This is a genomic window from Mycobacterium shigaense (assembly GCF_002356315.1).
GTDB lineage: Bacteria > Actinomycetota > Actinomycetes > Mycobacteriales > Mycobacteriaceae > Mycobacterium > Mycobacterium shigaense.
Window position 1 is genome coordinate 1,095,761 of the sequence record NZ_AP018164.1, and the last position, 115,343, is coordinate 1,211,103.

Genomic DNA, 115,343 nt, shown 5'->3' on the forward strand with positions numbered 1-115,343 from the left:
GCGCCGCCGAGCGGCTGATCGACGCGGTGGCGGTGAGTTCGGTGGCCGGCGCCGAATGCCAGGCCGGGATCGCCGACCAGTTGTCCACCGCGGTCTTCGCCGCGCGCGCAGGCCGCATCATCGAGCCGGGCGGCGACGCACCATTTCTGTCGGTGCTGTCGATCCGGCAGCTGGCCACCGAGCCGAGCCTGTCCGGTCCGGGGCGGGAAGAGCTGACAGATCTGTTGTGGCGGATGGGGATTCGCACCATCGGCCAGTTCGCCGCGCTATCGGCAACCGACGTGGCCTCCCGGTTCGGCGCCGACGGGGTGACCGCGCACCGGTTGGCCCGCGGCGAGCCCGAGCGGGGACCGTCCGGGCGGGAGCCGCCGGCCGAACTCGAGGCCGTGCTGGACTGCGATCCGCCGATCGACCGGGTCGATGCCGCGGCATTCGCCGGGCGCTCGCTTGCCGGCACGCTGCATCAGATGCTGATGTCCACCGGGGTCGGCTGCACCCGGCTGGCCATCCACGCCGTCACCGCCAACGGTGAAGAGCGCAGCCGGGTGTGGCGCTGTGCCGAACCGTTGACCGAGGAGGCCACCGCCGACCGGGTGCGCTGGCAACTGGATGGCTGGCTGAGCAATCGGACCAGTCAGGATCGGCCCACCGGGCCGGTGACGCGGCTGCGGCTGCAGGCGGTGGAGGTGGTGTCCGCCGAGGCGTTGCAGTTGCCACTGTGGGGCGGCCTAGGGGAGGAGGACAGGCTTCGGGCCCGCCGGGCGTTGGTTCGGGTGCAGGGCCTGCTCGGCCCGGAGGCGGTGCAGGTGCCGGTGTTGTCCGGTGGTCGCGGGCCGGCCGAGCGCATCACGCTGACCCCGCTGGGTGACGAGCCGGTGCCGCACGCCGACCCGAGTCTGCCGTGGCCCGGTCGACTGCCCGAGCCCTCGCCCACGGTGTTGCTCGATGATCCGGTGGAATTACTTGATGCCCAAGGCAATCCGGTGCGGGTGACCAGCCGCGGGATGTTCTCAGCCGACCCGGCGCGCCTGGTCGCCCGCGGCCAGGACGACCCGCTGCGCTGGTGGGCCGGTCCGTGGCCGGTCGACGAGCGGTGGTGGGATGACCGGCCCGTGGCCGGTCAAGGGGGGAGTCGCACCGCGCGCGCCCAGGTGCTGCTGGAGGGCGAACGCGCGCTGCTGCTGTGCTATCGGCAAAGGAGGTGGTATTTGGAAGGAAGCTACGAATAGCCTTGCGCTCTAGCGTGTTTCGACCAGTGCCGCTGCCGTCAGTAGCGACCGAAGGCGATCGCCACATTGTGACCGCCGAAGCCGAACGAGTTGTTGAGGGCGTACGCGTAGTTCCCGGGCCGTGGCTTGCCGGCCACCACGTCCAGGTCGATCTCCGGGTCGAGGTTTTCCAGGTTCAGGGTCGGGGGGATCACTTGATCGCGCAACGCGAGCACGGTCAGGATCGACTCCACCGCGCCGACGGCCCCCACCGAGTGGCCCAGCGCGGATTTGGGCGCGTAGACCGCCGGGATCTTGTTGCCGAGCGCCCGGTTGATGGCCTTGGACTCGGCCAGGTCGCCGACCTGAGTGCCGGTGGCGTGGGCGTTGACGTGGTCGATGTCGTTGGGCGTCAGGCCCGCCAGCTGGATCGCGCGGGTCATCGCGTGTCCGGCGCGCTCGCCGTTGGGGTCCGGTGCCACCATGTGGAAGCCGTCCGAGGTGATGCTGGCGCCCATGATGCGGGCCAAGATGTTGGCGCCGCGGGCCTTGGCGTGCTCTTCGGTCTCGATCGTCATCAGCGCCCCGGCCTCGCCGAACACGAAGCCGGTCCGGTCCCTGTCGAACGGGCGGCACGCCCCGGCCGGGTCGTCGTTCTTGGTCGACAGGACGATCCGCATCTGCGCGAATGCCGCGATCGCCACTGCCTCGATCTTGACCTCGACGCCGCCGCAAACGGCGATGTCGGCTTCGCCCAGCACGATCTGCTGCCAGGCCCGGGCGATGCCCTCCGAACCGGACGCGCAGGCGGACACCGATGTCAGCACGCCCGCCTTGGCGCGCCGTTCCAGCCCGATCGCCGCGGCCGGGCCGTCGGGCATGTACTTCGCCACCGCGAGCGGGGAGACCGCCTTTGGCCCCAGCGCACGCAGGTCGTCGTAGCTGAACACGATTTGCTCGGCCGAGCCGAGGCCGGTGCCGATGGACACCAACAACCGGTTGGGATCGACCTCGGGCGAACCGGCGTTCTCCCAAACCCGGCGGCTCAAGATGGCGGACATCTTCTGTAGCCAACCCATTCGGTGCCGCTCGGCGCGCGTCAGCCCCTGGTCGAAGTCCTCGTGCAGGTGCCCGCCGATGCGCACCGGCAGGTCATAGTGATCGATGAACGTGTCGTCGAGGGTGCGGATTCCACTTTGGCTGTCCAGCAACAACTTCCACGTAGTCTCGGCGTCGGTGGCCAGCGCGGTCGTCGTGGCGACGCCAGTGACCACAACATTCGGCAGCGCTTTCCCCGTGACCAGCTTCGTCATTGCGCAGGTCCTTTCGTACTGGCTGACGTAACCCCGCACCCCATAGGCAACTATTGCACAGGCGCCGAGGTCACCAGGCCAGCCGCCGCGCGAACGGTCCAACTCGCTCGATGAACCGGTCGAAGAAGTCCGCCTGATCGACACTGACGCCGATGTGCGCATTGGGTCCTCGCCGACCCGACCAGTCGGTGACGGTCATGCCGCGGGTCAGCGTGCCCGCGAGCTCGACCTCCACCATGGCCGGGCGCGTCACGACGAGCTCCGGATCCAGCGCGACCGCGGCCGCCAACGGATCGTGCAGATGCGCGAGATACCCGTGCCCGTTGTCGTGGTAGCCCTCCAGGTAGAACCGGGTCGCGTCCTCGATCACCCGGATCAGCGGATTGTCGGCCGTCGACCGGGTGCCGCGCTCGTCGTGCCCGCTCAATGGCGTGGTCATCGACCCCGCGGCGGCCGCCAGTCTCGTCAGGATTTCCGGTGTCAGCTCGACGGTACGGGTCAGGTTCAGTCCGCATAGGATCGGCAACTGTTGCGGCTCAGAGACTTTCACAGGCCAGGCGGTGAGCACCTCGTGGGCGGCCTCGGGGTCGACGCTGATATTCCACTCGGCCACCGCGGTGGTGTTGCCCCGGTGGTCGTAGGAGCCGCCCATGATCACCAGCCGGCGCAACAGCGTCGGCAGTTCGGGTTCGGCGCGCAACGCCAGCGCCAGGTTGGTCAGCGGGCCGGTTGCGACGCCGATCAGTTCGCCCGGAAAGCGGTGCGCCGCCTGCACCCACGCCGTCGCGGAGTCGTAGCTGGTGAGCCGGCCGGTGGTGGGCGGCAGCTCGGCATAGCCCAGCCCCCGGGGGCCGTGCACCCGCGACGGCGGACACAGCGGCCCGCTGAGGGTGTCCTCGGAACCCTTCGACACCGGGATGTCGCCGCGCGCACACAGGCCGAGAAGCCCGAGGTTGTTTTCGCAAACCTGTTGTACCGCAACATTTCCACTCGTCGAGGCGATACCGACCAGATCGGTGCCGGGGCTGGCCAACAGGTAGATGATGGCCAGCGCATCGTCGACGCCGGTGTCGACGTCCAGGAAGACGGGGTTCACCGAGGGAACGATACCCGGGAGCTAAGGGCCGACGACCCGTGTCGTCACCTCCTGGACCAGCCATCGATTGCCGTCGGGATCGGTGAAGGAGAAGTACGACTGGTAACTGGTGTGCTCAGGGTCGGGTCCGGGCAGCCGCGCCTCCTGCGGGAACGGGACGCCGTGCCAGATGGCGCTCGTTTCGATGCCACGACTGACGAAATCCGCGCGAGCTGATTCGATTTCGGAGACGGTCAGCACTCCCTGGGCCGAACCGGGTGCTGCCGGCGTGATTCCCGTGCCGAACGTGATCGAGCAGGCCGAGCCCGGGGGCGTGAACTGGACGATTCGGACGTCGTCCCCGGGCGCGACGTCGGTGTCGAGTCGCCACCCCAGACTCTGGTAGAACCGCTTGGACCGCTCGACGTCGGATACCGGGACGACGTGGACCTCGAGGTGCATGTCGACCATGCCGACCTCCCTTTCTACCAGTGCACTCCGGGCACCCGACGGATCGCTTTGCGGACGGGCCGCGGAACCCCGATGCCCCGGGCAGCCTTGCGGACGGGATGACTCGGCTTACGTTGCGCCGGAGCCGGGTTCGGCTCGATGGGCGAAAGCCCGCGCGCGGCAGCCGAATCGGGGTAGCCCAGATAGACCTGGTGCAGGATGCGCCGCGAGGTCGCGGGCACGAAATAGTTGCCGATTTCGGCGAGCGTGCCCAGCGGGGTGTCGATGCGGGCCGGCTTCTCGATCAGGCCGCGCACCACCATCGCCGCGGCGCGCTCCGGACTGATCGGCGACACCGGGTTGAGCCGCTGCGAGGGCACGATCATCGGTGTCTTGACCAGTGGCATGTGGATGTTGGTGAACGTGATGTGGTCGGACAGCGTTTCGGCGGCGACGACGTCGGAGAACGCGTCCAGCGCCGCCTTGGTCGGCAGATACGAGCTGTACTGCGGATTGCGGGCCAGTACCCCGGCGCTGGAGACGTTGACGACGTGGCCGAACCGGCGCTCGCGCCAGTGCGGCAGCAGCGCCAGCACCATCCGCACCGCGCCGAAGTAGTTGACCGCCATCACCCGCTCGTAGTCGTGCAGCCGGTCGGTGGAATTGACCACCGAGCGGCGGATCGACCGGCCGGCGTTGTTCACCAGGTAATCGACGTGGCCGAAGCGCCCCAGGATGTCCTTGATGGTGTGCTCGACCGACACCGTGTCGGTGACGTCGCAGGTGAACGCGTGCGCCTGGCCGCCGTTCGCGCGGATCTCGGCGACCAGCTCGTCGAGCGCGGCGCCGTTGCGGGCCAGCGCGAACACCGTGGCGCCCCGTTCGGCGATCGCGATCGCCGACGCGCGGCCGATACCGCTCGATGCGCCGGTGATGACGACGTGCCGGCGATGCAGCGGGCCTTGCGGGTCGTCGCGGCGCGCCCGATCGGGATCCAGCTGCTCGGCCCAGTAGCGCCACAGCCGGGGCGCGTAGCCGGCGAACTCGGGAACTTCGATTCCGTTGCCGGACAACGCCTCCCGTGTCTGATCGCTGACGAACGTGGGCGCCAGGTCGACCAGGTCCAGCACCTCGGCCGGGATGCCCAGCTGGGTGGCGGTCATGTTGCGCAGCACCTTGACGCGCCCGCTCGCCTTGAGCACCGGGGTGGCCATCGATCGCGGCAGCGCCCCGCGCAGCGGCGGCAGGCCGGCCGCCTTCGCCACACCGCGGTAAATGCCGCGCAGCCCAATGCTTTTCGGTGCGGTCAGATGGAAGGCACGGCCGTCGGCGTCCGCGGTGTGCAGCAGCGCGACGAGCGCGTCGACGACGTAGTCGACCGGGACGATGTTGGTGCGACCGGTGTCGGGCAGCAGGATCGGGGTCAGCTTGGGCAGTCGAGCCAACGCCGACAATATCCCGAAGAAGTAGTACGGGCCGTCGATCTTGTCCATCTCACCCGTCCGCGAGTCGCCCACCACCACGGCCGGGCGGTAGATGCGGTAGCGCAGGCCGGGTGCCGACCGCAACAGCAACTCGGCCTCGAACTTCGTCCGGTGGTAGGGCGTCGGCAGCTGCTGTCCGACGTCGAAGTCGTCCTCGGTGTATTCGCCGGCGAAGTCGCCCGCCACGGCGATCGACGACACGTGGTGCAGCGTGGCATCCAGGCGCCGGGCCAGCGCGATGACGGCGCGGGTGCCCTCGACGTTGGCGGCCCGCTGTTCGGCCTCGCCGACGGTGATGTCGTAGATCGCCGCGCAGTGCACCACGTGATCGACCCGGCCCAGCTCGGCGAGCGTCTCGTCGCTCAGCTCGAGCTGCGGCAGCTCGCCGACCAGCGGTTTCGCCCGTTCACCCCACCCGGCGGCAAGTCGTTCGAAGCGCCCCAGCGACCGGCGGCGGACCAGCACCCACACCTGGGCGTCCGGCCGCGTCTGAAGCAGGCGGGAAACGACGCGCCGACCAATAAACCCGGTACCGCCGGTAACGACATAGCGCATGGCGCCATGGTAGATCAGCCCGAGAAGTTCCGGACTCCGTCCCAGTCCACGATCGTCCAGCCCGTGATCGGGTTCCCGGTGAGCACCACGCGCCCGATGTTGGGCAGCGGATGGGTGGTCAGCAGGCTGTCCTTGGCATTCTTCGCGTTCAGCAGCGTCCAGTACTCGATCGCGAATTTGTGCGAGAACACCACCGGATTGGATTGGCCGCTGTCGTACACCTTCCGCACTGCCCTGGTGAACTCGTCGTTGAACTCCTTGCCGCTGACCGACCCGGGGATGCGGTCCTGCATGTCGCCGCGGATCCAGTCCGCCGGCGCCAGCAGGTAGGTCGACGGCTCGATCGACACCGGTTTGCCCTGGTACCAGCCCGCGCTGATCTCCTGGATGCCCTGCAGGACCTCCACCTGCTTGCCGAGCTCGCCGGCCAGCGGCGCGGCGGTCTGCTGGGTGCGCACCATCGTGGAGGCGTACACGCCGTCGAACTTGTTGTGGCCGGCCTGATGGGCGACCTCTTCGGCCTGTGTCTTGCCCTGCTGGCTCAGGCCAGGGCCCGGCACCGAGGTGTCGAGGGTGCCGCTCGCGTTCGCCTCCGACTCCGCGTGCCGGATGAACGTCAGCGTGATGCTGCGTGCCTGCGGCGATCCCCCACAGGCGCCGACTACCAGTACCGCGGTCAGCACCGCTGCCGCTTTGCCCCGGATGGTGCGCTTGCGCATGTCGATAGCCTGCCCTGCCGGCGGCCCCGGGGGAAGGGCTTGGGATGGTTGGGGGGACAAAAGCTGCAATCTGACGAGAGGAGACTCGGATGGCGATCGACCCGAGCACGGTCGGCGCGGTGAGCGAACCGATGGACTTCGAGTGGACCGACCGGGACACGCTGCTGTATGCCCTCGGCGTCGGCGCCGGCCTCGACGACCTGTCTTTCACCACCGAGAACAGCCACGACATCGCCCAGCAGGTGCTGCCCACCTACGCCGTGATCTGCTCTCCGGCGTTCGGCGCGGCCGGCAAGATCGGAAAATTCAACTGGGCCATGCTCTTACACGGGTCGCAGGGTGTCCGGCTGCACGCGCCGTTGCCGCCCGCCGGGAAGCTGTCGGTGGTCTCTGAGGTCACCGACATTCAGGACAAGGGCGAGGGCAAGAACGCGGTCGTGATGCTGCGCGGCCGCGGGACCGATCCGGACTCCGGCAAGCTGATCGCCGAGACCTCGACCACCTTCGTCGTCCGGGGCGCGGGCGGTTTCGGCGGGCAGCCGGGGCAGCGGCCGATCGCGCCGGAATTTCCGGATCGTGAGCCCGACGCCACGGTCGCGCTGCCCACTCGGGAGGACCAGGCGCTGATCTATCGGCTCTCCGGTGACCGCAACCCGCTGCACAGCGATCCGTGGTTCGCCCGGGAGCTGGCCGGATTCCCCAAGCCGATCCTGCACGGGCTGTGCTCCTACGGGGTGGCGGGTCGAGCGCTGGTCGCCGAGCTGGGCAAGGGCATCGCGGCCAACGTCACCTCGATCGCGGCGCGGTTCAGCTCGCCGGTGTTCCCCGGCGAGACGCTGACCACGCTGATCTGGCGGACCGGGCCGGGCAAGGCGGTGTTTCGCACGCAGGCTTCGGGCGCCGAGGGGGCCGAGGCCGGCCGGGTGGTGCTTGACGACGGCGAGGTGGAATACGTCGAGGGCTAAGCCGGGGCGGCGAGTCGGCGAGCCAGCCGTTCGGTGAACTCGGCGGCCCGCGCCGGGTTGTCCAACGCGAACCGCGCGGCGGTGGCTCGGTCGCCATCGTCGTTGTGCCGCACCAGGATTGGTATGCCGTCCTCGCGCACCGCGTCGAACGCGTCTTCGTCGGTGATGTCGTCGCCGAGATAGACCGGCGTCAGCGAGCCCGATCCGGCCCGGTGCAGATGGTCGATTACCCAGCGCAAAGTCTTGCCCTTGTCCCAGTCGATGTCGGGACGCAGTTCGATGACCTCGCGCCCGGTGGTCACCCGCAGCGCGTCGCGCTGGCCCGCTGATCGGACCGCCGCCGCGACCTCGGCGACGTGATCGCGGGCGGCGTTGCGGTAGTGCACGGCGACGCCGAATCGTTTGTGCTCCACCACGACACCGGGAATCGACCCGAGCTGCTCGCGCAGCTGGGCGGCCGCCCGCTCGAGCACGGGGATGGCCGCGGCCGCGGCGTCGTTTTGGTGATGCGTGCCGTCGGGGGCCGTCAGTTCGAAGCCGTGGCTGCCCGCATACCAGATGCCGGGCAGGCCGATGCGCGTGCGCACGTCGGCGAGGTCGCGCCCGGATAGCACGGCGACCGGACACCGCGCGGCCAACTCCTGCAACGCCTCGCCGGCGCCGGCGACCAGCCGAGCCGCGTCGGGGTCGTTGACGATGTCGGACAGGGTCCCGTCGAAGTCGAAGAACACCGCGGGTGACTCGACGGTCAGGTCGCCGCTGAGAGCCTGCAATGCGTCGGGCAGCTGCGACATCCGCCGGTCCCCGGTTCGCACGCCGACGTCGCGCACGTCGGCGACCACCGTGTCCGCGCCGCGCAGGGCGTCGGGATCCCCGACCCCGATGACCAACGCGAATCCGCCGTTGCGCCCGGCCGCCACGCCCGCCGCGTCGTCGGCGACGACCACGGTGCGTCCCGCGCGCGTGCCCAGCCGCTCAACGGCCTGGCGAAGGCCCGCGGGGTTCGACGCGAACGTGGCGGCGCCGACGCCGATCTGCCGCAGTTGCCGGACCAACGCGGCCGCGGCATCCCCTACATGGTCTCCGAACAGCACCGCGTCATGGCGGCGTGGGTCGATGGTCGGCGGCTCCAACTCGGGCACGACCCACCTTCTCACGGGCGGCGACGCCACCGCGGGCCGGGCGCTTGCGCCGCCGTGTGGTGAACAGCAGCACGGAGTCGTCGCTGAGTGCCACTAGCCGTGCCATCTCCCGTTTGATGCCGGCGGCGAGCAGTGCGAGTTCGGGTGCGGCGTCGTAGTCGGCGGTCATCCCGAAAATCAGTTCGTCGCCGTAGCTCAGTACCGAGACACCGCGGGACAGTTCGGCGGCCGTGGGTGGAATCGGCAGCAGGCGTTGGACGGTCTTACCCATCAGCCCCAGCCGGTGCCGCGGGCCGGGCTCGTTGGTGGCCAATGTGACGATGCCGGGTTGCGGGAGCCGGCGCTTGATCAGCTCAACCGCCTTGGCGCACAACACCACTGGAGGAAGGCTGGTGGCCAGGTCCGCGATGGAGACGCTGGGCGCAATGTCCTGCCGGGGCCGGTTCAGTTTGCTGTGCACGCTGCGCAGTCGCGCAACCGGATCGTCGTGTTCCACCGGCAGGTAGGGCAGCATGCCCGAGCCGCGATCGTCGGTGTTCTCCAGCACGCGCAGCGACTGCGCGTGGGGCTGTTCGCCATGGTGCAGCAACACGTTCCGGAAGCCCTCGGTGATCGCGGCCAGCGCGACGTCGTTGGGGGTCACGCCGAACTTGTCGCACACGTGCTCGACGGCGGTGCGAGAAATCCGCACGGTTTGATAGCGCCGCATGGTCGCCGTCGTCCCGAGCGTGGACGTCAGCGCCGCGGGCCACACCGCTGCCGTCACCGTGTTGGTGAGGGCGCCGGCGACGGCCGAGGCCCGCCACAGGGTGTCGACCCAGCCTCGCTGTGGGGTGTCCTCCGGTGAAACATCCTTGCCGGCAACGCGATTGGCGAAAGCCTCGCTGTCGGCATCGTCGCAGAGCCGGGTGAGTAGCTGGGCTGCGGACGTGCCGTCGGCGAGATGGTGGTGAATCTTCATCAAGATCGCCCACTGTTTGCCCTTCAGGCCTTCGATGACCCAGCACTCCCACAGCGGGCGATTTCTCGCCAGGGGCCGCTCCAGCGCGTGGGCGATGGCCCGAGACAGGTCGGCCTCATCGCCCGGACGCAGTGCCGCGATGCGGCGCACGTGGTGGGCGACGTCGAATTCCGGATCTTCGGTCCACTGTCGGTCGCCGTTGAAGGCGTTGAACCGCAGTATCTGAGTGCACCGCGGTATTGACCGGATGCGTTCCGCCAGAATCCTTTTCAGTTGCTCGAAGTCGGGCACCGCGCCGTCGACGACGGCGACGGCACCGATCGCCATTCTCGCTTGCCGATCCGTGTTCGCGGTGCGTAAACCCGTATCCCGCGACGCGTTCAGCCGTGCCATCCTTCGTCCCCACCCGGTTGAGCCCTATGCCAGTATCCGTTGCGGAGTCCCGTGGGCGGTAGGCCCAGGGCGTTAAGAACCTGTTTAGAAGTTGAAAACCTCTTTAACAACTTCTTGAGCACCGCGGCTAATCGAACATCTATTCGATAGACTCCGGGTGTGGGTTTCAGCAATGAGCCGCGGAGTTGGGCGGAAATGGAGCGGCTGCTCGACAGCAAGCCGCGGCACGCCGGCACGCCGGTTCGGGCGGAACTCCCGGAAGAGGCCCCCTGGTCGCGCAAGCGGGAGGTGTACGAACCACCGGCCGGGCGGCGGGAGCGCTCGTCCGTCGCGTATGCCGAGTTGCACGCGCATTCGGCGTACAGCTTTCTCGACGGAGCCAGCACGCCGGAGGAGCTGGTCGAGGAGGCCGCCCGGCTGGATCTGCGGGCCCTGGCGCTGACCGACCACAACGGTCTGTACGGGGCGGTGCGGTTCGCCGAGGCGGCCGCGGAACTCGACGTGCGCACCGTGTTCGGCGCCGAGCTGTCGCTGGGATCGACCGCGCGCACCGAGGCGCCGGATCCACCCGGGCCGCATCTGCTGGTGCTGGCTCGCGGCCCGGAAGGGTATCGGCGGCTGTCGCGGCAGCTGGCCGCGGCGCATCTGGCCGGCGGCGAGAAGGGCAAGCCGCGCTTCGACTTCAACGCGCTCACCGAGGCCGGGGGCGGCCACTGGCACATCCTGACCGGCTGTCGCAAAGGCCATGTACGTCAAGCGCTTTCCGCCGAAGGTCCCGACGCGGCGCAGCGGGCGCTGGCCGATCTGGTGGATCGGTTCGGGGCGCACCGGGTCAGCATCGAGCTGACCCAGCATGGCCATCCGCTCGACGACGAACGCAACGCCGTGCTGGCCGCGCTCGCGCCGCGGTTCGGGGTCGGCGTCGTCGCCACCACCGGGGCGCACTTCGCGGGGCCGTCGCGGCGCCGGCTGGCCATGGCGATGGGCGCGATCCGGGCGCGGCAGTCGCTGGATGCAGCCGCGAGATGGCTGGCCCCGCTGGGCGGCTCGCACCTGCGCTCCGGCGACGAGATGGCCCGGCTGTTCGCGTGGTGCCCCGATGCGGTGAGCGCCGCGGCCGACCTCGGTGAGCAGTGCGCGTTCGGGCTGGCGCTGATCGCGCCGCAGCTGCCGCCGTTCGACGTGCCCGCCGGGCACACCGAGGACAGCTGGTTGCGGCAGCTGACGATGACGGGGGCGCGGGACCGCTACGGACTTCCCGAGAGCGCGCCGCGCGCCTACGCCCAGATCGAGCATGAGCTGAAAGTCATCGCACACTTGAGCTTTCCGGGCTACTTCCTGGTGGTTCACGATATCGCCCGGTTCTGCCGGGACAACAACATCCTGTGCCAGGGCAGGGGATCGGCGGCCAACTCCGCGGTCTGCTACGCCCTCGGGGTCACCGCCGTGGACCCGGTGGCCAACGAGCTGCTGTTCGAGCGCTTCTTGTCGCCGGCTCGCGACGGGCCGCCCGACATCGACATGGACATCGAATCGGACCAGCGCGAAAAGGTCATCCAGTACGTCTACGACAAATACGGCCGCGACCACGCCGCCCAGGTCGCCAACGTCATCACCTACCGGGGAAAGATCGCGGTGCGCGACATGGCCCGCGCCCTGGGCTTCTCGCAGGGCCAGCAGGACGCGTGGAGCAAGCAGATCAGCCACTGGAGCGGGTTGGCGGACTCACCCGATGTCGACGGCATTCCCGAGCCGGTGATCGACCTGGCGACCCAGATCCGGAACCTACCGCGACACATGGGAATTCATTCCGGCGGCATGGTGATCTGCGACCGCCCGATCGCCGATGTGTGCCCAGTGGAATGGGCGCGCATGGACAACCGCAGCGTCCTGCAGTGGGACAAAGACGACTGCGCGGCAATCGGTCTGGTGAAGTTCGATCTGCTCGGGCTGGGCATGCTCAGCGCGCTGCACTATGCGATCGACCTGGTGGCCGAACACAAGGGCATCCAGGTGGACCTGGCCAAACTCGACCTGTCCGAACCGGCGGTGTACGAGATGCTGCAGCGCGCCGATTCCGTCGGCGTGTTCCAGGTGGAGTCCCGCGCCCAGATGGCGACCCTGCCCAGGCTCAAGCCCCGGGTGTTCTACGACCTGGTGGTGGAGGTCGCGCTGATCCGGCCGGGGCCCATCCAGGGCGGGTCGGTGCATCCCTACATCCGGCGGCGCAACGGCGTCGACCCGGTCGTCTACGATCACCCATCCATGGCATCGGCATTGCGAAAGACATTGGGGGTACCGCTTTTTCAGGAGCAGCTGATGCAGCTCGCGGTGGACTGCGCCGGCTTTTCGGCCGCGGAGGCCGACCAGCTGCGGCGCGCCATGGGATCCAAGCGCTCGACAATGAGGATGCGACAGTTGCGCGGCCGGTTCTACGACGGCATGCGCGAACTGCACGGCGCCCCCGACGACGTGATCGACCGGACCTACGAAAAGCTGGAAGCCTTCGCCAACTTCGGCTTTCCCGAAAGCCACGCGCTGAGCTTCGCGTCGCTGGTCTTCTACTCGTCCTGGTTCAAGCTGCACCACCCGGCAGCGTTCTGTGCGGCGCTGCTGCGCGCCCAGCCGATGGGCTTCTACTCGCCCCAGTCGCTGGTGGCCGACGCCCGCCGGCACGGCGTGAGGGTGCACGGCCCGGACGTCAACGCCAGCCTGGCGCACGCCACGCTGGAAAATGCCGGCACCGAGGTCCGGCTGGGGCTCGGCGCCGTCCGCCACATCGGCGACGACCTCGCCGCGCGACTCATCGACGAACGAAAGACGAACGCCCCCTTTGCTTCTCTGCTTGACCTGACGACCCGGTTGCAGCTGTCTGTGCCGCAGACCGAGGCGCTGGCGACGGCCGGGGCGCTGGGCTGCTTCGGCATGTCGCGGCGCGAGGCGCTGTGGACGGCGGGGGCAGCGGCCACCCAGCGTCCCGACCGGCTACCCGGTGTGGGGTCCTCGTCGCATATCCCGGAGCTGCCGGGGATGAGCGAGCTGGAGCTGGCTGCCGCTGACGTGTGGGCCACCGGCATCTCCCCGGACAGCTATCCCACCCAGTTTCTGCGGGCCGACCTGGATGCGTTGGGCGTGGTGCCCGCCGGCGCGCTGGGCTCGGTGCCCGACGGCGACCGGGTGCTGATCGCCGGCGCGGTGACGCATCGGCAGCGACCCGGCACGGCGCAGGGGGTGACGTTCATCAACCTCGAGGACGAGACCGGCATGGTCAACGTGCTCTGCACGCCGGGGGTGTGGGCACGACACCGCAAGCTGGCCAACACCGCGCCGGCGCTGCTGATCCGCGGGCAGCTGCAAAACGCCAGCGGCGCGATCACCGTCGTCGCCGAACGGTTGGGCCGCATTTCGCTGTCCGTCGGCTCGAAGTCCCGCGACTTTCGCTGACTGCCCGCAAGGAGCCCATTGCCGGACAATTCGATATGGCCGTTGCCCGCCGCGTCGTAAACTAATCGAACCCAAAGTTTCAAGGGAGTCGAGATGGCATTCCGGCTTACTCGCCGCGGCGGCGCGATATTGGGTTGTGCTGCGGCGCTTGTTCTTTCTCCCGCGACTGCCAGCGCCGATCTGCCCGACCCGCACCAGCCGGACATGACCAAGGGCTTCTGTCCGGGTGGTCGATGGGGCTACGGCAATTTGGCCGTGTGCGACGGCGAAAAGTATCCGGATGGGTCGTTTTGGCATCAGTGGATGAAAACCTGGATCGTCGGCCCGCAGTTCTACTACGACTGCGTCGGTGGCGATGAACCTCTGCCCGGCCCGCCACCGCCCGGTGGCTGTGGCGGGGCGATTCCGCCCGGTCCGCCGCCGGACTGAGCTATCGGCGGCACACAACTAGCCCCCGGGCGTGGTCCAGACTCGGGTCGGAATGATCGCCAAACGCGTGCTGAACGCGTCCATCGAGATGCCCTCGGTCGCTTCGAGTTCCTTGGCCGCCTCGCCATACTTCGCCCAATAGCGTTCGTCGTCCTTGCAATTCACGTCGGTGGCATCGACCGTCGCGGTTCCCCCGATGACGATGATGCCGCCGCCGTTGCCGTCGGAATCCAAATTCAGACTCACCCGGGGATGCCCCTTGATGTGCGCGACCTTGCCGGCCTGCGGCATGGAGTACACCGTCAGCCTGGTGCCGTCGAAGTAGAACCAGACCAGGCGGGGTATCGGTTGGCCCGATTTGGCGACGGTGGTCAGCCACCCGAAGTTGTCCGTCTCCAGCCTGCTGGAAACCTCTTGTGTGAATTCGATGCCCATAGCTGCGAATGTAGCCTCCGACTATGACCCTCAACTTGTCTGTCGACGAAGTACTGGCCACAACCCGTTCGGTCCGCAAGCGCCTCGACTTGGACCGGCCGGTGCCGCGCGATGTGCTGATGGAGTGCCTCGAGCTGGCGCTGCAGGCCCCCACCGGATCGAACTCGCAGGGCTGGCAGTGGGTGTTCGTCGAGGACGCCGACAAGAAGAAGGCGATCGCCGACATCTACCTCTCCCACGCCCAGCCCTACCTCAGCGCACCGAAGCCGGCATATGCCGAGGGCGACACCCGAGGTGAGCGTATGCCAAAAGTCGTCGATTCGGCGATGTACCTCGCCGAGCACATGCACGAGGTGCCAGTGCTGCTGATCCCGTGCATCGAGGGCCGGGAAACCAAGTCGCCGCTGGGTGGCGTCTCGTTCTGGGCGTCGCTGTTTCCCGCGGTGTGGAGCTTCTGCCTGGCGCTGCGCTCTCGCGGCCTGGGCTCGTGCTGGACGACGCTGCACCTGCTCGGCGAGGGTGAGCGCAAGGTCTCCGAGATCCTCGGCATTCCCTTCGAGCAGTACAGCCAGGGCGGGCTGTTCCCGATCGCCTACACCAAGGGCACCGACTTCAAGCGGGCCAAGCGGCTACCCGCCGAGCAGTTGACCCACTGGAACAGTTGGTGACGGTGCGGGGGCTGCCCGACTCCTCAGCCCGCTAGACAGCTCCGGGATAACGCTGCTGGCGCCACGCCTCGTAGACGGCGATGGCCGCCGCGTTGGACAGGTTCAGCGACCGCCGACCCGGCAACATCGGGATGCGCACCTGCGCGGTGATGTGGCTGTCGGCCAGTGTCGCCGCGTCTAGGCCGTCGGGTTCCGGGCCGAACATCAACACGTCGCCCGGCCGATACTCGACGTCGGCGAACAGCGTCGCGGCGTGCGCGGTGAACGCGAACACCCGCGCCGGCAGCACCGCCTGCCACGCGGCCTGCAGCGTGGCGTGGACGGTGACCGACGCAAGGTCGTGATAGTCCAGCCCGGCCCGACGCAGCTTGGGTTCGGACAGGTCGAAGCCCAACGGCTCGACGAGATGCAATTCGGCGCCGGTGGCCGCCGCGGTGCGGATGGCGTTGCCCGTGTTGGGCGGGATCCGCGGCGACACGAACATTAGCTTGAACACAACTTGGGCATCTCTTTCACACCACGCCGAGACAGCCGACCAACGCGGTCGCGCCCACTACGAACAGTGGATTGGTCTTGGTGAAGACGAAGATCAGGGTGCACGTCCCGGTCAGGAGATAGGCCCGCCAGTCGTGATCGGCGGCCCTACTCATCACCAGCGAGGTGGCCAGGATCAGGCCCACGGTGAGCGGCGCGAATCCCCTTTCGATGGCATGCCGCAGGATGCCGCCCATCTTGGTGCCGACGAAGACGGCGACGTTCACCTGGTTTGCGCCGGGGAGTATCCGGCACATGGTCATGGCGGTGAGAAACTCCTCTTCCTCCATCCAGTGCTTCTCGACCACCAAAACCTCACGGGACCGAGCAGATAACCCGCCGCCGAACGAGCTTAGGGCGATGTGATTGGACGTTCGCGCCAGCTCGAATCGCGACACCTGCTGGCGCGGCGGGTTGATTTCACTCATGCAGGAGTTCTGGATCGTGCGGGAAATCCTTCTCGACATGCTCAGCCGGTTCCAGCGGATCGGGCGGATCGTAGTGCTGGGACAGCTCCCAATCGGCGTCGAACGTTTCACGCAACCGCCTCAAAACGGTTGGATCGGTGATCGTCATGCCGAGCTCGCGCCGTAAATCGAACGCGCTGCGGTCGATATTCATCGAACCCAGCAACGCATGCTGGTTGTCCACCATCAGCAGCTTGGCGTGGACCCTCAGGTTCTTCTGCTTGTGGACCTTCACGCCGTCGAAGCGCCGCAACGTCCGCAGCGACGAGAACGTGTCGAGAATGTCCCATTCGCTGATTCCATGCCGCCCCCCGCGCAGAATGCGTACTTTCACACCGCGATGCGCGGCCGCCGCAATGCGATCGAGAATTACCGCGTCCACATACTTGGGATGCTGAATGTCGAGTCGGTCTTGCGCCATGTCGATGAAATGCGCCATCCGCTTCCGCGAATTCGAGTTACTCCACAACAGGCCGTCCTGGTCTGCGGGCGTCGCCTCCCGCTGCTCCCAGTCGATGTCGAACACCTCGATGATCTGGGCGACGTGCTGCGGATCCTGCGTGATGATTCCGTAGTCGCGGGTTTGGGAAAAGTACTTGGGGTTGAGATTGAAGGTGGCCACCATGGCCGCCTTTTCGTCTGCGACTATTGACTTTTCGTGAGTGACGTAGAACCGTGGGCTGGACCATTTGACGTCTATTCCCGCACTTTCGAGGCACTCGAAAGTGCCGTCGTTGACGCGATCCCCGCCCGAGCGGGCCGCGTTGAGCATCACGCGCACGGCAACACCGGCATTGCTGCGGTCAATTACCGTCCGGATCAGATCTTCCTCGGTGAAGTTGAATTGTTTTATCAACAGCGAGCTTTGCGCGTTTTGGATGAATTCCCGGACCGGTTCCACGCCGTCGTCGGGCTCTACGATGAGCCGGCACGCAAATGCGGACATTCGAAAATGTTAGCACCGCAACAACTTAAATAACCGGTCAGCGCCGAACCGGAACGCGCCGGGATAATGGACTCATGGTCGACCCGAGCATCTGGTTCGTCGGCGACCTCGCCGAGCTTGACCTGCCCCGGTTGCATGCCCACGTCACCCCGACGGCCGCGCGGCGATCGGATTCGGCGCACACCGAGAATATGAGTTCACCGATTTCCCTCGACGACGCGGCGGACGCCGGGCTCGCGCCCGGCCTGCTGTTGTCCACCTGGGATCTGCGGCCTTTCAACGACTTTCACCGACGAGGCCGGCTTCCTGGTCGTCGCCCCAAGCCCGCGGTAGACCCGCTGCGCCGCATCTCCGTGGAACGCTTCTGGTGACCCAGGCCGCGGGCTGTCATACTCGTCGAATTGCCAGGTGATCACCGCTCGTGCCCTCTGCGCGTCGCGGGGGGAATAGTGCAGGAAGTCTCATGAACGTCTCGTCCTCGTCAGCGCCGATCCTGGGCGCGATCAGATGACCATGTTCATCCGCCCGGCCGACCCGGCCGAGGCGCCTGCGCCCGAATCCGCCGCCAAGCGCCCGCGAACCTGGTCGCCGAACAACTGGCCGGTGCGCGGGAAAGTGTTGGCGATCGTCCTGGTCCCGCTGATCCTGGCAACGATCTTCGGGGGCCTGCGGATCCACGCAGCGATAGCCAACTCCAGCGGTCTGCGCCTGGCCGCCGCCCGGGCGGACCTGTTGCCCACGCTCACCAAATACATGTCGGCGCTGGACGTCGCGCTGCTGGCGAACTCCACCGGGCGCGACGTCGAGGGGGCCAAGCAGAACTACGAGGCCCGCAAGGGTGAGCTGCGGACGCGCCTGGCCGACACCGACGTGATCCCCGACGTCCGCTCGGGCGTCGAGACGCTGCTGACCGCCGGCGAGTTCCTGGTGGCCAAGGTCGCCGACAACACCATCGGCGTGCGCGAGCGGGTGACGACGTACGCTCCGCTGCTGTTGACCGCCGAGGACGCCATCACCGCGTCGGTGCGCGCCGACGACGAGAAGATCCGCGCTGAGGCGCAGGGGTTGAGCCGCGCGGTCGGGGCCCGCGGGCAGATGACGATGCAGGAGATCCTGATCACCCGGGGCGCCGAGCTGCCCGAACCCGAGCTGCGCACCTCGATGATCACCCTGGCCGGCACCGAACCCTCGACGCTGTTCGGGATGAGCGATGTGCTGGGCGTGGGCTCGCCGGAGGCCAAGACGCTGCAGCAGCAGATGCTGACCCGGATGGCGATCATGTCCGACCCGGCCAGCGTGCTCGTCGACAACCCCGAGCTGCTGCGCTCGATCCGGATCACCGACGGCATCGCCGAGCAGGTGATCGACGGCGCCACGGCGTCGGTGACGAAGGCGGTGCACGCCCAGGCCACCGAGCGTCGCGACGCGGCCGTCCTGGACGCCGTCGTGGTGCTGGCCGCCATCGTCGTCGCGTTGGTGGTCGTCTCGCTGGTGGCGCGCGCGCTGGTGGTACCGCTGCGGGTGCTGCGCGACGGCGCGCTCAAGGTCGCGCACACCGACCTCGAAGAAGAGGTCGCGCGGGTGAAAGCCGGTGAGGCCGAGCCGATTCCGGTTCCACTGCCGGTGTACACCACCGAAGAGATCGGTCAGGTCGCGCACGCCGTCGACGAGCTGCACAGCCAGGCGCTGCTGTTGGCCGGCGACGAGGCCCGGTTGCGGCTGCTGGTCAACGACATGTTCGAGACGATGTCGCGGCGCAGCCGCTCGCTCGTCGACCAACAGCTGCAGCTCATCGACGGCCTGGAACGCAACGAGGAGGACCCCGAGCGGCTCGACAGCCTCTTTCGGCTGGATCACCTGGCCGCGCGGCTGCGCCGCAACAGCGCCAACCTGCTGGTCCTGGCCGGCGCGCAGCTCGCGCGCGATCAGCGCGAGCCGGTCGGCCTGTCAACCGTGATCAGCGCGGCGGTGTCCGAGGTCGAGGACTACCGCCGGGTCGAGATCGACGACCTGCCGGACAGCCAGCTGGTCGGCGCGGCGGCTGGCGGCGCCATCCACCTGTTCGCCGAGCTGATCGACAACGCCCTGCGTTATTCGCCGCCGACCACACCGGTCCGGATCTCGGGAAGGCGCAGCGGGGACGGGGGGGTCGTGCTGCGGATCGCCGACTCCGGCCTGGGCATGAACGACGCCGACCGGCGCATCGCCAACAAGCGGCTACAGGACGGCGGCGAGGCCAATCCCGACAACGCCCGTCACATGGGCCTTTTCGTGGTCGGCCGGATCGCCGCCCGGCACGGCATTCGGGTGGGCCTGCGCGGTCCGGCGCCGGACGAACCCGGCACGGGCACGACCGCGGAGATCTACCTGCCGGCGTCGGTGCTCGACGGAGCTGACGCGGCCCCGACCGCGAGGCTGCCGCGGCGGATCGGGGCGGTGTCGTCGCCGAGCGCCAAGTTGGCCAGCGAGGTCCCGGCGCGCACGGCCGCCGCTGCCGTCGCCGACCAGCGTCCGGCGGAGCCGCAGCCGACGAACCGCACCAAATCCGCGGAGCCGGCGCCGCCCATCGCCCTGCTGCCCCGCCGCAGCCCCGGATCCAGCGGAATCTCCGGGGTTCCGGAACAACCCGCGGCGCCCCGACCACCGCAGCGGCCCCCGCCCGCACCGCCGCCCGCACCGCCGCCCGCACCGCCGCGGCAACCGGTGCGCACGGTGTCGGACACGTCTGCCTTCTTTGCCGCCAAGCCCACTCAGCCCACCAAGCCCGTTACGCCCGCCAAGGGCCCGGCCGACGACGACGTCATCTACCGGCGGATGCTCTCGGAGATGATGGGCGATCCGCACGACCTGGTGAACAGCCCCGATCTGGATTGGCAGTCGGTGTGGGACCGCGGCTGGTCGCTGGCCGCGGAGGCCGAGGACAAGCCCGTCGACGCCCACACCGCCGACTACGGCCTGCCGGTGCGCACGCCGGGGGCCCGGCTGGTGCCGGGCACGGCCGGCGGTGACGATCCGCCCGAGCAGGGTGCCCCTGATGAGGGCAACGAGCGGCCCCTCGTAGCATCGAATGGCCGACAGCCCCAGCACGCGGCTGCGGTGCGCGACCCGGAGGCGGTTCGCGCCTCGTTCAGCAACCACTTCGGCGGCGTGCGCAGCGGACGCTCGCAGGCCCGCCACACCAGGCAAGGACCCGATCAGGAATGACTCAGCGATGACGGGGCCCGGCGGCGCACTGGACTGGCTGGTGACGAAATTCGCCCGCGAGGTCCCCGGCGTCGCTCACGCGTTGCTGGTGTCCGTCGACGGCCTGCCGATCGCCGCCAGCGAGCAGCTTCCCCGCGAACGTGCCGACCAACTGGCCGCGGTGGCGTCCGGGCTGGCCAGCCTCGCGAGCGGCGCCGCGCAGCTGTTCGACGGCGGGCAGGTGCTGCAGTCGGTGGTCGAGATGCAGAACGGATATCTGCTGCTGATGCGCGTCGGCGACGGATCGCATCTGGCTACGCTGGCGGTGCCGTCCTGCGATATCGGTCAGATCGGTTACGAGATGGCCATTCTCGTCGAACGGGTAGGTGGTGTGGTGCAGTCCGCCCGCCGCTCCGCATCCGTCAATTCGTGAGCCGCGATGGACGAACGCAGGGGACGGCCGCCCTCTCGCGAGGCGAGCCTGGTGCGGCCCTACACCCTCACGGCGGGGCGGACCGACGCCGGTGTCGAGCTACCGCTCGAGGCCCCGGTCCAGACGCTGCAGCCCGGGCTGGCGCGTCGATGGCTGGCCGGCGACGCGAGGGGCAGGATCATCGAACTGTGCGTCGACAGCCCGTCCGTCGCGGAGATCTCGGCCCGGCTGGATCTGCCGGTCGGGGTCGTGCGTGTCTTGGTCGGCGACCTGGTGTTGTCCGGTTTCCTGCGGGTGCACCGCACCCTGACCGGGCAATCGACCCGTGCTGAGCGCCTCGAACTCATAGGAAGGACGCTGCGTGGTCTCAAGGCCCTCTGACCCGGCAGCCACCGCCTCGACCAAGATCGTCATCGCGGGCGGCTTCGGCGCCGGCAAGACGACGTTCGTGGGTTCGGTGTCGGAGATCATGCCGCTGCGCACCGAGGAGATGGTCACCGACGCCTCGGCCGGACTCGACATGCTCGAGGCCACCCCGGACAAACGGACCACCACGGTCGCGATGGACTTCGGCCGCATCACCCTCGACGAGGATCTGGTGCTCTACCTGTTCGGCACGCCCGGTCAGCGGCGCTTCTGGTTCATGTGGGACGACCTGGTGCGCGGCGCGATCGGCGCGATCGTCCTGGTGGACTGCCGCCGGCTGCAGGACAGCTTCGCCGCCGTCGACTTCTTCGAACACCGCGGCCTGCCGTTCCTGGTCGCCGTCAACCAGTTCGACGGTGCGCCAAGCTATCCCGTCGGCGCGGTGCGCGAGGCCCTGGCCCTGTCCCCGCATATCCCGCTGCTCAATGTCGACGCCAGGGACCGCAGGTCGGCCACCGACGCGCTGATCGCGCTGAGCGAATACGCGCTGCAGAGCCTGACGGCCTGACCGCGTTGGCGCACTGGATCGACTGCGAGTTCTCCGGCCGCGATTTCCGCGACGAAGATCTGAGCCGGCTGGTCACCGAGCGTACCGTGTTCAGCGAATGCGATTTCCGCGGCGCCAATCTGGCCGAGTCCCAGCACCGCGGCTCGGCATTCCGTAACTGTACTTTCGAGCGAACTCTGTTGTGGCACAGCAGCTTTGCGCAATGCAGCCTGCTGGGTTCGACGTTCGTGCAGTGCCGGCTGCGGCCGATGACGTTCGACGAGGTGGACTTCACCCTCGCCGTGCTCGGCGGCAACGACCTGCGGGGCGTCGACCTGTCTGGTTGTCGGCTGCGCGAGACCAGCCTGGTGGAGACGGACCTGCGCAAAGCGGTGCTGCGCGGCGCCGACCTGTCCGGCGCGCGGACCATCGGTACCCGGCTGGACGACGCGGACCTGCGTGGGGCGTCGGTGGACCCGGCGTTGTGGCGGACCGCGACGCTGGCGGGCGCCCGGGTGGACGTCGGTCAGGCGGTGGCCTTCGCGGCGGCGCATGGCCTGCGGCTGGACGCGAAGCCGGACTAGCTTCAGCGTTTCAGCCGGATGCGCCACCACACGATGCCGGAGAAGACCACCGACAGCACGGCGAGCATGCCCATGTCGAGCAGCCACGCGTTGCTGGTGTGCGCCCAATGGCTGTCCTTCGGCCCGACCGGGACCAGCGCCCGCAGGTCGATCGTCGACGCCGATGCCGCATACCCCCAGCGCGAGGGCATCACCCAGGACAGCTGGTCGAGGAAGAGGCGGCCGGTGACCGGGATCAGGCCGCCGGCCAGCACCAGCTGCAGCATCAGCGACACGACCAGCAGCGGCATGATCTGCTCGTTGGAGCGGGCCACCGAGGACAGCACCATCCCGAGAATCGCCGAGGCCACACAGGTCGCGGCGACCGTGACGAACAGCTCGAGGCTCGAATTGCCCAACAGCACCGGCGGCTGGCTCGGCGCGCCCTTGCCGATCAGCACGATGGCGGTCGTGATCGCCGACTGGACGATTGCGAACGCGCAGAACACCGTCGTCTTGGCGCCGAGGTACGCCCAGGTCGACAGGCCGACCGCCTGTTCCCGGCGGAAGATCGGGCGTTCCCCGATCAAATCTCGGATGGTCAGCGCGGTTCCCATGAAGACGGCCGCGATGGACAGCAGCGTCAGGATCTGCGCGGCCTCGTCCGGGGTGTCGCTGGTCGCGTCGGGCATGCGGAACCCGGCGTGGCCCGGCACGGTCAACGACAGCGCACCCATGATGAACGGCAGCAGCGCCAGGAAGGCGAAATAGCCGCGGTCGGCGACGACCAGCCGCATCTGGCGGCGGGCGATCGTGGAGAACTGGCGGAGGAAGTGGGTGTGCGCCGGTGCGCCCAGATCGCCGGGCACCTCCGCCTGCGGCGGCGGCAGCTCTTGCTTGCGGGCCAGGAACCGGCGGTTGGCCTCGTCGGGGTCGGCGCCCACCTTGCCGAAGATCTCGGCCCAGTTGGTGGTGCCCATCGCTTCACCGATCTGGTCGGGCGCGCCCAGAAAGGCCGTCTTGCCGCCGGGCGCCATCAGCAGCACCTGATCGCACACGTCGAGGTGGGTCAGCGAGTGGGTCACGACCAGCACCACGCGGCCGGCGTCGGCGAGTTGCCGCAGCATGGTCATGACCTGCAGATCCAGCGCCGGGTCCAGCCCCGAGGTCGGTTCGTCGAGGATCAGCAGCGACGGACCGGTGAGCAACTCGAGCGCGACCGAGGCGCGTTTGCGCTGACCGCCGGAGAGTTTCTCCACGCGGGAGTCGGCGTGCTTGGTCAGGCCGAGCTCCTCGAGCACCTCGGCGACGACCTGTTCGCGGTCGGCCTTGCTGGTGTCGGGGGGCAGCCGCAGCTCGGCCGCGTAGCCCAGCGCCTGGTTGACGGTCAGCTGGCGGTGCACGACGTCGTCCTGCGGGACCATTCCGATCCGGGTGCGCATCGTGGCGTACTCGGTGTGGATGTTGTGGCCCTCGAAAGTGACCGAGCCGGCTGACGGCGTGGTGTAGCCGGCGATCAGTCGCGAGAGCGTGGACTTGCCCGCACCGGAGCCGCCGATGATGGCCGTCAGCGTGCCGGGACGGGCGCTCAGGGCCACCTTTTCCAGCAACTTCTTGCCGTTGATGGTGAAGTCGACGTCGCGCACCTCGAGGCCGCCGGCGCGGGTGGCCACCTCCTGGCGGCGCACCAGCGTACCGCCGGCGAACACCAGGTCGATGTTTCCGATCGTGACGACATCGCCCTCGGACAGCAGCGCGGTGCCGACCCGCTTGCCGTTGACGAAGGTTCCGTTGATGCTGCCCGCGTCGCGGATCTCGGTGCCCTTGGGCGTCGGGACCATGACCGCGTGGTGGCGCGAGGCCAGCACGTCGTGGATGACGATGTCGTTGTCCAGCTCGCGACCGATCCTTGCCCGCGCGGTCGCGGGCTGGGCCGGCTGCGTCGCGTCCCCGTCGGGTGGTCCGGACCGGCCGCCCCGCTGGGGCACGGCCTGGGTCTCGGCGCCGGGCCGGATGATCGGAACCGCGGTGGTGTGCAGCGCGTCGACGCTCGGCGGCGGCACGGGCCCGGGCGGCCGGCCGACCGACGGGGGCCTGGCCACGGGCGGCGGTTGGGGCTGCGGACGCGGGGGCGCCTGCGCAGGAGATTGCGCCGGCAACGGGGGTGGAGCGATGGTCGGGACCGACACGGTGGTCAACGGGCGCAGACCCACCGGGCCCTGGTGGCGCCCGACATCGAAACTTAGCCGCGGTCCGTCGGGCAGGCCGAGCGTCAGGCTCTGGCCGTCGCGGATGTCGACCGTGGACACCCGCCGGCCGTCGGCGAACAGCCCGTTCTGGGTGTGGTTGTCGATCGCGATCCAGCGGCCCCGGTCGAAGCGCAGCAGCAGGTGCGCGCGGGCGACCACCGGATGCGCGACGCGTACGTCCGCGTGCAGGTCGCTGCCGACCACCACGTCGCGGCCGGGCGCGAAGCTGGCTTGGGACCGGTTCGACCGAACCGTCAGCACCGGTTGCACGGGGCTGTTCATCGTCGCTTGAGTCGGATCTTCCACCACACGATCGCGCCGTAGACCACGTACAACACGCCGAGAATCGCCATGTCGAACAGCCAGGCGCTCTTGGTGTGGTTCCAGTGCTGATCCTTGGGGTCGGTGGGGCCCGGTATCAGCCGGTGGGTGTCGATCGTCGACGCCGACGCCGCGAAGCCCCACCGGGCGGGAGTGACCCACGACAACTGGTCGAGCACGATGCGGTCGGTCACCCAGATCATGCCGCCGGAGAACACCAGCTGGCTCATGATCGACACCACCAGCATCGGCATGATCTGGTCCTGCGACTGGGCCAGCGCCGACAGCGCCATGCCGAGCAGCGCCGCACCCACACACGTCGCCGCCACGGTGACGAACAGTTCGAAGTTGACATTGCCCAGCAGCACGGCGTGCGAGATCGGGGTGCCCCAGCCGATCACCGAGATGGCCGTCGCGATCGCGGCCTGCACGATCGCGAACGCCGAGAACACGACGATCTTGGCCCCCATGTAGGCCGCGGTCGACAGGCCGACCGCCTGCTCGCGGCGGAAGATGGGACGCTCGCCGATGAGGTCGCGGATCGTCAGCGCGGTGCCCATGAACACCGCGCCGACGTTGAGCATGACCAGAATCTGGTCCGGCTGAGCGGGATTGTTGCCCAGCGGGTCGCTCATGCCGTACCCCGTCTTGCCCCGGACCGTCAGCGTCAGCACGCCGATGAGGAACGGCAACAGCGCCAGGAACACGGTGTAGCCGCGGTCGGAGATCACCAGCCGGATCTGGCGGCGCGCGATCGTGGAGAACTGGCGGAACACGTCGGTGTGCACCGGTTCGCCGAGGTCGCCGGCCGGGCTGTCCTGCGACCGCGGGGGCGGCGGCTTGTTCTCGGCCAGGAAGCGGCGGTTGGCCTCGTCGGGGTCGGCGCCGACCTTGGCGAAGATGTCGGCCCAGTTGGTGGTGCCCATCGCCGGGCCGATCTGGTCCGGCGGGCCCAGGAAGGCCGTCTTGCCGCCGGGCGCGACCAGCAGCAGCTGATCGCAGACGTCGAGGTAGGACACCGAGTGGGTGACGATCAGCACCACGCGGCCGGCGTCGGCGAGCTGGCGCAGCATCATCATCACCTGGCGGTCCAGCGCCGGGTCCAGGCCGGTGGTGGGCTCGTCGAGGATCAGCAGCGACGGACCGGTGAGCAACTCGAGGGCCACCGAGGCGCGTTTGCGCTGACCGCCGGAGAGCTTGTCGACGCGGGTGTCGGCGTGCTTGGTCAGCTCGAGTTCCTCGAGCACCTGCGCGACCACCTGGTCACGGTCGGCCTTGCTGGTGTCGGGGGGCAGCCGCAGCTCGGCGGCATAGCCCAGCGCCTGGTTGACGGTCAGCTGCCGGTGCACGACGTCGTCCTGGGGGACCATCCCGATCCGGCTGCGCAACGACGCGTATTCCTTGTGGATGTCGTGGCCCTCGAAGGTGACCGACCCGGACGTCGGGCTGGTGTACCCGGCGATCAGCCGCGACAGTGTCGTCTTGCCCGCACCGGACCCGCCGATGATGGCGGTCAGCGTGCCGGGGCGGGCGGTCAGCGAAATGTGGTCGAGCAGTTGCTTTTTGCCTTGGTCGACGGCGTAGCAGACAGAGTTCACCTCGAGGCCGCCGGTGCGGGTGGCGGCCTCGGTGCGCCGCACCAGGGTGCCGCGGCTGAACACCAGGTCGACGTTTCCGATGGTGACGACGTCGCCTTCGGTCAACACCGCCGAGCCGACCCGCACGCCGTTGACGAAGGTCCCGTTGACGCTGTGCGCGTCGCGGATCTCGGTGCCCAGCGGCGTCTGGGTCAAAAAAGCGTGGTGGCGGGATGCCAGGACGTCCTGGATCACCAGGTCGTTGTCGGTGGCGCGACCGATCGTCAACGAGCCCGACGGCTTCTGGATTGCCCCGGACCGCGACGGCAGCAACGCCTGGAACATCTTGGTCGCGAGGTTCGCCACCTCGGGGGGCTTGGCCTGCACCGGCGACATCTGGGTACGCGGTGCCGCCTGCTGTGCGGCGCCCGGGTCGGGCGCATACGGCTGGAAGGTCGGCGGCGGGCCGGGCGGAGGCGCGGGTGGCCGGCCACCGCCGCCGCTGGTCGGATACACGGGCTGCCCGGGTGGCCGCGGCGGTTGACCGGAACCGCCGGGGGGCCGCATCGGCGCCGGGCGGGTCCCGCCGCGCAGCGGTGGGACGGGCGGGGCCGGGCTGGGCTGGCCCGAGCTCTGCGAGGGCGGCCACGCCGTCGCGGGCGGCCCGGCCGGCACCGGGATGCCCATCGACTCCGTCTGCGGCGGGCGGCCCGCCATGCCCTGGTGTCGCCCGACCTCGAACGTCAGTTGGGGGCCGTCGGGATTGCCGACGTTGATACTCTGGCCGTCGTGCAGGTCGATGACCGGCACCCGGCGGCCGTTGGCGAAAGTCCCGTTGAGCGAACCGTTGTCGATCGCCAGCCACCGGCCCTGGTCGAACCGCAGCAGCAGGTGAGCCCGCGAAATCAGCGGGTGCGTGATACGCATGTCGGCCCGCAGGTCGCGCCCGATCACCACGTCATGGCCTGCGGCGAAGGTGCGTTCCTGCCCGTCATAACGAACGGTGAGCGCCGGCGCGCCTGCTGCAGTCATCGACGACAACTCTAGCTGCTGGCCTCCGGACCGCTACGCAACCGAGTCGGGCGCTCCGGTGACGACGCAGCGAGTACGGGTATAGATCGTGGGCATGCACCGATTGCAGTGTGTGCAGGCCGAATGCACGCTGTGGGCGGCGCCGTCGGCGGCGATCCGGTTGATCAGGTCCGGCTCGGCCAGCAGCGCCCGGGCCATCGCGACGAACTCGAATCCCTCGGCCATCGCCAGGTCCATCGTGTCCCGCTGGGTGATCCCGCCCAACAGAATCAGCGGCAGCGACAGCTCGGCGCGGAAGAGCTTGGCGTCGCGCAGCAGGTAGGCCTCGCGGTACGGGTATTCGCGCAAAAACTTCGTGCCCGTCATGCGCATGCCCCAGCTCAGCGGCGGCTTGAAAGCGCCGGCGAACTCCTTGAGCGGCGCGTCGCCGCGGAACAGGTACATCGGGTTGACCAGCGAGCTGCCCGCGGTGAGTTCGATCGCGTCCAGCCCGCCGTCTTCCTCCAGCCACTTCGCGGTGATCAGCGACTCCTCGGTGCTGATCCCGCCGCGCACGCCGTCCGCCATGTTCAGCTTGGCGGTTACCGCGATCGGTGTTCCCTCCTTCTCCACCGCGCGGCGCACGGCCAGCACCAGGCCGCGGGCGACCTTGGCCCGGTTCTCCAGCGACCCGCCGAACTCGTCATCGCGCCGATTGATCAGCGGAGACAGGAATGAACTCGCCAAATAGTTGTGGCCCAAATGAATTTCGACGGCGTCGAAGCCCGCTTCGATGGCCAGCCGCGCCGCGTTGGCGTGCCCTTCGATCACGTCGTCGATGTCGTCGCGGGTGGCCTTGCGGGCGAACCGCATCCCGATCGGATTGAAGAACCGCACCGGCGCCAGGGCGGTCGCCTTATTGGTCTTGGCGTTGGCGACGGGGCCCGCATGGCCGATCTGGGCGCTGACGGCCGCGCCCTCGGCGTGAATCGCGTCGGCGAGCTTGCGTAGTCCCGGCACCGCCTCCGGACGCATCCACAGTCCATTGCCCTCGGTACGTCCGCCGGGGGAGACCGCGCAATAGGCGACGGTTGTCATGCCGACCCCGCCGGCGGCCGGGAGTCGGTGGTATTCGATCAGGTCATCGGTGACCAGCGCGCCGGACATGCGCGCCTCGAATGTCGCCGACTTGATGATCCGGTTGCGCAGGGTGACAGGACCCAGCTTGGCGGGGCTGAACACGTCCGGAATCTGGGGCTGGTCAGATGCCATGCGAGGAGCTTAATGGCGATCGCAAGCGCGGCGAAGCCGGGCGAAGCGGGTCGCCAGCATTGGGTACCGCCCCCGGCGTGCCAAACTGGGAGCCGTGGGCGCAATCACACTGGACGGCAAGGCCACCCGCGACGAGATCTTCGTTGACCTCAAGGAACGGGTGGCGGCACTGACCGCGTCGGGCCGCACACCGGGGCTGGGCACCATTCTGGTCGGCGACGACCCGGGCTCGCAGGCGTACGTCCGCGGCAAACACGCGGACTGCGCGAAGGTGGGCATCACGTCGATCCGCCGCGACCTGCCTGCCGACATCAGCACCGCGAAGCTCAACGAGACCATCGACGAGCTCAACGGCAATCCCGAGTGCACCGGCTACATCGTGCAGCTGCCGCTACCCAAGCATCTGGACGAGAACGCGGCGCTGGAACGTGTCGACCCGGGCAAGGACGCCGACGGGCTGCACCCGACCAACCTGGGCCGGCTGGTGCTGAACAACCCCGCGCCGCTCCCGTGCACGCCGCGCGGCATCGTCCACTTGTTGCGGCGTTACGGCGTCGAGATCGCCGGGGCGCACGTCGTGGTCATCGGCCGCGGTGTCACGGTCGGCCGCCCGCTGGGGCTGCTGCTGACCCGCCGCTCGGAGAACGCCACAGTGACGTTGTGCCACACCGGAACTCGTGATCTGCCGACGCTCACCAGACAGGCGGACATCGTCGTCGCCGCCGTTGGCGTGCCGCATCTGCTGACGGCGGGCATGGTCCGTCCGGGTGCCGCCGTGCTCGACGTCGGCGTCAGCCGCACCGACAGCGGCCTGGTTGGCGATGTGCACCCGGACGTCTGGGAGGTCGCCGGTCACGTATCACCGAATCCCGGCGGTGTCGGCCCGCTGACCCGGGCGTTCCTGCTGACCAACGTGGTCGAGTTGGCCGAGAAGCGGTGACCTCGGCGGGTGTCGCGGCGAAAGCACAATGGCCGGCCCTGCTGGTCGGGCTGATCTTCGTCATTGCCTTCGTCTTGGTCGGGGCGGACTTCTGGCGGCGTGGTTCGCTGCTGATCGGCATCGGCGTCGGCGTCGCGGCGGGACTGCGATTGCTGCTGCCCGACGAGCGGGCCGGTCTGCTGGCGGTGCGCAGCAAAGGCATCGACTTCGTCACCACCGCGACGGTCGGTGCGGCGATGGTCTACATCGCGTGGACGATCGATCCGCTTGGTACCGGCTAGATTCCGGGTCCGGTGATCTGCGGCAGCCCCGCCCCGGCACCGCCGGGTACCCCGGCGCCGGGCACGGCGCCGGTAATTCCCGGCATGGGGGCGCCGGGCATACCGCCGGGCATTCCGGGCATGACGTTGTTGATGCCGGGCACTCCCGGCATACCGGCGCCGGGCGTACCGCCTGGCATTCCGGGCATCGCCCCGCCGGGCAGCCCAGACATGTTGCCGTTGACCAGGTTTGAGATCTCCGCCGGACAGTACGACTGAATCGCGATGGTGGTGAACGTCTGCGCCATCGCGGGCGACATGCCCCGCCGTCGGATGCTGGCGACGGCCCCGGCGAAGCTGCCGCCCGGCTGGGCGATCATCGGGCAGATCGATTCACCCACTGCCATCGCGTTTCCCGGTTGGCCGAAGTCGATGCCGGCATGGTTGAGCGCGTCGATGAAAGCGTCGTCGGCGGTGGCGTCCGCCCCGGCCGGCGCGGCAACCGCGGACGCCATGGTGAGTAGGGCGGCGGCGACCATCAGCAACCGAATCACCAGCGGCTGTTGACGAAACATCCATACCCAACTATGAGTTCGTTCAAGCACTTTCATGACAGCTTCCCCATCTGCCGCGGAGTGCTCGGCCGGCACTCAAATCACTCTTGAAACCTTGGGGCATGACTGTCACGTTTGGAATACGGCGGGATCAAGGTTTGCGAACTATGCGTTTCGTGAGTGCGACGCAGTCGAGACATCGGTTATTGACCCGAAGCCGTTTCGGAGCGTTTCGAAGTCAATCGACGCCACACTGTGATCTGACACGTGGCGCGACGGGAAGATTTCTGGCTGCGAGATGGGCGAGAATCCGGCGCATGACGACGAATCGCGGCTGTCCCGTCGACCTTTCCACGCAGAGGGGGATCTCGCGCCAGAATTTTCTTCGCGGCACCGTCGGGGTCCTGGCGACGGGCGCGATGTTCGGCGCGACCCGTGCGTCGGCGGACCCCGTCAACGCCGCGGCCGGGTGGAGCGGGCTGGCCTCGACGATCGGTGGCAGCGTCTTGCTGCCCGCCAGCGGCGCCCAGTTCTCGACGGGCAAACAGGTCTTCAATTCGCTGTACAACAACTCCACCCCGGCGGCGGTGGTCACGGTGTCGTCGCAGGCTGATGTGCAAAAGGCGGTGGCGTTCGCAACGGCCAACAATCTGAAGATCGCTCCGCGCGGGGGTGGGCATTCCTACATCGGCGCGTCCAGTGCCAACGGCACCATGGTGCTCGACCTGCGCGGGCTTCCCGGCGGGGCGAACTTCGACGGTGGCAGCGGCAATGTCACGGTGACCCCGGCGACGAATCTCTTTGCGGTACAACAGGCGTGCGCCGGGTCCGGTCGCGCGATCCCGATCGGCAGTTGCCCCACCGTCGGTGTCGCGGGGCTGACGCTGGGTGGCGGGATCGGGGCCGACTCGCGTCATGCGGGGCTGGCGTGCGACGCGCTGCAATCGGCGACGGTGGTGTTGCCCAGCGGCGAGGTGGTCACCGCTTCCGCCAACGATCATCCGGATCTGTTCTGGGCGTTGCGCGGTGGCGGCGGGGGCAATTTCGGCGTGACCACGTCAATGACGTTCGGCACCTTCGCCACCGGTGACACCGACATCGTGCGGCTCAACTTCGCGCCGTCGTCGGCGGTGCAGGTGCTGGTCGGCTGGCAGACGTGGCTGAACGGGGCCGACCGCAATACCTGGGCGATGGTCGACCTCTCGGTCGGCTCGGGCCAGCCCGACTGCCACATCCTGGCGACCTGTCCCGCAGGCGGGGGCGCGGCGGTGACCGACGCGCTGAAGTCCGCGGTTGGCTTGCAGCCCACCGCGGTACAGAACAAGACGATGAACCGGATGGACCTGGTGACCTATCTGGCAGGCGGCAGTTCGACGTCGCCGCCGCGCGGCTTCGTCGCGGGGTCCGACGTGGTGCCCACCATCAATTCCGCTGCGGCCCATGCCATTGCCACCGCGATCGGCCAGTGGCCGGCCAGCGGCGGGCAGGCGTCGCTGCTGGTGGACCCGCTGGGCGGCGCCGTGGCTGACGTGGCGCCCGCGGACTCGGCGTTTCCGTGGCGCAAGCAGTCGGCGGTGCTGCAGTGGTATGTCGAGCCGGCCGCCAACCAGGTGACGGCCGCGACGCAGTGGTTGAGCTCGGCGCACCAAGCGGTGCAACAGTTCTCGGCCGGCGGATACGTGAACTACCTCGAGCCCAACCCGTCGGCGTCCCGCTATTTCGGTTCGAACCTTTCACAGCTGAGCGCCGTTCGGCAGAAGTACGACCCCCACAAGGTGATGTTTTCGGGGCTGAACTTCTAGAGGGGTCAGCGGCCAAGTAAGCGACGGCGGTGTTCAAGGAATTCCTCGTGGGTCAACCATCCCTGATCGCGAAGCCTGACGATGTCACGTAATGCGGCCGCGATCCCGGTGACCACGACCCGCGGGTTGTGCTGCGACGCGGTGTCTGCGCCCTGACCCGCGGCGCTTTCGGCGCGCGCGGTCACCCCCTGGCGGGCCATTGCCGCCTTCCCAATGTCGGCCTCGCTGCCAGTTTGTGGAGTACCGGCCATGGCTTGTCCGGCCATGCCGGACAAGCCCATGTCATTGGCCGTGCTTGCCGGCCCGGCTTCGCACGGTTGCGCCGTGGTCAAGGCCCTGAGCGCCAGCGCGGCGGGGCGGGGCTGTGGAGCCTCGGCGGTCCAGGACGGCGGCACCGACAATGTTCCCACCGTGTTCGTCCCGCCCAGACCAGCGGACAACGTTCCCGGAGGCCGGTTGGTGAGCGTTGCCGGCAACTCCGTCACCGGCGCCGCCCCATTCCCCGGCCAGGGCTGTTGCCCGGCCCAACCGGCGACGATCTCATCGGTGTGCACACCGTTGAGATAGCCGCCGATGGCGAACGGGAGATCGACGCCCCCCGCCATGATCGCCAAGGGGAGGCTTGTGCCCAGGCCGGCAAGCGCGGCCGGCGTGCCGAAGAGGATCGTAATCACCTCGCTCAGCACGTTCAGCGGGTCCGACGGTGGCCCGAAAACCGGCACTGCGGCAAGGTTCTGCAGCGTGTCGGGCACCGCCGAGAACGTTTGGGAGACAGTCGAAACGGTGCTTTGTACGTTTCCGGGTGCCCCGGACAGGGCTTGGCTGACTGCGGCGGCTTGGCTCGCTGTCCCGCCCGGGTGGGTATTCTGTTGTGGTGAGGTGAACGGCGTCAGCGTTGTTGCGGCTGCCGAGGAAGCCGCGTAGCCATACATCGCCGCCGCGTCCTGGGCCCACATCCGTGCGTAGTCGGCCTCGGCGGCCGCAATCGCCGGCGTGTTTTGGCCGAAGAAGTTCGTCGCCACCAGCGTCATCAGCAAGCTGCGATTGGCCGCGATCTCGGGTGGTGGCACTGTCGCTATGAATGCGGCCTCGTAGGCGGCGGCCGCGGCGTTGGCCTGAGCGGCCGTCTGCGCGGCTTGCTCGGCGGTGCTGCTCAGCCATGCGCCATAAGTCGCGGCCGCGGCCGTCATCGCCGCCGATGACGGGCCCGACCAGGAATCGATCAAGTCGGAGATGGCCAGCTGATATGCGCCGGCTGCGGCGTACAGCTCGTCGGCCAGTCCATCCCAGGCTTGCGCGGCAGCCAGCATTGGCCCCGAGCCGGGTCCGGCATACATCCGGCCGGAGTTGATCTCCGGCGGAAATATCGCGAAATCCAAAGCCGCACATTCCTCGTTTCAGAAACCCCCGCTGCGTTTGCAGCCGCACGGCGCCGACACAGTTCAGCGCCCGAGTAGGCGACTTTTTTGCTCCGCGTACTCTTCGTCGGTCACGATGCCCTCGTCGCGCAGCTTGGCGAATTCGCGAAGCTCCGCGGCGACTCCGGTGACCACGGTCCTGGCCTCGGGCTGGGTTGTTTCGTTCGTACCGTCGACCGCCGGACTGTCACCTGCTGCGGCGCGGGCCGCCAACCGCGCCCCGTTGGGCACCGAGCCGCCCCGCATGCCGCGGATCGACATCGTTCCCGCCATGGCTCGCCCCGCCATGCCGCCTAGCGCCATCTGGCTGAGGGTGCCGCCCAAGCCGGTCTGGGGCGCCGGCCCGGCCTGCACGCCGGCGTTGGCCGGCAGGGCTGGCAGCGTCACCGCGATGGGACGGACCGCTGGTGTGGCGACGGTCCAGGTCGCCGGCACTGACAACATTCCGACTGGATTCGCTTCGCCTAGACCGGCCGAAATTCGCGGTACCGGCATCGTGCCCAGCGGGCGGTTGGTAAGCGGCGCCGGGAACTCTTTAACCGGCGCCGGCCCGCTGTTCGGCCAGGCTTCTTCGCCGTTCCAGCCACTGACGATGTCGTCGGTGTGCAGACCGCTGTTATAGCTGCCGATGTCCAAGGGAAGCGACACCAGGCCAAGAATGCTCAGCGGAGCGTCGACGGTGAGCTCGCCGATGTCGGCCGGCAAGTCCAGGAAGATGGAAATCAGGTCGGCCGCGATGTCGAGTGAGCTCATCGAGGACGTGGGCGCGGCCAGCGCGTTCGGAACCGCCGAGAATGCTTGCTGAGTCGAGGTCAGAATGCTTTGCGCGTTTCCGGCGGAAGTACGCGTCGCTTCGCCCACGGCTGCCGATTGGTCAGCTGGCCCCGCGGGATTCGTTTGCTGGCGCGGTGGGGTGAACGGCGTCAGTGTCGTCGCAGCTGATGAGGAGCTTGAGTAGCCGGACATCGCCACGGCGTCCATGGCCCACATTTCGGCGTACTGGGCTTCGGCGGTTGCGATCGCCGATGTGTTCTGTCCGAACACGTTCGTCGCGACCAGGCTCATCAGCAGGCTGCGGTTGGCCGCCACCTCCTGCGGCGGCACCGTCGCCGCGAATGCCGTCTGGTAGGCGCCGGCGGCCGCTTTGGCCTGACTAGCCGTCTGCTCGGCCTGCGCGGCAGTATCGCGCATCCACTGCACGTACGAAGCCGCGGTGGCGGCCATCTTCATCGACGAAGGACCTAGCCATTGCCCCGCGGTCAGCGCCGAGATCACCGATTGATACGAGTTCGCGGCCGAATCCAGTTCGCTGGCCAGTGCTTCCCACGCCGCCGCGGCCGCCAACAGCGGTCCCGATCCCGGGCCCGCATACATGCGGCCGGAATTGATTTCCGGCGGAAGTGTGGTGAAGTCCATTGTGCCTATTTCAGGCGATCCCCCGCGCGTTCAACTGCTCCTCGGGGCGCGAACACGAATCGGCGTCGGCGAGCTGGTCGCCTGAGGGCTGCCCCTTGCGCAGGGTCGCAATCAGTTCGCGGTACGGGCCGACGAGGTAAACGGTGTCGCCCGCACTGAGCCGGGCGTCGCGGCGGGGATGGAGACGGACCGGGGCGTCCTCCCGGGTGATGGCGATGACACGGGTCTGCGTGGACACCTCGAACATCTGCAGCCCGTCGAGCTCGCTGCCCGCCTGCACGTGCATGCCGCCCACGAGGAAAGATCGGTCACCGACCAGAAAGGTAGCCAACACCTGCAGGCCCATCGCCGCGCCGATGAACCAGGGTGCGGCCAATTCGACTGTGGAGCGCACGTTTTGGAAGCCGAACCGCTGCGCCACCGCCGAGCCCAGGTCGTGGTCGTACACGCGTAGCACTAGGGGGACGTCTTCCCACCGGTCCCCGTTCAGCGCTGTCTTGGAACTCAACATCTCGCGGAGCACGATCCCCGTCTCGATGTTGATCATGTCGTCGCGGGTCAGCACCGCCACGGCGCGGGCGGTCTCGACCCGGGCCGCTTCCAGCGTCTGCGGCAGGGTGGCATCCCCGAAGATGACCGGCACGTCGAGCTCGGCTGCCGTCGACAAAAACGGGTTGTTCTGGTCGCGCTCGATCACGGCCACGTCGTGACCGGCGGCGGTGAGATCGCTGACCACCCGAATGCCAAGCGCGCTCAACCCAACCACGATGATGTGGTTGCGCAGATGACGCGCGCGCGGCCGCCCTGACGACCAGACGAACCTGCGCGACAGCATCAGGTCCGCGACGAAGGCGACGAGCAATGCGGTGGTAGTGACGCCACCCAACATCAACATGGCGGCATACAACCGCAGCCACGTCGGTTGTTTGGCGAAGCTGAAGTCGCCGTAGCCGGTTGTCGTGATCGTTTCGTTGGTGAAGTAAAAGGCGTCAACCCAGGACATGCCGGGGTGCGTGTAGGACAGGTGCAGCAACGCCGTTGACCCGAGCACCAAGACCCCTAGGGTAATGATCACCGGATAGAAGGCGGGATTGACCTCGCTGGACAACGCCCGCGCGGCGTAGATCATGCGCCGCAACCGCGACTGACGAGAACGCGTTCTGGCCTCCCGCGGCTGGATGCCGCGAGCGGCCAACTCGTCGGTGGTGCCGATCATCGCCATCCAGTCGCCGGCGTCCACCGCCGCATCTCGGCCAGGGCACGCGACGACCTCACCGGGCGCAACGGAGTTCTGGCCCTTGACCATCGCCACCGGGGCGAGGTCACCGTAAATCTCGCGCAGGGTCGCGTCGTACGGCGCCTCGGCACCGAAGACGACGAAGCGCATGCCGGCCGCTACGAACGGGTGCGTGGTGCTCGCCAGGCAGGCCTCGACGACCGCCGGCGCCGCGAGGTCGGCCACGCCGAGAATCGAGCTGGGGCCGTGGTCGGCGGCCACCGCCTCCCGCAGCACGTCGTTGGCGATGCGAGCCACGATGCGAATGTTCGGATTGGCTTTGCGTGCCAGCAGGGCGATTTCGAGATTTACCGCGTCATCGACGCCGGCACAGACGACCGCCGCGGCGGTCGCGACACCGGCGTTAGCGAGCGCGTTCTTGACCCGGGCACCGGCGAGTTCGGAATCCCGGAGCCTGGCAACGTTGGCGCCCGCTCGTTTCAGCTCGTCGATGATCGTCGTCGCGAGCGCGTCATCACCGCTGACGATGACGCACTGGTTCATGCGGTGGCTCCCTCCGCGCAAGGTTGATTTGGGATTTGATCTCACACCCGTGCATCCGGGCGGTTATCTTTGCTGATCCTAACAGTCGCGAATCGTGCTGCGCCGCAGCCCAACACGAGCGCCCATACCGGAAATCAGCGGTTGGTGCGTTGAAACAACAAGTAGCGCATGGTATTTGAACCAAAATGCGAACGTCTTCCGGCAGCGTCCCCCCCGAGACACGCGCGCCGCTCCTGTGAGTGGTCGATCTCACATTGCTTAAAGTCCGTTGTGAGGTGTCTGCGCGGTGAACTGGCAATAAACATCGAATCTGTAACTTGCCTGTATGTCTTTGTTACGGCGGCATGACTTTCTTCAAAAGTGCTGTGAGAGTAACTGGCAACATCCTGTGGCATTTCGCGCCTGTCTGTGCAGAGGCCGCGGCGAGGTGGCGACAGAACAATATGGAGAGGCTACGCTTTTTGCGGGATTGGTCCACCTGGGGGTAAGGGAATTGTTCTGTGACAACACCTTTGGCTGACACGCATAAGGCATGGTCGTCGTTTTCCGACGTCTGTAAACGGGGCCTTCTCGGGAGGCCGATGATCAACGACCAGTTGCAGCACGAAAGGCTGTCCAACCCGGTCGCATTGGGCGTGCTGTCACCGGACGCAATCTCCTCGACCGCCTACGGTTCCGAGCAGATCATGATCGAACTCCTGCCGGCCGCCGGGATGGCCGCGTTCGCGTTGTTGCTCCCCATTACCGGTGTCATTCTCCTGATCCTGGTTCTGGTGGCCGCCTCTTACCGCCAGGTCGTCATGGTCTACACGCGGTCGGGTGGATCGTATGTGGTCGCTCGGGAGAACTTCGGTCCGCGAGTCGCGCAGATCGCCGCGGCGTCATTGCTGATCGACTACGTGGTCACGGTCGCCGTGCAGTGCGCCGCCGGCACCGTCGCCGTTGTCTCGGCGCTGCCCGCGCTCGGTCCGTACAGCCTGGAGATCACGGTCGGCGTCGTCCTGCTCATGTGCTTTGCGAATCTGCGCGGACTGCGCGAGGCGGGAATGCCCTTCGCCATGCCCACATTCGCCTTCGTGGCCATGGTGTCGTTGACAATCGTCGTCGGGATCATCCGCCAAGTGTTCGGCAACCTGCCGGTCTACGATCCCGAGCACATGGCGGGGGTGGTCTCGGTCCATCAGGGCAACGGGCTGGTGATGGGCGCGACGATCCTGGTGGTGCTGCGCGCGTTCGCCAACGGCGGCTCGTCGCTGACCGGGGTCGAGGCTATCTCCAATACCGTCAACAGTTTTCGCAAACCAGAAGGCCGTAACGCCCGTCGGGTCATGACGATCATGGCCTGCATCCTCGCCTTCCTGTTGGCCGGCGTGGCCTGGCTGGCGCACGCCACGCACGCCGCGCCGTATGTCGACGGCTACCCCTCCATGCTGTCCGAGATCGCGCGGGCGGTCTTCGGTCACGGATTGCTGGCCAACGTCCTGTATTTCCTGGTGCAGGCGTCGACCGCGGCGATCCTCTACACCGGCGGCAACACGAGCTTCAACGGCTTTCCCGCCCTGGCCAGCTTCGTCGCCGAGGACAGCTTCCTGCCTCGTCCCCTGATGAAACGCGGGCACCGCCTGGTGTTCTCCAACGGCATCCTCGCATTGACAGCCTTGTCGGTGGCGTTGCTCGTGCTCACCGGCGGATCGGTCGACGCGTTGGTGCCCTTCTACGCGATCGGGGTGTTCACCGGGTTCTCGATGGCCGGATACGGGATGACCAAGTACCACTTGAACAACCGCGGCCCGGGTTGGCGGCGCAAACTGCTGGTTAACCTCTCCGCGGGCATCCTGTCGACGATCGTGGTGGGCATCTTCGCGGTGGCCAAGTTCACCGAAGGCGCCTGGCTCATCGTCATCGTCTTCCCGGTCTTGGTGGCGGCGTTGATGCGACTCAACGCAAAGTACCGCGCCGAGGCGTCGGTGCTAGAGATGTCACACACGGAATCCCCTGTGCTGGAACGCTATGCGCGACATCGCGTCCTCGTCTTTGTCGACTCCGTTGACCTTGCCGAGATGGAGGCGCTGCGGTACGGCAACGGTCTGCACGCCGACGAAGTCACCGCCGTCCACTTCACACTGGACGCCATGAGCGCCGAGCGGTTGCGGCAACGGTGGGAGCGATTCGAGCACCACACCCCGCTGCGCATGGTCGGCTGCCCCGATCGTCACTTGAGCCGGGCCGCATACGAGCTGGTTTCGCAGGTGCTGGACAACCATCCCGACACCAAGGTGACGGTGCTACTGCCACGTCGTTCGTATTCGGCCCTGGTCGGTCGGCTGCTGCACGATCGCACGGCGGACAAGATCGCCCGTGCCGTCAGCCGTATCCCGGGCGCGGCCGCGCAGATCTTGCCGTACGACATCGACTCCCGCATCGCCGAGTTGACCCACGTCGGGTAGAGGAAGGCAACGTCGTGACGACAACATCTCGTGAAATCCCGCTGTCACTGGCGGATAAGTGCAAGCGGCTGTTCCTGGGGGAGCCGCTGACCACCGATCGGCTTGAGTCGGAACGGTTGTCGAATCCCGTTGCGCTGGGTGCGTTGGCCCCCGACGCGATCTCCTCGACGGCCTACGGGCCCGAGCAGATCATGGTCGAACTCTTGCCGTCGGCCGGGATGGCCGCGTTCACGCTGCTGCTGCCGATCACCGGCGTCATCTTGTTCATCCTGCTGCTGGTGTCCGCGTCCTACCGCCAGGTGGTGATGACCTATACCCGAGCGGGCGGCTCCTACTCCGTTGCCAAGGAGAACTTCGGCCCCCGAGTGGCGCAGATCGCCGCGGCAGCGCTGCTGATCGATTATGTCGTGACCGTCGCGGTCCAGCCCGCGGCGGCTACGGTGGCAGTGGTTTCCGCGATCCCGGCGCTGCGTCCGTACCACTTGGAAATCACGGTGCTGGCCGTGTTGTTGATATGCCTGGTTAATTTGCGCGGCTTGCGCCGCTCGGGTCGTGCCTTTGCATTGACGACCTGCGCCTTCGTCGCCATGATCACCGCGACGATTCTGACCGGCTTTGTTCGTGAAATGTTCTGGGGCTTACCGAAATACAATCCGGAGCATCTCGCGGGAGCCGTGCCCGTCCATCAGGGTAGCGGACTGGTGATGGGCGCGACGGTGTTGATCGTGTTGCGCGCGTTTGCCAATGGCGGCACCTCACTTACCGGTGTCGAAGCGGTATCCAACACAGTCGACGTCTTCCAGAAACCCGAGGGGCGCAACGCCCGTCGGGTGCTCACCCTGATGGCGTGCATCCTTGGGTTCCTGCTGGCAGGCGTGGCGTGGCTGGCGCACGTTACCCACGCCGTTCCCTATCTCGACGAATACCCGTCGATGTTGTCCGAAATTACCCGGGCGGTCTTTGGCCACGGGGCGTTCGGTCAGGTGATGTACCTACTGGTGCAGGCATCGACCGCGGCGATCCTGTTCACGGGGTGCAACACCAGCTTCAACGGCTTCCCCGCGTTGGCGAGTTTCGTTGCGGAGGACCGCTTTCTGCCGCGTCCGTTGACCAAGCGCGGCCATCGGCTGGTGTTCTCCAATGGGATCTTGACGCTCACCGCGCTCGCCGTGGCGCTGCTGATCATCACCGAAGCGAAAGTGACCGCGCTCGTGCCGTTCTTCGCCATCGGCGTGTTCACGGGATTCGCGATGGCCGGCTACGGCATGGCCAAGCATCATTTCACGCGTCGCGGCTCGGGTTGGCGACGCAAGCTCGTCGTCAACCTGTCGGCGGGCATCATGTCGACGGTCGTGGTCGGGATCTTCGCGGTGGCCAAGTTCACCGAAGGCGCGTGGCTGATCGTGCTCATCTTCCCGCTGCTGGTGTTGGCGTTGATGCGACTGAACGCGAAATACCGCGCCGAGGCGTCCGTTCTGGAGATGCCGCAGACCGACGACTTCGACGTCGCCCGGCATCCGCGACTGCGGGTGCTGGTGTTCGTGGACACGATCGATCTCGCCGAGATCGAGGCTGTACGACTCGGATACAGCCTGCACGCCGACGAACTCACCGCCGTCCACTTCGTGATCGACGTCGATCGCGCGACCCGGCTGCGCGAGCGCTGGGATCGCTTCGAGCACGACACCCCGCTGTGGTTGATCAACTGTCCCGATCGCCACTTGAGCCGTGCCGCACACGAATTAGTCTGCCGGGTGCTCAGAGACCATCCGGACAGCAGGGCGACGGTGTTGTTGCCGCGTCGCACGTACTCGCCGTTGCTCGGCCGGCTGCTGCACGACCGTTCTGCGGACAAGATGGCCCGCGCCGTCAGCCGCATCCGGGGCGCGACCGCCATCATCGTGCCCTACGACGTCGAGTCGCGGATAGCTCGAATTGCCCCTGACGGCCTCGACTCCCGGGCTGCTAAAACGATTGCGACTCCCGTCCTGAGCCTAGTGGAATAACTTGTGCCACAGCCGTTTCAGTGGTCACAAAGTGCCACCGACTACGCACGCTGCGGCACAACCGATAGCAACGACCTGACCTTCACGTGCGGTCCCCACCATCGCATGTTGCGACCGGGCGGCTGGAACATCCGAAAACGCCCCGAACAACTGCTCTTCGACGAGGACGACGACGCCGCCACGAGCTGAGCGCCCGCCGGGACACCGCCGGGTCAGCGATCGTCCGCGCGCGAACCCAAATGGACGGTCGCGAACCCGGTGCTCAGCGAGACATAGCGGGCATCGACGAAGCCCGCGGTCAGTATCGCCGCGCGCAGCTCGTCTCGCGACAGCCAGCTGCGAATGGAGTCGGAGGTGTAGTGATGGGCATCGCGATGCCAGGCGAAGGCCCAGCCCACCTTGGGCATCACACCGAAATACAGCAGGTCGTGGACGCCCTTCGCCGGCTTGGAGGTCGGCGTGCTGAAATCGAGCACCATCAACCGGCCGCCCGGCCGCAGCACCCGCCGGAACTCGCGTAGCGCCTGGATGCGGTCGACGACGTTGCGCAAGCCGAAGCCGATCGTGACCACGTCGAACGACTCGTCTGGGAACCGCAGCCCCATGGCGTCGCCCTCCTGGAAGTCGACGGGTCCCCGTCGCCGCCCCCGGGCGACCTCGAGCATCGGCACGCAGGAGTCGACGCCGACCACCTTGCCCTGCGGCCCGACCGCCGCCGCCTCCAGGAACGCCAGATCGCCCGTCCCGGTCGCGACGTCCAGCACTCGTTCACCTGGCCGCAGGGCGCAAAGCTGCATGGCCTGCCGCTTCCACATGCGATGCAGCCCCAACGTCCACACGTCGGTCATCACGTTGTAGCGCGTTGCCAGCGCCGAAAACAGCCCTTTGACGTAGGTGCTTTTGGCCTCGTCCGATTCGCTCCATCGCCCTGTGACCATCGTGAGCCTCCGCCTAACCGCCGGGTGCCGTTGCCGGGAACGTACCACGGCCAATCGCTGCTGGACAGCGACCGCGGACCCGGCTCAGTCGCCCAGCGTCGCCCTGAGGCACACGGTGACGTACGGCATCGCCAGGCCGGTCGAATTCGCCAGCGCCGGATGAGTGGCCAGCAGCTCGCGCACCTGCTCCAGGGTTCGGCTGCGCACGTCGGCCGGCGAGGTGATGCAGTAGCTGCGCGACGCCACCAGATCGATCAGTGCTTGCGGCGTCAGGTAATTCGTCCACTCGACTTGGTGGCGCTCGAGGCCGGTGAAGGGGGTGGGCAACTCGATGTCGAAGCGGCCCCCGTCGCCGTCGCTGCCGATGATCTGCCCCAACTCGCGCACCCAGCCCAGCCGTTCGTCGCGGGTGTTCCACACCAGGGCCAGTCGCCCGCCGGGCTGCAGCACCCGGGCCACTTCGGGGATGGCCCGCTCGGGATCCACCCAGTGCCACGCCTGGGCGACCAGCACCGCGTCAACGGTGTTGTCCTGCAACGGAATCTCCTCGGCGGTGCCCAGTAGCGCACGCGTTTCCGGCAGCGCGCCCCGCAGCACCTCGAGCATGTCCGGAATCGGGTCCACGGCCACCACGTCCAGGCCGCGCTCCACCAGCCGGGCGGTCAGTTTTCCGGTGCCCGCGCCCAGGTCCAGCACCCTGCGTGCCCCGCGTGGCAACAGCCAGTCGATCGCCTCGGGCGGATACGAGGGACGACCGCGCTCGTAGGCGGCCGCCGCCGAGCCGAAGGACAGGGAGCGGTCGTGTTGTGAGCGGGTCACCGCCGACACGCGCCTTCGTCCGTTTCGGTCTGCGAGGCCAATTGCAGTGTCTTGCGGACCAATTCGCCTACCGCGTCGGTCTCGACCAGGAAACCGTCGTGGCCGCAGACGGACTCGACGACTTGCAGCTCCGCACAGCCGGGCAGCAGCTCGGCCAGTTCCTCCTGCAGGCGCAGCGGGTAGAGCCGGTCGGACGTGATCCCACCGACCACGGCCGGCACCGGGCAGCGGCCCAGCGCCGTGGCGACCCCGCCGCGGCCGCGGCCGACATCGTGACTGTTCAGCGTCTCGGTCAGCGCGACGTAACTGCCGGCATCGAAACGGGCCAGGATCTTGTCGCCCTGGTGTTCCAGGTAGCTCTGCACGGCGTAGCGGCCGCCGGCGGCCGGGTCCTCGCCGGCCTGGCCGTCGTTGCCGAACCGGGTGTCGAGCTCGATCTCGCCGCGGTAGGTGAGGTGCGCGAAGCGGCGGGCGATCGTCAATCCGGCGTCGGGCCGGCGCCCGGTGTCGTGATAGTCGCCGCCCTGCCAATTCGGGTCGGCCTTGATCGCCGCGATCTGGGTGGTCTGGGTGCCGATCTGGTCGGCGGTGGCGCGTGCACCGACCGCGAGCAGCAGCCCCGCCCGGACCCGATCGGGGTGCCCGACCATCCATTCCAGAGCCCTTGCACCGCCCATGGATCCACCAACAACAGCGGCGACCCGATTGATTCCCAGCGCCTCCAGGGCCGCGATGTCGGCCTCCACCTGATCCCGCACGGTGATCAGCGGGAAGCGCGAGCCCCACGGCTTTCCGTCGCGGGCACGCGAGCTGGGCCCGGTCGAGCCGCGGCAACCGCCCAACACATTGGTGGCCACCGCACACCAGCGATCGGTGTCGATCGGCGCGCCGGGTCCGGCTATTCCGTCCCACCAGCCGGGGGTCGGATGCCCGGGCCCTGCCGGCCCGGTGATGTGCGAATCACCGGTCAGCGCATGCAAAACCACCACCACGTTGTCGCGCGTCGGCGACAACTCGCCCCAGCGCTGCACCGCGATGCAGACGTCGTCGATGACCGCGCCGCTCTTGGTCGTCAGCGAGCCGATGTCGACCAGGCCGATTTCGCCTTCGGCGGGCAGCGTTTGGGTGGGAACGTCGGAGATCGTCATGGCAGTGTCCCTCGGGGTCCCTCAGAAAGCCGCCGCGGTCTGCGGGTCACCACTGAACTTGCGGGCGGCGGCGAAACCGAGCTCCAGGTCGGCGAGGATGTCGTCGATGCCCTCGATCCCGACGGCCAGCCGCACCAACCCCGGGGTGACCCCGGTGGCCAGTTGCTCGGCGGGGCTGAGCTGGGCGTGCGTGGTCGACGCCGGGTGAATCACCAGCGACCGCACATCGCCGATGTTGGCGACGTGGCTGTGCAGCTGCAGCGCGTTCACGAACGCCTTGCCGGCCTCGATGCCGCCCGACAGCTCGAACGCCAGCACGGCCCCGGTTCCCTTGGGCGCCAGCTTCTTTGCGCGCTCATGCCACGGCGAGCTGGGCAGCCCCGCGTAGTTGACCGACAACACGCCTTGATCAGACTCTCGGCGGCCCTCGAGGAATTCGGCGACCCGCTGCGCGTTGGCGACGTGGCGCTCGATGCGCAGGCTCAGCGTCTCCAGCCCTTGGGCCACCAGGAACGCGTTGAACGGCGCGGCGGCCGAACCGAGATCGCGCAGCAACTGCACGCGAGCCTTGAGCGCATACGCCGGCGGTCCAAGCTCGGCGAAGACCACGCCGTGGTAGCTGGGGTCGGGTGTGGTGAAACCGGGGAAGCGGCCCTGCGTCCAGTCGAACGTGCCGCCGTCCACGATGACGCCGGCGATCGCCGTGCCGTGGCCGCCGAGGTACTTAGTGGCCGAGTGCACGACGACGTCGGCGCCGTGCCGGAAGGGCTGGATCAGGTACGGCGTGGCGATGGTGTTGTCGACGATCAGCGGTACGCCGTTGGCGTGAGCCACCCCGGAGACCCCGGGGATGTCCAGCACATCGATCTGCGGGTTGGAGATAGTCTCGGCGAAGAACGCCTTGGTGTTGGGGCGCACCGCGGCCTGCCACGAATCCAGGTCGTCGGGGTCCTCGACGAAGCTGACCTCGATGCCGAGCTTGGCCAGCGAGTAGTGGAACAGGTTGTAGGTGCCGCCGTAGAGCCGCGGACTCGACACAATGTGATCCCCGGCACATGCGAGGTTCAATATGGCGAATGTCTCAGCGGCCTGTCCGGAGGACAGAAACAGCGCGGCCACGCCGCCCTCGAGCGCGGCGATGCGCTGCTCGACGACGTCGGTGGTCGGGTTGCCGATGCGGGTGTAGATGTTGCCCGGCACCTCCAGGCCGAAGAGGGCGGCGGCGTGCGCGGTGTCGTCGAAGGTGTACGAGGTGGTCTGGTAGATCGGTAGGGCGCGTGCGTGGGTGGCCGAATCGGGTTGCTGGCCAGCGTGCACCTGCTTGGTTTCGAACGACCAATGCTCGGTCGGATCGGTCGCGTTATCGCTGTCGTCGCTCATGGGAATCTTCCCCTGTCTGGCTCAGGGGCCCGTCATGGCGGACCCGCGCTTGCCGGATAGCCGGTCATTTGGCTACTCAACCTGGTCATCACCCGGGGCACCCCACCGCGGTTGGAGGGTTGCCGGCCAGCAAGCCGGGGCTTGATGCTGGCGCTCATGACCATTACGGAGACTATCTTACTGTGCTGACTCGACGCCAATACAGCTTGATAACGTGGCAACTACAAGGCTGAGCCCCCAGGGATCTGACCAATCTGGACAATGTTGACGCCGGGAGAGGGACCGTGAGCGCCGAGAAACCGACTGTCATCTACACGCTGACCGACGAAGCGCCGTTGCTGGCGACCTATGCGTTCTTGCCGATCGTGCGGGCGTTTGCCGAACCCGCGGGCATCGAGATCAAGACCAGCGACATCTCCGTGGCCGCCCGGATCCTCGCCGAGTTCCCCGAGGACCTGACCGACGAGCAGCGGGTGGCGGACAACCTCGGCGAACTGGGCCGCCTGACGAAGCAGGCCGACACCAACATCATCAAGCTGCCCAACGTCAGCGCCTCGGTGCCCCAGCTGGTCGCGGCCATCAAGGAATTGCAGGGCAAGGGGTACAAGATCCCCGACTTCCCGCACAATCCAAAGACCGACGAGGAAAAGGAAATTCGCGACGGCTACGCCAAATGCCTTGGTAGCGCCGTCAACCCGGTGCTGCGGCAGGGCAACTCGGACCGCCGCGCGCCCAACGCGGTCAAGGAGTACGCGCGCAAGCACCCGCACAGCATGGGCAAGTGGTCGCAGGCGTCGCGCACGCACGTCGCGACTATGAAGCGCGGCGACTTCTACCACGGCGAGAAGTCCATGACCGTCGACCGCGCCCGCAGCGTGAAGATGGAGCTGAAGACCAAGGGCGGCAAGACGATCGTGCTCAAGCCGACGGTATCGGTGCGCGAGGGCGACATCATCGACAGCATGTTCATGAGCAAGAAGGCGCTCATCGAGTTCTACGAGGAGCAGATCGAGGACGCCTACGAGACCGGCGTGATGTTCTCGCTGCACGTCAAGGCGACGATGATGAAGGTTTCGCACCCCATCGTCTTCGGTCATGCGGTGAAGACCTTCTACAAGGAAGCCTTTGCCAAGCACCAGGCGCTCTTCGACGAACTCGGCGTCAACGTCAACAACGGGCTGTCCGACCTGTACGACAAGATCGAGTCGCTGCCCGCATCGCAGCACGACGAGATCATCCGCGACCTGCACGCCTGCCACGAACACCGTCCGGAGCTGGCGATGGTCGATTCGGCCAAGGGCATCACCAACTTTCATTCGCCCAGCGACGTGATCGTGGATGCGTCGATGCCGGCGATGATCCGCGCCGGCGGCAAGATGTGGGGCGCCGACGGGCGACAGAAGGACACCAAGGCCGTCAACCCCGAATCGACCTTTGCCCGCATCTACCAGGAGATCATCAACTTCTGCAAGACGCACGGCCAGTTCGACCCGACCACGATGGGCACCGTGCCCAACGTCGGCCTGATGGCGCAGCAGGCCGAGGAGTACGGCTCGCACGACAAGACGTTCGAGATTTCCGAGGACGGTGTCGCCGACATCGTCGACCTGGACACCGGGGAAGTCCTGCTGACCCAGAACGTGGAAGCCGGCGACATCTGGCGCATGCCGATCGTCCGCGACGAGCCGATCCGCGACTGGGTCAAGCTGGCCGTCACCCGGGCTCGCAACTCGGGCATGCCCGTGGTGTTCTGGCTCGACCAGGAGCGTCCGCACGAGGCCGAACTGCGCAAGAAGGTCAACACCTATCTGGCCGACCACGACACCGAGGGCCTCGACATCCAGATCATGTCGCAGGAACGAGCCATGCGGCACACGATCGAGCGCGCGATGCGCGGGCAGGACACCATCGCCGCGACCGGCAACATCCTGCGCGACTACCTCACCGATCTGTTCCCCATTCTGGAGCTGGGCACCAGCGCCAAGATGCTGTCCATCGTGCCACTGATGGCCGGCGGCGGAATGTACGAGACCGGGGCGGGCGGTTCGGCGCCCAAGCACGTCCACCAACTGCTCGAGGAGAATCACCTGCGCTGGGACTCCCTAGGTGAATTCCTCGCTCTGGGAGCGTGTTTCGACGACCTCGGGATCAAGACCAACAACGAGCGCGCCAAGATCCTGGGCAAGACGCTCGATGCCGCGATCGGCACGCTGCTGGACAACAACAAGAGCCCGTCGCGTAAGACCGGTGAACTCGACAACCGCGGCAGCCAGTTCTATCTGGCGCTGTACTGGGCCACCGAACTCGCCAAGCAGAAGGACGACGAGGAGTTGGCCGAGCACTTCGCCCCGCTGGCCGAGGCGCTGCGCGAGAACGAGGACACCATCGTGGCCGAACTCGAAGCGCAGCAGGGCCAACCGGTCGACATCGGTGGCTACTATCAGCCCGACAACGAGAAGACGACGGCAGTGATGCGGCCGAGCAAGACCTTCAACGAGGCGCTGGCGAATTCCCAGGGTTGACATGTCCAAGGCTGTCAAGATCAAAGTCGAAGGCCCCGTGGTGGAACTCGACGGCGACGAGATGACCCGCGTCATCTGGAAGCTGATCAAGGACATGTTGATCCTGCCCCACCTCGACATCAACCTCGAGTACTACGACCTGGGCATCGAAAACCGCGATCGCACCGACGACCAGGTGACGATCGACGCGGCGTACGCCATCAAGAAGCACGGTGTGGGCGTCAAGTGCGCGACGATCACCCCCGACGAGGCGCGCGTCGCCGAGTTCAACCTGAAGAAGATGTGGCTGTCGCCCAACGGGACGATCCGAAACATCTTGGGCGGAACCATCTTCCGCGAGCCGATCGTGATCTCGAACGTGCCGCGGCTGGTTCCGGGCTGGACGAAGCCGATCGTGATCGGCCGGCACGCATTCGGCGATCAGTACCGGTCGACAAACTTCAAGGTCGAGAAACCCGGAACGGTCGCAATAACTTTCACCCCCGACGACGGCAGCGAGCCGATCGTGCACGAGATGGTGACCATCCCCGAGCACGGCGGCGTCGTGATGGGGATGTACAACTTCAAGGACTCCATCCGCGACTTCGCGCGAGCGTCGTTCGCCTACGGCCTGAACGCCAAGTGGCCGGTGTACCTGTCGACCAAGAACACCATCCTCAAGGCCTACGACGGCATGTTCAAAGACGAGTTCCAGCGTATCTATGACGAGGAGTTCAAGGAGCGCTTCGAAGCCGAGGGCCTGACCTACGAGCACCGCCTGATCGACGACATGGTGGCCGCCTGCCTGAAGTGGGACGGCGGCTACGTCTGGGCGTGCAAGAACTATGACGGGGACGTCCAGTCCGACACCGTCGCGCAGGGCTACGGCTCGCTGGGGCTGATGACGTCGGTGCTGATGACCGCCGACGGCAAGACGGTCGAGGCCGAGGCGGCGCACGGGACCGTCACGCGGCACTACCGGCAGTATCAGGCGGGCAAACCCACGTCGACCAACCCGATAGCCTCGATCTTCGCCTGGACGCGGGGCTTACAGCACCGCGGCAAGCTGGACAACACGCCTGAGGTCATCGAATTCGGCCAGCGGCTGGAGGAGGTCGTCGTCGGCACCGTCGAGAGCGGGAAGATGACCAAGGACCTTGCCATCCTGATCGGTCCCGATCAGAAGTGGCTGCAGAGCGAGGAGTTCCTCGGCGCGATCGCCGACAACCTGGACAAGGCGCTGGCCTGAGCGGGCCAGCCGGGGCCTAGCTGGCCGACGGGTCGACGGCGCGCTGCGGCCGGGCGGCCCGGGCGCATTCGTCGACGAAGTCGGAGATCACGGCGGTGACGCGGTCCGGCGCCTCGAACATCGGAATGTGCCCCACGCCGTCGAGCACCGTGAGCTGGTGGCCTTCCGGGAGGAACTCGGTGAAATGCCGGCTGAACCTGCTCGGCGGCACGACGCGATCCTTCCCGCACAGCACCAGGTGCGAGGGCACCGCCGTGTGCTCCAACTCCACCAACCCGTGCAGCAGCAGCGCCTTGACCAGCAACTGGTAGTAGGCGGGGCAGTGCGAGACGTCGTCGACGATGGCACTCAGTTGGCGTTCACTGACCCCGTCGGGCCGCGCGCTGACCGGCACGCTGCCCAGCTGGCGGCTGAACGGCAGCCGAAGGATCCGTTGACCCAGGAGGCAGGTCAGCAACCAGATCGGCAGCCCGGACAGGAACTTCGCGATGACCTCGAATTTGACCGGGCTCCAGCGCGTCCAGCCGCCCGCCGGCGCGATGCCGGTGACGCTGCGGGCCCGCCCGCGCCGCTCCAGTTCGAAGGCGACCCAGCCGCCCAGCGAGTTGCCGACGATGTGCGCCGTGGCCCAGCCCAGCTCGTCCAGCTGGCGCTCGACGTGATCGGCCAGCACCGCCGAGGACAGCAGCCAGGTACCTGCGCGGGGTCCCCCGTGGTGCCCGGCCATCGTCGGGGCGAAGACCTCGTAACGGCCGGTGTCGGCCAGCTGCTGGGCGACGACCTCCCACACCATCTGCGATATCAGGAAGGGGTGCAGCAGCAGCACCGGCTCTGCGGAGCCATCCGTGGGACCGAGGTGTATCGGCGCGCGAGTGGTCATAGCCCGACATTAAAGGCGGTACCAGCGGTACCGCAAGCAAGGTCGCGGCCGGGCGGCCGACCCGGAAAACATCCGTGAAAAGATCAGGACATCATGAGCACTGCTTCCGGACCCAGCCGGCTTTTCTCCGGCGTACAGCCCACGTCTGATTCGCTTCACCTCGGCAATGCCCTGGGGGCCATCTCTCAGTGGGTGGCATTGCAGGATGACCACGACTCGTTCTTCTGCGTCGTCGACCTGCACGCCATCACCGTCGCTCAGGACCCGGAGGCGCTGCGCCGCCGGACGCTGGTCACCGCGGCCCAGTACCTGGCGCTGGGTATCGACCCCGCCCGCAGCACCGTGTTCGTGCAAAGCCAGGTGCCCGCCCACACCCAGTTGGCGTGGGTGTTGGGCTGCTTCACCGGTTTCGGGCAGGCGTCGCGCATGACGCAGTTCAAGGACAAGTCGCTGCGGCAGGGTAGCGACTCGACCACCGTCGGGTTGTTCACCTACCCCGTGCTGCAGGCGGCCGACGTGCTGGCCTACGACACCGACCTGGTGCCCGTCGGCGAGGACCAACGCCAGCATCTCGAGCTGGCCCGCGACATCGCCGAGCGCTTCAATGCCCGCTTCCCGGACACCTTCGTGGTGCCCGACATGCTGATTCCCAAGGCCACCGCCAAGATCTACGACCTGCAGGATCCGACGTCGAAGATGAGCAAGTCGGCGGCCACCGACGCCGGGTTGATCAACCTGCTCGACGATCCGGCGAAGTCGGCCAAGAAGATTCGGTCGGCCGTGACCGACAGCGAGCGGGAGATCCGGTTCGACACCGTGGCCAAGCCGGGTGTGTCGAATCTGCTGACCATCCAGTCGGCGGTGACCGGTGTCGACGTCGACAAGCTCGTCGACGGCTACGCCGGCCGCGGTTACGGCGACCTGAAAAAGGAGACCGCCGACGCCGTCGTCGAATTCGTGGCCCCGATCAAGGCACGGGTCGACGAATTGACGGCCGATGTCACCGAATTGGAGGCCGTGCTCACGGCTGGAGCCGCGCGTGCCGACGAAGTGGCCGGGAAAACGGTCCAGCGGGTTTACGATCGGCTGGGGTTCCTTCCGCAACGGAGGTAGGACCCCGCTTTCGACATTGGAGCGCCATGGCCGAGCCCGTCAAGCCGGGAATCTTCGATCGACTGCGGGCCCGGTATCGATGGCTGGACCATGTGGTGCGGGCCTATCAGCGCTTCGACGCGCGCAGCGGCGGCTTTTTCGCGGCCGGCATGACGTACTACACGATCTTTGCCCTATTTCCGTTGCTGATGGTCAGTTTCGCGGTGGTCGGTTTCGTCCTGGCCTCCGATCCGCCGCTGCTGGGCACGATCGACGCGCACATCCGGTCGTCGGTCACCGGTGCGCTGAGCGATCAGCTGATCCAGCTGATGAACTCGGCGATCAATGCGCGCGCGTCGGTCGGCGTCATCGGCTTGGCCACCGCGGCCTGGGCGGGGCTGACGTGGATGTCACACCTGCGGGCCGCGGTCACCGAGATGTGGTGCGAGCAGCAGCCGGACTCGGGCGGATTCGTGCGCGGCAAGATCTCCGACGTGATCGCGATGCTCGGGACGTTCGTGGTGACTGTCGCCACCCTTGGCCTCACCACGCTCAGCCACGACGCGCCCATGCGCGCCATCCTGAAATGGTTTGGCATACCAAACCTTTGGGTGTTCGGTGAGCTGTTCCGCGGTATCTCGATATTGGTGTCGCTGCTGGTGTCGTGGACGTTGTTCACCTGGATGATCGGCCGGCTACCGCGGCAGAAGGTCGACCTGGTCTGGTCGATCAAGGCCGGATTGTTGGCGGCGGTGGGCTTCGAGCTGTTCAAGCTGGTGGCCGCGATCTATCTGCGAGAAGTGTTGCGCAGTCCGGCCGGCGCCACGTTCGGGCCGGTGCTGGGATTGATGGTGTTCTCCTATGTCACGGCCTATCTCGTCCTGTTCGCGGCCGCGTGGGCGGCGACCGCCCAGGGCGATTCGCGCGCCAAGTCCGTCGCGCCTCCGGCGCCGGCAATCATCGCCCCGCGGGTGCAGCTGGACGAGGGCCTCAGCGCCCGCCAGGCGCTGACCGCCATGGTGGTGGGAGCCGTTGGGGCGCTGACTTTTTCCCGGCTGACCCGCTGGCTGCGTTAGCGCCAGGCGCCCCGTGTCATGACGGCGCTGACTCGCAAATCCCGGTCCAGGACTACGACGTCGGCCGTGTAGCCGGCGCGGAGCGCGCCAACGCCTTCCAGACCGAGGGCCCGCGCCGGCGTCGCCGAGGTCAGCTGGACGGCGGCGCTCAGCGACGCCTCGGGGTCCGCGCCGAACCCGACCGCGCCGAATTTGACCAGGTTGCGGAACAACCGATCCATGGTGGCCGTGCTGCCGGCGATCGTCGACGTGTCACGCACCCGGGCTACCCCCGACGCCACGTCGACCGGCACAGTGCCCAGCTGGAACGGACCGTCGGCGCAGCCGGCCGCGGCGATCGCGTCGGTGATCGCGGCGACTCGGTGCGGCCCGGCAATCCGGACCACCGCGGCCGCCACCGCCGGGTGCAGGTGCACGCCGTCGGCGATGAGTTCGACGGTGACGCCCGGGTCCTCCAGCAGCGCGAGCACCGGCCCGGGCGCGCGGTGGTCCAGCGGCGGCATCGCGTTGCACAGGTGGGTGCCCACCGAGGCGCCCAGGGCCAGCGCCGCAGCGGTCTGATCGTAGGTCGCGTCGGTATGACCCAGTGCCACAACAACTCCCGCGTCGCGAAGGCGCCGGATCGCCTCGCCGCTGCCGGGATGCTCGGGGGCCAGCGTGACCATCCGGATGGCGCCGCCGCCGGCGACGAGGAGGTCTTCGATCTCGGCGGGATCGGGCTCTCGCAGCTGGGTGGGGTCGTGGGCGCCGCAGCGTGCCCGGCTTAGCCACGGCCCTTCCAGGTGGATGCCCGCGATGGCGCCCCGCCGGGTCGCGTCGGCCAGCGCGCGTACGCCCGCAAGCAGCGGGCCGGGCGCGGCGGTGACTAGGCTGGCCAGCGTCGTGGTGGTGCCGTGGCGCAGGTGGAAGTCCGCGGCCGCGGTGATCTGGCCGGCGTCGACGTGGGAGTCGGTGTAGGAGGCGCCGCCGCCGCCGTGCACATGCATGTCGACAAACCCCGGCACCGCAACGCCTTCGGGAAAATCACTGTCGATCCGACCGGGCGGCGCGCCCGCCCCGCAGGCGACGATGCGTTCGCCGGATGTCTCGAGCCAGCCCGGCCGGCAGACCTGTCCGTCGAGAACCGCGGTGCCCGCGGCGATCAGGGCCACCGTTTCTCCCAACGACCACCGTTTTCCCAGAAGTGCCGGATGTCCTCGAGCTGGCGGCCCTTCGTCTCCGGCGCGTACCGGAAGACGAAGCCGAAGGCGGCCACCGCCAGCAGCCCGAAGACGGCGAAAGTCCCTGTGCCACCGAGCGAATGCAGCATCGTCAGAAAGATCGCGGCGACGATCGCGTTGGCGATCAGGTTGGAGGTCAGCATGGTGCTCGAACCGACGGACCGCAGTCTCGTCGGGAAGCTCTCGCTGGCGTACACCCAGCCCAGCGAGCCGAAACCCATGGTATAGCCGAAGATGAACAGCACGATGCCGGCGAACCCGAGGAGCGCGCCGCCGCCCCGCGCGAACACCACCATCAGCACCGCGTCGGCGGCGATCATCATCGCGATGCCGGACAACAGGACCGGGCGCCGACCGATCCGGTCGACCAGCATCAGTGCGGCGCCCACCGCCGCCAGGCCGGCGACCTGAACCAGCGCCGGCAATCCCAGCAGTGCGAAGTTGCCGGTGAAGCCCATGGCTTCGAAAATTCGCGGGCTGTAGTAGATGATCGCGTTGATGCCAGTGATCTGGAGCAGAAAGCCGAGCGTGATCACGAAGGCGGTGGCCCGAAGGTACGGCATTCGCAGCATCTCGGAGATGCGGCCTGTGGAACCGGGGGAGCCTTCGCGCACCGCGCGGGCGATCTCGGCAAGCTCCGCATCGGCGTTCGCGGCGGGCTCCACGCGCAGCAGCGCGGCGCGGGCCTCGTCGATTCGCCCCTTGAGCAGGTACCAGCGCGCCGTGTCGGGCAGCCGAATCACCAACGGAATGAACAGCACTGCCGGAACGGCCGCCAGCCCGAACATCCATCGCCACGCGTGTGCGCCGGCCAGTAGGTATCCGGTGACGTAGCCGACGATGAGGCCGCTGACGATCGCCAGTTGATAGGCTGTCAGCAGCGCGCCACGCACCGCCGCCGGGGCCGACTCGGCGATGTACACCGGGACGACCACCACCATCACACCGATCGTCACGCCCAGCAGCAGCCGCGCCGCCAGCAGCATCGGCAGCCCGACCGAAAGCCCGTCCAGCAGCGCGAATATCGCGTAGGCGACCAGGATCAGCAGCACCGACTTCTTGCGCCCGGCAGCATTGGCCAGCACGCCGGCACCCAGCGCCCCGGCGATCTGGCCGATCACGACCATCGTCGTGAGCAGCTCTTGCTGCGCCGTAGTGAGCCCGAAGTCCTCGGTGACGAACAGTTGGGCGCCGGCGATGATGGACAGGTCGTAGCCGTAGATCAGGCCGACGCTGGCGCCGGTGAGCCCCACCCGTGATGAACCGCTCGGCTGACCGGTCTCAGTCATTCGGGTGAGTCTAGTGAAGCGGTGTCCGCCGATCGGGGGACACGCAATTCCACCCGGAGTGTCCGATCGGAGGATGTTATTGAGTCGTGACCGGCCATAAATTCTTTTGTTATGGCCAGCATCTCGGTCCCCACCCCCGCGGCGCAGCCGAACACGTTCCGGCGCCTGCTTTCGCAGGGCAGCTTCTATACCGCCGGGATGCAGCTGAGCAATGGCGCAGTGGTGCTGCCGTTCATCTGCGCACATCAGGGTCTGACCTGGGTGGCCGCCCTGCTCTGGCCGGCTTTCAGCCTCGGTGACATCGTCGGAAACACGGTGTCGCCGGCGGTGCTGCAGCGGACCGGTCACCGGCGGCACCAGCTGCTGGCCGCGATAGCCGCGAGCGTGGCGGCGCTGGTCGTGTGCGACGCGGTGATTCCCTGGAATGGCGCCCTCGTCGCGGCGGTGTTCATGCTGACCTGCGCGGCGGTCGGAGTGCTCCTCGGGATCTCCGGTGTCGCCTATCCCGACATGGTTTCCAGCAAGCTGTCCGCGGCGCGGCGCGGCGAGCTGGTCCTGTTCCAGGGCGCCATCGGGTCGGTGCTGGCGACCGTCGTCACGCTGTTCGTCGTGCCGATGCTGTCCCACGGCAACGAGATGACGTACCGCCGCGACCTGCTCTGGCTGGGCGCGGCCGGGCTGGGCGCGTCGGCCGTCGTGGCTCTGTTCATCGGCCCGATGCGGTCCACCTCGGTTCCCGCCCGGGCGAAGATGCGCGACACCTATCGGCAGGGCTTCGCGATCGCCCGCACGCAGCCCTGGTTTCGCCGATACGCGATCGCGTGCCTGCTGTTCGCTCCGGTCACCCTGGGCACCACCTTCTATGCGCTGCGCACCGCCCACCACAGCGGCAGCTTGCACGTGCTGGTGATCCTGTCCAGCATCGGACTGGTCTTCGGCTCGCCGCTGTGGCGCTGCGTCTATCGCGGCTTCGGGGTGCGCGGCATGCTGCTCGGCAGTGCCCTGCTCAGTGTCGCCGCCGCCACGCTGACTCTCGCGGCCGAGTCGTCCGGCCAGTGGTACCACATGTGGGCTTACGGCACGGTGTTCCTCCTGGCGACGGTGGCTGGCCAGGCCGTCTTCGCCGCGGCGATTTCGTGGATCAGCGTGGCGGCCGCCGAGCCGCACCGCGGCACCCTGATCGCGTTCAGCTCGACGCTGGTTGCTGTCGAATCCATGGTGCTGGCGGGTTGGCTCGACGGTATCGCGCAGAACCATTCCACGGTCTGGCCGGACATCGTGGTGTTGGTCCTGGCCATCGGCGCGGCCCTCGCTTCGCTGAGCGCACCCGGATCCGCTAGGGCCGCAACGTCTCCGGTGACTTTTCGGCCGGCGCCAGCAACAGTGCGCGTACCAAACGACGCGGTCCTGACGGCCTAAGCATGCGACTGGCCGGGCGCGGGCGCACCCGCTGCGGCCACCAGAACCAACGTCCGAGCAACGCGGCGATCGACGGTGTCATGAACGAGCGCACGATCAGGGTGTCGAAGAGCAGGCCCAAGCCGATGGTTGTGCCGATTTGGCCGATGATCCGCAGATCGCTGAACACGAACAGAGACATCGTCACCGCGAACACCATGCCGGCGGCCGTCACCACCCCTCCGGTGCCCGCCATCGCGCGGATGATCCCCGTATTCAAACCGGCGCCGATTTCCTCTTTGAGCCGGGAGATCAGCAACAGGTTGTAGTCCGATCCCACGGCCAGCAGCAGGATCACCGACATCGCCAGCACCAGCCAATACAGGTCGATACCGAGGATGTTCTGCCAGAGCAGCACGGACAGGCCGAAGGACGAGCCCAAGGACAGCAGCACCGTCCCCACGATGACGCCTGCGGCGATCAGGCTTCGGGTGACGATCATCATGATGATCAGGATCAGGCTGATCGCCGCGACCCCGGCGATCAGCAGATCGTAGAAGGCGCCCTCCTGGATGTCCCGATAGGTCGACGCGGTGCCGCCCATGGAGATCGCGGCGCCCTGCAACGGCGTCCCCTTGATTGCCTCTCTGGCGGCGAGCTGGATCGGCTCGACGCGGGCGATTCCCTCGGGCGTCGACGGATCTCCCTCGAGGGCGATGATGAAGCGGGCCGCCTTGCCGTCCGGGGACAGAAACATCTTCAGGCCCCGTTTGAAATCCGGGTTTTCGAACGCCGACTGCGGCAGATAGAACGAGTCGTCGACCTGCGCGGCGTCGAACACACGGCCCATGGCGCCGGGGTCCTTGCTGTTGCGCTCCTGCTCCTTGTAGAAGGACGACAGCGTGCCGTGCCACACGACGGCGGTGTCGCGCATGATCGTCATCGTCGAAATCATCGGCAGCATCTGCGCGCGCATCTCGGGCAGGAGCCGGATGAGGACGTCCATGTCCTTGACCAGAAGTTCCAACTTCTCGCTCAGCTGATCGATGCCGTCGAAGGTGTCGAATATCGATCTGATCGCCCAGCAAACGGGGATGTCGTAGCAATGCTTTTCCCAGTAGAAGTAACTACGCACCGGACCCAGAAAGTCGGACAGGTCCGACAGGTGGTCGCGTATCGAGTCGGTGATGTTGGACATGCCATGCGTGAGGTGATCCATATCGACGGTGTTGTCGACGATTTCGCCCATGAGCGCATACATGTGGTTCATCGTGTCGATGGAGACATTCATCGCATGAATCTGCACCAGCATGTCGTCCAGCCGGTCTTTCATGAATTCCATCTGTTCGGCCTGATAGATGCCTTGGGCGCTGATGATGAATGGAATCGACGTATGCTTGATCGCTGTTCCCATCGGCCGGGTTATCGATTTCACCAGCGCGATTCCGGGGCTGTGGAAGATGGCCTTTGCCACCTTGTCGAGCACCAGCATGTCGACCGGGGTGCGCATGTCATGGTCGGACTCGATCAACAGCACATCGGGGTTCAGCCGGGCCTGCGCGAAATGTCGGCCCGCGGCCGCATCCCCGACGACGGCCGGCATGCTGGCCGGCACGAATCTGCGCAGATCGTACGTCGTCCGGTAACTCGGCAACGCCAGCAGTCCGACGAACGCCACCACGCAGGTGGCCGCGAGTACCGGGCCGGGCCAGCGAACGATGGCGGTGCCTACCCGGCGCCACCGCCGCGTCGCCATCTTTCGCCTGGGTTCGAAGAACCTGAAGAAGCTGGCGACCGTCAGCACCGCCGGTCCGAGCGTGAGCGCCGCCAGGACAGCAACCAACATGCCCGCCGCGCAGGGCGGCCCGAGCGAATTGAAGTAGGGCAGCCTGGCGAAGCTGAGGCAATACATGGCACCGGCAATGGTCAGGCCGGAGCCCAGAATCACATGCGCGGTCCCGTGAAACATGCTGTAGAACGCGGCTTCTCGGTCCTGGCCGGCGTAGCGCGCCTCGTGATAGCGGCCGAGTAGGAATATCGCGTAGTCCGTGCTTGCGGCGATGGCCAGCAGCGTGAGCAGATTGACCGCGAAGGTCGAAAGCCCGAAGACGTTGTGGTAGGCGAGAAACGAGACGACGCCGCGAATCGCGCCGAGCTCGATCCCGACCATGACGAGGATGAGGAGCATGGTCACGACGGACCGGTAGATGAAGAGCAACATCACCGCAATCACCACGCCGGTGATCAGCGTGACCCTCGCGATGCTCTTGTCCCCGGCCTGCGATTGGTCGGCGATCAGCGCCGTCGAACCGGTCACATACGCCTTGATCCCGCGCGGCGCCGGCGTCGTGTCGACGATATGCCGCACCGCGTAGACCGCGTTGTAGGCGTCTGTTTCGTTCTTGCCGGCCAGATACACCACGACATAGGCGGCCTTGTCATCCGCGCTCTGCGATCCCGTCGCGGTCAGCGGATCGCTCCAAAAATCCTGGATGTGCGCGACGTGCTTGGTGTCGGCCGAAAGCCGTTGCAGCAGTTCGCTATAGAAGCGGTGGGCGTCGTCGCCGAGCGGTTTGTCGTCTTCCAGCACGATGGTGGCCGCATTGATGGAGCCGAACTCGCCGAACACCTGGCCCATGCGTTTCATCGCCTGCAGCGAGGCGCCGCCCTTCGGGCTCATCGAAACCGAGTGCGCCTTCCCGACCGCCTCCAGCTGCGGGATGGCGAGGTTGAGGACGGCGGTGAGCCCCAGCCACAGCACGACGATGGGCACCGCGAACCGGCGGATCGTCCGGGGCAGGGCCGCGCTCATCCGGCCGACACCTGACAGATGGCCAGGGCTTTGGGCCCGGTCTGCGATTGCTCGTCTTTGACCGCTCCGTTCACCGCGATTCGGCAACCGATGATGTCGCCGTTGCTCTGCGCCAACAGATTGACAGAAATCGATGTCAGCGTCGTCGTCACCGTTTGCGCCCACGGGAGGGGAATATCGTCCAGACGTTGCACCCTGGCGTCGGGGTCCAAATAGGCGATCCTTGCGGTCGCGGCGGGGCCGAAAACCTCGTACGTGACGCGTTTGGGGTCGAATAGCGGAACATCGCGATCGGCCTTGGCCCGGACAACGGGGTGGCCGTGCACGCCGAACATGCCATGCAGACGGTAGATGCCGAACGCGGCAACACCGGCGATAACAATCACGGCCAGCAGCAACCACATTCGTTTCACGATTCGGGTGACCGAAACCATCGTTACCCCCGCGTTTGTCACCGGGTCGCAAAACAATTGGCCATTTGGTTGCGTTGGCGAGATCGACGGTACCGTCAATGCGCTAAAGCATCGAGGGTTTTCGGCTAATTGTTATATGGCTGGCTATATGGCGCGACGGTTCATCGAGCGCGCGGCCATGATCAAACCGAACACGATGATGGTGCCGATGACGCCGACCCCGACGCGCACCGGCAGCGCCTTGGCCGCCGGGATCAGGTTCGCGGCCGCGGCGGCGCCGGGCTTGTCGGCCGCGTTGTCCGGCTTGGTCACCAGCGACGGATCCGGCGCGATCAGCGCGCCCACCTGGGTACCCTGCGCGGTGGAAAACCCGTAGTCCAGCAGGTGTGCAGCCTGCTCCCAGGGGGCGATCGGCTGCCGGGTTCCGTGCAGCAGCACGGCCACCAGGCGGCGTCCGTCGTGGTTGGCTGCGCCCACGAAGGTCTGGCCGGCGTCGTCGGTGTAGCCCGTCTTGCCGCCCATCGCGCCCGGATACTTGTAGAGCAGCTGGTTGTCGTTCTCCAGCTCGTAGCCGGGGTGATCGCCGTGGCCGGGGAAGTCGAAGGTCTTCGTCGCGACGATGCCGGCGAAAGTCGGGTTCTGCCAGGCGTATCGGTAGAACAGGCCGATGTCGTAGGCCGAGGTGCTCATGCCGGGCCCGTCGAGACCGGACGGGGTGGCCACCCGGGTGTCACGCCCGCCGAGTTTGGCGGCGAGCACGTTGATCTTCTCCAGCGCCTGCTGCATCCCGCCGAGCTGCATCGCCAGCGCATGCGCCGCGTCGTTGCCCGAGTGCATCAGCAGCCCGTGTAGCAGCTGGTTGACGGTGTAAGTTCCACCGTCGTCCACCCCGACCTTGGTGCCCTCGGCGGCGGCGTCGTCGGCGGTTCCGACCACTGACTTGTTGAGCGGCAGCGCGTTCAGCGACGCCATCGCGACGAGCACCTTGATGACGCTGGCGGGGCGGTGCCGGGCGTGTGGGTCGCGGGCGGCGATGACGGCGCCGCTGTCCAGGTCGGCCACCACCCAGGCCTCGGCGGAAACGTCGTTCGGCACCGGCGGGGTGCCGGGCGCGGTGATGACGCCGCAGCCGGACAGTGCCTCGCCGCCCACCGGTTTCGGCGGCACGGCCAGCGGGATGGGGGCGTCGCCGGCCTGGGGTACCTCCGACGAGTCCACCGCGGGCGGAGTGTTCACCTGATACGGGCAATTCTGCGGTCCCGCACTCGGGCCGGGGTTGGGCTCGGCGCCCGCGCCCGGCACCCCGAGCGTGATCGGGGCAGCGATCATAAAAGCGGTCGCTGCCAGGCATGATGCGGAACGTAGGAAGCTCATGGTGAGTGCAGACTAGGCGATTGCGCGCCCGATTCGCGGGAGCCGCGCTGTGACTGGTGGGGCACAAGTTGCGAACACGGCCTGCGCGCGCGGCGGCGGTCTTCAGCCCTTACACTGGCGGCTATTCCGAAAATTCGAGTGTGGTCAACGGGTCCCAAGGGGCTCGCCAAGAATCCAAGGTCGCTGGATCAACTGGTCAAGCAGGCCGAGAAGGCGACCCAGGTGCGGCGGGCCGGGACCGCGCAGGTGCTGGCCGAACTCAAGGCGCTCCGCGAGACGACGCACGAGCCCGAGCTGCAGTCCGCGCTCGCCTGGCTGTGCAACGCGCTGACGCGGCTGGCCAATAACTCATCGGCGGCGCATTCCCGGGAGGTCTTGATGGCCGCCGACGCGGTGAAGCGGGCCGCCGGCTAGAGCCCGGTGGCCGCCAGGTCCGCGTAGGCGACGGCCGGGAAGCCGATCGTGCCCAGCCATAGCCTGCCGGCCGCCTCGACCAGCCCGGTCACCGAACCGAAGTCCGGATGCTGGGTGCGCAGGCCGGCGACGGCCGCGCCGCTGTCCGGGTCGAACGCGACCGCCCAGACCTCGGGCTTGATCCGCGGCTGCAGCCGCTCGGGCAGGCGCCACACCACCTGGCGGATGATCGGCGACCGCGGGAACAGCGCTTCCAGCGTCGGGTTGGCCTCGGTGACCAGCGCGGCCCAGATGCGGCCACCGGCACCCGTGCACAGGTTGTCGGGCATGCCGGGCAGGTGCGCCGCCAGCGGTGTCACCGATCCGGCCTGTGGCCCGGTCAGCCAGTACTTCGACAGCCGGCGCGCCTGGGTCTCGGCGAATACCAGCGCCGAGCCGTCGGCCGTCGGCGTCACCCCGTTGGCGAAGTACAGTCCGTCGACCAGCGTGTTGACGGCGCCGTCGGCGCCGAGCCGGTACAGGCCGCCGGTGGCGCGTGCCTCCACGATCGGGGCGGTGAAGTGCTCGAAATGGAAGTCAGTCGTCGACTCGGTGAAATAGATTGTGCCATCTAATGTTTCGGTGACATTCGAGCAGAACTTGAGTCGCCGGCCGTCGACCGATTCGACGAGCACGTCCAGTTTGCCGCTCGCCGGGTCGAGGGTGAGCAACCCGCGGTGGCTGTCGCAGATCAGGACCCGGCCGTCGCGGGCGGCGTGCAGGCCGAGCGGGCGTCCGCCGGTGTCGGCGACCACCGAGGCCACGCCGCTGTCGGGTGCGATCCGCACGATGCGCCCGTCCTCGAGGCCCGTCCACAACTGGCCGTACGGGTCGACGACGACGTCCTCGGGGCCGTTGCCGGGCAGCGGGACGACCGTGATGTTGGGGGCCGGCACGTCCGGCAGCGGGTCGATCGGTGGCGGCTGCCACCGGACCGGGTGGATGCGTGGTTTGCGCGCCATCCCTGGACCTTAGATGCGCGCCTGGCTCTCCGAAAGCACTCCGCGCAGGATCGACTCGATGGTGTCGAACTCGGCCTGACCGCTGATCAGCGGCGGCGCCAGCTGGACGACGGAGTCGCCGCGGTCGTCGGTGCGGCAGTACAGCCCGGCCTCGAACAGCGCCGACGACACGTGGCCGAGCAGCGCCCGGCGTTCGTCGTCGGTGAAGGTCTGCTTGGTCGCCTTGTCCTTGACCAGTTCGATGCCGTAGAAGAACCCCTCGCCGCGCACGTCGCCGACGAGGGGCAAGTCGTGCAGCTTCTCCAGGGCGGCGCGTAAGCGCGGCGCCTGGGTCTTGACGTGGTCGTTGAGCCCCTCGCGTTCGAAGATGTCGAGGTTGGCCAGCGCGACGGCAGCCGAAACCGGGTGTCCGCCAAAGGTATACCCGTGCGGGAACATCGTGGCGCCGTCTTTGAACGGCTCGAACAGCCGCTCACTGGCGATCATCGCGCCGATCGGCGAGTAGCCCGACGTCATGCCCTTGGCGCAGGTGATCATGTCGGGCACGTAGCCCATGTCCTTACACGCGAACATCGACCCGATCCGCCCGAAGGCGCAGATCACCTCGTCGGAGACCAGCAACACGTCGTAGGCATCGCAGATCTCGCGGACCCGCTCGAAATAGCCCGGGGGAGCGGGGATGCTGCCGCCGGCGTTTTGCACCGGCTCCAAGAACACCGCGGCCACGGTGTCGGGTCCTTCGAACTCGATGGCCTCGGCGACCCGGTCGGCGGCCCACTGCCCGAACGCTTTGACGTCGGTGTCGAACGGCTCGGGCGCGCGATAGAAATTGGTGTTGGGCACCCGGAAGCCGCCCGGCGTCACCGGTTCGAAGGGCGCCTTGAAACGCGGCAGGCCGGTGATCGCCAGCGCACCCTGAGTGGTGCCGTGATAGGCGATGGCTCGCGAAATCACCTTGTGCTTACCGGGTTTGCCGGTGAGCTTGAAGTACTGCTTGGCCACCTTCCAGGCGGTCTCGACGGCCTCGGTGCCGCCGCTGGTGAAGAACACCCGGTTCAGGTCGCCCGGCGCGTAGTGGGCCAGACGCTCGGCTAGCTCGATCGCGGCCGGGGTGGCGTATCCCCACAGCGGGAAGAACGCCAGGGTGCCGGCCTGGCGGGCGGCGGCCTCCGCCAGCTCGGCACGGCCGTGACCGACCTGCACGGTGAACAGCCCCGACAGTCCGTCCAGGTAGCTGCGGCCGTGGTCGTCGAAGATGGTGACGCCCTCGCCGCGCACGATGACCGGCGGCGTGAAGTCCGGCCCGTGCCGGGTGAAGTGAAGCCAGAGATGTTCGGTCATGTTGTCAGCGAGCCTAGCCCGGCTAGGCTTTCTTCATGACCTCAACGCAGGTCAGCGAGTTCGAAGCGCTGCGACCGCATCTGTTGGCGGTGGCCTACCGGCTGACCGGCACCGTGGCCGACGCCGAGGACATCGTCCAGGAGGCGTGGCTGCGCTGGCAGACCCAGACCAAGGCGATCGCCGATCTTCGGGCCTGGCTGACGACCGTGGTGAGCCGGCTCGGGCTGGACAAGCTGCGGTCGGCGGCGCACCGCCGCGAGACCTATACCGGCAACTGGTTGCCCGAGCCGGTGGTGACCGGCCTGTCACCTTCTCAGGGCGCCGATCCGCTGGCGGCCGTGGTGGCCCGCGAGGACGCCCGGTTCGCGGTGATGGTGGTGTTGGAGCGATTGTCGCCCGATCAGCGGGTCGCGTTCGTGTTGCACGACGGGTTCTCGGTGCCGTTCGCGGAAGTCGCCGAGGTGCTGGGAATCAACGAGGCGGCGGCCCGGCAGCTGGCCTCGCGGGCCCGTAAGGCCGTCGCGCAGGAGGCTCCGACGCACCCCGATCCGTCGCACAACGAGGTGGTCGGCAAGTTGATGGCCGCGATGGCCGCCGGCGACATGCCGGGCGTGATTGCGCTGCTGCACCCAGACGTGATGCTGACCGGCGATGCGAATGGCAAGGCGCCCACGGCAATCAACGTCATGCACGGTGCGGACAAGGTGGCCCGATTCCTGTTCGGGTTGGCCTCGCGCTACGGCCCGGCGATGTTCACCTCCTACGAACTGGGGCTGGTCAACGGCGAACTGGGCGCCTATTCGGCCGGCACGCCCGGCACCGAGGTCTATCGCGAGATGATGCCGCGGATCATGGCCTTGACGGTGTGCGACGGAAAGGTCCGCGCCCTATGGGATGTCGCCAACCCCGAGAAATTCACGGGTTCCCCGCTGCGTTCCGGTTAGGCACTCGCGGCGACCCGCCGCCAGCCCACGGGATGCGGCACGCGTCACCGGAATTGAAGCCCTGCTCGGTGATGCCCAGCGCGGAGTTCATCCGGGCCCGCATGTTCTCCAGCCCGATCTGGTAGGTCAGCTCGATCACGCCCGCCTCGCCGAAGCGCGCCTTCAGGTCGGCGATCTGCTGGTCGGTCACCGTGTGCGGGTCGGTCGTCATCGCGTCGGCGTAGGCGATGGCCGCACGCTCGTCGTCGCTGAAAGCCGTTGAAGCGGAATAGTTGTCGATATCCGCCAGGCGCTGGATGTCGAGGCCGTCGAGGCGTTGCAGCATGCAGCCGAAGTCGACGCACCACGAGCAGCCGATCGAGCGCGCGGTCCAGTACACCGCCAGCTCGCGCACGCTGACCGGCAGCGTCCGCGACGCCCGCTCGGCCATGGTCTCGTGCAAGGCGCCGGCGATCAACAGACCGCGATGGTGCGCGGCAACGGCGAACGGTTCCGGGACCTGGCCGTAGCGCCGCTTGGCGAGGCGGTACATGACCCGGGTCAGCAGGCCGGTGCGCGCCGGGGGCAGGGGTTCGATGCGTGTTTTCACTGTCATGCCCTGCTGACGAGACAGGCCCGGAAAGTGTGACGGGCGGCTTTGAGAATCCGCCAAGGCCGCGGCCGCAGGGTGGCGTTCATGACCAGCTACACCGGCCTTACCGACCTGCCGCGCCGCGACGACCGCCGCCCGGAATACCGGACCGAGGTTCTGGGGGCCGACGCACGACTGGATCAGACGCGGCTGCGGACCGCGATCGAGGCGGTCTTCGCCGCTCACCCGGCGCTGGGCACCATGTTCGAACCGTTCCTCGACAAGTGGGCGACGCGTCCGGGTGGCGCCTGGGGCTGGGCGATCGAGCCGCCGGGCGCCACGGTCGCCGACGCGATCTCGCGGCAACGCGCGAGCTTCGACATGCGCACCGGCCGCTTGTTCGCGGTGTCACTGCTGCCCGGTGCCCGCGACCGGCTGGTGCTCACCGCCAGTTCTCTCGCCGCCGACCGGGCGGCCTGGCAGCAGGTGGTCGACGACATGACGACGGCCTATGACCACGGCGTGCTGACCCGCGAAAGCTAGCGGACGAACATCGGAGCGAGCTCCGCGTTGGTAGCATCCAGGCACCACTTCGTGCGCGCAGAGGAGGCTTGGCGATGGCCGGGGTGGATGGCGAGGTCTTCGGGCGCTACCGTCTGCTCGAGTTGCTTCGAGAGGGCGACTCGGGCGCGGTGTATCGCGCCCACGACACGACGATGAATCGCGAAGTCGCCATCAAGGTGCTTCCGCCCGAGTTGGCCGCCAAGCCCGGCCGTCAGGAGCGGTTCCGGCGTGAGATCTCCATCGCGGCCCGACTGAACAATCCGAACATCATCCCGATCTACGAGACCGGTGAGATCGACGGGCGGCTCTATCTGACCATGCCCTTGCTGGCCGACGGCGTCACCCTGCAGGAATTGCTCCGCGATGGGCCACTGCGTCCGATGGTGGCCGCCCAGGTGATCGTGCAGGCCAGCACGGCGCTGGAAGCCGCCCACTCCTCTGGGCTGGTGCACGGCGATTTGAAGCCGTCAAACATGTTGGTGGGCGGCGCATTTGTCTACCTGACCGATTTCGGAGCCGGCGGCGGCGACACCGTCGATCCCCGCGCTGACATCTACGCCCTCACCGCCGTGCTCTACGAGTGTCTGACCGGCCGGCCTGCCCCTGAACCTGCCACTGTCGCAGAGCATGGGCCGCCGAAGCTCACTGACGTCGATGCGGCGATTCCGGTGGAATTCGACGAGGTGATTCGCCGCGGCATGGCCGACAATCCCGATGACCGCTATCAAACGGTCCGCGAGTTGGCCATCGCCGTGCACGACGCTGTCATGCCCGGTGCCACGGTTTTGATCCCGGTGTCGCCAAAAGAAGTGGAGTTCGGTCGTTTTCGGCTTTTCGAGAAGCTCGGTCAGGGCAATATGGGCGCGGTGTTCCGGGCCCACGACACCGCGATGGGCCGGGATGTCGCCATCAAGTTGCTGCAGCCGGAATTTGCCGCCGAACCGGGTTTTCAGGAGCGGTTTCGCCGGGAAGCCTATGCGGCGGGCCGGCTGGCCAGCCCGAACATCATCCCGATCTACGAGACCGGTGAGATCGACGGTCGGCTGTATCTGGTGATGCCGATAGTCAACGGTGTCGATCTCAAAGAGGCGCTTCGCCGTGACGGACCGATGAGTCCGGAGCGGGCGGTGCGGATTGTCGAGCAGGTTGCCGCGGCGCTAGAGGCGGCGCACCGGTCCGGGCTGGTGCACCGCGATGTGAAGCCGTCGAACTTGTTGATGGTCGGCGACGACTTCGTGTACTTGATCGATTTCGGACTCGTGCACGAGGCCAGCGCCGCTCGCGTCACGCTCACCAACGTCGTCCCGGGAAGCCCGGCGTACATGGCCCCCGAGCGTTTCGACGCCGCGACTACCGCCGACGCTCGTGGCGATGTGTACTCACTGGCCGTCGTGCTGTTCGAGTGCCTCACCGGCCGGGTGCCGTTCAGCGGTGGCGGGGTGGAAGGGGTGGCCGCGGCCCATCGCACCGACGAGCCGCCCAGACCCAGCAGCGTCGACCCCGCGATACCCGTCGGGTTCGACGCGGTGATCGCGCGGGGCATGGCGAAGGAACCGGTGGACCGCTACCAGTCGGCAACCGAACTGGCCGCGGCTGCCCGCGCGGCCCTCACCGAGGTTTCCGCCGCCATCCCGGAGGACCACGCGAGCCGGGACACCGTACCCACGGTCCCGTCGCCGCCGCCCACCCCACGACAGGGGCGTGGCCGCGCCCGCGTTCTGACCATCGCCGCGGTCGCTGTGGTCGTGGTAGTCGCCGTCATCACGTCCTTGCGCCTCACCAACCAATTCCCGTTCCCGTCGGCGAAAGCGCGGGGTCAGATCGTGCTGCCGTTCAGCGGTTTGAACAATCCGAAGGAGATCGCTGTCGACGCCAAGGGAGACGTCTACGTCACCGACAGCGGTAACAACCGATTACTGAAGCTGGCCGCGGGCTCCACCAGCCAGACGGTGGTACCGCTGGCCGGCCTGGACGGTCCCGAGGACATAGCGGTCGACGACGTGGGTGACTTGGCGGTCACCGAGCCCGCGCGACACCGGGTGCTGCAGCTGGCGGCCGGGTCGACCAACCCCACGGTGCTGGGTTTCACCGATCTCGGGGAACCCACGGGCGTGGCGATCGATCTGCGCGAGCACGGCCCCCGAGGTCGACAAGACCGCGCCGTTGTTGTCGCCGATGCCACGCACAACCGGGTGGTGGAGCTGCTCGCGCAGTCGACCCAGGAGACGGAGCTGCCGTTCACCGGCCTGGCGTGTCCCTCGGCCGTGGCGGTGGATGGCGACGGCGCTCTGTTCGTCATAGATCGGGACAACGAGCGGGTGCTGAAACTGCCGTGGAAGGCGACGGTTCCCAGCGTGCTGCCTTTCGTGGTCGGGCACCCGGAGGATGTGGCCGTCGACAGCAGCGGAGACGTGTACGTGACCGAGAGCCACGGTAATCGAGTCACGAAGTTTGTCACGGCATCCAACTCGTCGGAAACCCTGCCGTTCAACGGAGTCAACCATCCCCAGGGCATCAGCGTCGACAACGCCGGGAATGTCTACGTCGTCGACTCGGGCAACAACCGCGTGTTGAAGCTCCCGCCCGGTTAGCGCGAGAACATCAGCGCGCGCTTGACCTCTTGGATCGCCTTGGTGACCTGGATGCCGCGCGGGCAGGATTCCGTGCAGTTGAACGTCGTTCGGCACCGCCACACGCCGTCGACCTCGTTGAGAATGTCGAGACGCTCGCCTGCGGCCTCGTCGCGGCTGTCGAAGATGAACCGGTGCGCGTTGACGATCGCCGCCGGGCCGTAATAACTGCCCTCGTGCCAGAAGATCGGACAGCTGGTGGTGCAGCATGCGCACAGGATGCATTTGGTGGTGTCGTCGTAGCGGGCGCGGTCGGCCGGGCTTTGTATCCGCTCCCGCGTCGGCGGATTGCCGGTGGTGATCAGGTACGGCTTCACCGCCCGGTACGCGTCGAAGAACGGCTCCATGTCGACCACCAGGTCCTTCTCGACGGGCAGCCCGCGGATCGGTTCGACCGTGATGGTCAGTTGCTTGCCCTTCTTCTCGGGCAGCAGGTCACGCATCAGCACCTTGCAGGCGAGCCGGTTGACCCCGTTGATACGCATGGCATCCGACCCGCACACCCCGTGTGCACAGGATCGACGAAAGGTGAGTGTGCCGTCCAGGTAGCCCTTGATGTAGATGAGCAGGTTGAGCAGCCGATCACTGGGCAAGCAGGGAACCCGAAAGCTCTGCCAACCACCGGTTTTCGAGAACGCATCCGGGTCGTCGGGGTTAAACCGGGCGATCTTGACGGTCACCATCACCGCACCGTCCGGAATCGGCGGCAGCGGCGGGTCCAGGGTCTCGGGCTCGGTGTCGGCGGTCATCAGTACTTCCGCTCCTTGGGTTCGTAGCGGGTCTGCACCACGGGTTTGAAGTCGAGGGTGATGTCGCTGAGCAGATCGGTGCCCTGCTTATCGGCCCCAATTTCCTTGTAGGCCATGGTGTGGCGCATGTAGTTGACGTCATCCCGGTTCGGGTAGTCCTCGCGGGCATGGCCGCCGCGGGACTCCTTGCGGTTGAGCGCGCCGACGACGGTGACCTCGGCCAGCTCCAGCAGGAAGCCCAGCTCGATGGCTTCCAGCAGGTCGCTGTTGAAACGTTTGCCCTTGTCGTGCACCGTGATTCGCGAGTAGCGCTCCTTGAGGGCGTGGATGTCGGTGAGCGCCTGCTTGAGTGTCTCCTCGGTGCGGAACACCGCGGCGTTGTTGTCCATCGTCCGCTGCAGCGCCCCGCGGATGTCGGCGACGCGCTCGTTGCCCTGCTCGCTCAGGATGTCGGCCACCCAGCCGACCACCATCGCCTCCGGTTCCGGTGGCATGTCGACGAAGTCGTGGCTCTGGGCGTAGCCGGCAGCCGCGATGCCGGCGCGGCGGCCGAACACGTTGATGTCGAGCAGCGAGTTGGTGCCCAGCCGATTGGCGCCGTGTACCGACACGCACGCGCACTCGCCGGCCGCGTACAGGCCCGGCACCGTGGAAGTGTTGTCCCGCAACACTTGTCCGGTGACCGTCGTCGGGATGCCGCCCATCACGTAATGACAGGTGGGATAGACGGGCACCAGCTCGTGCACCGGGTCGACGCCCAGGTAGGTGCGGGCGAACTCGGTGATGTCGGGCAGCTTGGCCTCCAGCACGTCCTCGCCCAGGTGGCGGACGTCGATGTAGACGTAGTCTTTGTCGGGGCCGGCGCCGCGTCCCTCCAGGACTTCCAAAACCATCGAGCGGGCGACGATGTCGCGCGGTGCCAGGTCGACGATCGTCGGGGCGTAGCGCTCCATGAACCGCTCGCCCTCGCCATTGAGCAGCCGGCCGCCCTCGCCGCGCACGGCCTCGGAGATCAGGATGCCCAGGCCGGCCAGGCCGGTTGGGTGGAACTGGTGAAACTCCATGTCCTCCAAGGGAAGTCCCTTACGGAAGACAATGCCGATGCCGTCGCCGGTGAGCGTGTGCGCGTTGGAGGTGGTCTTGTACATCCGGCCGGAGCCGCCGGTCGCGAGCACCACGGCCTTGGCGTGGAAGACGTGGATCTGCCCGGTGGCCAGCTCGTAGGCCACCACGCCGGTGGCGACGGGGCCGGTCGGGGTCTGGGTGAGCACCAGGTCCAGCGCATAGAACTCGTTGAAGAACTCCACGTCGTGCTTGACGCAGTTCTGGTAGAGCGTCTGCAGGATCATGTGGCCGGTGCGGTCCGCGGCGTAGCAGGCCCGGCGGACCGGGGCCTTGCCGTGGTCGCGGGTGTGGCCGCCGAAGCGGCGCTGGTCGATGCGGCCTTCCGGGGTGCGGTTGAACGGCATCCCCATCTTCTCCAGGTCGAGGACGGCGTCGATGGCCTCCTTGCACATGATCTCGACGGCATCCTGGTCGGCGAGGTAGTCGCCGCCCTTGACGGTGTCGAAAGTGTGCCATTCCCAGTTGTCGTCCTCGACGTTGGCCAGCGCAGCGCACATGCCGCCCTGCGCGGCGCCGGTGTGGCTGCGGGTGGGGTAGAGCTTGGTCAGCACCGCGGTGCGGACCCGTGGACCGGCCTCGACGGCCGCGCGCATGCCGGCCCCGCCGGCGCCGACGATCACCACGTCATAGCGGTGGTGCTGGATCACGGGGTAAGCCTCCCTCCCATCAGGAAATGTTCGGGTCGAAGGTCAGCAGCACGTAGGTACCCAGCACCAGCGTGAATCCCATCGACAACAGCAGCACGCTGTTGAGCCAGAACCGGGTGCTGTCCTTGCGGCTGTAGTCGTCGATGATGGTGCGCAGGCCGTTGCCGCCGTGCAGTTGCGCCAGCCACAGCAGCGCCAGATCCCAGAATTGCCAGAACGGCGAGGCCCACCGCTGCGCGACGTAGTTGAAGTCGATGCGGTAAACGCCGTTATCCCATATCAGCATGATGAACAGGTGCCCGATCGCCAGGACCAGCAGGGCGACGCCGGAGAACCGCATGAACAGCCACGCGAATTTCTCGAAGTTCGGGATGCCCGCGCGCCGGCGCGGCGAGCGGGGATTGTCGAGGCTGGCCGGGCGGTCGTGGCTGCGTTGTCTGACCGGGGCGACATCGCCGCGACCGAGCTGAAGGTCGGGGGTGCTCATCGGAAGTGCTCCCACATATGGACGCCGATCACCACGCCGGCCGGGACTATCAGCAACAGGAACACGGTGCCGACGATCCAGAACATCAGGCGCTGGTAGCGGGGGCCCTGCGACCAGAAGTCGATCAGGATGACTCGGACGCCGTTGAGGCCGTGGAAGAGAACCGCGGCGACCAAGCCGTACTCCATCAGGCCGACGATCGGCGTCTGATAGTCGTGGATCACCGAGTTGTAGAGCTGCGGGCTGACCCGCAGCATCGCGGCGTCCAGGACGTGGACGAAGAGGAAGAAAAAGATGGTGGCCCCGCTGATGCGATGCAGTACCCACGACCACATCGCGGGATCTCCCCGGTACAGGGTCCGGGGGGGTCGCCGCTTGCTAGCGGTCGTCGCCTGCGTGCTCAACCAGTCCTCACCGCCTTTGTGGAAGCTAAAGCCGGGCACTCGAGCTTAGCCCGGCGACAAACGCGTCGGTACCGAGCAAAACCGGCGCGCGCCGCCGTCGTCGTGCCAGAGTTATGGGTGATTTCGCGGAGTCGGCCCGTCGGTGATTGGGGTTGCGGTATGCCGGTAGTTGATTGGAAAATGTTGCGGGACAAAGCAATACAGGCATCTTCGAGAGCCTACGCGCCATATTCGCGCTTCCCGGTCGGTGCGGCCGCGCTGGTGGACGACGGTCGGGTGGTGACCGGCTGCAATGTGGAGAATGTCTCATATGGCCTGGGTCTGTGTGCTGAGTGCGGTGTGGTGTGCGCCCTGCATGCGACCGGTGGTGGTCGGTTGGTGGCGTTGGCGTGCGTCGACGGGCGGGGAGCGACGCTGATGCCGTGCGGCCGCTGCCGGCAGCTGCTGCTCGAGCACGGGGGCGACGAGCTGCTGGTCGACCATCCGGGCGGCCCGCGCCGCCTGGGGGACCTGCTGCCGGATGCCTTCAGCGCCGACGACCTTGCCCGGGAACGTCCTTGAGCGACTTGATATCCGACGCAGCCTTCGATGCGCCGACGGTGATCAGGACCAAACGCGACGGCGGCCGGCTGACCGATGCCGCGATCGACTGGGTCATCGGCGCCTATACCGACGGCCACGTCGCCGACGAACAGATGGCCGCCCTGCTGATGGCGATCTTCTGGCGCGGCATGGACGAGGGCGAGATCGCCCGGTGGACCGCGGCGATGGTGGCCTCCGGCGAGCGAATGGATTTCCGCGACCTGTGCCACGGCGGTACGCCGCTGCGCACGGTCGACAAGCACTCCACCGGCGGGGTCGGCGACAAGACCACGCTGGCGCTGGTCCCGATCGTCGCCGCGTGCGGTGTCGCGGTGCCCAAGGCGTCGGGACGGGGGCTGGGTCACACCGGCGGCACCCTGGATAAGCTGGAATGCATCCCCGGCTTCCGCGTCGAGGTGTCCAACGAGCGGCTGCAGCAACAACTCTGCGAGGTCGGGGCGGCGATATTCGCCGCGGGTCAGCTGGCGGCGGCGGACAAGAAGCTGTACGCGCTGCGCGACATCACCGCCACCGTCGAATCCCTGCCGCTGATTGCCAGCTCGGTGATGAGCAAGAAGCTGGCCGAGGGAGTCGGCGCGCTGGTGCTCGACGTGAAGGTGGGCGCCGGGGCGCTGCTGGACTCGGAGGCGCAGTGCCGGGCGCTGGCGCACACCATGGTCGATCTGGGGGCCGCGCACGGCGTGCCCACCCGCGCGTTGTTGACGGACATGAACTGGCCGCTGGGCGCGACCGTCGGCAACGCGCTCGAGGTTGCCGAGGCCATGGAGGTGCTGGCCGGCGGCGGTCCGGCGGACGTCGTGGAGCTGACGTTGCGGCTGGCCGGCGAGATGCTCGACCTGGTGGCGATCGACGACCGCGACCCGGCGCAGACGCTTCGGGACGGGACCGCGATGGACCGGTTCCGGCGGCTGGTCGCGGCCCAGGGCGGCGACTTGTCGGTCCCGTTGCCGATCGGTGCGCACTCTGAGACCGTGACCGCGGGGCGGGGCGGCACAATGGGCGATATCGACGCGATGGCGGTGGGTCTCACGGCTTGGCGGCTCGGTGCGGGCAGGTCCCGGCCGGGCGAAGCGGTGCAACCCGGCGCCGGCGTCAGGATTCACCGCCGCCCCGGCGAACCCGTGACGCCCGGCGAGCCGTTGTTCACCCTCTACACCGACACCCCGGAACGCTTCGGCGCCGCGATGGCCGAGCTGGACGGCGCCTTCAGCGTCGGCGACGCGGCGCCGACGCCGCGGCCGCTGATCATCGATCGGATCGTGACGTGACCGCGCCGCTGGGTCTGCAGCAGATCAGCAAGGCGCCCAAGGCCCTGCTGCACGATCACCTCGACGGCGGGCTGCGCCCGTCGACCGTGCTGGACATCGCCGGGCAGATCGGTTACGAAGGCCTGCCCGCCACCGACGTCGAAGAGCTGGCGACCTGGTTTCGCACCCGGTCACACAGCGGCTCACTGGAGCGCTACCTCGAGCCGTTCTCGCACACCGTCGCGGTGATGCAGACACCCGACGCGCTGTACCGGGTCGGCTACGAGTGCGTGGAGGATTTGGCCGCCGATTCGGTGGTCTACGCCGAGGTGCGGTTCGCTCCCGAGTTGCACATCGATCGCGGGCTGTCATTCGACGAGATCGTCGATGCCGTGCTGCAGGGCGTCGCCGCCGGCGAAAAGGCCGCCGCGGCGGCGGGGCGGCCGATCAAGGTGCGCCTGCTGGTCACCGCCATGCGCCATGCCGCGGTGTCGCGGGAGATCGCCGAGTTGGCCATCCGGTTCCGGGACAAGGGAGTCGTCGGGTTCGACATTGCCGGCGCCGAGGCCGGCAACCCGCCGACCCGACACCTTGATGCCTTCGAGTACATGCGAGACCATAACGCGCGCTTCACCATTCATGCGGGTGAGGCCTTCGGGTTGCCGTCCATCCACGAGGCGATCGCGTTCTGCGGCGCCGACCGGTTGGGCCACGGCGTGCGCATCGTCGACGACATCGACGTGCTCGAGGATGGGGTTGTCCGGCTAGGCCAACAGGCATCGATCCTGCGCGACAAGCGAATTCCGCTGGAGCTGTGCCCCAGCTCGAATGTGCAGACCGGCGCGGTCAAAAGCATCGCCGACCACCCCTTCGATCTGCTGGCCAGGGCGCGGTTCCGGGTGACCGTCAACACCGACAACCGCCTGATGAGCGACACCACGATGAGCATTGAAATGCACCGTCTCGTAGAGGCTTTCGGTTACGGGTGGAGCGACCTCGAGCGGTTCACCATCAACGCGATGAAGTCGGCGTTCATCCCGTTCGACGAACGGCTGGCGATCATCGACGAGGTGATCAAGCCGCGGTACGCCGTGCTGATCGGCTAACGCGCCGCGGCGGAATTGGTTTGGCGGCCGGCCGATGTGGGAATAGCCGCACATGTTTGCGGCTACGTTGGACACATGTCAGTACGCCGGCACTGATTTTGCGCGTCGGCACGGCGCCTCGGGTACGAAGGCCGCCGGCCGGCACACCTTCCGAATTTCCACGCTCGTTACGGCGGCGGGCCTGGCCGCATGGTTCGGCACCGGCGTCGTGCACGCCGACAGCGCGCGCGACCGCGAGGCGTGCGCTCTGATGGACGATTACGCCGGCTCCATGCACGTGGGCTTGACGCCAGTGGACTACGCGATGCGCGCGCTTTCCAAGGAAATGCCACCACTGGATGCGGCCCACGCCATCGCCGACGGTGCCCGCAACGACTGCCCGAGACACATCGGCGACCTGCCCGATGGCTGGCGCTGACTTCGACCGCGCCACAACCCGCCCCGCCCCGAGACGCCGCCGCTGCAAATTCGGCGCTGCTGCCGCGCGCGCTCGCGTTCGCACCGTCGCCGGCCCGTGAACTGCGGCGAAATGCTACGTCAACCCCCCTTTTGACAGACGTGCAATTGCAGTAGCGTTCCCGCGTAGGGAGATATGGGATGACCGGCATAGCTAATCGTTTGGCACTCATCGTCCCGGCGATTTTCGTGCTGCAGTTCGCTGCGGCCGCCATTTCGCCGGCGCCGAGTCGGGCCGCCGAGTGCGGCCAGGGCACCGTGTATGACGCGCCGACCGGTACGTGCGTGGTGGCTGAGGCGCAGCCGCCACCGCCTCCGCCAGGCCCGCCGCCTCCGCCGCCGCCGCCACCCGCGTGGTCCGGTCCGCGGCCATACGTTTCGGCCAGCATCTGCGCGCCCCTGCGCTTCCTGAGCCTCTGCGTCGGAATCTGATTCGCCGGACGTACGGGTCCGCTAGATGTGGCCCATGCCCATCCCGCTCATTGCCGGCGTGTCGACGTGCGGTGGGGCCACCGGCGCCGCCGGTGGTGGTGCGGGCGGAGCCGCCGGCGGCGGGCCTGGGGGTGGAGCTTTCGGAGCGTAGGGGCTGCGCCGCGGACACCCCTGCCATAGCACGCTGTCACGCGTGCGGGCAGAAAATCCCGAGGATTTGCTGGCAGTTGTCCTTGTTGATCAGGCCGGGCGGCCCCGGTGGAGGCGGGGGCGGTGGGTCCGCGCCGTCCCAGATGTTCTGAGCGACATTGCCTTGTCCGAAGTAGACGTAGTAGTAGGTGTGGCATACGTTGTTGTCCCAGCGCACGGGGTTGGTGACGTGATTGCCGGTGGGCGGCAACGGTTGTCCTGGGCACCAGTGGCACGGCCCCGACGGGTGATCGTTCGGGCAACCGGGCCAGGCGTCGAGCGGAATCGGGATGCCGATCTGGGCCTCGGCGGTGCCGGCCGCCAGGCCGAGCACGGACAACGCCACGCCGCTCGACAGCAGCGCCCCGGACATCAACCTCTTGACGGTGTAGCGGTGTGTCATCGCCTCGCGGCCTTTCTTGAAGTTTGCTGCTGGATTGCAGCAAGTACACACCCGCGGATCGCTACCGATCCCAAATCTCGCAGAAATACCCGCTATAACGGCGGAGTTTCGGGGGTCGTCGGCGTCGGCCGGCCTCGCGCAGGCGTATTGCCACCGCGTTCGTCCGGCTTCGCGTGCCGCCCGGTTGTGCTGGCGTTGGGTGGCGATGCGCGCGGCGCGGTTGCGCGCCGGTTGTGTGCGGGAGGCCGGTGCCGGCGCGCTGGGTCGGGAACAGCGCGACACTACCCGGCAGGGTGACGTGTCGGCGGCCCCGCGGCAGGGACCAAATGACGGTGCCGCCGATGAAGTGGATTCGGTCGCCGAAGTCCCGGCTCAGATAGCCAAGGAGATGGGATATGAGGTGGTCGCGTTCGACTTGTTCAGTCGCGACGCCGAATTGTTCAGTGACGGCCGCTATTTCGTCTCTGTTCACTGTCGGGTCCAGGCTTCCGCCCATTCCAGTGATGCTGTGCGTTTTTGTTCGGTCGCCAGAGCTTGTAGGTGGTCTTTGTCGCTGCGCTCGTAAAGTGCTGCGACGGCACTAGGGATATCGATTTCGGCGTCGCCAAGTTTAGGACGGTGGGCGAGGTCCAAGATTGTCTGTTCGGGCCTGTTCACCAGCGTCGGGCCGAGCTCGGTGTCGTAGCGTTCAGCGTCCAATCGCTGGGTGGTGCGTTTGACGAATCGGAGGACTCCAGCGCGGTCAGATAGCACTATGGGTCGGTGCTGCTGGGGGTGCGACCGCCCCCGACAGGTCAGCCGCCCACGGGCAACGGCTCGGCGGACAGACCCATGGCACGCAGCGTGCTGGCCAGATGGCTCCGCACGGCGCGCAGCGCCCGCTGCAGATCGCCGTCGCGCAGGGCCTCGGAGATATCGCGGTGCTGGTCCATGATCGTGGCCACCCGCTGCGGCTCGCGCAGCGCCGATTCGCCGATCATTCGCATCTGCCGGTCGCGCAGCGTCGAGTAGAACCCGGACAGGATCGTGTTGCCCGAACTTTCCAGCGTGATGGCGTGGAACGCGCGGTCGGCGTCGAGAAATCCCGGCCAGTCCTGTGCCGCCGCGGTGTCGCGCTGCCGTTGCAGCTCACCGGAGAGTCGTTCGAACACCGCGGCGCACGTGCTCTGGCCGCCGGCCACCACCTTCCCGGCCGCGAATTGCTCGAGCACCAGCCGGGCCTCGATCACCGAGCGCACCTCATCGGGGGAGACCGGAACCACCAGCGCGCCGCGCTGCGGGTAGAGCCGCAGCAACCCCTCGGCCTCGAGCCGTAGGAACGCCTCGCGTACCGGCGTGCGCGACATACCCAACGTGGCGGCGACGTCGCCCTCGCTGATCAGTTCCCCGCCGGGGAACGCGCCGGTCAGCACCTGGGTCTTGACGTAGTCGAGGGCGCGGTCCTTGGCTGTAGCCGGCCGCGAGGTCTTTACCGCCACGTCACTCTCTTCCGGTAGCTCAGTCGTATCCCAGAACCTACACCGCCGTGCGCCAGCTGCGAGGATTGACGCTGAGATACAAGATAGATACTATTAAGACACAAGCTACCGCCGAATGAGGAGTTCGAATGTCGACCGTGAACCTGGATCCGACAGTCCCCGCGCCGATGACCAACGTGGCCGAGTACGGCTTTGAAGGCCGGTTCGTGGACTGGGCCGACGACGCCTGCTACTTCGAGTACTCCAAGGCCGCCAACCCGATCGGCTCGGGAGACGCGCCGCAAGTGCCGGTTACCCAGTTCGGGCCCGAGGTCTACATGGACAAGCCGACCGGAATCGTCCCGCTGGACCTGTCCGACGCGCTCGGCATCAAGACCGGCGCGGCGACCAGCCCGGCCCTGCTGGCCAACTTCGTCCGCATCCGGGCCAACGAGCAGGTCCAGACCAGCCCCAACGCCACCTCCCAGCTGTATTACGTGCTCTATGGCCGGGGCTTCGCCGCGGTCAACGGCCAACTGGTCAGGTGGGAGAAGGGCGATTTCCTGACACTGCCGGCCGGTGCCAGCTCGGTGTTCTACGCCGACGCCGACGCGGCCATGTACTGGGTGCACGACGAGCCGCTGATGCGCTACCTGGGCGCCGAAGCCCGCGAGCCGCGGTTCCGGGCTACCAAGTTCCGTCGCACGGACGCCGTGTCCAAGCTGGAGGAGATCGCGTCGCGTCCGGGCGCCAACGACAAGAGCCGGGTCAGCGTGCTGCTGGCCAACGAGAACCAAGAGCAAACGCTGACCATCACCCACGTCCTGTGGGCGATGTTCGGTGTGCTGCCGCCGAATCAGGAGCAGCGCCCGCACCGGCACCAGTCGGTCGCGCTGGACCTGATTCTCGACGCCCCACCCAACGGCTGCTACTCCCTGCTGGGCACGCGTCTCGATGAGCGCGGCAACATCGTCGACCCGATCCGGGTGGACTGGCAGGCCGGTGGCGCCTTCACCACCCCGCCGGGCATGTGGCACGCCCACTTCAACGAGACCGACCAACCCGCCCACCTGATCCCCGTTCAGGACGCGGGCCTGCAGACCCACCTGCGCAGTCTGGACATCAAATTCACGCAGCGCCGGGATCTCGTCGCCGGTTGACCGGTCGCGGCGGTCCATGCGCCGCAAACGTTTGACGCATAGTGTGGCTGGACATGAAGGTGCCCCTGTTGGGCCCGGTGTCGCTCACGGGCTTCGAGCACGCCTGGTTCTTCCTGTTCCTGCTGGCGGTGCTGTTGCTGATCGGCATCTACGTCGTGCAGCAATTCGCCCGGCGCCGCCGGGTGCTGCGGTTCGCCAACATGGAAGTGCTCGAGCGGGTGGCACCGACGCGGCTCAGTCGCTGGCGCCACATCCCGATGATCCTGCTAGCCGCGTCGCTGGTGCTGCTGACGACGGCCATGGCCGGCCCGACGAGCGACATCCGGATCCCGCTCAACCGCGCGGTGGTCATGCTGGTCATCGACATCTCGGAATCCATGGCAGCCACCGACGTCGCGCCGAACCGGCTGGCCGCCGCGCAGCAAGCGGGCAAGCGGTTCGCCGACGAGCTGACGCCGGCGATCAACCTCGGGCTGGTCGCCTTCGCGGCCAACGCCACACTGCTGGTGTCGCCGACGACGAACCGCGGCGCAGTCAAGGCGGCGATCGACGGACTGCGGCCGGCGCCGAAAACCGCGACGGGGGAGGGGATTTTCACCGCGCTGCAGGCGATCGCGACGGTGGGCGCGGTGATGGGCGGCGGCGACGGGCCGCCGCCGGCGCGCATCGTGCTGGAGTCCGACGGCGCCGAGAACGTCCCGCTGGATCCCAACGCGCCGCAGGGCGCGTTCACCGCGGCGCGCGCGGCCAAGGCCGAGGGGGTGCAGATCTCGACGATCTCGTTCGGCACGCCCGACGGCACCGTCGTGTATCAGGGCGCGACGATCCCGGTTCCGGTCGACGACCAGACCCTGCAGGAGATCTGCAAGATCACCGACGGGCAGGCCTTCCACGCCGACAGCCTGGAGTCGCTGAACAACGTCTACTCCACCCTGCAACGCCAGATCGGCTACGAAACCGTCAAGGGCGACGCGAGCCTGGCCTGGATGCTGCTGGGCGCGGCAGCCCTGGCCGGCGCCGTGCTGGCCGGTCTGCTGCTCAACCGCAGGCTGCCCGCTTAGGCTCGAATGACGCTGAACGACGCCGAATGACTACGTCGGCAGCCGCCGGTTGAGCAGCAGCGCCAGCGCCGCGGCGAGCAGCGTTGTCATCACCCCGAGGCGAAGCCACCCGGAACTACCGGGTCCGGGCACCGTGCGGTAGCCGATCTCGTTCTGGATGGCGTTGTAGTCCTTGTTGAGTTCGCTGAGGTTGGTGGCCGTGTAGGACTGCCCGCCGGACAGCTTGGCGATGGTCCGCATCTGGTCCGTCGACACGGGGACGTTGATGTGCGCGCCGTCCAGCACGATCTGGCCGGTCGGGGTGCCGAACGAGATCGTCGAGATCGGCACGCCCTGGTCCTTGGCCAGGCGTGACGCGGTGAACGCGCCGTCGTGCGGATCGCTGGGATTCGTCGGCCGGTTCTCGCCGCCGTCGGACAGCAGCACGATGCGTGCCGGCGGCGGGGTGTCCCCGCCGATCAGACCCGCGGCCTCGATCGCGTGCAGAGCGGTGAAGATGGCCTCACCGGTTGCCGTGCCGTCCGCGAAGTTGAGCTTGCCCAGCGCGTCGATGGTCGCCTGGTGCTGCGGGGTCGGCGGGACCAGCAGGTACGGCGTTCCCGCGAACCCGACCAGCCCCAGGTTGACCCCTTGCGTCAGCTGAGTGGCGAACTGGGTGGCGGCCCGCTCGGCGGCCTTGAGCCGGTTAGGGTCGACGTCGGTGGCCCGCATGGACTGCGACATGTCGATCACCAGCATGATGACCGCGCGGTTGCGCGGGATCTTCATGTCGTGCGTGGGCGTGGCCAGCGCGATCGTCAACAGCGCCAGGCCCAGCAGCGACACCGCGATCGGAAGGTGCCGCCACCACGGCTGCGGCACGCGCGCCTCGGTGAACCGCTGCAGGCGGCCGCGGCGCCGGAGCTGGACGACGACGTACACGGCGAGCAGGGCCACCGGAACGACGGCGAACAGCAGCATCCCCGGGCGCTGCAGGCCGTACAGCGGCAGTGGGCCGATGCCGGGCAGCGACACTCGACTCACCTCTCCTTCTGGTCCTTCTGGTCGCGACCGACGCTATTCGCGTCGCAGCCGCCCATCGACGAATTGTTCCAGCTTCTCCCACTCCCGCACGGCGGCCGAATAAGGCGCCCCCGGCTTGGCGACCGAGTCGGGCTCCAGCACGTAGGCCACCAGCTTGCCCAGCGGCCGGTCCGGCTCCAGCGCCTTGTCGACCGTGCTCTCCTCGGAGTATTCGCCGATGTCGCGAAGCAGTTCGACCGCGAGATCGAGCTGCTCGCGATCCACGGCGTCGGGACCCTCGGCAAAGTCGTCGGCCAGCCCGGACAGCACGTAGATGTTCTCGTCGCTGACCTTGACGGACAGCGACCCGTCGGTCGCGGCGGTCCGGATGTCGTCATAGGTGCTCAGGTCGGACAGGTCGTGGTCGTGTTCGTCGGCCAGGTAGCGGGCCAGCGTCCGCTCCGAGCTGAACACGCTGATGCGGCCGTTGCGGCCCAGGAAAATCGGCCGATCGTCCAGGTAGCAGCGCAGCGTGTAGAACGTGCCGGAGCTGGTCAGGATCCGGATCGGGTCGATGCCCACCTGGAGCCAGAAGTCCTCGTCGCTGCCGAGCACGGTCGTGTCGCCGGGCGCCCGCTCCTCGTCGTCTTCCTCGTCGTCTTCCTGGTCCTCGCCCGCCTCATCGGTCTCGTCGACCTCGCCCGCGGCGTCGCCCTCCTCGTCGGAGGCGGGGGACTCGTCCTGAGGTTCTTCCTCGGGCTCCTCGCGTTCCTCGGCCAGCTCGTCGGCGGCCTTGTCGGACAGCGCGGCATCGACCTCGGGGGTGGTGATGACGCCCTCGATCGCGGCGAGCACGTCGTCCCAGCTGCGCGCGATCACCTCGGCGATCGCATTCCAGCGCTTGGCGCCCGCCTTGCCCGCGAAATTGTCGATCCCACCGGAGACGGTGCCCAGGCTGGGGTTGCCGTTGAAAAACTTCGAGACGGCAGCCAGCTCGCACACCGACCCGATCGACGACACGATCGCCAGTACCCCCGCCAGTGCGTTCACCGAGTCTTCGGTCGGCTTCTCGGAGACCAACTCCTCGACGACGACGAGATCGAACTGCCGGTCCTCGGACGGCTGAAGGGCGTGCGCATGGGCGGTGGTCAGGTCCTGGTATGCCGGGTGGTCGGCGAGATCGTTGTCGGAGTCCGCGCGGACGAACGCGACCAGATCGGCGACGGTCTCGAAACCGTACAGGTCTTCGTCGCGTCCCAGGAACGCCTCCCACTCGTCGCCGGCGTCCCGCCAGCGGGGGGCCCACACCGTGTAGCGGTCGCCGGTGGACAGGCTCAGGCGGATGGGCACGAGGTCAGCAGCCATGCGGCACACAATAGCGACGGCCGGCGAGCCTATGGGCCCCAGATGGTCGCGATGGGGGCGGCATTGGCCGCATTACCCGTCTTCGGCAGGCCGTACATCTGCTCCAACGTGGACAGCACGCTGTAGTGGTTGATCTGCTCGATGTAGGTGCCCGGCTGCACGTGCGCGCCGTAGACGATGGTGGGGATCTGGTTGCGGCCTTGCGCACCGGATCCGTCGTCCTCGTCCCAGGTGACGATCAGCAGACTGTTGTTGGCCAGGGCCCAGTTCGCGTAGTCCGACATGTTGCGCTGCAGCCACGCGTCGCCCGCGGGGACCGAGCCGTCGTGCATGTTGTCCGCGTTGTTGGGGATGACGAACGAGACCGTCGGCAGGCTGTCGTAGCTGCCCATCGGAAACGCCGAGAACGGTAGCGAATTCGCCGGCGGCACATTGGTGAAGTTGGCCCACGGCACGTGTTTGCGCGCGTATTTGCCTGCACTGCAGGCCAGTGAGCCCGCCGCGGGCAGGTCTTCGGCGTAACCGATGAATGTGTAACCAGCGGCGAGTAATTCGGATCCGAGATTGGGTGCGTTGCCGGCGCTGAACGGGCAGGTGTCCTTGGTGACACCGAAGGTGTTGCCGGCAAAAAGCGCAAGGTAGTTGGGCTCGCTCGGATGGGTCTCCGCGAACGACTGCGCCATGTTGGCGCCGTGCCCGGCCAGCGCGTTGATGAACGGGTTCGACGGACTGCCGATGATGCGGCCCTCGGATCGGTTCTCTTCCACCACGATGACGACGTGCGCCGGGCGCGGCAGCGCGGCCGCGACGAGGCCCACCCGCGGCGTCAGCGGGGTGACCACCGCCGCGATCAGCAGCGCCGCGCCGGCCAGCAGCACGACGCGGTTCGCCCACCTGATCGGCCTTCTGCGACTTCGGCTTTCGTGGTGCACGCGGGCAGTATATGAGCGTCGCCGCGCCGTCGACGGCCCGCGAGGATGCGTGTCAGCAGGGCTTTGCCCGATTGTTATATACCCTCTTAGCCATGGACGTGCGCGTGATCGACCACCCGTTGGCCGCGGTCCGGCTGACGGTATTGCGCGACGAACGCACCGACGGGGCCGGCTTCCGGGCGGCGCTGCGCGAGCTCACCCTGGTGTTGATCTACGAGGCCCTTAGCGACGCGCCGACAAAGCCGGTCAGGATCTCCACGCCAGTGGCCGAGACGTTCGGCAGGCGACTGGCCCGCCCGCCCCTGCTGGTTCCGGTGTTGCGAGCCGGGCTGGGAATGGTCGACCAGGCGCATGCCGCGATCCCGGACGCCGAGGTCGGCTTCATCGGGGTCGCGCGCGACGAGGAAACGCACCAGGCCGTGCCGTACATGGAAGCGCTGCCGGCAAAGCTCAAGCGCCGCCCGGTGATCGTGCTCGACCCGATGCTGGCCACTGGTGGTTCGATGTCGTACGCCATCGAGCTGCTGCAGCGCCGCGGCGCGACGGACATCAGCGTGCTCTGCGTGGTAGCGGCGCCGGAAGGCCTTGCCGCAGTGGAGAAAATAGCCCCGAATGTGCGGGTGTTCACCGCGGCGATCGACAAGGGACTCAACACGGCGGCGTTCATAGTGCCCGGCCTGGGCGACGCGGGCGACCGTCAGTTCGGGCCGCGCATCTTCACCAGCGCGACACCGCAGCGACCAGTTCCGCACGCAGGGCGGCGGCATGAGTCCGAGCAGAAGCCACGTCGCCGGCAGCCGCGCAGCGAATCTCCAAGTAGCACTTGAGCTTCGGTTCGGTACCGGAAGGGCGCACCACCACCCTGACCGATGTGTCGCCGTCGCCACCGGTGAAGATCAGCGCATCGGCGATGTCGGTGACGCTTGCCGGGAATGCCGCCAGGGTTTTCGGCGGGGCGGCCCGCAGCCGCGCCATCAGGGCGGCGGCCTCGTCGGGGTCGGCGACTCGGCGCGACACCGCGGCGACCTCGTGCACGCCGTATCGGCGGGCGAGCTCGTCAAGCAGGTCGGGCACCGAACGACCCCGAGCCTTGCTGGCCGCGACCAGATCGCAGACCAGCACCGCAGCGCTGATCCCGTCCTTGTCGCGTACCGCGCCGGGGTCGACGCAGTGACCGATCGCCTCCTCGTAGGCGTACACCAAAGTGCCGTCGGGAACATCGGAGTCGGCACGCGCCAGCCATTTGAAACCCGTCCGGGTTTCGACGTGTGCGGCGCCGTAATGCGCGGCGATCGCCGCCAGCATGCGGGAGGACACCACGCTGCTGGCCACCACCGCCGCCCGTGGGTCGGGGCTTTGTGACAGGATGTAATCGCCTATCAGCCAACCTGTTTCGTCGCCGGACAACATCCGCCAGCCCGACCCGGTGGGTATCCCGACCGCACACCGGTCGGCGTCGGGGTCCAGCGCGATCGCGACGTCGGCCCGGATCTCGGCGGCCAGGGCGAGCAGCGCGTCGGTGGCGCCGGGCTCTTCGGGGTTCGGGAATGCGACGGTGGGGAAGTCGGGGTCCGGCGCGGACTGGGCGCCCACCGTGTGCACCTGGTCGAAGCCGGCGCGATGCAGTGTCTCGACGGCCACCGCGCCGCCGACCCCGTGTAGCGGGGTCAGGGCCACCCGCACCGAGCCGGCCCACGAACCGGTGGACCGCCGCACTCCGGCCGCGCGCGCGATGTACTCCTCGATCAGTCCGGCGTCGGCGGCCTCGACGGGCGCGCGGGCGATGTGATCGGCGAAAGGCGCTGCAGCCATTGATTTTTCGATCTGACGGTCGACGGGGGAGATGATCTGGATGCCTCCGTCAAGGTACACCTTGTAGCCGTTGTCGGCGGGCGGATTGTGCGAGGCCGTGATCTGTATCCCGGCCGCGGCCCCGGTGTGGCGCACCGCGAACGCCAGCACCGGTGTGGGCACCGCACCGGGCAGTAGCAGTACCGAAACGCCTTCGGCAGCAAGGACTTCCGCGGCCACCGTGGCGAAGACGGCCGAGCCGTGCCGGGCGTCGCGCCCCACGATCACCCGCGAACCGGCCAGGCCGCGCTGCTCGAGCACCCGAGCCACCGCCCAGGTGGCGCGCGACACCACCGCGACGTTCATGGCGTCCGGCCCGCCCCGCACCGGTCCACGCAAACCCGCGGTGCCGAAGGTCAGCGGGCGGGCGAAGCGCGCGGCGAGTTCGGCTGGGGCACATGCCGAGAGCTCGGCTGCGGTCCGCGGGTCCGGGTCGTGCGCGATCCAGTCCTCGGGCGTCATCGGCTCAGAACCGGGCGATGATGCCGGCCAGCAGAGTTCCGATGCGGGCTGCGCACGCCGCACCGGTGGCGACGACGTCGGCGTGGCTGAGCGGCTCCCCGCTGATTCCGGCCGCCACGTTCGTCACCAGGGAGATGCCGAGCACCTCGGCACCGGCGGCCCGGGCCGCGATCGTCTCGTGCACCGTCGACATCCCGACCAGGTCGGCGCCCAACACCCGCAGCATCCGGATCTCCGCGGGCGTCTCGTAGTGCGGGCCGGGCAGCCCGGCGTAGACGCCCTCGGCCAGCTCCGGATCCGCCGCGCGGGCGAACTCGCGCAGCCGGGGCGAGTAGGCGTCGGTCAGGTCGACGAACTGGGCGCCGACCAACGGCGAACGCGCCGTCAGGTTCAGGTGGTCGTTGATCAGCACGGGCTGGCCGACCTGCAGGTCCGGACGCAGCCCGCCGGCGGCGTTGGTCAGCACGACGATGCGCGCCCCCGCCGCGCACGCGGTGCGCACCGGGTGCACGACGTGGCTCAGGTCGTGACCCTCGTAGGCGTGCACGCGGCCGACCAGGACCAGTACCCGATGCGCGCCGATGCGCAGGGACAACAGCTGGCCGGGATGGCCCACCGCCTTGGGCGGGGCGAACCCGGGGAATTCGGCCTGCGGCAGCGCGACGGTCGGTGCGCCCAGCGCCGCAACGGCCGGCGACCACCCCGACCCGAGAACGATCGCGATGTCGTGCTCGTCGACACCGGTGCGCTCGCGGACAGCCTGTGCCGCCCGCCGCGCCAGTTCGGCCGATTCGAACGAGGCTTGGGTCACACCCGGGGAGCTTAGCGTCGCTATATGTCAGGATCGGCCTCATGGGTTTTGCTAGGGGGCCGGTCGTCGGCTTGGTCGTTGCATTTGCGGTTTCGATGACGGCGCTGGCCGGCGGTCCGGCGACGGTGGCGCGGGCCGACTGTCCGGATGTCCAGCTGATCTTCGCGCGCGGTACCAACGAGCCGCCCGGCCTGGGCGCCGTCGGAGATGCCTTGTTCGCCGCGCTGCAGCCCGCTTTGGGCGGACGCAACGTCGACAACTACGCGGTGAATTATCCGGCCAGCTACAACTTTCTGCAGACCGGCGACGGCGCCAACGACGCCCGCGATCACATCGCGGCGATGGCCGATCAGTGCCCGCGCACCCACCTGATCCTCGGCGGTTTCTCGCAGGGCGCCGCCGCGGTCTCCATGCTGGCGGGGGTGCCGCCGCTGGGCAACACCATCGGTGAGTTCGGATCGGCTCCCGCGCTGGACCCCGGCCTGGCGAGCAAGATCGGGGCGGTCGCGGTGTTCGGCAATCCCGGCAACCGGTTCAACACGCCGCTGTCGACGGCGGGTCAGTTCGCCGGCCGCGCCATCGACCTGTGCAGCCCCGGCGACCCGGTTTGCGTCGTCGGCGGCCGCGACCGCGACGCGCACCACGACTATTCCGTGCCGCCCTATCCCGGTCAGGCCGCGGGATTCGTCGCCGGACGGGTGTAGCCGGCACCGGTGCGGTGGTCGGCGACTGCGTCGGTGAGATACTGCGAGGATGCCCGCACACGCCGCGTTGGACACCGTTGAGGACGCGGTGCGGCGTCGCGGCAGCGATCTCGTCGAGTTGTCGCACGCGATCCACGCTGAGCCCGAACTGTCCTTCGCCGAACACCGCAGCTGCGCCAAGGCCCGGGCGCTGGTGGCCGAGCGCGGCTTCGAGATCACCGCGCCCGCCGGCGGTCTGGACACCGCGTTTCGGGCCGACTTCGGCAGCGGGCCGCTGGTAGTCGGGGTGTGCGCCGAATACGACGCCCTGCCCGAGATCGGCCACGCCTGCGGCCACAACATCATCGCCGCGTCCGCCGTCGGGGCCGCGCTGGCGCTCGCCGAGGTGGCCGACGACCTGGGCCTGACGGTGGCGCTGCTGGGCACCCCGGCCGAGGAGGCGGGCGGCGGCAAGGAGCTGCTGCTGCGCGCCGGGACCTTCGACGACGTCGCGGTGGCCGTGATGGTGCACCCGGGGCCGACCGACATCGCCAGGGGGCGCTCGCTGGCGTTGTCCGAAGCGATCGCGCATTACCGGGGCAAGGAGTCGCATGCCGCCGTCGCGCCGCATCAGGGCGTCAACGCCGCCGACGCGGTGACGGTAGCGCAGGTGGCCATCGGGCTGCTGCGCCAGCAACTGGCGCCGGGACAGCTCGTGCACGGCATCGTCACCGACGGCGGGCAGGCGGTCAACGTCATTCCCGGGCGCGCGGCGCTGGAATACGCGATGCGCGCGCTCGAGTCGGATTCGTTGCGCGAACTCGAGGGCAGGATGTTCGCCTGCTTCGCCGCGGGTGCGCTCGCCGCCGGCTGCGAGTACGAAATCGAGCAGCTCACACCGCCGTACGCCGAACTCAAGTCCGACGAATGGCTGTCCGAGGTGTTCCGGCAGGAGATGGGACGGCTCGGCCGCCAGCCGCTGGCACCCGAATACGAGGCGATGTTCCCGCTGGGCAGCACCGACATGGGCAACGTGACGCAGGTGCTGCCGGGGATCCATCCGATCATCGGGGTCGACGCCGGTGGGGCCACGGTGCACCAGCGCGATTTCGCCGCCGCGGCGGCGGGTCCCAGCGCCGACCGCGCCGTGGTGGACGGCGCGACCATGTTGGCGCGCGCGGTCGTTCAGCTCGCCGAAACGCCCGAGCAACGCGATCGGGTGCTGGCCGCGCGAGAACGCCGGGCCGGCGCATGAGCCTGGTCGACGTGGCGGACGCGTGGCTGGGGGCGCATTTCGAGGACCTCGTCGAGTGGCGCCGGCACATTCACCGCTACCCGGAACTGGGCCGCCAGGAGTACGCCACCACGCAGTTCGTCGCCGAGCGGCTGGCCGACGCCGGCCTCAATCCCAAGGTGTTGCCCGCCGGTACCGGGCTCACCTGTGATTTCGGGCCCGAACACGCGCCCCGGATCGCGCTGCGGGCCGACATGGACGCGCTGCCCATGGCCGAGCGGACCGGCGCGCCCTACGCCTCGACCATGCCGAACGTCGCGCATGCCTGCGGGCACGACGCGCACACCGCGATCCTGCTGGGCACCGGCCTGGCGCTGGCCGCGGTGCCCGAACTGCCGGTCGGGGTGCGGTTGCTCTTCCAGGCCGCCGAGGAATTGATGCCGGGCGGCGCGATCGACGCCATCGCCGCCGGCGCGCTCACCGGGGTCTCGCGCATCTTCGCGCTGCATTGCGACCCCCGCCTGGAGGTGGGCAAGGTCGCGGTTCGGCAGGGCCCCATCACCTCGGCCGCCGATCAGCTGGAGATCACGCTGTATTCGCCGGGCGGGCACACCTCGCGGCCCCACCTGACCGCCGACCTGGTGTACGGCCTCGGCACGGTGATCACCGGGCTGCCCGGCGTGTTGTCGCGCCGCATCGACCCCCGCAACAGCACCGTGCTGGTCTGGGGAGCGGTCAACGCGGGCGTGGCGCCCAACGCCATCCCGCAGACCGGTGTCCTAGCCGGCACCGTGCGCACCGCCAGCCGGCAGACCTGGGTGTCCCTCGAGGAGGTCATCCGCGACACCGTGGACGGGCTGCTGGCACCGCTGGCGATCGAGCACACGCTGCAGTACCGGCGCGGGGTGCCGCCGGTGGTCAACGAGGAAGTCTCGACCCGCATCCTGACCCACGCGATCGAAGCCGTCGGCCCCGGCGTGCTGGCCGACACCCGCCAGTCGGGCGGCGGCGAGGATTTCTCCTGGTACCTCGAGGAGATTCCCGGCGCCATGGGCCGCCTCGGCGTGTGGTCGGGCCAGGGGCCGCAGCTAGACCTGCACCAACCGACCTTCGATCTCGACGAGCGGGCCCTGGCGGTGGGACTGCGGGTGATGGTCAACATCATCGAGCAGTCGGCCGCATTCCCGGGACGTTAGGCGCCCGTCCCCGGGCCGATGTTGCGGGCTGGCCGGGTCCGCAGGTCGTGTACGTAGTCCTCTGGCGCACCGGCGATTTCGGCCGCGTCGGCCATCACGCCCAGGTATCGCGCCGAGGGCAGTCCGCCCTCCCAGGCGTCCAGGACGTAGAGCCAGGCCAGCACGGGATCGGTGGTGGTGTCCGACGACAGCCGCTCCACCCGGCAGCGGATCTTTTTGTGGACGCAGAACTCGGAGCCCTCCCAGCGGTCCAGGTTCATCTCGTCGGCCGGCGTCATGTCGTAGAGCACGACGAACACCTTGGCATCGGGATCCTCGACGACGGTGGCCAGCGCGCCTTCCCAGCCGATGTCCTCGCCGCCGAACGTCAGCCGCCACCCGTGCAGCCAGCCCGTTCCCGCCATCGGGGAGTGTGGTGCACGCTGCTGCATCTGCTCGGGATGCATGTTGGATCCGTACGCGGCGTAGAGCGGCACGGGGAAAGCTTAAACGCCGGACCCTCACCCGGTATTCATCCGGCGGTCCCGGGCGTCCTTGGCTAGGTTAGGGCTGTGCTGACCCGCATCGTGATCATCGGCGGAGGGCCTGCCGGTTACGAGGCGGCGCTCACCGCGGCGGCGCGCGACGCCCACGTCACCGTCATCGACTCCGAGGGCATCGGCGGCGCGGCGGTGCTCTTCGACGTCGTGCCGTCCAAGGCATTCATCGCATCCACCGGAGTGCGCACCGAGCTGCGGCGCGGGCCGTATCTCGGCTTCCACGTCGACATCGAAGCCGCCAAGATCTCGCTGCCCGACATCCACCAACGCGTCAAGCGGCTCGCCGCCGAGCAGTCCGCCGACATCAAGGCGCAGCTGCTCAGCGCCGGGGTCGACGTGGTTGAGGGCAAGGGCGAGCTGGTGGACGCCGCCCCGGGTCTGGCCACCCATCGTGTGCGGGCCACGGCCCCGGATGGTGCCGTCAGCACCTACGACGCCGACGTGGTGCTGATCGCGACCGGCGCCAGCCCCCGGGAGCTGGCGACCGCGCGGCCCGACGGTGAACGCATCCTGACTTGGCGGCAGCTCTACGACCTCGATTCGCTACCCGACCACCTGATCGTGGTGGGCTCCGGTGTCACCGGCGCCGAATTCGTGCACGCCTACACCGAACTGGGCGTCGACGTGACGGTCGTCGCCAGCCGCGACCAGATCCTGCCGTACGAGGACGCCGACGCCGCCGAGGTGCTGGAGCGCATCTTCGCCGAACGCGGCGTCAAGCTCGTCAAGAACGCCCGCGCTGACTCGGTGACCCGCACCGAGTCCGGCGTGCTGGTCAAGCTGGCCGACGGCCGAACCGTCGAGGGCAGCCACGCCCTGATGACCATCGGATCGGTGCCCAACACCAGCGGGCTGGGCCTGGACCGCGTCGGGATCGAGCTAGGGCCGGGCAACTACCTGAAGGTGGACCGGGTGTCCCGCACACGGGTGTCCAACATCTATGCCGCCGGTGACTGCACCGGGCTGCTGCCGCTGGCGTCGGTCGCCGCCATGCAAGGCCGTATCGCGATGTGGCACGCGCTCGGTGAGGCCGTCACCCCTATCCGGTTGCGCACCGTCGCCGCTGCGGTGTTCACCAGGCCCGAGCTGGCCGCGGTGGGAGTCCCGCAGTCCGCGATCGACGCCGGGACGGTACAGGCCCGGACGATCATGTTGCCGCTGCGCACCAACGCCCGCGCCAAGATGTCCGGACTGCAGCACGGGTTCGTGAAGCTGTTCTGCCGCCCCGCGACCGGCGTGGTGATCGGCGGCGTGGTGGTGGCCCCGATCGCCTCGGAGCTGATCTTGCCGATCGCCATGGCCGTGCAGACCCGGCTGACCGTGAACCACCTGGCGCAGACGCTGGCCGTCTACCCGTCGCTGTCGGGTTCGATCACCGAGGCCGCTCGTCGCCTGATGGCGCACGACGATCTGGACTAGGTTCGTTATCGTGAGTGACCCGATTTCCCACCTGGGCCCCGAGCAGCGCGCGGCGGCCTGGCAGCGGCTGGGCGCCGAGCAGTTCGATGTCGTTGTCATCGGCGGCGGCGTGGTGGGTTCCGGGTGTGCGCTGGACGCGGCTACCCGCGGCCTCAAGGTGGCGCTGGTGGAGGCGCGCGACCTGGCGTCGGGCACCTCGAGCCGCTCGTCGAAGATGTTCCACGGCGGGCTGCGTTACCTCGAGCAACTGGAATTCGGGCTGGTGCGCGAGGCGCTCCACGAGCGCGAGCTGTCGCTGACCCGGCTGGCGCCGCACCTGGTCAAGCCGATGCCGTTCCTGTTCCCGTTGACTCATCGGTGGTGGGAGCGGCCGTACACCGCGGCGGGCATCTTCCTCTACGACAGCCTGGGCGGCGCGAAATCCGTTCCGGCACAGAAGCATTTCACTCGCGCAGGAGCGTTGCGGCTGAGCCCCGGCCTGAAGCGGACGTCCTTGATCGGGGGAATCCGCTACTACGACACCGTCGTCGACGATGCCCGGCACACCATGACGGTCGCGCGCACCGCCGCGCACTACGGCGCCGTGGTGCGGTGCTCGACGCAGGTGGTCGCGCTGCTGCGCGAGGGTGACCGGGTAATCGGGGTGCGGGTCCGCGACTCCGAGGACGGCTCGATCGCCGAGGTCCGCGGCCACGTCGTGGTCAATGCGACCGGGGTGTGGACTGACGAGATCCAGGCGCTGTCCAAGCAGCGCGGGCGGTTTCAGGTGCGCGCGTCCAAGGGCGTGCACATCGTGGTGCCGCGCGACCGCATCGTCAGCGACGTCGCGATCATCCTGCGCACCGAGAAGTCGGTGATGTTCGTCATACCGTGGGGCAGCCACTGGATCATCGGAACCACCGACACCGACTGGAATCTCGACCTCGCCCATCCCGCGGCGACCAAGGCCGACATCGACTACATCCTGCAAACCGTGAACACCGTCCTGGCCACCCCGCTGACGCACGCCGACATCGACGGCGTGTACGCGGGGCTGCGGCCGCTGCTGGCCGGCGAGAGCGAGGAGACCTCCAAGCTGTCCCGCGAGCACGCCGTCGCGGTGCCCGCGCCCGGCCTGGTCGCCATTGCCGGCGGCAAATACACCACCTACCGGGTGATGGCCGCCGACGCGATCGACACCGCGGTGCAGTTCGTCCCGGCCCGGGTCGCGCCGTCGATCACCGAGAAGGTGAGCCTGCTCGGTGCCGACGGTTACTTCGCGTTGATCAACCAGGTCGAGCACGTTGGCGAACTGGTCGGCCTGCACCCGTACCGGGTGCGCCACCTGCTGGACCGCTACGGCTCGCTGATGGACGACGTGCTTGCCCTGGCGGCCGGCCGGCCCGACCTGCTCACCCCGATCGCGGAGGCGCCGGGCTACCTGAAGGTCGAAGCCCTCTACGCCGTCACCGCCGAAGGGGCCCTACACCTCGAGGACATTCTGGCCCGGCGGATGCGCATCTCGATCGAGTACTCGCACCGCGGCGTCGCCTGCGCCCGCGAGGTCGCCGAGATCGTCGCCCCGGTGCTGGGGTGGTCCGCCGCGGACGTCGATCGCGAGGTCGCCAACTACACCGCGCGGGTGGACGCCGAGATCCTCTCGCAGGCCCAGCCCGACGACGTGTCGGCCGACGAGTTGAGGGCCAGCGCGCCGGAGGCGCGCGCCGAGATTCTCGAGCCGGTCCCGCTCAATTGAGGCCCGCCCCCCTGCCCGTTCGCGACGGCTTGGGACCCGCCCGGGTGCGGCTGCACGGGGGGCTGGTGCTGACTGAGCTGACCGCCCGGTTCGGTGAGCAGGCCGCGGCCAAGGTGCTGGCCGGGGAGGTCGTCGACGCCGAGGGCGTGTCGGTTGACGGCACGACGGTGCTGCCCGCCGGCGCCAGCGTGTACCTCTACCGTGACCTGCCGGTGGAGGTGCCGGTGCCCTTCGACATCCCGGTGCTGCATCGCGACGACGACATCGTCGTGGTCGACAAGCCACACTTCCTGGCCACCATGCCGCGAGGCCGGCACGTCGCGCAGACCGCGCTGGTGCGGCTGCGCCGCGAATTGGACCTGCCCGAGCTCGGCCCCGCGCATCGGCTGGACCGGTTGACCGCGGGGGTGCTGCTGTTCACCACGCGCCGCGAGCTACGCGGTGCCTATCAGACGATGTTCGCCCGCGGCGAGGTCGCCAAGACATATCTGGCGCGGGCCGCGGTCGACCCGGCGCTGGTGTTGCCGCGGGTGGTGCGCAGCCGCATCGTCAAGCGCCGCGGCCGGCTGCAGGCCTGCTGCGAGCCCGGTGCGCCCAATGCCGAGACGCTGGTGGAAAGCGCGGGCGACGGCCTCTATCGGCTGACGCCGCGCACCGGGCGCACCCATCAACTGCGGGTGCACATGGCGTCGCTGGGCCTACCGATCGCGGGTGACCCGCTGTATCCCGACGTCATCGACGTGCCGGCCGACGACTTCGGCACGCCGTTGCAGTTGTTGGCCCAACGCATCGCGTTCGACGATCCGATCAGCGGGTCGCGCCGCGAGTTCGTCAGCTGCCGAGTGCTGTAGGGCGTCTTCTTCAGCCAACGTGAAGTAGTTCTCCTCCTCCTGGACGAAGTGCAGGAGGAGCAGGGCGTGCAGCCCATACAGGCAGGCCAGCAGGTCGTTCACCTGGTCGGTTTCCAGGCCGCCCGCGCCGCGGGCCAGCTCGAGATGGGCGCCGATGCGGTCGGCCAGGCGCGTGATCTCGGCATGCGTCCGGCTCATGGTGGCGGTGGCCTCGCCGGAACCCAGCGGGTGCGCCAGCGCGGGGTAGAGCTGGGTTTCCTCGGCCTGCTCGTGGGGCAGGATGCGGTCCGTGAGCAGGGTGTGTACCCGGGAAATCTCTTGTAGTACAGCCTGATTCGGTTCGGTCGCCAGGCGGTCGGCCGCCGCGCGCAGCAGTCCCACGATGGCGCGCAGTTCGTCGTGCTCGGCGTCGAAGCGGCGCAACATCCGTTCGGTTCGGCTGGGCAGGTCGACCTCGCCGGCCGGATCGCCGCGCAGCGCCCGCAACGCGTTGAGAATCACGGCAACGTCGATCGCCTCCTGCAGCAGCGCGCCCGCGGCCGGCGGCAACCACCCGATCGCGGCGACGATCATCGCGGCCAACGACAGCGTCATGCCGACGACCGCGCTCTGCACGGCGATGCGGCGTGACCAGCGGGCGATATCCATCGCGTCGGCGAGCCGGTCCAGTCGATCCGTGGTCAGCACGATGTCGGCGGCCTCCGAGGATGCGGTGGAACCGCGCGCCCCCATCGCCACGCCGACGGTGGCCGCGGCCAGCGCCGGGGCGTCGTTGACCCCGTCGCCGACCATGACGGTTACCGCGCGGGCTTGTTCGGCGCGCACGGCGGCGACCTTGTCGGCGGGGCTCTGCTCGGCGTACACGTCGTCGAGCCCCAGCACGGCGGCGACCTCGCGGGCGGGTCCCACGCGGTCTCCCGTGAGCATCACCAATCGGCTCAGACCCGCACCGCGCAGCCGGCGCACCGTACGCGGGGCGTGCCGGCGTAGGGGGTCGCGCAGCAGCACCGCGCCGGCCGGGCGCCCGTCGATGCAGACCCAGGCGATCGCGGCGCTGTCGAGCAGGGCCCGGTTCAGCACCGCGCGGGCCCAGGCCGCGTCGGGGGCTTCCCCGGTCAGCTTGCCGACCTGGACGCGCTGGTTGCCGACGGTGGCGGTGACGCCGCGCCCGGGTTCTTCGACGACCTCGGTGGGCAGCGACAGCTGCAGCCCGCGGGTCAGGGCCTCGGTGACGATCGCCTCGGCCAGCACGTGCGGGGACAGCTGGTCCACGCAGGCGGCCAACCGAAGTATCTCGATCGCGTCCAGCCCGGCCGCGGCCGTCACGTCGATGACGGCCGGCCGTCCCATGGTCAGCGTGCCGGTCTTGTCCATCACCAACGTTGTTGCCTGCCCGAGGTTTTCCAGCGCAGCTCCGCCTCGGACGACCACGCCGTGCCGCGAGGCCCGCGACAGGCCGGAAACGATGGCCACCGGTGCGGCGAGCAACAAGGGGCATGGCGTCGCCACCACCAGCACCGCGACCGCCCGCACCGGCGACCCGCTGCCCAGCCACGCCCCGCCCGCGACCAGCAGCGTCAGCGGCAGGAACCACATCGCGTACCGATCGGCCAGCCGTACCACCGGCGCGTTCTGGGCTCCCGCCTGCGCGGCCAGCCGCACAATCTGCGCATAGGTGCTGCCCTCGGCCGTGGCGGTGGCCCGGATTTCGAACGCGCCACCGGCGTTGACCACCCCGCTGCGCACCGGCTCGCCGACGCCGCGCTCGATGTGCAGTGGCTCACCGGTGAGGACCGACTCGTCCAGCACCGCCACCGCATCGGCGACGCGCCCGTCCACCGGCACCACCTCGCCGGGACCCACGACGAGCAAATCGTCGACGGCCACGTCCTGCAGTGCCGTGAGGGTTACCGCCGAACCCTCGCGGCGGCGCGCGAACCGGGGCGCGTGTTCGAGCAGCGCCCGGAGGTCGTGCGTGGCCCGGCGTTCGGCGGCCGCCTCGAGCGCCCGTCCGGTGCCCAGCATCACGGCGATCACCGCCCCGGCGAAGTATTCGCCGACCAGCAGCGTGCCGACGAGGGACAGCACCGCAATCAGGTCGACCCCGAACCGGCGCCGGCGCAGCGAGGCCAGCACCCACACCGCCGCCGGGACGGCAGCGGTCAGGGTGCCCGCGATCCAGCAGTCGTCGGCAAGCCGACGTGCGTGGGCCAGCCAGGCGATCCCGCCGCCCAGCCATGCGCCGACGGTCACCGTCACCAGGATCGGTTCGACCGATCGGCGCAGCCGCGAGCGCATGCTGTCAGCCTCGCCCGACCCGACGGCCCTGGCTAGGGTCATACGTCGCACGTTGGGGAAATCCGGCGGGTTACTTGGGCCACCGGAATTGGGGACTCAGGTCACTAGGCGCGCCGTCGCGGCCGGGCAAGCATGAGGGGCGTGACTGCCACCTCTTCTCCCGGGTCCATCCCCATCTCGACGATCGTCGGCGACCCTGTGGCCCGCGTCGTCGCCGACGCTACAGTTGCCGAGGTCGCCAAGGCCCTGGTGGCCTGCGACGTAGGGGTCGTCGTGATCGGTGACGACCCGCGGCCGACCGCCCTGGTGAGCGAACGCGACGTCGTCCGGGCCGTCGCCGCCGGGAGGGACGCGGCCACTCTCCCTGCCACCGACATCGCCAGCACCAGACTGGTCTGGTGTGCCGCCGAGGCGACGGTGAATCAGGTCGCGGCCCAGATGATGGACCACTACATCCGTCACGTGCTGGTCGACCGCGACGGAGCGCTGGTCGGGATCGTCTCTGCCCGCGACCTGCTGGGGGTGTACAACTCCTACGGCGCAGACCCAGATCTCGCCTGGGAATGAAGCCGCGATCGGTGGCCGCCCTGGTCGGTGGCGGTCTGGCCGGGCTCACCGGGTGGGATCTGCTGCAGCGCCGGCACGCCATCATCCGCAACTACCCGATCGTCGGCCACCTGCGGTTCCTGCTGGAAGCGATCGGCCCCGAGTTGCGCCAGTACATCGTCACCGACAACGACGCGGAGCGGCCGTTCAGCCGCGACCAGCGGCGCTGGGTGTACACGTCGTCGAAGGCCGCCGATCGATACTTCGGATTCGGCACCGACAACGACCTGGAACGGGTGCACAACTACCCGATCATCAAGCATGCGGCCTTCCCGGTGCCGCCGCCGGACGGCGAGCCCACCCACCCCGACCCGGCCGTGCCCCTGCCGGCGGCCAAGGTGCTCGGGGGCGCCCGGCGGCGGGCCAAGGCGTTTCGGCCCTCGTCGCTGGTCAACGTGTCCGCGATGAGTTTCGGGTCGCTGTCGGGCGCGGCGGTCACCGCACTCAACACGGGCGCGCGCATCGCCGGCGCCCTGCACACCACCGGCGAGGGCGGTGTGTCGCCGTACCACCTGCACGGCGGCGACCTCGTGTGGCAGATCGGTACGGGCTATTTCGGCTGCCGCGACGCGGACGGTGCCTTCAGCCTGGACCGCCTGCTCGACCGGGTGGCGGCGACGCCGGCGATCCGGGCCATCGAGATCAAGCTGAGCCAGGGCGCCAAGCCCGGGTTGGGCGGCGTGCTGCCCGGCGCGAAGGTCACGCCCGAAATCGCCGCGATCCGCGGCGTGCCGGTGGGCGTGGACTGCAAGAGCCCGGCCGGGCATTCCGCATTCGACGACGTCGACGGGCTGCTCGAGTTCGTCGAGACCATCGCGGCCGGCACGGGTCTGCCGGTGGGCATCAAGTCGGCGGTGGGGGAGGCGTCGTTCTGGCTGGATCTGGCCGAGCGCATGTCGCGCACCGGCCACGGCGTCGACTTCGTCACCGTGGACGGCGGCGAGGGTGGCACCGGGGCGGCCCCGTTGGTCTTCACCGACCACGTCGCCCTGCCGTTCAAGTGGGCGTTTCCGCGCGTCTACCGGGCCTTCGCCGAGCGGGATCTGCACCACGACGTGGTCTTCATCGGGTCGGGCAAGCTCGGCATCCCCGAGAACGGCCTGCTGGCCCTGGCCATGGGCTGCGACATGATCAACGTCGCCCGGACCGCGATGTTCTCCATCGGCTGCATCCAGGCCCAGCGCTGCCACACGGGTCGCTGTCCGTCCGGGGTCGCCACCCAGTCCGCGTGGCTGCAACACGGCCTGGACCCGGCTCTGAAATCGATCCGCTGCGCCAACTATCTGGCCGCGCTGCGGTTCGACTTGATGTCCGTGGCGCGCGCGTGCGGCTACGTCCACCCCGCACTGGTGCCCCTCGGCGCGATCGAGCTGCTCGACGTCGACCTCAAGGCGGTGCGGGTCGACCAGTTGTTCGACTACCGGCCGGGGTGGGGGATGCCCGGGCCGGCCGACGTCGACGCGATCACCGAACTATGCGGTCAAGGGTTCGCCCTTGGGCGGCCGGCGCCGTGATCGCTGCCGGGTTTCGATCATCCGGTTGTGAACGATGTGCTCGACGAGGATCGGGACGAAACTCTGCACCGGAGCGGTGACGAACTGCTGAGCCGCTTCCTCGCACCAGCGCCGGATTTGTGCCGTTCGCTGCTCGTCGCCGAGTCCTTCCTGCCGGGCCAACTTTTCGGCGACCTCGCCCAGCGATCGTGCGACCGTCGAATTACTCGCCGGTGCAGCGTCATTGGTCGCTCCCGCCTCCTGCAGGGCTTGCCGGGCCGCCGCTGCGCTGCTGTCCGGCCGGACGACCCGCAGGGTGAGGTGTTGACCGTTCTGGCCGATCAGAATGACACTCGCCGGCTCGTCACTGGTGAAACCCAGCAATTCGATGCTGTGCCCGGCGATCTCGGCCAATTGCGGCGTCTCGCTCCAGCCGTTGCGGCGGTAACCCACCATCACGACTTGCCCGAGTCGCTCGGAGACCGACGCCACCAGCTCCGGTAGCTCGTCGACCAAATGCTGCGACCGCGGCCACCAAGCCCCGTCGACGTGTTCCGATGCTGCACGATACGGCTTGAGTTGCAAACGACTTTCGCGTTCCACGGTGGACCACCTGCATGCTCGGACTGGCCGGGAGCCCTCGCCGTTGAGGCCCCGATTCACCGGCAGATTAACCGCCGGCGGCGTCTACTCGCAGGTGCCGTTCAGGTCCAGCATCGGGGGCTTTGGTCACTTGCGCGCAGTTGCCGACTGCGGCAAATTCGCACTCATGCGTACCGCGTATCACCAACAGCTGACCGAGCTGACGGCGCAGCTGGGTGAGATGTGTGGCCTGGCCGGGGCGGCGATACAGGCCGCGACCCGGGCCCTGCTGGATGCCGACATCGCCGCCGCCGAACAGGTGATCCGTGACCACGAACGGATCGTGACGATGCGGACCCAGGTCGACAAGGCGGCGTTTGCGCTGCTTGCGCTGCAGCAACCGGTCGCCGGCGAGCTGCGCGAGATTTTCAGTGCCATCCAGATCATCGGCGACGTGGAACGGATGGGTGCGCTCGCGGTGCACGTCGCCGAGATCGCCCGCCACCAGTACCCCAAGCACGTCATTCCCGGTCACCTCCGCGAGTGCTTCACCGCGATGGGCGCGCTGGCAATTGCGTTGGGCGACAGCGCACGACAGGTGCTGGTGTCCGGCGACCCGCTGGAAGCGGCACGACTTCACGAGCAAGACGACGCGATGGACGAGCTGTACCGGCAGCTGTTGAGCGGGTTGATCGACGGCGAATGGCCCCACGCGGTGTCGGACGGCGTGGAGGCGGCGTTGCTCGGACGCTTCTATGAACGCTTCGCCGACCACGCCGTCGAGATCGGCCGCCGCGTTATCTTCATGAGCAGCGGCGAGCTGCCCCGCGAGGACCCGATTTCCACCTTCTGATCCGTCGGCCAAGGACAGCCCGCCATGTCGTCAGCGCCCAAGGTAGCCGATGTACCGGACCTGAGCGGCTTGACCGCGAAGCAGGTCGCGGCGGCGCCCGCCGACGAGTTGCTGCGCCGGCTGGCCAGTTCGACCGCCGGACTGTCGAGTTCGGAGGCGGCCGCTCGGCTGCTGCGATGCGGCCCCAATGCGGTTCGCACGCATCGGGTCAGCGCGCTGGCGGTGCTCGGCCGCCAACTGCGCAACGCGGTGCTCATCCTGCTGGCGGGCACGGCGATCGTCTCGTACTTTCTCGGCGACAGCATGCAGGCGGTCATCATCGGCATCATCCTGGCCGCCAGCATCGGGCTGGGCTTCGTCAACGAATACCGCGCCGAGCATGCCGCCGCCGAATTGCATGCCCGGATGCGTCACTCGGCGCTGGCCTGTCGGGACGGGCAGTTCGTCACGGTCAACGTCACCGAGCTGGTGCCCGGCGACGTCATTCGGTTGTCGTTGGGTGAGGCGGTGCCGGCTGATGTTCGGCTGCTGCACGTCAGCGGTCTGGAATGCAACGAAAGCATCCTGACCGGCGAGTCGACCGGCTCGGAGAAATCACCGGAGCCCGTCGCCGCCGGCGCGGAGCTGGCCGACTCCGTCGACCTAGCGTTCATGGGAACCATTGTCAGTGCCGGAGAAGGCACGGGGTTGGTGTACGCCACCGGAAAAAACGCGGAATTCGGCCGCATCGCAGCAGGTTTGGACGACAAGCAGCCCGAGACCGACTTCCAGAAGGGGCTGCGGCGGTTCTCCTACCTGTTGCTGCAAGTCGCGGTCGCGCTGATGACGATCATCCTGGTCAGCAACCTGCTGTTGCGTAAGCCGTTGATCGACTCCGTGCTGTTCTCGCTGGCGATCGCCGTCGGCATCACGCCGCAGCTGTTGCCCGCGGTGGTCAGTGCCAGCCTCGCGGCCGGCTCTCGACAGCTGGCCAAGGTGAAGGTGCTCGTCAAGCGATTGGTGTGCATCGAGGATCTCGGCGACATCGACATCCTGGTCACAGACAAGACCGGCACGCTGACGGAGGGTCAGATCCGCCTGGTGGACACGATCGATCCGAGCGGCGAGCACGACGAGGCGGTCCGGCGTCTCGGATTGCTGGCCAGCGACGTCGATCCGGAATCGGCCGGCATGAGCGCCAACCCGCTCGATGCGGCGCTCTGGGACTCGCCGGACTGCCGGCAGCTGGTGGGAGCTGCGGTGCGCCGGGTCGCGATAGTGCCGTTCGACCATGAACGGCGCGCCACCTCCGTCCTGGTCGACGACGACGGAAAACGCGTGCTGGTGGTCAAAGGTGCACCCGAACAGATCTTGGCCCGATGCCAGGCAACCGCCGCCGTCGCCGAGGACACCCTCGCCGGCCTGTTCGGGGCCGGCCGCCGCGTGGTGGCCGTAGCCGCCAGGCCCGCGGACGGGCTCGCGACGATTGGCCCCGGTGACGAACACGGTCTGACGCTGGCGGGTTTCCTGGTCTTCGCCGACGAACCGAAACCCGCTGCGCGCCAATCCTTGTTGGACCTGGCCGAGCTGGGCATCGAGACCAAGATCGCCACCGGCGACAATCCGCGCGTCGCCGAAAAGGTCTGTGCCGAGCTGGGTTTGGCGTCCAAGGGCACCATCACCGGTGCGCAGCTCGAAGAGCTCGGTGACGATGAATTCGTCGAAGCCGCACAGAACCACACCATCTTTGCCCGCATCTCGCCCGAGCAGAAGGCCCGGTTGATCGTCTCGTTGCGCCGGCACGGCCGGTCGGTCGGCTTCCTGGGTGACGGGGTCAACGACGCGCTGGGACTGCACGCCGCCGACGTCGGAATCTCGGTCGACAGCGCGACAGATGTCGCCAAGGACGCGGCAGACGTCGTACTGCTGGAAAAGGACTTGGGCGTGCTGGCCACCGGCGTGGCCGAGGGCCGGCGTATCTTCGCCAACACCATCAAGTACGTGCTGATGGGTACGTCGAGCAACTTCGGCAATATGTTCAGCGCCGCAGCCGCTTCCGCGCTGCTGCCCTTTCTGCCGATGCTGCCCAGCCAGATCCTGCTGAACAACCTGCTTTACGATTCCTCGCAGCTGGCAATCCCCACCGACCGCGTCGACGAGGAGCAGCTGCACGCGCCGTCGCATTGGAATGTCGCGTTCATCCGCCGGTTCATGCTCGTCTTCGGTCCGATCAGCTCGCTGTTCGACTTCTTGACCTTCGGCCTGATGCTGGGCGTGCTGCACGCCGGCGCGATCGAGTTCCGGACGGGCTGGTTCGTGGAATCGCTGGCGACTCAGACGCTGATCATCTTTGCCATCCGCACCCGCAAGGTGCCGTTCTTCCGCAGCCGGCCCAGCGTGCCGCTGGCGATCACCACTCTCACGGTGGTCGCCGTCGGGGTCGTGCTCACGATCTCGCCGCTGGCCCACACCCTTGGCTTCACCCCGCTCCCGTGGCCGTTTTTCGCCGCGCTGGGTGCGTTCGTGGTCAGTTATCTAGTGCTCGTGGAACTCGCCAAGGTGATGTTCTACGCGGAGCCGATGCATCTGGCCGGAGCACCGCATCGCATCCGCGGACGGTCACATCGCATTCGGCGACGGGCCGCCCGCTTTCACCACACGGATCAGGTCTGAGGCGCGTTCTGCTCGCCGGCGGGCTGGGGCGGCGGGTTCTTCGATACGTCCGGCATGAACTGCGGGCAGTACGCCTTGATGGCCGCGCCCACGAAAAAGCCGGTGTCGTAGTCGGGCAGGCCGCTGCTGTTCTCGACGTCCTGCTCCACATTCGTCAGGTTCATCCCGGTGTCGAGGTACTCGCAGACTTTGTGACCGGCAGCGATCGCGGCCTGGGAGGACGTGTGGTTGATGTCGTCCTTCTTCAGGATGGCCAGGAACTGGTTGTCGGCCGAGTCCGCGCGGGCGATCGGGGCAGGTCCGAGCAGGGCGGCCGCCGACATCAGGCCGGCCGCCGACAGCGACAGCGCCGCGCCGAACTTGCGGATGCGGGCATTGGTCATTTCCGATACTCCCCTGAGGCTGAATCGCAATTGGTCCAATACATTATGTCGGCGGTGCGGGTGGCCGGGAGGTTAAATCTCGGGGAGATTCAAGGGACGCCGGGATGGCGACTACGACAATTTGACGCTGTGCTGTGTCGGCCGTCACTCTTGAGCAGCAGGTACCCCTCTATCCGCGAGCACAATCGGTAATTTGACGCCCATGCCGTACCGACGATGGCTATCGCTGGCCGTGCTGGCCGTGCTGGCCGTGCTGGCCGTGCTGGCCGCCTGCTTGGTCGGTTGCGGCGTGCGGCATGTGTCGGTCACCCATCGCGACCTGACCGGGACATTTCGTTCCGGCGGCATGAACCGGACCTATCTCCTGCACCTGCCGCCCGGTGACCCGGTTGGCCTCGTGCTGAGCCTGCACGGCGGCGGCGGCACCGGGAACGGGCAGCGCGGACTGACCGAATTCGACTCCGTCGCCGACACGAACAACCTGCTGGTCGTCTACCCCGACGGCTACGACAAGAGCTGGGCGGACGGGCGCGGGGCCTCTCCGGCCGATCGCCGCCACATCGACGACGTCGGCTTCCTGACGGGGCTGGCCGCCAAGCTGCAGAACGACTACAACATCGCGCCCGGTCACGTATTCGTCACCGGGATGTCCAACGGCGGGTTCATGTCCAACCGGCTCGCCTGCGACCGCGCCGACATGTTCGCCGCGATCGCGCCCGTGGCCGGAACCCTCGGCGTCGGCGTGGCCTGCAAACCGTCGCGCCCGGTCTCGGTGTGGGAGGCGCACGGAACCGCCGATCCGCTGGTGCCCTACAACGGCGGCGTCGTGCATGGCCGCGGCGGGCTGAGCCGCTCCATCTCGGTGGGCAGCATGGTGGACAAGTGGCGCGCGGCGAACGGGTGCCAGAGCAATCCGGCGTCGCAGGTGCTGCCCAACGTGGGTGACGGCACCGTCGTGCGACGCTATGACTCCGCCGAATGCACTTCGTCCACCGAGGTGGTGCTCTACCAGATCGACAACGGCGGACACACCTGGCCGGGCGGCAAGCAGTACCTGCCCAAGGCAATCATCGGCCCCACCACGCGCGCGCTGGACGGCTCGGAGGCGATTGCCCAGTTCTTCCTGACCCACGCTCGCGACTAGCGCTCACACCTGGCAGGACGGGCACCAGTACGTCACCCGCTCGCCGGTGTCGTCGCGCCGGATGCGGGTGCCGCAACGGCGGCAGTTCTCGCCGGCCCGACCGTATACCCACAGTTGCCGGCCCTGCCGGGTGTCGCCGGTGGTGCACCGGTTCCAGCGAAAACGGTTGAGCCACAACATGTCCCGCGCTCGGGATGCCAAACGTCCCGGATTGCCGATCGCGCTGACCGGCGCGGTGGGCTGATGCCCTGTGACGAAACACAATTCGTTGCAGTACACGTTGCCGATCCCGGCCATTACCCGCTGGTCCAGCAGCGCCTCGGCGATCGGGCGGTCGGGGCGCGCGACGAGGTTGGCCGCGGCGACCCGGGGGTCCCAGTCCGGGCCCAGGAGGTCGGGGCCCAAATGCGCGACGGCGTCCCCGTCGTGGTCGCGGTCGAGTATCTCCAGCACGCCGAGGTCGATGCCGGTGGCACGAATCAGCCCGGCTTCCAGGATGATTCGTGCCCGGTGGTCCACCCGCACCGGGCGATTACTGTCTGGGAAGCCGACCCGCCAGCTGCCGTCCATCTTCAGATGCGAATGAATGCTGGCCGGCCCGACGCGCATGAACAGGTGCTTGCCCCGACTGAACACCTCGTCCACCACCTGACCGGTGAGGTCGACGGTGGCGAATTGTGGCACCCGGATGTCGCAGCGGGTCAGTGCGAGACCGGTCAGGTGCTGGCGCAGGGTGGCCGCCGTGTGCCAGACGGTGTCGCCCTCAGGCATCAGTCATCGCTCACCGCAGCCGCATCCCACGCGGGGTGCGGGTGAAGCCGGCCTCGGACAGCGCGGCGGTGACCGGGCCCGGGCCGCCCGCCGACGGCTGCAGGGCCGGCGTCCCGTCGATGCGCTCGACGAGGAGGGATGCGACTCGCCCGGCGGACACCAGCTCGGCCAGCGCGACCGCGGCGGCGTGGTGGGCGGCGGGGTCGGCGGTGAACGTCAACAGCGAGCGGCCGCCGCGCTCGAGGAACCAGGCCAGCTCGCCGTTCACCAGCACGACCAGCGCCCCGGCCTTGCGCCCGGGCCGGGCGCCCTCGGGAGTGGGCCAGGGCAGGGCCGCGCCATAGGGATTGGCCGGGTCGGCGGCGGCCAGCACGACGGCGGAGTATTCCGGCCGCTCCGGATCTTGGAAAGACCCGGGCTCGTCGAGATAGCTGCGCAGGCGGTCGACGGTCGAGGCGACGGCGAACTGCGCGCCGCCCAGTGACTCCACGAAATAGCCGCGCTGGCACCGGCCGGCCTCCTCGAAGGTGCTCAGCACCTTGTACAGCGTGGCGAATCCGCCCGGCACGCCCTCGGCGGTCACCGCGCCCCTGGTGAGCACGCCGTGCCGGTTCAACAGCAGCTCGGCCTGGTAGTGCGCGCGCAGCGTGGAATCCGGCTCGGCGGCCGGCAGGGCCGACCAGCGGCCGGCCACCGTCGCATCGATGCTGCGGTGCTGGGCGTGCGCCACGCTGTAGCGGCTCAGTCGCGGCGGCCGGCGGCCCCGGTGCGCCGGGGCGGAACGCTTGCGGCCGCCGGTGCCGGCGAGCACCGCGCGCACCGGGGCGAAGGTGTCGCCGGTGACCCAGCCGGCCCAGATCAGTTCCCAAAGCGCCTCTTTGAGCGCCGACTCGGAGGGGCCGGGAGCGAGCTGGCGGAAGAAGTACCCGCCGCCGCCGGCCAGCGTGTCCAGGATCGCCCGGTGGGTGTCGGTGAAGTCGATCTCCTCGGGTGCGGTCAGGGTGAGCGGCGCCGTGTCGCTGGCGTGCAGCGTGATCCAGCCGTCGCTGCCCGAGATCGACCCGGCGCCCGACCAGCTGACCTCGCCGGTCGCCAGCAGCTCGTCGAGCATCGCCGGCGAGTAGTCGCGGACCCGCGGGGCCAGCACCAGCGGCTCGAGCGCTGAGGCCGGAATCCGGACCCCGGCCAGCTGGTCGATCACCGACATCAGGCCGTCGGCCCCCGCATAGCCGCCGGTCAGGCCGTGCCAGCCCGGCAGGAAGCGGCCGTAGGCGGCGGTGCTCACCGGCTCGACCTGGGCGCGCAGCGCCGCCAGCGAACGGCGCCGCAGGATGCGCAACACCTCCGCGTCGCACCATTGCTCGCCGCCCGGGCCCCCGGCCGTGTCGCCCCCGGCGACGAAGTCGCCGCGCACCAGCCGCCCTCCCGTAGATCCTGAGCCGGCGAGCCGGCCGAGCACGTCGGCGGTCACCCGCAGGCCCAGGCCGAAGCGGGCCGCGGCCTCGGCGGTGCTGAACGGCGGGTGGGTGCGGGCGTAGCGGCCCAGCAGCTCGCCGAGCGGATCGGCGACCTGCTCGGCGAAGGCGGCCGGGACGCCCACCGGCACCGCCACCCCGACGCCGTCGCGCAGCCGGCCGATGTCCTCGATGGCGACCCACCAGTTGCGACCGGCGAACGACACGGTCAGCGCCCGGCGGGCGGCGCGCAGGCCCTCCAGCCAGCCGCCGACGTCGTCGGCGGCGGCCCGGGCGGCGACCTCGTCCTCGGTCAGCGGGCCCAGCAGCCGCAGCAGATCGGCAACGGCCTCGGCGTCGCGCGCGGCGCGGTCGGCCGACAGGTGCTGCAACTGGCGGCCGGTGGCGGCGACGACGTCCGGGTCGAGCAGCTCACGTAGTTCCACGCGGCCGAGGAGCTCGGCGAGCAGCGTGCTGTCCAACGACAGCGCGGCGGCGCGGCGTTCGGCCAGCGGGGTGTCGCCCTCGTACATGAACGCGCCGACGTAGCCGAACAGCAGCGAGGCCGCGAAGGGGGAGGGCCGGACGGTCTCGACCTCGAGCACCCGGATGCGCCGCGCGGCGATGCCCGACATCAGCTCGACCAGCGCGGGCACGTCGTAGACGTCCTGTAGGCATTCCCGGATGGTTTCCAGCACGACCGGGAAATCGGGGTACCTGCGCGCCACCTCCAGCAGCTGGGCCGCGCGCTGGCGCTGCTGCCACAGCGGCGAGCGGCGGCCGGGCTGGCGGCGCGGCAGCAGCAGGGCGCGGGCCGCGCATTCCCGGAATCGCGAGGCGAACAGCGCCGAGGAGCCCACCTCGGTGGTGACGACGGGATCGATTTCGTCGGCCTCGAAGACGAACAGCTCGGCGCCGGGTGGGTTTTCGTCCAGGGTGTCGGGCAGCCGGACCACGATGCCGTCGTCGGAGGCGGTCGGCTTCTCGTCGATGCCGTAGCGCTCGCGCAGCTGCCGGCTCACCGCCAGCGCGAGCGGGCCGTGCACCCGCAGCCCGTACGGCGAATGCAGGATCACCCGCCAGTCGCCGAGCTCGTCGCGGAACCGCTCGACCAGCAGGGTGGTGTCGGTGGGCACCACCCCGGCCGTGGTCCGCTGCTCGTCCAGCAGCCCCCACAGATTGTCGGTCGCGTAGGCATCGAAACCCAATGCCGCACAACGCTTGTCGAAGTCGCTGCGGGCCAGGCCGGACAGCTCGCCGGTGAACGCACCCAGTGCGGCGCCCAGCTCGGCGGGGCGCCCCGCGTCGTCGCCGCGCCAGAACGGCAGCCGGGCCGGCTGGCCGGGCGCGGGGATCACCAGCACCCGGTCGTGCGTGATCTCGGTGATCCGCCAGCTTGTGGCGCCCAGCGAGATGACATCGCCGGGTCGCGACTCGTAAACCATCTCCTCGTCCAGTTCGCCTACCCGCGAAGGCTTTTCGGAGTCGGTGGCCAGGTACACGGCGAATTGCCCGCGATCGGGGATGGCGCCCCCGGACGTGACGGCCAGCCGTTGCGCGCCGGGCCGTGCGGTCAGCGTGCCGGTGTCGCGGTCGTAGACCAGCCGCGGTCGCAGCTCGGCGAAATCGGTGGACGGGTACTTGCCCGAGAGCAGATCCAGCGTCGCCTCGTACACGCTGCGGGGCAGCGTCGCGAACGGGGCGGCCCGGCGCACCGTGTCGAACCAGCGGTCGGCGTCCAGCGGCTCCAGCGCGGCCGCCGCGACGGTCTGCTGGGCCAGGATGTCGAGCGGGTTGGTGGGCACCCGCATCATCTCGATCTGCCCGCCCAGCATCCGCTGCACGCTGACCGCACACCCGATCAGGTCGGTGCGGTGCTTGGGGAACAGCACCCCCCGGGAGACCTCGCCGACTTGATGGCCGGCCCGCCCGATGCGCTGCAGGCCGCTGGCCACCGACGGCGGCGCCTCCACCTGGATCACCAGATCGACGGCGCCCATGTCGATGCCCAGTTCCAGGCTCGACGTCGCCACCACCGCCTTGAGCAGTCCGCGTTTGAGGTCCTCTTCGACCACGGCGCGTTGTTCCTTGCTGACCGAACCGTGGTGAGCCCGTGCAAGTATCGGGTCGGCGCCCAGGGTCTGGCCGCTCCCCATGAGGTGCGCCGGCGCCCCGCCCGGAACCTTCGGGTTGGCCCCCGTGGGCGTCGAGAGGCCGCTGCGCTCGGCGTGAATCTCGTTGAGCCGTGCCGTAAGTCGCTCGGCCAGCCGCCGGGAGTTGGCGAACACGATGGTCGAGCTGTGCGACTCGATCAGGTCGACCAGCCGCGCCTCGACGTCGGGCCAGATGCTGTTGTTCGCCAAATTGGCCATGTCGGGCACCGGCACGGCCACGGTGAGCTCGAAGGACTTGGACGACGGCGGGGCCACGATGGTTGTCCGAGTCGTCGGGCCCCCGCCGGACAGGAACCGGGCCAGCTCCTCGGGCGGGCGCACGGTCGCCGACAGCCCGATGCGCTGCGCGGGGCGCCCGGCAGAGCAGCCGTGGCGCAGTTCGTCCAGCCGCTCCAGCGACAGGGCCAGGTGCGCGCCGCGCTTGCCGCCGGCGATGGCATGGATCTCGTCGACAATCACCGTCTGGACACCGGCCAGGGTTTCGCGCGCGGCCGAGGTTAGCATCAAGAACAGCGACTCCGGGGTGGTGATCAGGACATCCGGCGGGTGGGCGATCAGCTGGCGGCGGGCCGCGGGCGGGGTGTCACCTGAGCGCACACCGACGCTGATGTCGGGCACGGGCAGGCCGTGCCGCTCGGCGATCCGGGTCAGCCCCGCCAGCGGGGTGCGCAGGTTGCGCTCGACGTCGACCGCCAGCGCCTTGAGCGGTGACACGTACAGCACCCGGGTGCCGCGGGGCCGGTCGGCCTCGGTCGGGCGGGCCAGGCTGTCCAGCGCCCACAGGAACGCCGCCAGCGTCTTGCCCGACCCGGTCGGCGCGATCACCAACGTGTTCTCGCCGTCGGCGATGGCCGCCCAGGCGGCGGCCTGCGCGGTCGTCGGCGCGGCGAAGGTGGTGCCGAACCATTCGCGGGTGATAGCGCTGAACCGGCCCAGCGCATCGGTGCTCACCTAGCCATGGTGCCAACAGACACCGACAAAAGCCGACGAACGAGAGCGGCTACTGCGGTTGGTGGCGAGAGTTCGCCATCGCGTGCGCGAGTTCCGGCGGGATCTCGGGCACGCGGGTGATGGCGTCCAGCAGCGTGTGTGCGCAGGCGTCGGCGAGGCGTTCGGCGCTGGCGGTGGGGTCCATGATGCGCTGGCGGCACAGCTCGAAGGTGAACGCGATCCAGCCGTTGACGATGATCCGCAGATCCCGTTCGACGTCGGGTTCCAGCTTCGCGCCGGGCACCTTGGTGACGACCTCGGCGATGCGCGTCATGATGAGCTCCATCTGACGGATCTTGGCGTCGTCCTCCACCCCCAGCAGAACCGGATCGGACCGACCCAGCCCGACGTAGGCTGCCCAGGCCGCCTCCGGGTTCTGTTCGTGGTAGGCCATGTAGGCCAGCACGCCCATCCGCGCCTCTTCGAACATCGTCAGACCCGTGACCGGCTCTTTGTTCGTGGCCTCGTAGAGCCGGTCGGCCTCGTCCTTGACCACCGCGGCGAAGAACGCGCGTTTGTCCGGGAAGTAGTGATACATCAGGGCCCTAGAGACTCCGGCGCGCTCGGCTATCTCGTCAATGCGGACCTCGTCGTAGGGTCGTTTCCCAAAGACTTCTGCCCCCAATGCGAGCAGCTCCGCGCGCCGATCCTCAGGGGATAAGCGCCTTCTGGCTGTCGGCATGTGAGCGATATTACTCATGTCGATTAAGTCCACCGCCAGCGCGCGTTCATCCGAACTCCACACCCGGGCCGCCGGTAACCCGCCGAATTAATTGACGGCACTGGCAGTTCGGCGCGGCCACGCCGCCGCGGGCCCGGGGGCCCGAGCTTGACATCGGCGATGCCGCAGTCTGATTCGTCCCGGGTTCTTGGGCCGCCGCGGGTTGACCGAACGCCTGCCCGGGTATTCGTATCCGTGCCAAGAATTTCCCGTAACCCGGTAACTAATCCGGCGCAGCGATCGAAAATACAAGTGCAATCAATACCCGGACATGAGGTTCAGCGATGCCGAAAGCGGATGAGCGGTCGCGTGGCGACCGCTTGGGTCACGAGGACGGCGAGGTGCGCGCGGCCATCCGGTTCACGCTGCTGTCGGCGGCCGCGGGCGTCGGTTTCGTCGTCATGGCCGCACTGTGGGTGAGCACCTGCCCGGTCACCGGCGTGGACACGGCGGCGTGCGGTGCGCCGCAGCGGACGTTACTGGCGGCGGGCGGGCCGGTGATTTTATTGGCGGCCGGGCTGTGGGCGTTCCTGCAGACCTACCGGGTGTGGCGGCGCGAAGGAACATGGTGGGGCTGGCACGGTGCGGGCTGGTTCCTGCTGACGCTGACGATCGTGACGGTTTCCATGAGCGTCCCGGAAATTGCCGGGCGCGTGCTGGCCCTTTGAGTTTCGTCGTTCTCCCGTGGAAGTTGCGACCTTCACCAGGAGCAGCCATGGGGCACCTACCGTGACCCCGTCGACCAGCTGTGGACCACGCGTTACCTCGCCGGCGAGTCGCTGATTGACGTAATGCATTGGCCCGGCTAACTGTTCGTGGCGGCCGGGGTGATCGGAGTGTGCGCCAGCCTGGCGGCCTTCGGCATGACCACCGAGCACCCCGATGCGCCCAGGTCGCGACCCTGCAGCTAACCGCGCCACGGGCCGCGAAAAATTAACGGGCAAATGGGTTATTCGCTGCCTTCAGTGGGTATCAGGTGTGAACCATGATGAATGCTGCCCTCATTCGCGCGTCGCGATCAGCCCATCACTACCCGGCGGCGATCATGAACAGCCGGCTCGAACGTAACGTCCAGGGCGCTCTCCAACGCGAGGAGTAGTGTGAGTCAAACATTGCCGGGAGACCATATGACCGATGCGCAACTGCGCGGCAGCAAACGCCAACGAGGGCACCGCGCGGTCGAATTGCACGTTGCCGCGCGCCTGGAGAATTTGGCAATGTTGCGCACGTTGGTCGGCGCGATCGGCACCTTCGAGGACCTTGATTTCGACGCGGTGGCGGACTTGCGGCTCGCGGTGGACGAAGTCTGTACCCGGTTGATCCGGTCGGCGACGCCCGACGCGACCCTGGCCGTTGTCGTCGACCCGCGCGACGAGGTGTTGATCGTGGAGGCCTCCGCGGAATGCGAAACCCACGATGTGGTTTCGCCCGGCAGCTTCAGCTGGCACGTGCTTACGTCGCTGGCCGACGACGTCCAGACCTTCCAAGACGGCCGCGAACCCAATGAAACCGGCAGTGTTTTCGGTATCACGCTGACGGCGCGACGGGCGGCCTCCAGCAGGTGACAGCGCAAGCTGACGGCGGTTCGGGTTCGCGCCCAAATGAATACGCCGACGTTCCGGACATGTTCCGTGAGCTGTCCAGCGTCGACGCCGACTCACCGGAGTTCCAGCGACAGCGGGACAAGATCGTCGAGCGGTGCCTGCCGCTGGCCGATCACATCGCCCGCCGGTTCGAGGGCCGCGGCGAGCCCCGCGACGACCTGGTCCAGGTGGCGCGGGTCGGATTGGTCAATGCCGTAGCGCGTTTCGACGTCGACGCCGGATCGGACTTCGTTTCCTTCGCCGTACCCACGATCATGGGCGAGGTTCGCCGCCACTTCCGTGACAACAGTTGGTCGGTCAAGGTGCCCCGGCGGTTGAAGGAACTGCATCTGCGGCTCGGGGCCGCCACCGCCGATCTGTCGCAACGGCTGGGCCGGGCGCCGACTGCCACCGAGCTGGCCGCCGAACTGGACATGGACCGGGCTGAGGTCGTCGAGGGTCTGGTGGCCGGCAGCTCCTACAACACCCTGTCCATCGACAGCGGTGGCGGCGGTGGCGGCGAGGAAGACGACGCCCGGGCGATCGCCGACACGTTGGGTGACGTGGATGCCAGCCTGGACCGGATCGAGGACCGCGAGTCGCTACGCCCGTTGCTCGAGGGGTTGCCCGAGCGCGAGCGAATGGTGTTGGTGCTCAGGTTCTTTGAGTCGATGACCCAGACTCAAATCGCGGAGCGGGTCGGCATCTCGCAGATGCACGTGTCGCGACTGTTGGCCAAGTCGCTGACGCGGTTACGGGACCAACTGGAGTAGCGGCCGCTGCCGGCCGTCGCTCCGGTGGGCGGCCTGCAACAGCGGCTCGTCGGTTGCCTCGGTGATCGGCAGGGTGCCGTCGGGGTCGCAGACCCGCAACAGTCGCGCGACGGCCGCGCTCGGCACGGTCGCCCACTGCACCTGCTCGGCCGAGCAGGCGACATTGATTCGGTGTAGCGCCGAAAAGCCTGCTGTGCCAATGAATTCCAGGCCGCGCAGGTCGAGGATGACCCGTCCGGCGCGGGCGACATTTCGTTGCACGTAGGTGGCGAGCTGATCGGCGTTGGCGGCGTCGAGCTCACCGTCGGCGGTGATCACGACGCCGGCCGTGTGCAGTTGGACGCTGAACTGAGCGGTGCGGCACCGCTGCCACGATTGGGCCACAGTCATTGCTGACTCCATCCATTGAGGAGGATTCCTGCTGCGGAATACGTCAGCGACGTGCCAAAGGTTCGGAAGAGGGAATTCCGCCTACCCCGTGCGACTCGAGCGTATTCCGGGCGGCTGTGAACTCAACCTATCCGCAACCCTACCCGGGGTGGCCGGGGCCGACAACGTTTGCTGTGAGATCTCTCAGGAACGTTATTTGATCTCGGCGAGCACGGTGCCCTGAGTGATGGCGATGCCGGTCTCCACCGCGAGTCCGGTGATGACACCGTCCTTGTGCGCGGTGACGGGGTTCTCCATCTTCATCGCCTCGAGCACCACCACCAGCTCGCCGACGGCGATCTGCTGGCCCTCTTCGACCGCGACCTTTACCACCGTGCCCTGCATGGGCGCCGTGACCGCGTCGCCGGACGCCGCGGCACCGCCGTGCGCGCCACGCTTGCGGGGCTTGGGCTTCTTGCGGATGACGCCGGCCGCCCCACCATCGAGGCCGCCGCCGGACAGCGCCAGGTCGGCGGGCAGCGCGACCTCGAGCCGGCGGCCGTTGACCTCGACGACCACCTTCTGGCGTGGCTGAGCCTCCTGGTCGTCCAGGGGCTCACCGGCGGTGAAGGGTTCGACGGTGTTGTTCCACTCCGTCTCGATCCAGCGGGTGTGCACCGAGAAGCTGTCACCGTCGCCGATGAACGCGGGGTCGGACACCACGGCGCGGTGGAACGGGATGACGGTGGCCAGGCCCTCGACGTGGAATTCGTCCAGCGCGCGCCGCGAGCGCGCCAGTGCCTCCTCGCGGGTGGCGCCGTACACGATCAGCTTGGAAAGCATCGAGTCGAACTGCCCGCCGATCACCGAGCCCGCCTCGACGCCGGAGTCCACCCGGACGCCGGGGCCGGTGGGGATGTCGTAGCGGGTGACCGGGCCGGGCGCGGGCAGGAAACCGCGGCCGGCGTCCTCGCCGTTGATCCGGAACTCGATGGCGTGGCCGCGCGGCGTCGGGTCCTCGGTGATGTCCAGCTTCTCGCCGTTGGCGATCTTGAACTGCTGCAGCACCAGGTCGATGCCGGCGGTCTCCTCGGTGACCGGGTGCTCGACCTGCAGCCGGGTGTTGACCTCGAGGAAGGAGATCAGGCCGTCCTGGCCCACCAGGTACTCGACCGTGCCCGCGCCATAGTAGTGCGCCTCCTTACAGATGCGCTTGGCCGACTCGTGGATCTCCTTGCGCTGCGCGTCGGTCAGGAACGGCGCCGGAGCCTCCTCGACCAGCTTCTGGAACCGGCGCTGCAGCGAGCAGTCGCGGGTACCGGCGACGACGACGTTGCCGTGCGTGTCGGCGATCACCTGGGCCTCGACGTGGCGTGGCTTGTCCAGGTAGCGCTCGACGAAGCACTCACCGCGACCGAACGCCGCGACGGCCTCCCGGGTGGCCGACTCGAACAGCTCGGGGATCTCCTCGATACTGCGGGCCACCTTCATGCCGCGGCCGCCGCCGCCGAACGCCGCCTTGATCGCGATCGGGACGCCGTACTCCTTGGCGAAGGCCACCACCTCGTCGGCGTCCTTGACCGGGTCCGGGGTGCCGGGCACCAGCGGTGCCTGCGCGCGGGCGGCGATGTGGCGGGCGGTGACCTTGTCGCCGAGGTCGCGGATCGACTGCGGGCTAGGCCCGATCCAGATCAGGCCGGCGTCGAGGACCGCCTGGGCGAAGTCGGCGTTCTCTGACAGGAAGCCGTAGCCCGGGTGGATGGCGTTGGCACCGGATTTCGCGGCGGCGTCGAGGATCTTGCCGAAGTCCAGGTAGGACTCGGCGGACGTCTGGCCGCCCAACGCGAACGCCTCGTCGGCCAGCCGCACGTGGGGCGCGTCCGCGTCCGGCTCGGCGTACACCGCCACGCTGGACAGGCCCGCGTCGCGGGCCGCCCGGATCACCCGGACAGCGATTTCGCCGCGGTTGGCGACGAGCACCTTGGAGATCCTTGAGCTGGCGTGACTGGCCACTGCGCCTCCTGTTTGGCCTATCGGCAGATTGTCTACGTGCGTCTCTAAGAGAGTTTCTTACACTGAACCGGAAGTCTAAGCGGCGCGCCGCCGGGCCGATGAGGCGGTGCCGCAATTCGGGGGTTACTCAGCAGTAGCTCGCAATCGGCGTTTGATGCGAGCCAGCATCGCCGACATGCCCCGGAGCCGCAGCGGGCTGATCAACGCGGCCAGGCCCAGCTCGGTGTAGAAGTCCTCGGGCACCGCCAGGATGTCGGCGGCCGGCTGGTTGTCGAGCCCGGCGGCCAGGATCGAGGCGAATCCGCGGGTGGTCGGGGCCTCGGCGGGCGCGCTGAAATGCAGCCGCACCCGGTTCGGGTCGTGCGCATCGACGTGCAGGAACAGCGGTGACTGGCACTCGGGCACCGGTTCCATCGCCGCCTCATCGAGTTCCGGGGGTAACCCGGGCAGCTCGTCGGCGAACTCCAGGAGCAGCTTCAGCTTGTCCTGCC

At 68.2% G+C, this 115,343-nt stretch carries 97 protein-coding genes, 4 pseudogenes and 1 riboswitch (2 of these 102 running past the window's edge); of the genes and pseudogenes, 49 read left to right on the forward strand and 52 right to left on the reverse strand.

What is annotated here, in order from left to right; all coding sequences use genetic code 11:
* Positions 1-1,229, forward strand: the 3' portion of a protein-coding gene (locus MSG_RS05180) for a DNA polymerase Y family protein (protein ID WP_096437648.1). The gene continues 322 nt to the left of window position 1, outside the view; the window shows 1,229 of its 1,551 coding nt (coding positions 323-1,551); the start codon falls outside the window, past its left edge; it ends in the stop codon at positions 1,227-1,229.
* A 38-nt stretch (positions 1,230-1,267) separates the two neighbouring features.
* On the opposite strand, the gene kasB is transcribed toward MSG_RS05180, so the two are convergent.
* The 5 genes from kasB to MSG_RS05205 all read right to left on the reverse strand — a co-directional run bounded on the left by kasB (position 1,268) and on the right by MSG_RS05205 (position 6,804).
* The gene (gene kasB, locus MSG_RS05185) at positions 1,268-2,521 is read right to left on the reverse strand and encodes a 3-oxoacyl-ACP synthase KasB (protein WP_096437650.1); all 1,254 of its coding nucleotides are present in this window, start codon (positions 2,519-2,521) and stop codon (positions 1,268-1,270) included.
* A gap of 70 nt (positions 2,522-2,591) precedes the next feature.
* On the reverse strand, positions 2,592-3,617 hold the full coding sequence (locus tag MSG_RS05190; RefSeq protein ID WP_096437652.1) for a nucleoside hydrolase: 1,026 nt from the start codon (positions 3,615-3,617) through the stop codon (positions 2,592-2,594).
* A 21-nt stretch (positions 3,618-3,638) separates the two neighbouring features.
* Positions 3,639-4,067 (reverse strand): VOC family protein, encoded by a 429-nt coding sequence (locus MSG_RS05195; RefSeq protein ID WP_096437654.1) that lies wholly within the window; start codon positions 4,065-4,067, stop codon positions 3,639-3,641.
* A gap of 14 nt (positions 4,068-4,081) precedes the next feature.
* Complete coding sequence (locus MSG_RS05200) at positions 4,082-6,085, reverse strand: SDR family oxidoreductase (protein WP_096437656.1); 2,004 nt, start codon at positions 6,083-6,085, stop codon at positions 4,082-4,084.
* Positions 6,086-6,099: 14 nt separating this feature from the next.
* Entirely contained in the window at positions 6,100-6,804 is a 705-nt protein-coding gene (locus MSG_RS05205) for a histidine phosphatase family protein (RefSeq protein ID WP_096437658.1), read from the reverse strand.
* A gap of 89 nt (positions 6,805-6,893) precedes the next feature.
* Between MSG_RS05205 and MSG_RS05210 the strand changes: the two genes are divergently transcribed.
* Positions 6,894-7,769: a MaoC family dehydratase gene (locus MSG_RS05210; RefSeq protein ID WP_096437660.1), complete on the forward strand. Its 876-nt coding sequence runs from the start codon at positions 6,894-6,896 to the stop codon at positions 7,767-7,769.
* On the opposite strand, the gene otsB is transcribed toward MSG_RS05210, so the two are convergent.
* Together otsB and MSG_RS05220 are read right to left on the reverse strand one after the other, a co-directional pair.
* Positions 7,766-8,926, reverse strand: a complete 1,161-nt coding sequence (gene otsB / locus MSG_RS05215) for a trehalose-phosphatase (protein ID WP_373421131.1) — start codon at positions 8,924-8,926, stop codon at positions 7,766-7,768. The two genes, MSG_RS05210 and otsB, sit on opposite strands and share 4 nt — an antisense overlap.
* On the reverse strand, positions 8,868-10,265 hold the full coding sequence (locus tag MSG_RS05220) for a wax ester/triacylglycerol synthase domain-containing protein (protein ID WP_096437664.1): 1,398 nt from the start codon (positions 10,263-10,265) through the stop codon (positions 8,868-8,870). The genes otsB and MSG_RS05220 overlap by 59 nt, the downstream gene beginning before the upstream one ends.
* Before the next feature lie 159 nt (positions 10,266-10,424).
* Between MSG_RS05220 and MSG_RS05225 the strand changes: the two genes are divergently transcribed.
* Positions 10,425-13,709, forward strand: a complete 3,285-nt coding sequence (locus MSG_RS05225) for an error-prone DNA polymerase (RefSeq protein WP_096437666.1) — start codon at positions 10,425-10,427, stop codon at positions 13,707-13,709.
* Positions 13,710-13,802: 93 nt separating this feature from the next.
* Positions 13,803-14,138: a hypothetical protein gene (locus tag MSG_RS05230; protein WP_096437668.1), complete on the forward strand. Its 336-nt coding sequence runs from the start codon at positions 13,803-13,805 to the stop codon at positions 14,136-14,138.
* An 18-nt stretch (positions 14,139-14,156) separates the two neighbouring features.
* Here the strand turns inward: MSG_RS05230 and MSG_RS05235 are convergent, their stop codons facing one another.
* Entirely contained in the window at positions 14,157-14,573 is a 417-nt protein-coding gene (locus tag MSG_RS05235; protein WP_096437670.1) for a TIGR03667 family PPOX class F420-dependent oxidoreductase, read from the reverse strand.
* A gap of 23 nt (positions 14,574-14,596) precedes the next feature.
* Here MSG_RS05235 and MSG_RS05240 point away from each other — a divergent pair, with 23 nt between their 5' ends.
* Complete coding sequence (locus tag MSG_RS05240; protein ID WP_096437672.1) at positions 14,597-15,241, forward strand: nitroreductase family protein; 645 nt, start codon at positions 14,597-14,599, stop codon at positions 15,239-15,241.
* 31 nt (positions 15,242-15,272) lie between these two features.
* Here the strand turns inward: MSG_RS05240 and MSG_RS05245 are convergent, their stop codons facing one another.
* Genes MSG_RS05245 through MSG_RS05255 form a run of 3 tightly spaced genes read right to left on the reverse strand, consistent with a single transcriptional unit; the run spans position 15,273 to position 17,188 of the window.
* On the reverse strand, positions 15,273-15,737 hold the full coding sequence (locus MSG_RS05245) for a tRNA (cytidine(34)-2'-O)-methyltransferase (protein ID WP_096437674.1): 465 nt from the start codon (positions 15,735-15,737) through the stop codon (positions 15,273-15,275).
* 16 nt (positions 15,738-15,753) lie between these two features.
* Positions 15,754-16,203 carry a chromate transporter gene (locus MSG_RS05250; protein WP_096437676.1) on the reverse strand — a complete coding sequence of 150 codons (450 nt, stop codon included), beginning with the start codon at positions 16,201-16,203 and terminating at the stop codon, positions 15,754-15,756.
* A complete protein-coding gene (locus MSG_RS05255; RefSeq protein WP_096437678.1) occupies positions 16,196-17,188 on the reverse strand; it encodes a phospholipase D-like domain-containing protein in 993 nt (330 codons plus the stop codon). Before MSG_RS05255 ends, MSG_RS05250 begins: the two co-directional genes overlap by 8 nt.
* Positions 17,189-17,223: 35 nt before the next feature.
* On the opposite strand from MSG_RS05255, the pseudogene MSG_RS26090 reads away from it, so the two are divergent.
* The 6 genes and pseudogenes from MSG_RS26090 to MSG_RS05285 all read left to right on the forward strand — a co-directional run.
* Positions 17,224-17,559: pseudogene (locus MSG_RS26090) on the forward strand (hypothetical protein); the annotation flags it as partial.
* A gap of 136 nt (positions 17,560-17,695) precedes the next feature.
* Entirely contained in the window at positions 17,696-20,392 is a 2,697-nt protein-coding gene (locus MSG_RS05265; protein ID WP_096437680.1) for a sensor histidine kinase, read from the forward strand.
* 7 nt (positions 20,393-20,399) lie between these two features.
* Positions 20,400-20,804, forward strand: coding sequence for a serine protease inhibitor (locus MSG_RS05270; protein WP_096437682.1), 405 nt, complete (start codon positions 20,400-20,402; stop codon positions 20,802-20,804).
* A gap of 6 nt (positions 20,805-20,810) precedes the next feature.
* A complete protein-coding gene (locus MSG_RS05275) occupies positions 20,811-21,185 on the forward strand; it encodes a DUF742 domain-containing protein (RefSeq protein WP_096437684.1) in 375 nt (124 codons plus the stop codon).
* Positions 21,166-21,738: a GTP-binding protein gene (locus MSG_RS05280; RefSeq protein ID WP_096437686.1), complete on the forward strand. Its 573-nt coding sequence runs from the start codon at positions 21,166-21,168 to the stop codon at positions 21,736-21,738. The genes MSG_RS05275 and MSG_RS05280 overlap by 20 nt, the downstream gene beginning before the upstream one ends.
* Positions 21,739-21,743: 5 nt before the next feature.
* Positions 21,744-22,301, forward strand: a complete 558-nt coding sequence (locus tag MSG_RS05285) for a pentapeptide repeat-containing protein (protein WP_096437688.1) — start codon at positions 21,744-21,746, stop codon at positions 22,299-22,301.
* Positions 22,302-22,303: 2 nt separating this feature from the next.
* Here MSG_RS05285 and MSG_RS05290 read toward each other — a convergent pair whose 3' ends face one another.
* Genes MSG_RS05290 through MSG_RS05300 form a run of 3 tightly spaced genes read right to left on the reverse strand, consistent with a single transcriptional unit; the run spans position 22,304 to position 28,710 of the window.
* Positions 22,304-24,811, reverse strand: coding sequence for an ATP-binding cassette domain-containing protein (locus MSG_RS05290; protein WP_096437690.1), 2,508 nt, complete (start codon positions 24,809-24,811; stop codon positions 22,304-22,306).
* A complete protein-coding gene (locus MSG_RS05295; RefSeq protein ID WP_096437692.1) occupies positions 24,808-27,459 on the reverse strand; it encodes an ATP-binding cassette domain-containing protein in 2,652 nt (883 codons plus the stop codon). Before MSG_RS05295 ends, MSG_RS05290 begins: the two co-directional genes overlap by 4 nt.
* 33 nt (positions 27,460-27,492) lie before the next feature.
* Positions 27,493-28,710, reverse strand: coding sequence for an NADH:flavin oxidoreductase (locus MSG_RS05300; RefSeq protein WP_096437694.1), 1,218 nt, complete (start codon positions 28,708-28,710; stop codon positions 27,493-27,495).
* A 94-nt stretch (positions 28,711-28,804) separates the two neighbouring features.
* On the opposite strand from MSG_RS05300, the gene MSG_RS05305 reads away from it, so the two are divergent.
* On the forward strand, positions 28,805-29,650 hold the full coding sequence (locus MSG_RS05305) for a bifunctional methylenetetrahydrofolate dehydrogenase/methenyltetrahydrofolate cyclohydrolase (RefSeq protein WP_096437696.1): 846 nt from the start codon (positions 28,805-28,807) through the stop codon (positions 29,648-29,650).
* Positions 29,651-29,688: 38 nt separating this feature from the next.
* Positions 29,689-29,931, forward strand: coding sequence for a DUF3017 domain-containing protein (locus MSG_RS05310; protein WP_232011243.1), 243 nt, complete (start codon positions 29,689-29,691; stop codon positions 29,929-29,931).
* On the opposite strand, the gene MSG_RS05315 is transcribed toward MSG_RS05310, so the two are convergent.
* A complete protein-coding gene (locus MSG_RS05315) occupies positions 29,928-30,521 on the reverse strand; it encodes a DUF732 domain-containing protein (protein ID WP_096437700.1) in 594 nt (197 codons plus the stop codon). The two genes, MSG_RS05310 and MSG_RS05315, sit on opposite strands and share 4 nt — an antisense overlap.
* A gap of 260 nt (positions 30,522-30,781) precedes the next feature.
* Between MSG_RS05315 and MSG_RS05320 the strand changes: the two genes are divergently transcribed.
* A complete protein-coding gene (locus tag MSG_RS05320) occupies positions 30,782-32,266 on the forward strand; it encodes an FAD-dependent oxidoreductase (protein ID WP_096437702.1) in 1,485 nt (494 codons plus the stop codon).
* Positions 32,267-32,271: 5 nt separating this feature from the next.
* Here MSG_RS05320 and MSG_RS05325 read toward each other — a convergent pair whose 3' ends face one another.
* The 3 genes from MSG_RS05325 to MSG_RS05335 all read right to left on the reverse strand — a co-directional run bounded on the left by MSG_RS05325 (position 32,272) and on the right by MSG_RS05335 (position 36,880).
* Positions 32,272-33,645 carry a PPE family protein, SVP subgroup gene (locus MSG_RS05325; RefSeq protein WP_096437704.1) on the reverse strand — a complete coding sequence of 458 codons (1,374 nt, stop codon included), beginning with the start codon at positions 33,643-33,645 and terminating at the stop codon, positions 32,272-32,274.
* 63 nt (positions 33,646-33,708) lie between these two features.
* Positions 33,709-35,100 carry a PPE family protein, SVP subgroup gene (locus MSG_RS05330; RefSeq protein ID WP_096437706.1) on the reverse strand — a complete coding sequence of 464 codons (1,392 nt, stop codon included), beginning with the start codon at positions 35,098-35,100 and terminating at the stop codon, positions 33,709-33,711.
* A gap of 10 nt (positions 35,101-35,110) precedes the next feature.
* A complete protein-coding gene (locus tag MSG_RS05335) occupies positions 35,111-36,880 on the reverse strand; it encodes an NAD-binding protein (protein ID WP_096437708.1) in 1,770 nt (589 codons plus the stop codon).
* Positions 36,881-37,392: 512 nt separating this feature from the next.
* On the opposite strand from MSG_RS05335, the pseudogene MSG_RS05340 reads away from it, so the two are divergent.
* From MSG_RS05340 to MSG_RS26285, 3 genes and pseudogenes are all read left to right on the forward strand, one after another.
* Positions 37,393-39,309: pseudogene (locus MSG_RS05340) on the forward strand (APC family permease); the annotation flags it as partial.
* 32 nt (positions 39,310-39,341) lie between these two features.
* On the forward strand, positions 39,342-41,333 hold the full coding sequence (locus MSG_RS05345) for an APC family permease (RefSeq protein ID WP_096437712.1): 1,992 nt from the start codon (positions 39,342-39,344) through the stop codon (positions 41,331-41,333).
* 36 nt (positions 41,334-41,369) lie between these two features.
* Positions 41,370-41,522 (forward strand): annotated as a pseudogene (locus tag MSG_RS26285) (HNH endonuclease signature motif containing protein); the annotation flags it as partial.
* A gap of 23 nt (positions 41,523-41,545) precedes the next feature.
* On the opposite strand, the gene MSG_RS05355 reads toward MSG_RS26285, so the two are convergent.
* The 4 genes from MSG_RS05355 to MSG_RS05370 all read right to left on the reverse strand — a co-directional run bounded on the left by MSG_RS05355 (position 41,546) and on the right by MSG_RS05370 (position 45,618).
* Positions 41,546-42,271 carry a ubiquinone/menaquinone biosynthesis methyltransferase gene (locus MSG_RS05355; protein ID WP_096437714.1) on the reverse strand — a complete coding sequence of 242 codons (726 nt, stop codon included), beginning with the start codon at positions 42,269-42,271 and terminating at the stop codon, positions 41,546-41,548.
* A gap of 84 nt (positions 42,272-42,355) precedes the next feature.
* Positions 42,356-43,090 (reverse strand): class I SAM-dependent methyltransferase, encoded by a 735-nt coding sequence (locus tag MSG_RS05360; protein WP_096444100.1) that lies wholly within the window; start codon positions 43,088-43,090, stop codon positions 42,356-42,358.
* Positions 43,087-44,238, reverse strand: coding sequence for a homoserine O-acetyltransferase MetX (gene metX / locus MSG_RS05365; RefSeq protein ID WP_096437716.1), 1,152 nt, complete (start codon positions 44,236-44,238; stop codon positions 43,087-43,089). The genes MSG_RS05360 and metX overlap by 4 nt, the downstream gene beginning before the upstream one ends.
* Before the next feature lie 21 nt (positions 44,239-44,259).
* On the reverse strand, positions 44,260-45,618 hold the full coding sequence (locus MSG_RS05370; protein WP_096437717.1) for a bifunctional o-acetylhomoserine/o-acetylserine sulfhydrylase: 1,359 nt from the start codon (positions 45,616-45,618) through the stop codon (positions 44,260-44,262).
* A gap of 40 nt (positions 45,619-45,658) precedes the next feature.
* Positions 45,659-45,780: riboswitch (SAM riboswitch) on the reverse strand.
* Positions 45,781-45,902: 122 nt separating this feature from the next.
* Between MSG_RS05370 and MSG_RS05375 the strand changes: the two genes are divergently transcribed.
* Positions 45,903-48,140 carry an NADP-dependent isocitrate dehydrogenase gene (locus MSG_RS05375; RefSeq protein WP_096437719.1) on the forward strand — a complete coding sequence of 746 codons (2,238 nt, stop codon included), beginning with the start codon at positions 45,903-45,905 and terminating at the stop codon, positions 48,138-48,140.
* Position 48,141: 1 nt separating this feature from the next.
* Complete coding sequence (locus MSG_RS05380; RefSeq protein ID WP_096437721.1) at positions 48,142-49,368, forward strand: NADP-dependent isocitrate dehydrogenase; 1,227 nt, start codon at positions 48,142-48,144, stop codon at positions 49,366-49,368.
* A 16-nt stretch (positions 49,369-49,384) separates the two neighbouring features.
* On the opposite strand, the gene MSG_RS05385 is transcribed toward MSG_RS05380, so the two are convergent.
* Positions 49,385-50,191 (reverse strand): alpha/beta fold hydrolase, encoded by an 807-nt coding sequence (locus MSG_RS05385; RefSeq protein ID WP_181159153.1) that lies wholly within the window; start codon positions 50,189-50,191, stop codon positions 49,385-49,387.
* Between the two features lie 150 nt (positions 50,192-50,341).
* On the opposite strand from MSG_RS05385, the gene trpS reads away from it, so the two are divergent.
* A complete protein-coding gene (trpS, locus tag MSG_RS05390) occupies positions 50,342-51,361 on the forward strand; it encodes a tryptophan--tRNA ligase (protein ID WP_096437725.1) in 1,020 nt (339 codons plus the stop codon).
* 26 nt (positions 51,362-51,387) lie between these two features.
* Positions 51,388-52,416 (forward strand): inner membrane protein YhjD, encoded by a 1,029-nt coding sequence (yhjD, locus tag MSG_RS05395; RefSeq protein ID WP_096437726.1) that lies wholly within the window; start codon positions 51,388-51,390, stop codon positions 52,414-52,416.
* On the opposite strand, the gene nagA is transcribed toward yhjD, so the two are convergent.
* Together nagA and MSG_RS05405 are read right to left on the reverse strand one after the other, a co-directional pair.
* Complete coding sequence (gene nagA / locus MSG_RS05400; protein WP_096437728.1) at positions 52,413-53,567, reverse strand: N-acetylglucosamine-6-phosphate deacetylase; 1,155 nt, start codon at positions 53,565-53,567, stop codon at positions 52,413-52,415. The genes yhjD and nagA overlap by 4 nt on opposite strands.
* A complete protein-coding gene (locus MSG_RS05405) occupies positions 53,558-54,925 on the reverse strand; it encodes a sugar porter family MFS transporter (RefSeq protein ID WP_096437729.1) in 1,368 nt (455 codons plus the stop codon). Before MSG_RS05405 ends, nagA begins: the two co-directional genes overlap by 10 nt.
* Before the next feature lie 111 nt (positions 54,926-55,036).
* Here MSG_RS05405 and MSG_RS05410 point away from each other — a divergent pair, with 111 nt between their 5' ends.
* Positions 55,037-56,344, forward strand: coding sequence for a hypothetical protein (locus tag MSG_RS05410; RefSeq protein WP_096437731.1), 1,308 nt, complete (start codon positions 55,037-55,039; stop codon positions 56,342-56,344).
* Here the strand turns inward: MSG_RS05410 and MSG_RS05415 are convergent.
* The 3 genes from MSG_RS05415 to MSG_RS05425 all read right to left on the reverse strand — a co-directional run bounded on the left by MSG_RS05415 (position 56,262) and on the right by MSG_RS05425 (position 60,922).
* Positions 56,262-59,135, reverse strand: a complete 2,874-nt coding sequence (locus MSG_RS05415) for an MMPL/RND family transporter (protein ID WP_096437733.1) — start codon at positions 59,133-59,135, stop codon at positions 56,262-56,264. The genes MSG_RS05410 and MSG_RS05415 overlap by 83 nt on opposite strands.
* Positions 59,132-59,569 carry an MmpS family transport accessory protein gene (locus MSG_RS05420; RefSeq protein ID WP_096437735.1) on the reverse strand — a complete coding sequence of 146 codons (438 nt, stop codon included), beginning with the start codon at positions 59,567-59,569 and terminating at the stop codon, positions 59,132-59,134. The genes MSG_RS05415 and MSG_RS05420 overlap by 4 nt, the downstream gene beginning before the upstream one ends.
* 123 nt (positions 59,570-59,692) lie before the next feature.
* Positions 59,693-60,922 carry a D-alanyl-D-alanine carboxypeptidase family protein gene (locus MSG_RS05425; protein WP_096437737.1) on the reverse strand — a complete coding sequence of 410 codons (1,230 nt, stop codon included), beginning with the start codon at positions 60,920-60,922 and terminating at the stop codon, positions 59,693-59,695.
* Between the two features lie 183 nt (positions 60,923-61,105).
* Here MSG_RS05425 and MSG_RS05430 point away from each other — a divergent pair, with 183 nt between their 5' ends.
* The gene (locus MSG_RS05430) at positions 61,106-61,336 is read left to right on the forward strand and encodes a hypothetical protein (protein ID WP_181159154.1); all 231 of its coding nucleotides are present in this window, start codon (positions 61,106-61,108) and stop codon (positions 61,334-61,336) included.
* Here MSG_RS05430 and MSG_RS05435 read toward each other — a convergent pair.
* Together MSG_RS05435 and MSG_RS05440 are read right to left on the reverse strand one after the other, a co-directional pair.
* Entirely contained in the window at positions 61,333-62,337 is a 1,005-nt protein-coding gene (locus tag MSG_RS05435; RefSeq protein ID WP_096437741.1) for an SMP-30/gluconolactonase/LRE family protein, read from the reverse strand. The genes MSG_RS05430 and MSG_RS05435 overlap by 4 nt on opposite strands.
* Before the next feature lie 9 nt (positions 62,338-62,346).
* Positions 62,347-63,678, reverse strand: coding sequence for an aspartate aminotransferase family protein (locus MSG_RS05440; protein ID WP_096437743.1), 1,332 nt, complete (start codon positions 63,676-63,678; stop codon positions 62,347-62,349).
* A gap of 35 nt (positions 63,679-63,713) precedes the next feature.
* Between MSG_RS05440 and MSG_RS05445 the strand changes: the two genes are divergently transcribed.
* Positions 63,714-64,622 carry a sigma-70 family RNA polymerase sigma factor gene (locus MSG_RS05445; protein ID WP_096437745.1) on the forward strand — a complete coding sequence of 303 codons (909 nt, stop codon included), beginning with the start codon at positions 63,714-63,716 and terminating at the stop codon, positions 64,620-64,622.
* Here the strand turns inward: MSG_RS05445 and MSG_RS05450 are convergent.
* On the reverse strand, positions 64,594-65,217 hold the full coding sequence (locus MSG_RS05450) for a carboxymuconolactone decarboxylase family protein (protein ID WP_096437747.1): 624 nt from the start codon (positions 65,215-65,217) through the stop codon (positions 64,594-64,596). The genes MSG_RS05445 and MSG_RS05450 overlap by 29 nt on opposite strands.
* Positions 65,218-65,298: 81 nt before the next feature.
* Here MSG_RS05450 and MSG_RS25460 point away from each other — a divergent pair, with 81 nt between their 5' ends.
* Both MSG_RS25460 and MSG_RS05460 read left to right on the forward strand, forming a co-directional pair.
* On the forward strand, positions 65,299-65,736 hold the full coding sequence (locus MSG_RS25460) for a condensation domain-containing protein (protein ID WP_096444102.1): 438 nt from the start codon (positions 65,299-65,301) through the stop codon (positions 65,734-65,736).
* Between the two features lie 74 nt (positions 65,737-65,810).
* Positions 65,811-68,348, forward strand: coding sequence for a serine/threonine-protein kinase PknD (locus MSG_RS05460; RefSeq protein WP_096437749.1), 2,538 nt, complete (start codon positions 65,811-65,813; stop codon positions 68,346-68,348).
* Here the strand turns inward: MSG_RS05460 and MSG_RS05465 are convergent.
* The 4 genes from MSG_RS05465 to sdhC are packed head-to-tail and all read right to left on the reverse strand — an operon-like array spanning position 68,345 to position 71,730.
* On the reverse strand, positions 68,345-69,136 hold the full coding sequence (locus MSG_RS05465) for a succinate dehydrogenase iron-sulfur subunit (RefSeq protein ID WP_096437751.1): 792 nt from the start codon (positions 69,134-69,136) through the stop codon (positions 68,345-68,347). The two genes, MSG_RS05460 and MSG_RS05465, sit on opposite strands and share 4 nt — an antisense overlap.
* Complete coding sequence (sdhA, locus tag MSG_RS05470; RefSeq protein ID WP_096437753.1) at positions 69,136-70,908, reverse strand: succinate dehydrogenase flavoprotein subunit; 1,773 nt, start codon at positions 70,906-70,908, stop codon at positions 69,136-69,138. The genes MSG_RS05465 and sdhA overlap by 1 nt, the downstream gene beginning before the upstream one ends.
* Before the next feature lie 19 nt (positions 70,909-70,927).
* The gene (locus tag MSG_RS05475; RefSeq protein WP_096437755.1) at positions 70,928-71,395 is read right to left on the reverse strand and encodes a succinate dehydrogenase hydrophobic membrane anchor subunit; all 468 of its coding nucleotides are present in this window, start codon (positions 71,393-71,395) and stop codon (positions 70,928-70,930) included.
* Positions 71,392-71,730, reverse strand: a complete 339-nt coding sequence (gene sdhC, locus MSG_RS05480; protein ID WP_232011163.1) for a succinate dehydrogenase, cytochrome b556 subunit — start codon at positions 71,728-71,730, stop codon at positions 71,392-71,394. The genes MSG_RS05475 and sdhC overlap by 4 nt, the downstream gene beginning before the upstream one ends.
* Before the next feature lie 228 nt (positions 71,731-71,958).
* On the opposite strand from sdhC, the gene MSG_RS05485 reads away from it, so the two are divergent.
* The 5 genes from MSG_RS05485 (at position 71,959) to MSG_RS24780 (ending at position 75,643) form a co-directional block, all read left to right on the forward strand.
* The gene (locus MSG_RS05485; protein WP_096437759.1) at positions 71,959-72,360 is read left to right on the forward strand and encodes a cytidine deaminase; all 402 of its coding nucleotides are present in this window, start codon (positions 71,959-71,961) and stop codon (positions 72,358-72,360) included.
* An 8-nt stretch (positions 72,361-72,368) separates the two neighbouring features.
* Positions 72,369-73,670 carry a thymidine phosphorylase gene (locus MSG_RS05490; RefSeq protein ID WP_096444104.1) on the forward strand — a complete coding sequence of 434 codons (1,302 nt, stop codon included), beginning with the start codon at positions 72,369-72,371 and terminating at the stop codon, positions 73,668-73,670.
* On the forward strand, positions 73,667-74,755 hold the full coding sequence (locus MSG_RS05495) for an adenosine deaminase (RefSeq protein ID WP_096437761.1): 1,089 nt from the start codon (positions 73,667-73,669) through the stop codon (positions 74,753-74,755). Before MSG_RS05490 ends, MSG_RS05495 begins: the two co-directional genes overlap by 4 nt.
* Positions 74,756-74,807: 52 nt before the next feature.
* The gene (locus MSG_RS05500) at positions 74,808-75,173 is read left to right on the forward strand and encodes a hypothetical protein (RefSeq protein ID WP_096437763.1); all 366 of its coding nucleotides are present in this window, start codon (positions 74,808-74,810) and stop codon (positions 75,171-75,173) included.
* A 179-nt stretch (positions 75,174-75,352) separates the two neighbouring features.
* Positions 75,353-75,643 (forward strand): hypothetical protein, encoded by a 291-nt coding sequence (locus MSG_RS24780; RefSeq protein WP_145958453.1) that lies wholly within the window; start codon positions 75,353-75,355, stop codon positions 75,641-75,643.
* 187 nt (positions 75,644-75,830) lie between these two features.
* On the opposite strand, the gene MSG_RS05505 is transcribed toward MSG_RS24780, so the two are convergent.
* Positions 75,831-76,235, reverse strand: coding sequence for a hypothetical protein (locus MSG_RS05505; RefSeq protein ID WP_232011164.1), 405 nt, complete (start codon positions 76,233-76,235; stop codon positions 75,831-75,833).
* A gap of 199 nt (positions 76,236-76,434) precedes the next feature.
* Between MSG_RS05505 and MSG_RS25985 the strand changes: the two genes are divergently transcribed.
* The gene (locus MSG_RS25985) at positions 76,435-76,800 is read left to right on the forward strand and encodes a hypothetical protein (RefSeq protein ID WP_162899151.1); all 366 of its coding nucleotides are present in this window, start codon (positions 76,435-76,437) and stop codon (positions 76,798-76,800) included.
* Positions 76,801-77,029: 229 nt separating this feature from the next.
* Here MSG_RS25985 and MSG_RS05520 read toward each other — a convergent pair whose 3' ends face one another.
* Positions 77,030-77,713 carry a GntR family transcriptional regulator gene (locus MSG_RS05520; RefSeq protein WP_096437767.1) on the reverse strand — a complete coding sequence of 228 codons (684 nt, stop codon included), beginning with the start codon at positions 77,711-77,713 and terminating at the stop codon, positions 77,030-77,032.
* Positions 77,714-77,841: 128 nt separating this feature from the next.
* Between MSG_RS05520 and MSG_RS05525 the strand changes: the two genes are divergently transcribed.
* The gene (locus tag MSG_RS05525; protein WP_096437769.1) at positions 77,842-78,852 is read left to right on the forward strand and encodes a cupin domain-containing protein; all 1,011 of its coding nucleotides are present in this window, start codon (positions 77,842-77,844) and stop codon (positions 78,850-78,852) included.
* 53 nt (positions 78,853-78,905) lie between these two features.
* Positions 78,906-79,913: a VWA domain-containing protein gene (locus MSG_RS05530; RefSeq protein ID WP_096437771.1), complete on the forward strand. Its 1,008-nt coding sequence runs from the start codon at positions 78,906-78,908 to the stop codon at positions 79,911-79,913.
* A 30-nt stretch (positions 79,914-79,943) separates the two neighbouring features.
* Here MSG_RS05530 and MSG_RS05535 read toward each other — a convergent pair whose 3' ends face one another.
* Genes MSG_RS05535 through MSG_RS05545 form a run of 3 tightly spaced genes read right to left on the reverse strand, consistent with a single transcriptional unit; the run spans position 79,944 to position 83,155 of the window.
* On the reverse strand, positions 79,944-80,927 hold the full coding sequence (locus tag MSG_RS05535; RefSeq protein ID WP_096437773.1) for a VWA domain-containing protein: 984 nt from the start codon (positions 80,925-80,927) through the stop codon (positions 79,944-79,946).
* 42 nt (positions 80,928-80,969) lie between these two features.
* Positions 80,970-82,280, reverse strand: coding sequence for a protein export chaperone SatS (satS, locus tag MSG_RS05540; protein WP_096437775.1), 1,311 nt, complete (start codon positions 82,278-82,280; stop codon positions 80,970-80,972).
* A gap of 29 nt (positions 82,281-82,309) precedes the next feature.
* Positions 82,310-83,155 carry an alkaline phosphatase family protein gene (locus MSG_RS05545; protein ID WP_269458619.1) on the reverse strand — a complete coding sequence of 282 codons (846 nt, stop codon included), beginning with the start codon at positions 83,153-83,155 and terminating at the stop codon, positions 82,310-82,312.
* A 149-nt stretch (positions 83,156-83,304) separates the two neighbouring features.
* On the opposite strand from MSG_RS05545, the gene upp reads away from it, so the two are divergent.
* Entirely contained in the window at positions 83,305-84,039 is a 735-nt protein-coding gene (upp, locus tag MSG_RS05550) for a uracil phosphoribosyltransferase (protein WP_096437779.1), read from the forward strand.
* Here upp and MSG_RS05555 read toward each other — a convergent pair.
* Both MSG_RS05555 and MSG_RS05560 read right to left on the reverse strand, forming a co-directional pair.
* Positions 83,930-85,525, reverse strand: a complete 1,596-nt coding sequence (locus tag MSG_RS05555; RefSeq protein ID WP_096437781.1) for a phospho-sugar mutase — start codon at positions 85,523-85,525, stop codon at positions 83,930-83,932. The two genes, upp and MSG_RS05555, sit on opposite strands and share 110 nt — an antisense overlap.
* A 4-nt stretch (positions 85,526-85,529) precedes the next feature.
* Complete coding sequence (locus tag MSG_RS05560; RefSeq protein WP_096437783.1) at positions 85,530-86,336, reverse strand: purine-nucleoside phosphorylase; 807 nt, start codon at positions 86,334-86,336, stop codon at positions 85,530-85,532.
* 95 nt (positions 86,337-86,431) lie between these two features.
* Between MSG_RS05560 and MSG_RS05565 the strand changes: the two genes are divergently transcribed.
* Genes MSG_RS05565 through MSG_RS05575 form a run of 3 tightly spaced genes read left to right on the forward strand, consistent with a single transcriptional unit; the run spans position 86,432 to position 89,449 of the window.
* Positions 86,432-87,040, forward strand: a complete 609-nt coding sequence (locus tag MSG_RS05565; protein ID WP_096437785.1) for a cutinase family protein — start codon at positions 86,432-86,434, stop codon at positions 87,038-87,040.
* A 49-nt stretch (positions 87,041-87,089) separates the two neighbouring features.
* Positions 87,090-88,274, forward strand: a complete 1,185-nt coding sequence (locus MSG_RS05570; RefSeq protein WP_096437787.1) for an amidohydrolase — start codon at positions 87,090-87,092, stop codon at positions 88,272-88,274.
* The gene (locus tag MSG_RS05575) at positions 88,271-89,449 is read left to right on the forward strand and encodes a M20 family metallopeptidase (RefSeq protein ID WP_096437789.1); all 1,179 of its coding nucleotides are present in this window, start codon (positions 88,271-88,273) and stop codon (positions 89,447-89,449) included. The genes MSG_RS05570 and MSG_RS05575 overlap by 4 nt, the downstream gene beginning before the upstream one ends.
* On the opposite strand, the gene MSG_RS05580 is transcribed toward MSG_RS05575, so the two are convergent.
* Positions 89,446-89,925, reverse strand: a complete 480-nt coding sequence (locus MSG_RS05580) for a gamma-glutamylcyclotransferase (RefSeq protein ID WP_096437791.1) — start codon at positions 89,923-89,925, stop codon at positions 89,446-89,448. The genes MSG_RS05575 and MSG_RS05580 overlap by 4 nt on opposite strands.
* 75 nt (positions 89,926-90,000) lie before the next feature.
* Here MSG_RS05580 and MSG_RS05585 point away from each other — a divergent pair, with 75 nt between their 5' ends.
* The 3 genes from MSG_RS05585 to MSG_RS25475 are packed head-to-tail and all read left to right on the forward strand — an operon-like array spanning position 90,001 to position 93,993.
* Positions 90,001-91,407: an NAD(P)H-quinone dehydrogenase gene (locus MSG_RS05585; protein WP_096437793.1), complete on the forward strand. Its 1,407-nt coding sequence runs from the start codon at positions 90,001-90,003 to the stop codon at positions 91,405-91,407.
* A 10-nt stretch (positions 91,408-91,417) separates the two neighbouring features.
* Positions 91,418-93,142, forward strand: a complete 1,725-nt coding sequence (locus MSG_RS05590; protein ID WP_232011166.1) for a glycerol-3-phosphate dehydrogenase/oxidase — start codon at positions 91,418-91,420, stop codon at positions 93,140-93,142.
* Complete coding sequence (locus tag MSG_RS25475; protein ID WP_232011167.1) at positions 93,139-93,993, forward strand: pseudouridine synthase; 855 nt, start codon at positions 93,139-93,141, stop codon at positions 93,991-93,993. The genes MSG_RS05590 and MSG_RS25475 overlap by 4 nt, the downstream gene beginning before the upstream one ends.
* A gap of 3 nt (positions 93,994-93,996) precedes the next feature.
* On the opposite strand, the pseudogene MSG_RS05600 reads toward MSG_RS25475, so the two are convergent.
* A pseudogene (locus MSG_RS05600) lies at positions 93,997-96,333 on the reverse strand (heavy metal translocating P-type ATPase); the annotation flags it as partial.
* A 99-nt stretch (positions 96,334-96,432) separates the two neighbouring features.
* Between MSG_RS05600 and MSG_RS05605 the strand changes: the two are divergent.
* Together MSG_RS05605 and MSG_RS05610 are read left to right on the forward strand one after the other, a co-directional pair.
* Complete coding sequence (locus tag MSG_RS05605; protein WP_096437801.1) at positions 96,433-96,858, forward strand: CBS domain-containing protein; 426 nt, start codon at positions 96,433-96,435, stop codon at positions 96,856-96,858.
* Positions 96,855-98,411 carry an FMN-binding glutamate synthase family protein gene (locus MSG_RS05610; RefSeq protein ID WP_096437803.1) on the forward strand — a complete coding sequence of 519 codons (1,557 nt, stop codon included), beginning with the start codon at positions 96,855-96,857 and terminating at the stop codon, positions 98,409-98,411. Before MSG_RS05605 ends, MSG_RS05610 begins: the two co-directional genes overlap by 4 nt.
* Here the strand turns inward: MSG_RS05610 and MSG_RS05615 are convergent.
* Positions 98,370-98,993, reverse strand: coding sequence for a DUF5994 family protein (locus MSG_RS05615; protein ID WP_096437805.1), 624 nt, complete (start codon positions 98,991-98,993; stop codon positions 98,370-98,372). The genes MSG_RS05610 and MSG_RS05615 overlap by 42 nt on opposite strands.
* Before the next feature lie 166 nt (positions 98,994-99,159).
* Between MSG_RS05615 and phoU the strand changes: the two genes are divergently transcribed.
* Positions 99,160-99,825: a phosphate signaling complex protein PhoU gene (phoU, locus tag MSG_RS05620; protein WP_096444106.1), complete on the forward strand. Its 666-nt coding sequence runs from the start codon at positions 99,160-99,162 to the stop codon at positions 99,823-99,825.
* A 24-nt stretch (positions 99,826-99,849) separates the two neighbouring features.
* The gene (mgtA, locus tag MSG_RS05625; protein WP_096437807.1) at positions 99,850-102,477 is read left to right on the forward strand and encodes a magnesium-translocating P-type ATPase; all 2,628 of its coding nucleotides are present in this window, start codon (positions 99,850-99,852) and stop codon (positions 102,475-102,477) included.
* On the opposite strand, the gene MSG_RS05630 is transcribed toward mgtA, so the two are convergent.
* Positions 102,468-102,860 (reverse strand): DUF732 domain-containing protein, encoded by a 393-nt coding sequence (locus tag MSG_RS05630; protein WP_096437809.1) that lies wholly within the window; start codon positions 102,858-102,860, stop codon positions 102,468-102,470. The genes mgtA and MSG_RS05630 overlap by 10 nt on opposite strands.
* A 202-nt stretch (positions 102,861-103,062) precedes the next feature.
* Here MSG_RS05630 and MSG_RS05635 point away from each other — a divergent pair, with 202 nt between their 5' ends.
* Positions 103,063-104,004: an extracellular catalytic domain type 1 short-chain-length polyhydroxyalkanoate depolymerase gene (locus MSG_RS05635; protein ID WP_096437811.1), complete on the forward strand. Its 942-nt coding sequence runs from the start codon at positions 103,063-103,065 to the stop codon at positions 104,002-104,004.
* Positions 104,005-104,007: 3 nt separating this feature from the next.
* On the opposite strand, the gene nei2 is transcribed toward MSG_RS05635, so the two are convergent.
* From nei2 to MSG_RS05650, 3 genes are read right to left on the reverse strand one after another with little or no spacing between them, the layout of a single operon-like run.
* Positions 104,008-104,775 (reverse strand): endonuclease VIII Nei2, encoded by a 768-nt coding sequence (nei2, locus tag MSG_RS05640; RefSeq protein WP_096437813.1) that lies wholly within the window; start codon positions 104,773-104,775, stop codon positions 104,008-104,010.
* 10 nt (positions 104,776-104,785) lie between these two features.
* Positions 104,786-109,354: an ATP-dependent helicase gene (locus MSG_RS05645; RefSeq protein ID WP_096437815.1), complete on the reverse strand. Its 4,569-nt coding sequence runs from the start codon at positions 109,352-109,354 to the stop codon at positions 104,786-104,788.
* 49 nt (positions 109,355-109,403) lie between these two features.
* The gene (locus MSG_RS05650) at positions 109,404-110,075 is read right to left on the reverse strand and encodes a TetR/AcrR family transcriptional regulator (protein WP_096437817.1); all 672 of its coding nucleotides are present in this window, start codon (positions 110,073-110,075) and stop codon (positions 109,404-109,406) included.
* Positions 110,076-110,398: 323 nt separating this feature from the next.
* On the opposite strand from MSG_RS05650, the gene MSG_RS05655 reads away from it, so the two are divergent.
* The 3 genes from MSG_RS05655 (at position 110,399) to MSG_RS05665 (ending at position 112,470) form a co-directional block, all read left to right on the forward strand.
* Positions 110,399-110,782 (forward strand): hypothetical protein, encoded by a 384-nt coding sequence (locus MSG_RS05655; RefSeq protein WP_096437819.1) that lies wholly within the window; start codon positions 110,399-110,401, stop codon positions 110,780-110,782.
* A 459-nt stretch (positions 110,783-111,241) separates the two neighbouring features.
* Positions 111,242-111,679, forward strand: a complete 438-nt coding sequence (locus MSG_RS05660; RefSeq protein WP_096437821.1) for an anti-sigma factor — start codon at positions 111,242-111,244, stop codon at positions 111,677-111,679.
* A complete protein-coding gene (locus MSG_RS05665; protein WP_096437823.1) occupies positions 111,676-112,470 on the forward strand; it encodes an RNA polymerase sigma factor SigF in 795 nt (264 codons plus the stop codon). Before MSG_RS05660 ends, MSG_RS05665 begins: the two co-directional genes overlap by 4 nt.
* On the opposite strand, the gene MSG_RS05670 is transcribed toward MSG_RS05665, so the two are convergent.
* The 3 genes from MSG_RS05670 to MSG_RS05680 form a co-directional block, all read right to left on the reverse strand.
* The gene (locus tag MSG_RS05670) at positions 112,450-112,872 is read right to left on the reverse strand and encodes an STAS domain-containing protein (protein WP_096437825.1); all 423 of its coding nucleotides are present in this window, start codon (positions 112,870-112,872) and stop codon (positions 112,450-112,452) included. The two genes, MSG_RS05665 and MSG_RS05670, sit on opposite strands and share 21 nt — an antisense overlap.
* Before the next feature lie 180 nt (positions 112,873-113,052).
* Complete coding sequence (locus MSG_RS05675; protein ID WP_096437827.1) at positions 113,053-114,852, reverse strand: acetyl/propionyl/methylcrotonyl-CoA carboxylase subunit alpha; 1,800 nt, start codon at positions 114,850-114,852, stop codon at positions 113,053-113,055.
* A gap of 123 nt (positions 114,853-114,975) precedes the next feature.
* Positions 114,976-115,343, reverse strand: partial view of a SufE family protein gene (locus tag MSG_RS05680; RefSeq protein ID WP_096437829.1) — the 3' portion only. Its footprint extends 55 nt past the window's final position; 368 of the gene's 423 nt are visible here — the last part of the coding sequence; the start codon falls outside the window, past its right edge; it ends in the stop codon at positions 114,976-114,978.

What these genes read in the sequence shown, in the direction of transcription:
- MSG_RS05265 (WP_096437680.1), top strand. Translation starts at nt 17,696, where the DNA reads ATGACCATGTTCATCCGCCCGGCCGACCCGGCCGAGGCGCCTGCGCCC.
- MSG_RS05500 (WP_096437763.1), top strand. Translation starts at nt 74,808, where the DNA reads ATGTTTGCGGCTACGTTGGACACATGTCAGTACGCCGGCACTGATTTT.
- MSG_RS05200 (WP_096437656.1), bottom strand. Translation starts at nt 6,085, where the DNA reads ATGCGCTATGTCGTTACCGGCGGTACCGGGTTTATTGGTCGGCGCGTC.
- kasB (WP_096437650.1), bottom strand. Translation starts at nt 2,521, where the DNA reads ATGACGAAGCTGGTCACGGGGAAAGCGCTGCCGAATGTTGTGGTCACT.
- MSG_RS05670 (WP_096437825.1), bottom strand. Translation starts at nt 112,872, where the DNA reads ATGGAGTCAGCAATGACTGTGGCCCAATCGTGGCAGCGGTGCCGCACC.
- MSG_RS05195 (WP_096437654.1), bottom strand. Translation starts at nt 4,067, where the DNA reads ATGGTCGACATGCACCTCGAGGTCCACGTCGTCCCGGTATCCGACGTC.
- MSG_RS25460 (WP_096444102.1), top strand. Translation starts at nt 65,299, where the DNA reads ATGACCAGCTACACCGGCCTTACCGACCTGCCGCGCCGCGACGACCGC.
- MSG_RS05290 (WP_096437690.1), bottom strand. Translation starts at nt 24,811, where the DNA reads ATGAACAGCCCCGTGCAACCGGTGCTGACGGTTCGGTCGAACCGGTCC.
- MSG_RS05420 (WP_096437735.1), bottom strand. Translation starts at nt 59,569, where the DNA reads ATGGTTTCGGTCACCCGAATCGTGAAACGAATGTGGTTGCTGCTGGCC.
- trpS (WP_096437725.1), top strand. Translation starts at nt 50,342, where the DNA reads ATGAGCACTGCTTCCGGACCCAGCCGGCTTTTCTCCGGCGTACAGCCC.
- MSG_RS05205 (WP_096437658.1), bottom strand. Translation starts at nt 6,804, where the DNA reads ATGCGCAAGCGCACCATCCGGGGCAAAGCGGCAGCGGTGCTGACCGCG.
- MSG_RS05415 (WP_096437733.1), bottom strand. Translation starts at nt 59,135, where the DNA reads ATGAGCGCGGCCCTGCCCCGGACGATCCGCCGGTTCGCGGTGCCCATC.
- MSG_RS05555 (WP_096437781.1), bottom strand. Translation starts at nt 85,525, where the DNA reads ATGACGCCCGAGGACTGGATCGCGCACGACCCGGACCCGCGGACCGCA.
- metX (WP_096437716.1), bottom strand. Translation starts at nt 44,238, where the DNA reads ATGACGATCTCCGACGTTCCCACCCAAACGCTGCCCGCCGAAGGCGAA.
- MSG_RS05660 (WP_096437821.1), top strand. Translation starts at nt 111,242, where the DNA reads ATGACCGATGCGCAACTGCGCGGCAGCAAACGCCAACGAGGGCACCGC.
- MSG_RS05315 (WP_096437700.1), bottom strand. Translation starts at nt 30,521, where the DNA reads ATGAAAGTGCTTGAACGAACTCATAGTTGGGTATGGATGTTTCGTCAA.
- MSG_RS05425 (WP_096437737.1), bottom strand. Translation starts at nt 60,922, where the DNA reads ATGAGCTTCCTACGTTCCGCATCATGCCTGGCAGCGACCGCTTTTATG.
- MSG_RS05295 (WP_096437692.1), bottom strand. Translation starts at nt 27,459, where the DNA reads ATGACTGCAGCAGGCGCGCCGGCGCTCACCGTTCGTTATGACGGGCAG.
- yhjD (WP_096437726.1), top strand. Translation starts at nt 51,388, where the DNA reads ATGGCCGAGCCCGTCAAGCCGGGAATCTTCGATCGACTGCGGGCCCGG.
- MSG_RS05410 (WP_096437731.1), top strand. Translation starts at nt 55,037, where the DNA reads ATGGCCAGCATCTCGGTCCCCACCCCCGCGGCGCAGCCGAACACGTTC.
- MSG_RS05610 (WP_096437803.1), top strand. Translation starts at nt 96,855, where the DNA reads ATGAAGCCGCGATCGGTGGCCGCCCTGGTCGGTGGCGGTCTGGCCGGG.
- MSG_RS24780 (WP_145958453.1), top strand. Translation starts at nt 75,353, where the DNA reads ATGACCGGCATAGCTAATCGTTTGGCACTCATCGTCCCGGCGATTTTC.
- phoU (WP_096444106.1), top strand. Translation starts at nt 99,160, where the DNA reads ATGCGTACCGCGTATCACCAACAGCTGACCGAGCTGACGGCGCAGCTG.
- MSG_RS05355 (WP_096437714.1), bottom strand. Translation starts at nt 42,271, where the DNA reads ATGGTCACAGGGCGATGGAGCGAATCGGACGAGGCCAAAAGCACCTAC.
- MSG_RS05330 (WP_096437706.1), bottom strand. Translation starts at nt 35,100, where the DNA reads ATGGACTTCACCACACTTCCGCCGGAAATCAATTCCGGCCGCATGTAT.
- MSG_RS05275 (WP_096437684.1), top strand. Translation starts at nt 20,811, where the DNA reads ATGGACGAACGCAGGGGACGGCCGCCCTCTCGCGAGGCGAGCCTGGTG.
- MSG_RS05630 (WP_096437809.1), bottom strand. Translation starts at nt 102,860, where the DNA reads ATGACCAATGCCCGCATCCGCAAGTTCGGCGCGGCGCTGTCGCTGTCG.
- MSG_RS05320 (WP_096437702.1), top strand. Translation starts at nt 30,782, where the DNA reads ATGACGACGAATCGCGGCTGTCCCGTCGACCTTTCCACGCAGAGGGGG.
- MSG_RS05270 (WP_096437682.1), top strand. Translation starts at nt 20,400, where the DNA reads ATGACGGGGCCCGGCGGCGCACTGGACTGGCTGGTGACGAAATTCGCC.
- MSG_RS05530 (WP_096437771.1), top strand. Translation starts at nt 78,906, where the DNA reads ATGAAGGTGCCCCTGTTGGGCCCGGTGTCGCTCACGGGCTTCGAGCAC.
- MSG_RS05335 (WP_096437708.1), bottom strand. Translation starts at nt 36,880, where the DNA reads ATGAACCAGTGCGTCATCGTCAGCGGTGATGACGCGCTCGCGACGACG.
- MSG_RS05575 (WP_096437789.1), top strand. Translation starts at nt 88,271, where the DNA reads ATGAGCCTGGTCGACGTGGCGGACGCGTGGCTGGGGGCGCATTTCGAG.
- upp (WP_096437779.1), top strand. Translation starts at nt 83,305, where the DNA reads ATGGACGTGCGCGTGATCGACCACCCGTTGGCCGCGGTCCGGCTGACG.
- MSG_RS05475 (WP_096437755.1), bottom strand. Translation starts at nt 71,395, where the DNA reads ATGAGCACCCCCGACCTTCAGCTCGGTCGCGGCGATGTCGCCCCGGTC.
- MSG_RS05230 (WP_096437668.1), top strand. Translation starts at nt 13,803, where the DNA reads ATGGCATTCCGGCTTACTCGCCGCGGCGGCGCGATATTGGGTTGTGCT.
- MSG_RS05655 (WP_096437819.1), top strand. Translation starts at nt 110,399, where the DNA reads ATGCCGAAAGCGGATGAGCGGTCGCGTGGCGACCGCTTGGGTCACGAG.
- MSG_RS05435 (WP_096437741.1), bottom strand. Translation starts at nt 62,337, where the DNA reads ATGGCGCGCAAACCACGCATCCACCCGGTCCGGTGGCAGCCGCCACCG.
- MSG_RS05635 (WP_096437811.1), top strand. Translation starts at nt 103,063, where the DNA reads ATGCCGTACCGACGATGGCTATCGCTGGCCGTGCTGGCCGTGCTGGCC.
- MSG_RS05565 (WP_096437785.1), top strand. Translation starts at nt 86,432, where the DNA reads ATGACGGCGCTGGCCGGCGGTCCGGCGACGGTGGCGCGGGCCGACTGT.
- satS (WP_096437775.1), bottom strand. Translation starts at nt 82,280, where the DNA reads ATGGCTGCTGACCTCGTGCCCATCCGCCTGAGCCTGTCCACCGGCGAC.
- sdhC (WP_232011163.1), bottom strand. Translation starts at nt 71,730, where the DNA reads ATGTGGTCGTGGGTACTGCATCGCATCAGCGGGGCCACCATCTTTTTC.
- MSG_RS05250 (WP_096437676.1), bottom strand. Translation starts at nt 16,203, where the DNA reads ATGAGTGAAATCAACCCGCCGCGCCAGCAGGTGTCGCGATTCGAGCTG.
- MSG_RS05235 (WP_096437670.1), bottom strand. Translation starts at nt 14,573, where the DNA reads ATGGGCATCGAATTCACACAAGAGGTTTCCAGCAGGCTGGAGACGGAC.
- MSG_RS05460 (WP_096437749.1), top strand. Translation starts at nt 65,811, where the DNA reads ATGGCCGGGGTGGATGGCGAGGTCTTCGGGCGCTACCGTCTGCTCGAG.
- MSG_RS05220 (WP_096437664.1), bottom strand. Translation starts at nt 10,265, where the DNA reads ATGGCACGGCTGAACGCGTCGCGGGATACGGGTTTACGCACCGCGAAC.
- MSG_RS05240 (WP_096437672.1), top strand. Translation starts at nt 14,597, where the DNA reads ATGACCCTCAACTTGTCTGTCGACGAAGTACTGGCCACAACCCGTTCG.
- MSG_RS05650 (WP_096437817.1), bottom strand. Translation starts at nt 110,075, where the DNA reads ATGCCGACAGCCAGAAGGCGCTTATCCCCTGAGGATCGGCGCGCGGAG.
- MSG_RS05445 (WP_096437745.1), top strand. Translation starts at nt 63,714, where the DNA reads ATGACCTCAACGCAGGTCAGCGAGTTCGAAGCGCTGCGACCGCATCTG.
- MSG_RS05505 (WP_232011164.1), bottom strand. Translation starts at nt 76,235, where the DNA reads ATGACACACCGCTACACCGTCAAGAGGTTGATGTCCGGGGCGCTGCTG.
- MSG_RS05570 (WP_096437787.1), top strand. Translation starts at nt 87,090, where the DNA reads ATGCCCGCACACGCCGCGTTGGACACCGTTGAGGACGCGGTGCGGCGT.
- nei2 (WP_096437813.1), bottom strand. Translation starts at nt 104,775, where the DNA reads ATGCCTGAGGGCGACACCGTCTGGCACACGGCGGCCACCCTGCGCCAG.
- MSG_RS05405 (WP_096437729.1), bottom strand. Translation starts at nt 54,925, where the DNA reads ATGACTGAGACCGGTCAGCCGAGCGGTTCATCACGGGTGGGGCTCACC.
- MSG_RS05370 (WP_096437717.1), bottom strand. Translation starts at nt 45,618, where the DNA reads ATGAGCGACGACAGCGATAACGCGACCGATCCGACCGAGCATTGGTCG.
- MSG_RS05465 (WP_096437751.1), bottom strand. Translation starts at nt 69,136, where the DNA reads ATGACCGCCGACACCGAGCCCGAGACCCTGGACCCGCCGCTGCCGCCG.
- MSG_RS05440 (WP_096437743.1), bottom strand. Translation starts at nt 63,678, where the DNA reads ATGACCGAACATCTCTGGCTTCACTTCACCCGGCACGGGCCGGACTTC.
- mgtA (WP_096437807.1), top strand. Translation starts at nt 99,850, where the DNA reads ATGTCGTCAGCGCCCAAGGTAGCCGATGTACCGGACCTGAGCGGCTTG.
- MSG_RS05380 (WP_096437721.1), top strand. Translation starts at nt 48,142, where the DNA reads ATGTCCAAGGCTGTCAAGATCAAAGTCGAAGGCCCCGTGGTGGAACTC.
- MSG_RS05210 (WP_096437660.1), top strand. Translation starts at nt 6,894, where the DNA reads ATGGCGATCGACCCGAGCACGGTCGGCGCGGTGAGCGAACCGATGGAC.
- MSG_RS05450 (WP_096437747.1), bottom strand. Translation starts at nt 65,217, where the DNA reads ATGACAGTGAAAACACGCATCGAACCCCTGCCCCCGGCGCGCACCGGC.
- MSG_RS05525 (WP_096437769.1), top strand. Translation starts at nt 77,842, where the DNA reads ATGTCGACCGTGAACCTGGATCCGACAGTCCCCGCGCCGATGACCAAC.
- MSG_RS05485 (WP_096437759.1), top strand. Translation starts at nt 71,959, where the DNA reads ATGCCGGTAGTTGATTGGAAAATGTTGCGGGACAAAGCAATACAGGCA.
- MSG_RS05255 (WP_096437678.1), bottom strand. Translation starts at nt 17,188, where the DNA reads ATGTCCGCATTTGCGTGCCGGCTCATCGTAGAGCCCGACGACGGCGTG.
- MSG_RS05300 (WP_096437694.1), bottom strand. Translation starts at nt 28,710, where the DNA reads ATGGCATCTGACCAGCCCCAGATTCCGGACGTGTTCAGCCCCGCCAAG.